The sequence below is a fragment of the Pseudomonas canadensis genome, from assembly GCF_030980095.1.
In the GTDB taxonomy this organism is placed as follows: Bacteria; Pseudomonadota; Gammaproteobacteria; order Pseudomonadales; family Pseudomonadaceae; genus Aquipseudomonas; species Aquipseudomonas canadensis.
Map to the genome: position 1 here is coordinate 2,846,425 of NZ_CP133298.1, position 115,343 is coordinate 2,961,767.

Annotated in this window: 97 protein-coding genes and 2 pseudogenes (2 of these 99 only partly in view); 40 read left to right on the top strand and 59 right to left on the bottom strand. The window is 61.5% G+C overall.

Going from position 1 to position 115,343, the window contains the following annotated elements:
• The 6 genes from RB216_RS12945 to RB216_RS12970 form a co-directional block, all read left to right on the top strand.
• On the top strand, positions 1–273 hold the 3' portion of the coding sequence (locus RB216_RS12945) for a class II aldolase/adducin family protein (RefSeq protein WP_028615993.1). It extends 459 nt beyond the left edge of the window; 273 of the gene's 732 nt are visible here — the last part of the coding sequence; its start codon lies off the left edge, out of view; the stop codon is at positions 271–273.
• Positions 274–410: 137 nt separating this feature from the next.
• A complete protein-coding gene (locus tag RB216_RS12950) occupies positions 411–1,598 on the top strand; it encodes an LLM class flavin-dependent oxidoreductase (RefSeq protein WP_068933526.1) in 1,188 nt (395 codons plus the stop codon).
• Between the two features lie 3 nt (positions 1,599–1,601).
• Positions 1,602–3,158 (top strand): ABC transporter substrate-binding protein, encoded by a 1,557-nt coding sequence (locus tag RB216_RS12955; RefSeq protein ID WP_028615995.1) that lies wholly within the window; start codon positions 1,602–1,604, stop codon positions 3,156–3,158.
• The gene (locus RB216_RS12960) at positions 3,151–4,209 is read left to right on the top strand and encodes an ABC transporter permease (RefSeq protein WP_028615996.1); all 1,059 of its coding nucleotides are present in this window, start codon (positions 3,151–3,153) and stop codon (positions 4,207–4,209) included. The genes RB216_RS12955 and RB216_RS12960 overlap by 8 nt, the downstream gene beginning before the upstream one ends.
• A complete protein-coding gene (locus RB216_RS12965; RefSeq protein WP_028615997.1) occupies positions 4,206–5,015 on the top strand; it encodes an ABC transporter permease in 810 nt (269 codons plus the stop codon). The genes RB216_RS12960 and RB216_RS12965 overlap by 4 nt, the downstream gene beginning before the upstream one ends.
• Positions 5,012–6,790, top strand: coding sequence for a dipeptide ABC transporter ATP-binding protein (locus RB216_RS12970; RefSeq protein ID WP_308908793.1), 1,779 nt, complete (start codon positions 5,012–5,014; stop codon positions 6,788–6,790). The genes RB216_RS12965 and RB216_RS12970 overlap by 4 nt, the downstream gene beginning before the upstream one ends.
• Positions 6,791–6,907: 117 nt before the next feature.
• On the opposite strand, the gene RB216_RS12975 is transcribed toward RB216_RS12970, so the two are convergent.
• The 6 genes from RB216_RS12975 to RB216_RS13000 form a co-directional block, all read right to left on the bottom strand.
• A complete protein-coding gene (locus RB216_RS12975) occupies positions 6,908–7,993 on the bottom strand; it encodes an LLM class flavin-dependent oxidoreductase (RefSeq protein WP_028615999.1) in 1,086 nt (361 codons plus the stop codon).
• Positions 7,994–8,007: 14 nt separating this feature from the next.
• On the bottom strand, positions 8,008–10,569 hold the full coding sequence (locus tag RB216_RS12980; protein WP_308908794.1) for a TonB-dependent receptor plug domain-containing protein: 2,562 nt from the start codon (positions 10,567–10,569) through the stop codon (positions 8,008–8,010).
• Between the two features lie 150 nt (positions 10,570–10,719).
• On the bottom strand, positions 10,720–12,276 hold the full coding sequence (locus tag RB216_RS12985) for an ABC transporter substrate-binding protein (protein WP_308908795.1): 1,557 nt from the start codon (positions 12,274–12,276) through the stop codon (positions 10,720–10,722).
• Between the two features lie 4 nt (positions 12,277–12,280).
• Positions 12,281–13,486, bottom strand: a complete 1,206-nt coding sequence (locus RB216_RS12990; RefSeq protein ID WP_028616002.1) for an LLM class flavin-dependent oxidoreductase — start codon at positions 13,484–13,486, stop codon at positions 12,281–12,283.
• 12 nt (positions 13,487–13,498) lie between these two features.
• On the bottom strand, positions 13,499–14,725 hold the full coding sequence (locus tag RB216_RS12995) for an alpha/beta hydrolase family protein (RefSeq protein WP_305385090.1): 1,227 nt from the start codon (positions 14,723–14,725) through the stop codon (positions 13,499–13,501).
• Positions 14,726–14,739: 14 nt separating this feature from the next.
• The gene (locus RB216_RS13000; RefSeq protein WP_028616004.1) at positions 14,740–15,807 is read right to left on the bottom strand and encodes an ABC transporter substrate-binding protein; all 1,068 of its coding nucleotides are present in this window, start codon (positions 15,805–15,807) and stop codon (positions 14,740–14,742) included.
• A 402-nt stretch (positions 15,808–16,209) separates the two neighbouring features.
• Here RB216_RS13000 and RB216_RS13005 point away from each other — a divergent pair, with 402 nt between their 5' ends.
• Positions 16,210–17,286 carry a sigma-54 interaction domain-containing protein gene (locus RB216_RS13005; protein WP_028616005.1) on the top strand — a complete coding sequence of 359 codons (1,077 nt, stop codon included), beginning with the start codon at positions 16,210–16,212 and terminating at the stop codon, positions 17,284–17,286.
• 42 nt (positions 17,287–17,328) lie between these two features.
• On the top strand, positions 17,329–17,943 hold the full coding sequence (locus RB216_RS13010) for an LbetaH domain-containing protein (protein WP_028616006.1): 615 nt from the start codon (positions 17,329–17,331) through the stop codon (positions 17,941–17,943).
• Here the strand turns inward: RB216_RS13010 and RB216_RS13015 are convergent.
• The 9 genes from RB216_RS13015 to RB216_RS13055 form a co-directional block, all read right to left on the bottom strand.
• Positions 17,940–19,262: a carbohydrate porin gene (locus RB216_RS13015; RefSeq protein ID WP_122685232.1), complete on the bottom strand. Its 1,323-nt coding sequence runs from the start codon at positions 19,260–19,262 to the stop codon at positions 17,940–17,942. The two genes, RB216_RS13010 and RB216_RS13015, sit on opposite strands and share 4 nt — an antisense overlap.
• Before the next feature lie 186 nt (positions 19,263–19,448).
• Positions 19,449–20,219 carry an L-rhamnose 1-dehydrogenase Lra1 gene (gene lra1 / locus RB216_RS13020; RefSeq protein WP_028616007.1) on the bottom strand — a complete coding sequence of 257 codons (771 nt, stop codon included), beginning with the start codon at positions 20,217–20,219 and terminating at the stop codon, positions 19,449–19,451.
• Positions 20,220–20,248: 29 nt separating this feature from the next.
• Positions 20,249–21,307: an L-rhamnose/proton symporter RhaT gene (gene rhaT / locus RB216_RS13025; RefSeq protein WP_122685230.1), complete on the bottom strand. Its 1,059-nt coding sequence runs from the start codon at positions 21,305–21,307 to the stop codon at positions 20,249–20,251.
• A gap of 42 nt (positions 21,308–21,349) precedes the next feature.
• A complete protein-coding gene (rhaM, locus tag RB216_RS13030; RefSeq protein WP_028616009.1) occupies positions 21,350–21,670 on the bottom strand; it encodes an L-rhamnose mutarotase in 321 nt (106 codons plus the stop codon).
• The gene (locus RB216_RS13035; protein ID WP_308908796.1) at positions 21,670–22,545 is read right to left on the bottom strand and encodes an amidohydrolase family protein; all 876 of its coding nucleotides are present in this window, start codon (positions 22,543–22,545) and stop codon (positions 21,670–21,672) included. Before RB216_RS13035 ends, rhaM begins: the two co-directional genes overlap by 1 nt.
• Before the next feature lie 70 nt (positions 22,546–22,615).
• Positions 22,616–24,049: an aldehyde dehydrogenase gene (gene aldA / locus RB216_RS13040; RefSeq protein WP_308908797.1), complete on the bottom strand. Its 1,434-nt coding sequence runs from the start codon at positions 24,047–24,049 to the stop codon at positions 22,616–22,618.
• Positions 24,050–24,060: 11 nt separating this feature from the next.
• Entirely contained in the window at positions 24,061–24,861 is an 801-nt protein-coding gene (locus RB216_RS13045; RefSeq protein WP_122685226.1) for an HpcH/HpaI aldolase family protein, read from the bottom strand.
• A 10-nt stretch (positions 24,862–24,871) separates the two neighbouring features.
• Positions 24,872–26,056: an L-rhamnonate dehydratase gene (rhmD, locus tag RB216_RS13050; RefSeq protein WP_028616013.1), complete on the bottom strand. Its 1,185-nt coding sequence runs from the start codon at positions 26,054–26,056 to the stop codon at positions 24,872–24,874.
• Positions 26,057–26,072: 16 nt separating this feature from the next.
• On the bottom strand, positions 26,073–27,368 hold the full coding sequence (locus RB216_RS13055) for an MFS transporter (RefSeq protein WP_028616014.1): 1,296 nt from the start codon (positions 27,366–27,368) through the stop codon (positions 26,073–26,075).
• A gap of 116 nt (positions 27,369–27,484) precedes the next feature.
• On the opposite strand from RB216_RS13055, the gene RB216_RS13060 reads away from it, so the two are divergent.
• From RB216_RS13060 to RB216_RS13070, 3 genes are all read left to right on the top strand, one after another.
• On the top strand, positions 27,485–28,426 hold the full coding sequence (locus RB216_RS13060; protein WP_028616015.1) for a LysR family transcriptional regulator: 942 nt from the start codon (positions 27,485–27,487) through the stop codon (positions 28,424–28,426).
• A 91-nt stretch (positions 28,427–28,517) separates the two neighbouring features.
• Positions 28,518–29,036 (top strand): sigma-70 family RNA polymerase sigma factor, encoded by a 519-nt coding sequence (locus RB216_RS13065; protein WP_028616016.1) that lies wholly within the window; start codon positions 28,518–28,520, stop codon positions 29,034–29,036.
• Positions 29,033–29,950: a FecR domain-containing protein gene (locus RB216_RS13070; RefSeq protein WP_236321304.1), complete on the top strand. Its 918-nt coding sequence runs from the start codon at positions 29,033–29,035 to the stop codon at positions 29,948–29,950. Before RB216_RS13065 ends, RB216_RS13070 begins: the two co-directional genes overlap by 4 nt.
• Here RB216_RS13070 and RB216_RS13075 read toward each other — a convergent pair.
• The 3 genes from RB216_RS13075 to RB216_RS13085 are packed head-to-tail and all read right to left on the bottom strand — an operon-like array spanning position 29,947 to position 32,448.
• Positions 29,947–30,663, bottom strand: a complete 717-nt coding sequence (locus RB216_RS13075) for an ABC transporter ATP-binding protein (protein WP_028616018.1) — start codon at positions 30,661–30,663, stop codon at positions 29,947–29,949. The genes RB216_RS13070 and RB216_RS13075 overlap by 4 nt on opposite strands.
• The gene (locus RB216_RS13080; protein ID WP_028616019.1) at positions 30,660–31,481 is read right to left on the bottom strand and encodes an ABC transporter permease; all 822 of its coding nucleotides are present in this window, start codon (positions 31,479–31,481) and stop codon (positions 30,660–30,662) included. The genes RB216_RS13075 and RB216_RS13080 overlap by 4 nt, the downstream gene beginning before the upstream one ends.
• A 10-nt stretch (positions 31,482–31,491) precedes the next feature.
• Positions 31,492–32,448: an aliphatic sulfonate ABC transporter substrate-binding protein gene (locus RB216_RS13085; protein WP_308908798.1), complete on the bottom strand. Its 957-nt coding sequence runs from the start codon at positions 32,446–32,448 to the stop codon at positions 31,492–31,494.
• Positions 32,449–32,766: 318 nt separating this feature from the next.
• On the opposite strand from RB216_RS13085, the gene RB216_RS13090 reads away from it, so the two are divergent.
• On the top strand, positions 32,767–32,982 hold the full coding sequence (locus RB216_RS13090) for a TOBE domain-containing protein (protein ID WP_003173733.1): 216 nt from the start codon (positions 32,767–32,769) through the stop codon (positions 32,980–32,982).
• A gap of 118 nt (positions 32,983–33,100) precedes the next feature.
• Here the strand turns inward: RB216_RS13090 and RB216_RS13095 are convergent, their stop codons facing one another.
• The 5 genes from RB216_RS13095 to RB216_RS13115 form a co-directional block, all read right to left on the bottom strand.
• Entirely contained in the window at positions 33,101–36,451 is a 3,351-nt protein-coding gene (locus RB216_RS13095; RefSeq protein WP_068933502.1) for a hypothetical protein, read from the bottom strand.
• An 87-nt stretch (positions 36,452–36,538) separates the two neighbouring features.
• Complete coding sequence (locus RB216_RS13100; RefSeq protein WP_308908799.1) at positions 36,539–37,690, bottom strand: MalY/PatB family protein; 1,152 nt, start codon at positions 37,688–37,690, stop codon at positions 36,539–36,541.
• A gap of 59 nt (positions 37,691–37,749) precedes the next feature.
• The gene (locus RB216_RS13105) at positions 37,750–38,343 is read right to left on the bottom strand and encodes an FMN-dependent NADH-azoreductase (RefSeq protein ID WP_122685218.1); all 594 of its coding nucleotides are present in this window, start codon (positions 38,341–38,343) and stop codon (positions 37,750–37,752) included.
• A complete protein-coding gene (locus RB216_RS13110; protein WP_028616024.1) occupies positions 38,340–38,780 on the bottom strand; it encodes a GNAT family N-acetyltransferase in 441 nt (146 codons plus the stop codon). Before RB216_RS13110 ends, RB216_RS13105 begins: the two co-directional genes overlap by 4 nt.
• 768 nt (positions 38,781–39,548) lie before the next feature.
• Positions 39,549–40,400, bottom strand: a complete 852-nt coding sequence (locus RB216_RS13115) for a LysR substrate-binding domain-containing protein (RefSeq protein WP_068933497.1) — start codon at positions 40,398–40,400, stop codon at positions 39,549–39,551.
• Positions 40,401–40,644: 244 nt separating this feature from the next.
• Between RB216_RS13115 and RB216_RS13120 the strand changes: the two genes are divergently transcribed.
• From RB216_RS13120 to metC, 10 genes are read left to right on the top strand one after another with little or no spacing between them, the layout of a single operon-like run.
• The gene (locus RB216_RS13120) at positions 40,645–41,466 is read left to right on the top strand and encodes a transporter substrate-binding domain-containing protein (RefSeq protein ID WP_068933495.1); all 822 of its coding nucleotides are present in this window, start codon (positions 40,645–40,647) and stop codon (positions 41,464–41,466) included.
• Between the two features lies 1 nt (position 41,467).
• Complete coding sequence (locus RB216_RS13125; RefSeq protein ID WP_068933493.1) at positions 41,468–42,274, top strand: transporter substrate-binding domain-containing protein; 807 nt, start codon at positions 41,468–41,470, stop codon at positions 42,272–42,274.
• Positions 42,267–43,688: an FAD-binding oxidoreductase gene (locus tag RB216_RS13130; RefSeq protein WP_068933492.1), complete on the top strand. Its 1,422-nt coding sequence runs from the start codon at positions 42,267–42,269 to the stop codon at positions 43,686–43,688. Before RB216_RS13125 ends, RB216_RS13130 begins: the two co-directional genes overlap by 8 nt.
• The gene (locus RB216_RS13135) at positions 43,685–44,887 is read left to right on the top strand and encodes an aminotransferase class I/II-fold pyridoxal phosphate-dependent enzyme (protein ID WP_068933490.1); all 1,203 of its coding nucleotides are present in this window, start codon (positions 43,685–43,687) and stop codon (positions 44,885–44,887) included. The genes RB216_RS13130 and RB216_RS13135 overlap by 4 nt, the downstream gene beginning before the upstream one ends.
• Positions 44,884–45,609, top strand: coding sequence for an amino acid ABC transporter permease (locus tag RB216_RS13140; protein ID WP_068933488.1), 726 nt, complete (start codon positions 44,884–44,886; stop codon positions 45,607–45,609). The genes RB216_RS13135 and RB216_RS13140 overlap by 4 nt, the downstream gene beginning before the upstream one ends.
• Positions 45,599–46,282 carry an amino acid ABC transporter permease gene (locus RB216_RS13145; RefSeq protein WP_068933485.1) on the top strand — a complete coding sequence of 228 codons (684 nt, stop codon included), beginning with the start codon at positions 45,599–45,601 and terminating at the stop codon, positions 46,280–46,282. The genes RB216_RS13140 and RB216_RS13145 overlap by 11 nt, the downstream gene beginning before the upstream one ends.
• On the top strand, positions 46,269–47,093 hold the full coding sequence (locus RB216_RS13150; RefSeq protein WP_068933484.1) for an amino acid ABC transporter ATP-binding protein: 825 nt from the start codon (positions 46,269–46,271) through the stop codon (positions 47,091–47,093). The genes RB216_RS13145 and RB216_RS13150 overlap by 14 nt, the downstream gene beginning before the upstream one ends.
• A 16-nt stretch (positions 47,094–47,109) precedes the next feature.
• Positions 47,110–47,706 (top strand): cysteine dioxygenase family protein, encoded by a 597-nt coding sequence (locus RB216_RS13155; protein WP_068933482.1) that lies wholly within the window; start codon positions 47,110–47,112, stop codon positions 47,704–47,706.
• The gene (locus RB216_RS13160) at positions 47,703–48,350 is read left to right on the top strand and encodes a glutathione S-transferase family protein (RefSeq protein ID WP_068933480.1); all 648 of its coding nucleotides are present in this window, start codon (positions 47,703–47,705) and stop codon (positions 48,348–48,350) included. Before RB216_RS13155 ends, RB216_RS13160 begins: the two co-directional genes overlap by 4 nt.
• Positions 48,351–48,377: 27 nt before the next feature.
• Complete coding sequence (gene metC / locus RB216_RS13165) at positions 48,378–51,077, top strand: cystathionine beta-lyase (protein WP_308908800.1); 2,700 nt, start codon at positions 48,378–48,380, stop codon at positions 51,075–51,077.
• A 43-nt stretch (positions 51,078–51,120) separates the two neighbouring features.
• Here metC and RB216_RS13170 read toward each other — a convergent pair whose 3' ends face one another.
• From RB216_RS13170 to RB216_RS13195, 6 genes are all read right to left on the bottom strand, one after another.
• Positions 51,121–52,197 carry a nucleoside hydrolase gene (locus RB216_RS13170; RefSeq protein WP_308908801.1) on the bottom strand — a complete coding sequence of 359 codons (1,077 nt, stop codon included), beginning with the start codon at positions 52,195–52,197 and terminating at the stop codon, positions 51,121–51,123.
• 26 nt (positions 52,198–52,223) lie between these two features.
• Entirely contained in the window at positions 52,224–53,534 is a 1,311-nt protein-coding gene (locus tag RB216_RS13175) for an MFS transporter (protein WP_308908802.1), read from the bottom strand.
• Positions 53,535–53,762: 228 nt separating this feature from the next.
• A complete protein-coding gene (locus RB216_RS13180) occupies positions 53,763–54,395 on the bottom strand; it encodes an N-carbamoylsarcosine amidohydrolase (RefSeq protein WP_308908803.1) in 633 nt (210 codons plus the stop codon).
• A gap of 173 nt (positions 54,396–54,568) precedes the next feature.
• Entirely contained in the window at positions 54,569–55,321 is a 753-nt protein-coding gene (locus RB216_RS13185) for a maleate cis-trans isomerase family protein (RefSeq protein ID WP_010210656.1), read from the bottom strand.
• Positions 55,322–55,335: 14 nt separating this feature from the next.
• Positions 55,336–56,133, bottom strand: coding sequence for an alpha/beta fold hydrolase (locus RB216_RS13190; RefSeq protein WP_122685214.1), 798 nt, complete (start codon positions 56,131–56,133; stop codon positions 55,336–55,338).
• The gene (locus tag RB216_RS13195) at positions 56,130–57,263 is read right to left on the bottom strand and encodes an FAD-dependent monooxygenase (protein ID WP_016977979.1); all 1,134 of its coding nucleotides are present in this window, start codon (positions 57,261–57,263) and stop codon (positions 56,130–56,132) included. Before RB216_RS13195 ends, RB216_RS13190 begins: the two co-directional genes overlap by 4 nt.
• A 307-nt stretch (positions 57,264–57,570) precedes the next feature.
• Between RB216_RS13195 and RB216_RS13200 the strand changes: the two genes are divergently transcribed.
• From RB216_RS13200 to RB216_RS13215, 4 genes are all read left to right on the top strand, one after another.
• Positions 57,571–58,623: a 2,5-dihydroxypyridine 5,6-dioxygenase gene (locus tag RB216_RS13200; RefSeq protein ID WP_078048281.1), complete on the top strand. Its 1,053-nt coding sequence runs from the start codon at positions 57,571–57,573 to the stop codon at positions 58,621–58,623.
• Positions 58,624–58,783: 160 nt separating this feature from the next.
• A complete protein-coding gene (locus RB216_RS13205) occupies positions 58,784–59,218 on the top strand; it encodes a MarR family winged helix-turn-helix transcriptional regulator (RefSeq protein WP_016977981.1) in 435 nt (144 codons plus the stop codon).
• A 328-nt stretch (positions 59,219–59,546) separates the two neighbouring features.
• Entirely contained in the window at positions 59,547–60,029 is a 483-nt protein-coding gene (locus tag RB216_RS13210) for a (2Fe-2S)-binding protein (protein ID WP_028616030.1), read from the top strand.
• A gap of 5 nt (positions 60,030–60,034) precedes the next feature.
• The gene (locus RB216_RS13215) at positions 60,035–63,562 is read left to right on the top strand and encodes a molybdopterin cofactor-binding domain-containing protein (RefSeq protein WP_308908804.1); all 3,528 of its coding nucleotides are present in this window, start codon (positions 60,035–60,037) and stop codon (positions 63,560–63,562) included.
• 84 nt (positions 63,563–63,646) lie between these two features.
• Here the strand turns inward: RB216_RS13215 and RB216_RS13220 are convergent, their stop codons facing one another.
• Positions 63,647–64,312, bottom strand: a complete 666-nt coding sequence (locus RB216_RS13220; RefSeq protein WP_308908805.1) for a TetR/AcrR family transcriptional regulator — start codon at positions 64,310–64,312, stop codon at positions 63,647–63,649.
• A 161-nt stretch (positions 64,313–64,473) separates the two neighbouring features.
• On the opposite strand from RB216_RS13220, the gene ggt reads away from it, so the two are divergent.
• Entirely contained in the window at positions 64,474–66,198 is a 1,725-nt protein-coding gene (gene ggt, locus RB216_RS13225; protein WP_308908806.1) for a gamma-glutamyltransferase, read from the top strand.
• 136 nt (positions 66,199–66,334) lie between these two features.
• Here ggt and RB216_RS13230 read toward each other — a convergent pair whose 3' ends face one another.
• The 3 genes from RB216_RS13230 to RB216_RS13240 form a co-directional block, all read right to left on the bottom strand.
• The gene (locus tag RB216_RS13230; RefSeq protein WP_028616034.1) at positions 66,335–66,853 is read right to left on the bottom strand and encodes an AAA family ATPase; all 519 of its coding nucleotides are present in this window, start codon (positions 66,851–66,853) and stop codon (positions 66,335–66,337) included.
• Entirely contained in the window at positions 66,850–67,413 is a 564-nt protein-coding gene (pnuC, locus tag RB216_RS13235; RefSeq protein WP_016977988.1) for a nicotinamide riboside transporter PnuC, read from the bottom strand. The genes RB216_RS13230 and pnuC overlap by 4 nt, the downstream gene beginning before the upstream one ends.
• A gap of 253 nt (positions 67,414–67,666) precedes the next feature.
• The gene (locus RB216_RS13240; protein WP_305385120.1) at positions 67,667–69,301 is read right to left on the bottom strand and encodes a methyl-accepting chemotaxis protein; all 1,635 of its coding nucleotides are present in this window, start codon (positions 69,299–69,301) and stop codon (positions 67,667–67,669) included.
• A gap of 218 nt (positions 69,302–69,519) precedes the next feature.
• Here RB216_RS13240 and RB216_RS13245 point away from each other — a divergent pair, with 218 nt between their 5' ends.
• Positions 69,520–70,350: an undecaprenyl-diphosphate phosphatase gene (locus RB216_RS13245; RefSeq protein WP_028616036.1), complete on the top strand. Its 831-nt coding sequence runs from the start codon at positions 69,520–69,522 to the stop codon at positions 70,348–70,350.
• Positions 70,347–70,730: a DUF1294 domain-containing protein gene (locus RB216_RS13250; RefSeq protein WP_028616037.1), complete on the top strand. Its 384-nt coding sequence runs from the start codon at positions 70,347–70,349 to the stop codon at positions 70,728–70,730. Before RB216_RS13245 ends, RB216_RS13250 begins: the two co-directional genes overlap by 4 nt.
• A gap of 241 nt (positions 70,731–70,971) precedes the next feature.
• On the opposite strand, the gene RB216_RS13255 is transcribed toward RB216_RS13250, so the two are convergent.
• Together RB216_RS13255 and RB216_RS13260 are read right to left on the bottom strand one after the other, a co-directional pair.
• On the bottom strand, positions 70,972–71,328 hold the full coding sequence (locus RB216_RS13255) for an MmcQ/YjbR family DNA-binding protein (RefSeq protein ID WP_028616038.1): 357 nt from the start codon (positions 71,326–71,328) through the stop codon (positions 70,972–70,974).
• On the bottom strand, positions 71,325–72,233 hold the full coding sequence (locus tag RB216_RS13260; protein WP_028616039.1) for a LysR substrate-binding domain-containing protein: 909 nt from the start codon (positions 72,231–72,233) through the stop codon (positions 71,325–71,327). Before RB216_RS13260 ends, RB216_RS13255 begins: the two co-directional genes overlap by 4 nt.
• A gap of 125 nt (positions 72,234–72,358) precedes the next feature.
• On the opposite strand from RB216_RS13260, the gene RB216_RS13265 reads away from it, so the two are divergent.
• Together RB216_RS13265 and RB216_RS13270 are read left to right on the top strand one after the other, a co-directional pair.
• Positions 72,359–72,970, top strand: coding sequence for an FMN-dependent NADH-azoreductase (locus tag RB216_RS13265; RefSeq protein WP_028616040.1), 612 nt, complete (start codon positions 72,359–72,361; stop codon positions 72,968–72,970).
• Between the two features lie 228 nt (positions 72,971–73,198).
• Positions 73,199–74,236: an alpha/beta hydrolase family protein gene (locus RB216_RS13270; protein ID WP_028616041.1), complete on the top strand. Its 1,038-nt coding sequence runs from the start codon at positions 73,199–73,201 to the stop codon at positions 74,234–74,236.
• Here RB216_RS13270 and RB216_RS13275 read toward each other — a convergent pair.
• The 3 genes from RB216_RS13275 to RB216_RS13285 form a co-directional block, all read right to left on the bottom strand.
• The gene (locus RB216_RS13275) at positions 74,230–75,405 is read right to left on the bottom strand and encodes an MFS transporter (RefSeq protein ID WP_122685200.1); all 1,176 of its coding nucleotides are present in this window, start codon (positions 75,403–75,405) and stop codon (positions 74,230–74,232) included. The two genes, RB216_RS13270 and RB216_RS13275, sit on opposite strands and share 7 nt — an antisense overlap.
• Positions 75,406–75,670: 265 nt before the next feature.
• Positions 75,671–77,257, bottom strand: coding sequence for an ABC-F family ATPase (locus tag RB216_RS13280; RefSeq protein ID WP_028616043.1), 1,587 nt, complete (start codon positions 77,255–77,257; stop codon positions 75,671–75,673).
• Positions 77,258–77,399: 142 nt separating this feature from the next.
• Entirely contained in the window at positions 77,400–78,638 is a 1,239-nt protein-coding gene (locus RB216_RS13285; RefSeq protein WP_028616044.1) for an MFS transporter, read from the bottom strand.
• A gap of 154 nt (positions 78,639–78,792) precedes the next feature.
• Between RB216_RS13285 and RB216_RS13290 the strand changes: the two genes are divergently transcribed.
• Positions 78,793–79,605: a class I SAM-dependent methyltransferase gene (locus RB216_RS13290; protein WP_308908807.1), complete on the top strand. Its 813-nt coding sequence runs from the start codon at positions 78,793–78,795 to the stop codon at positions 79,603–79,605.
• Positions 79,606–79,613: 8 nt separating this feature from the next.
• On the opposite strand, the gene RB216_RS13295 is transcribed toward RB216_RS13290, so the two are convergent.
• The gene (locus tag RB216_RS13295) at positions 79,614–80,000 is read right to left on the bottom strand and encodes a TIGR03067 domain-containing protein (RefSeq protein ID WP_122685195.1); all 387 of its coding nucleotides are present in this window, start codon (positions 79,998–80,000) and stop codon (positions 79,614–79,616) included.
• A gap of 291 nt (positions 80,001–80,291) precedes the next feature.
• Between RB216_RS13295 and lpxO the strand changes: the two genes are divergently transcribed.
• A complete protein-coding gene (gene lpxO, locus RB216_RS13300; protein ID WP_028616047.1) occupies positions 80,292–81,191 on the top strand; it encodes a lipid A hydroxylase LpxO in 900 nt (299 codons plus the stop codon).
• Positions 81,192–81,212: 21 nt separating this feature from the next.
• Here lpxO and ligD read toward each other — a convergent pair whose 3' ends face one another.
• Both ligD and ku read right to left on the bottom strand, forming a co-directional pair.
• Positions 81,213–83,672 carry a DNA ligase D gene (gene ligD / locus RB216_RS13305; protein WP_122685190.1) on the bottom strand — a complete coding sequence of 820 codons (2,460 nt, stop codon included), beginning with the start codon at positions 83,670–83,672 and terminating at the stop codon, positions 81,213–81,215.
• A 3-nt stretch (positions 83,673–83,675) separates the two neighbouring features.
• Positions 83,676–84,506: a non-homologous end joining protein Ku gene (gene ku / locus RB216_RS13310; RefSeq protein WP_028616049.1), complete on the bottom strand. Its 831-nt coding sequence runs from the start codon at positions 84,504–84,506 to the stop codon at positions 83,676–83,678.
• 184 nt (positions 84,507–84,690) lie between these two features.
• Between ku and RB216_RS13315 the strand changes: the two genes are divergently transcribed.
• Positions 84,691–85,005, top strand: a complete 315-nt coding sequence (locus tag RB216_RS13315; RefSeq protein WP_028616050.1) for a hypothetical protein — start codon at positions 84,691–84,693, stop codon at positions 85,003–85,005.
• 12 nt (positions 85,006–85,017) lie between these two features.
• Positions 85,018–86,175 (top strand): PQQ-dependent sugar dehydrogenase, encoded by a 1,158-nt coding sequence (locus RB216_RS13320; protein WP_028616051.1) that lies wholly within the window; start codon positions 85,018–85,020, stop codon positions 86,173–86,175.
• 91 nt (positions 86,176–86,266) lie between these two features.
• Here RB216_RS13320 and RB216_RS13325 read toward each other — a convergent pair whose 3' ends face one another.
• Positions 86,267–86,746, bottom strand: a complete 480-nt coding sequence (locus tag RB216_RS13325) for a nuclear transport factor 2 family protein (RefSeq protein WP_028616052.1) — start codon at positions 86,744–86,746, stop codon at positions 86,267–86,269.
• Between the two features lie 54 nt (positions 86,747–86,800).
• Complete coding sequence (locus RB216_RS13330) at positions 86,801–87,364, bottom strand: TetR/AcrR family transcriptional regulator (protein ID WP_028616053.1); 564 nt, start codon at positions 87,362–87,364, stop codon at positions 86,801–86,803.
• A gap of 125 nt (positions 87,365–87,489) precedes the next feature.
• On the opposite strand from RB216_RS13330, the gene pssA reads away from it, so the two are divergent.
• Both pssA and RB216_RS13340 read left to right on the top strand, forming a co-directional pair.
• The gene (gene pssA / locus RB216_RS13335; protein ID WP_308908808.1) at positions 87,490–88,833 is read left to right on the top strand and encodes a CDP-diacylglycerol--serine O-phosphatidyltransferase; all 1,344 of its coding nucleotides are present in this window, start codon (positions 87,490–87,492) and stop codon (positions 88,831–88,833) included.
• 385 nt (positions 88,834–89,218) lie between these two features.
• Positions 89,219–92,677, top strand: coding sequence for a hypothetical protein (locus tag RB216_RS13340; protein WP_308908809.1), 3,459 nt, complete (start codon positions 89,219–89,221; stop codon positions 92,675–92,677).
• 44 nt (positions 92,678–92,721) lie between these two features.
• Here the strand turns inward: RB216_RS13340 and efeO (RB216_RS13345) are convergent, their stop codons facing one another.
• The 4 genes from efeO (RB216_RS13345) to efeU are packed head-to-tail and all read right to left on the bottom strand — an operon-like array spanning position 92,722 to position 96,938.
• A complete protein-coding gene (gene efeO, locus RB216_RS13345) occupies positions 92,722–93,540 on the bottom strand; it encodes an iron uptake system protein EfeO (RefSeq protein WP_028616056.1) in 819 nt (272 codons plus the stop codon).
• A 26-nt stretch (positions 93,541–93,566) separates the two neighbouring features.
• Positions 93,567–94,865: an iron uptake transporter deferrochelatase/peroxidase subunit gene (efeB, locus tag RB216_RS13350; protein WP_028616057.1), complete on the bottom strand. Its 1,299-nt coding sequence runs from the start codon at positions 94,863–94,865 to the stop codon at positions 93,567–93,569.
• Positions 94,866–94,879: 14 nt separating this feature from the next.
• Entirely contained in the window at positions 94,880–96,082 is a 1,203-nt protein-coding gene (gene efeO / locus RB216_RS13355; RefSeq protein WP_308908810.1) for an iron uptake system protein EfeO, read from the bottom strand.
• Positions 96,083–96,092: 10 nt separating this feature from the next.
• Positions 96,093–96,938, bottom strand: a complete 846-nt coding sequence (gene efeU, locus RB216_RS13360) for an iron uptake transporter permease EfeU (RefSeq protein ID WP_028616059.1) — start codon at positions 96,936–96,938, stop codon at positions 96,093–96,095.
• A gap of 169 nt (positions 96,939–97,107) precedes the next feature.
• Here efeU and RB216_RS13365 point away from each other — a divergent pair, with 169 nt between their 5' ends.
• Positions 97,108–98,124: an AraC family transcriptional regulator gene (locus RB216_RS13365; protein ID WP_305385281.1), complete on the top strand. Its 1,017-nt coding sequence runs from the start codon at positions 97,108–97,110 to the stop codon at positions 98,122–98,124.
• A gap of 85 nt (positions 98,125–98,209) precedes the next feature.
• Here the strand turns inward: RB216_RS13365 and RB216_RS13370 are convergent, their stop codons facing one another.
• The 8 genes and pseudogenes from RB216_RS13370 to RB216_RS13405 all read right to left on the bottom strand — a co-directional run bounded on the left by RB216_RS13370 (position 98,210) and on the right by RB216_RS13405 (position 111,830).
• Complete coding sequence (locus RB216_RS13370) at positions 98,210–99,625, bottom strand: efflux transporter outer membrane subunit (RefSeq protein WP_028616061.1); 1,416 nt, start codon at positions 99,623–99,625, stop codon at positions 98,210–98,212.
• Positions 99,622–102,801 (bottom strand): efflux RND transporter permease subunit, encoded by a 3,180-nt coding sequence (locus tag RB216_RS13375; RefSeq protein ID WP_028616062.1) that lies wholly within the window; start codon positions 102,799–102,801, stop codon positions 99,622–99,624. The genes RB216_RS13370 and RB216_RS13375 overlap by 4 nt, the downstream gene beginning before the upstream one ends.
• 15 nt (positions 102,802–102,816) lie before the next feature.
• Positions 102,817–104,058: a multidrug efflux RND transporter periplasmic adaptor subunit MexE gene (gene mexE / locus RB216_RS13380; protein ID WP_122555266.1), complete on the bottom strand. Its 1,242-nt coding sequence runs from the start codon at positions 104,056–104,058 to the stop codon at positions 102,817–102,819.
• Positions 104,059–104,290: 232 nt separating this feature from the next.
• Positions 104,291–105,904, bottom strand: coding sequence for a dipeptide ABC transporter ATP-binding protein (locus tag RB216_RS13385; RefSeq protein WP_122685181.1), 1,614 nt, complete (start codon positions 105,902–105,904; stop codon positions 104,291–104,293).
• Positions 105,901–106,800 (bottom strand): ABC transporter permease, encoded by a 900-nt coding sequence (locus RB216_RS13390; RefSeq protein ID WP_308908811.1) that lies wholly within the window; start codon positions 106,798–106,800, stop codon positions 105,901–105,903. Before RB216_RS13390 ends, RB216_RS13385 begins: the two co-directional genes overlap by 4 nt.
• A 3-nt stretch (positions 106,801–106,803) precedes the next feature.
• Positions 106,804–107,754, bottom strand: a complete 951-nt coding sequence (locus RB216_RS13395; protein ID WP_028616066.1) for an ABC transporter permease — start codon at positions 107,752–107,754, stop codon at positions 106,804–106,806.
• Positions 107,751–109,368 (bottom strand): annotated as a pseudogene (locus RB216_RS13400) (ABC transporter substrate-binding protein). Before RB216_RS13400 ends, RB216_RS13395 begins: the two are co-directional and overlap by 4 nt.
• A 44-nt stretch (positions 109,369–109,412) precedes the next feature.
• Positions 109,413–111,830 carry a TonB-dependent receptor plug domain-containing protein gene (locus tag RB216_RS13405; RefSeq protein ID WP_372514784.1) on the bottom strand — a complete coding sequence of 806 codons (2,418 nt, stop codon included), beginning with the start codon at positions 111,828–111,830 and terminating at the stop codon, positions 109,413–109,415.
• A 241-nt stretch (positions 111,831–112,071) separates the two neighbouring features.
• Between RB216_RS13405 and RB216_RS13410 the strand changes: the two genes are divergently transcribed.
• Positions 112,072–112,518, top strand: a complete 447-nt coding sequence (locus RB216_RS13410) for an anti-virulence regulator CigR family protein (protein ID WP_028616069.1) — start codon at positions 112,072–112,074, stop codon at positions 112,516–112,518.
• On the opposite strand, the gene RB216_RS13415 is transcribed toward RB216_RS13410, so the two are convergent.
• From RB216_RS13415 to RB216_RS13430, 4 genes and pseudogenes are all read right to left on the bottom strand, one after another.
• Positions 112,499–113,095 (bottom strand): chorismate-binding protein, encoded by a 597-nt coding sequence (locus tag RB216_RS13415; protein ID WP_308908912.1) that lies wholly within the window; start codon positions 113,093–113,095, stop codon positions 112,499–112,501. The genes RB216_RS13410 and RB216_RS13415 overlap by 20 nt on opposite strands.
• Before the next feature lie 10 nt (positions 113,096–113,105).
• A pseudogene (locus RB216_RS13420) lies at positions 113,106–113,360 on the bottom strand (thioesterase II family protein); the annotation flags it as partial.
• Between the two features lie 598 nt (positions 113,361–113,958).
• The gene (locus RB216_RS13425) at positions 113,959–114,315 is read right to left on the bottom strand and encodes a type II toxin-antitoxin system RelE/ParE family toxin (RefSeq protein WP_122815095.1); all 357 of its coding nucleotides are present in this window, start codon (positions 114,313–114,315) and stop codon (positions 113,959–113,961) included.
• 2 nt (positions 114,316–114,317) lie between these two features.
• Positions 114,318–114,608 (bottom strand): type II toxin-antitoxin system ParD family antitoxin, encoded by a 291-nt coding sequence (locus RB216_RS13430; RefSeq protein WP_305385314.1) that lies wholly within the window; start codon positions 114,606–114,608, stop codon positions 114,318–114,320.
• Between the two features lie 416 nt (positions 114,609–115,024).
• Between RB216_RS13430 and RB216_RS13435 the strand changes: the two genes are divergently transcribed.
• Positions 115,025–115,343, top strand: partial view of an MFS transporter gene (locus RB216_RS13435; protein ID WP_308908812.1) — the 5' end (the start) only. The gene runs 623 nt beyond the window's last position; only the first 319 of its 942 coding nucleotides appear in the window; its start codon is at positions 115,025–115,027; the stop codon falls past the right edge of the window.

Sequence of the window (115,343 nt, forward strand, 5' to 3'; positions counted from 1 at the left end):
TTCATCCTCGACAAGATCGCCGAGAACCCCTTCAACCTGGCGATCCTTGAAGCCAACGGCGGCTCCACCGTGTGGGGCAAGCAAGGGCTGCGCGCCACAGCGGAATTCATCCTGTTGCTGGAGGAGGGCGCACAGCTGCAATTGCTCGCCGATGCACTGGGTGGTTCCCGCGCTTATGGACCGGGCGTGTTGACCCAGCAGTGGAAGATGAGCGGGCTGTTTGAACAGGCCACCGCGCTGGGCCTTGTACCCGCCATCGACCGCAAAAACTAAACACACCGCGAACCCCTTGTAGGAGCCGGCTTGCCGGCGATGGCGGCGGTACATCCAACATTGATGTTGCCTGATGCACCGCTATCGCCGGCAAGCCGGCTCCTACAGGGATGGCTATATATTCAAGGATGTTTGTCATGGCTGTAAAAATTCTCTGGTACCTCACTACGCCTGACGGACCTTATCCGTGGGAACCCGAAGGTCGCTGGAAAACCGACTTTCAACACCTCAAACAACTCGCGGTCGCCAGCGATCGCCTCGGCTACTACGGCTCGCTGCTCGGCTCCAGCCCCAACGAAAGCCTTGCGGTTGCCGCCTCGCTGATCGACACCACCCAACGCCTGCGCTTTTTGGTGGCGCAACACCCGGGCGAGCTGTCGCCGGCGGTTCTGGCCAAGTGGGCGCTGACGTTCGACCAGTTCTCCAACGGTCGCCTGCTGTTCAACGTGGTCAACGGCAATGACGCCGGCCTCGCCACCCTCGGCGTGCACTATCCCCATGACGAGCGTTATGCATTCAGCCTCGAATACTGGCGAGCGTTCCAGGGCTTCTATGCGGGTGATACGCGGGGCTATGACGGTGATTACGTCAAGCTCGCCCCCCGGACGCCGGGCGCCGCCAGCCATCCCTTGGGTGGCTGGCATCCGCCTTACCAGAAACCGGGTATCCCGCTCTGGGGCGCCGGCACCTCGGGGCCGGGCGTCGAGCATTCGGTACAACTGCTGGATGTGTACCTGAGTTTCGCCAACACACCGCCGAAACTCGGTGACAAGTTCCGCAAGGTGGCGGCCGAAGCCGCGAAGATCGGCCGCGAGCTGACCTTTGGCACCCGCCTGCAGATCATCGTGCGCGAGACCGAGGAAGAAGCCTGGGCCCACGCCGAAAAGCTGCTGCAACGCACTTCGCTGCACACCGCGCGAAATGCGATTGAGCGCCAGTTGCCGCCCGGTGTGAGCTTCGAGGAGTTCCACAGCGACGACCCACAAACCCAGCGCAACGTCGAGACCATCCGCGCCGGGCGTTTGCCCTCCGCGCGTGAGCTGGAGGTCTACCCCAACGTGTGGTTGGGCCCGAGCCTGTTCGGTTTCAACATCCTCGGCCCGGCGGCGGGTACCTACCTGGTGGGCAGCGCTGAACAAGTCGCCGAACGTATTCGCGAATATGAAGCCCAGGGCACCTCGGCCTTCATCCTCTCCGGTTTCCCGCTGATTGACGAAGCCCACCGCGTGGCAGACCTGCTGTTTCCACTGCTGGACCTGGACCACGGTTTTGAAGTACCGCGCCTGGGTGTCACGCAAACGACTGAACAGCGCGAAGAGGCTTGATCGATGAATGATGGATTTTCCCGCCGAGCGTTTCTCGGCCATAGCCTGGCCATTGGTGGCGGCTTGCTGCTCGCCGGTTGTGACAGCGGCGCAGCCTCTCAGGGCGCGGCGGTGCTCACCCGCAAACCGGTGAGCGGCGGCCGCCTGCGCGTCGGCATTATCGACGGCGACCAGTCCGGCAACCTGGATGCGCATAAACCGGTGGGCGGCGGGATCATTCGCGGTTGGGCGCTATACAGCAAGTTCTGGGAATGGAACACAGACGTCAGCACACGCCTGGCCCTGGCCGAGTTTGCCGAGCCGAATGCCGATGCCAGCGCCTGGACCATCCGCATCAAGCCGGGCCTGGAATTCCACCACGGCAAGACCATCGGCGCCGATGACATGCTGTTTTCGTTGCTACGCCTCACCGATCCAAAACTGGCCTCGCCGTTTGCTGGGTTGGTCGGTGCCATCGACCGCAACGCGTTGCGCAAGCTGGATGAGCGCACCATCGAAATCCGTTTCAAGCAGGGCCAGAGTTTCTTTCCACTGGATGAAACCCTGATCAGCTTTGGCGGCATCGTGCCGACGGACTACGACCCGATCACCAACCCGGTGGGCGCCGGCCCCTACAAACTCAAACGTTTCGTGCCTGGCCAGCGCTCGCTGTACGAACGTTTCGAGAACTACTACAAGCCCGGCCAACCTTACGCCGATGAGCTGGAAATCATCGAATTCAAGGACCAGGTGTCCCGCGTCGCCGCCTTGCGCGCCGGGCAGATCGATGTCGCCAGTGGCGTGCAGGCTGAGCACAGCGCATTGCTCAAGGCCGATTCGCGGTTGTCGCTGTGCGTATCGCCGAGTACCTCGTTTACTGGCTTCAACCTGAACCTGGCCAAACCACCGTTTGATGACGTGCGGGTGCGGCAGGCCTTCCGCTTGCTGGCGGATCGACAAGAGCTGGTAGACCGTGGCCTGACCGGGTTCGGGCGGGTCGCCAACGACCTGTATTCGCCCCACGACCCCACTTACAACCACGCTATCGCGCAACGTCCTTACGACCTTGAACAGGCGCGCTCGCTGCTGCGCCAGGCCGGGCAGACCGATTTGCGGGTGGCGTTGACCACCCCACCAGGACCCGGTGTGAATGCCGCCTTGGTATTTGCCCAGCAAGCAAAAAAAGCCGGTGTGGACGTGCGTGTCACCCAGGTTGACGGCGCGGTCTTCAATGGTCCGCAACGCGAACAATGGCAACTGTCGCCAGGCTCTACACCGGCCCGAGGCTTTCTGGCGTCGGCGCTGCACAACGACGCGCCGCTGGCGATCTATAACCGCAGCAATTTTCATGATCGGCGTTTCGACGACCTCTATCGCCAGGCCCTGGCTCAGCCCGATCTGGAGCTGCGCAAAAGCTTGGTGCATGAAGCCCAGCAAATCCAGCACGAGCGTGGCGGCCTGTTGATCTGGGGCTTTAACGATGTGCTGGACGCGGCGTCCGTGAAGGTCGGCGGCCTGACGCCGGAGCAGACCACCTTCGCTTCCTGGCGTTTTGACGAGTTGTGGTTGAACCATGTCTGAGCCGTCCTGCAAGTCCCCGCGCACACCTGCGTGGCTGTCGTGGTTTATCGGGCGCCTGGGTTATGGCCTGCTCACCGCCTGGGTGATCAGCCTGGTGGTGTTCATCGCTACCCAGGCGCTGCCCTCGGACCCGGCGCGGGTGATCCTCGGCCCGGATGCGCCGCTGGAAAGCATCCTCACACTCCAGCACCAGTTGGGCCTGGACCAGCCGATCCTCTGGCAATACCTGCGCTGGTTCGGCTCAGCCTTGAGCGGCGATCTCGGCGAGTCGCTGGATTCGAATGCGCCGGTCAGCGATATCCTGTGGGGCCGATTGGGCTACACGCTGGTGTTGCTGACGGGGGTGATCCTGGTCGTGGTGCCCGCCGCACTGGCGCTCGGCGTTGCCTTGGCGCTGCGCCGGGACAGTCGACTGGACCGTTGGAGCCTGTCGCTGCTGATCTTTCTCAAGGCCACGCCAGGCTTTTTGTTGGCCATTGGCCTGGTGCTGCTGTTTTCCATGCCGCACATGGACTGGCTGCCCGCCGTGTCGATCCTCGACCCCGATCAGTCGCTGCTGCGCCAGCTCAAGTTCCTGGTGCTGCCGGTATTGGCCCTGAGCCTCACCGCGCTGCCATACCTCACGCGCATGGTGCGTGCTGCGATGATCGAAGCGCTCGATTCCGATTACGTGGTGGCGGCGCGCCTGCGCGGCATTCCTTACCGGCGCATCGTGTGGGGGCACACCTTGCCCAACGCATTGGTCCCCGCGATCCAGGGCGTGGCGCTGACCCTGCGCACGCTGATCGGCGGCGCAGTACTGGCCGAGGTGATCTTCAGCTACCCCGGCATCGGGACGGCCCTCAACGCGGCAATCCAGATGCGCGACCTGCCGATGATCCAGGCAATCGTGCTGGTGATCACCCTGGCGGTGGTGCTGATCAACCTGTTGGCCGACCTGTTGACCGTGCTGCTCACGCCCAAGCTGCGCACGGCGCGCCGGGTCACGATGATTCAACGCAACCGCCGGGGCATCACGCCGTGGTGGCGGCGTTCGCGAGGTGATGCATGAACGAGCCGCAAATCCGCAACGGTGCACTGGTCACGGCGCTGGTGATTGCTTTCGCGTTGCTTGGCCCTTGGCTGGCGCCCCAGGGGTCGACCGATATGGTGGGGCCGGTGTATGGCGCGCCTACCGGGTCGGCGTGGCTGGGGTATGACTTTTTGGGGCATGACGTGCTGTCGCGCTTGCTCAACGGCGGCTTGTCGGTGCTGTGGATGTCGGTGGCGGCGGCGAGTATCGCGTTGGCCATCGGCAGCACGCTGGGCTTGCTGGCGGGGCTATCACGGCGGCGCCTGGACCAGTTGATCACGTGGTCGGCGGATGTGTCCCTGGCCTTTCCCGACCTGATTCTGGTGCTGTTGATCGTCTCGATGCTGGGCCGCGCGCCGTGGCTGATTGTGTTGACCGTGTCCATCGCCTTCATCCCGGGCGTGATTCGCCTGGCGCGCGCGAGTGCCGTGGCGGTGGCGGGGCAGGAGTTTGTCGAGGCGGCGCAGATGATGGGCTATTCGCGGCGCAGAATCCTGTTCAAGGAGATTCTGCCGAACATCCTCACACCGCTGCTGGTGCACTTCGGCAATATGTTGACCTGGGGCGTGGGCATGCTCTCGGGCTTGAGCTTTCTCGGGTACGGCGTGGCGCCGCCCACGGCGGACTGGGGCTTGATGATCAATGAAAACCAGGCCGGCTTGCTGGTGCAGCCGTGGGCGGTACTGGCCCCGGCGATACTGATCGGTGTGTTTGCCTACGGCACCAATATCCTCGCCGAAGGCATCGGCCGGCGCAGCGCACGGATGGGAGACAAGCAGCCATGAACGCGATAACGGAGATCGACACTGGGGGCCTGCAGGTCCTTGACCTGCGTGTGGAGTTGCCGGGGCAGGTGGATGTGGTGTCGGGCATCTCGTTCAGCCTGCAGGCCGGTGAGATTCTTGGGCTGGTGGGGGAGTCGGGGTCGGGCAAGACCACCCTGGCGACCGCGTTGCTGGCCCATACACGACGGGGTGCACGGATTGTCGATGGGCAGGTGCAGGTGGCAGGGCAGGCCTTGTTGAGCCTGGAGGGTGAGGCGTTGCGTCGTGCACGCGGCAGCCTGATCGGCTATGTGGCACAGGACCCGGCGACGGCGTTGAACCCTGCGCTGCGCATCGGTCACCTGCTGCGCGAAACCCTGGCGGTGCATCCCTCGGGACTCGACCGTGCGGCGCAGCAACACCGTATCAGCGAGACCTTGCGTGACGTCGGTTTGCCGCAAGACCCTGAGTTCCTGCGCCGTTTCCCTCATCAATTGTCCGGCGGCCAGCAACAACGGGTGATGCTCGCGCTGGCCTTTGTGCTGCGCCCGCGCCTGATCGTACTGGATGAACCGACCACCGCCCTCGACGTCAGCACCCAGGCGCATATCCTCGCGACCCTGCGTCGACTGTGCAAAAGCCAGGGTGTGGCGGCGGTGTATGTGTCCCATGACCTGGCGGTGATCAAGGACCTGGTAGACCGGGTGATGGTGATGTACGCCGGGCGCATTGTTGAAATGGCGTCGCGAGATAGATTATTCAGTCGGCCATCCCATCCGTACACCCGTGGCTTGCTGGGGGCGATACCGGACGTGGCCGGGCGGCGTGAGTTGAAAGCGATTGCCGGGCATGCCCCGGCGCCGGGGCAGCGGCCGCCAGGGTGCAGTTTCGGGCCGCGTTGTGAGCGGTTCAGCGCAGCATGCCAGGCGCTGGAGCCGCAATTGCACGCACTGGACGTTGGCCATGAGGTGGCGTGTATCGCGCCCCACGTTCAGCCACTGCAAGCGATTGCGCTGGCGCCAATTGCGATAGCCTCGGCCCAGATTGCACCAGCACTTTTAACGATCAGCGGCTTGAATGTCGCCTATGACCGCCAGGTTTTATTCGATATCACGCTGCAGGTGCAGCCGGGTGAGTGCCTGGCATTGGTCGGCGAGTCCGGTTCTGGCAAGACCAGCCTGGCGCGGGCAGTGGCAGGCCTTGGCGAAAACGCCGAAGGGGCGTTGAGTTACGCCGGTCGACCGCTGCCCCTGCAGTCTCGCCAGCGTGATGCGGGCTTGCGGCACCAGATTCAGTACATCTTCCAGAACCCGTATCGGGCCTTGAACCCACGGCAAACGGTGTACCAGACCCTGAGTGCGCCGTTGGAACACTTCTTCAAGATCAAGGGCGCAGCTGCGCGACAGCGGGTTGATGCGGTGCTTGAACGTGTGTCACTGCCGGCTTCAGTGGCCGATGTCTATCCCCATAGCCTGTCAGGCGGCGAGCGCCAGCGCGTAGCCATCGCCCGTGCGCTGTTGTGCGAGCCGAGGCTGTTGATCTGCGACGAGATCACCTCGGCGCTGGACGTTTCGGTGCAGGCCTCGATACTGGACCTGCTGCGCCAGTTGCAGCGCGAAGGGCTGACGCTGCTGTTTGTCACCCATGACCTCGGCGTGGTGCGTGCGATTGCAGATCGGGTACTGGTGTTGAAGACGGGTAGGGTGGTGGAGCAAGGCGTGGTTGATGAGGTGCTGGATAGGCCGCAGGCGGCGTATACGCGGGCGTTGCTTGAGCATTCGCCGTCATTGGGGTGACGGGCACCGCTGCGCGATGCGACGATTCGACAAGCCGGCTCCTACAGGTTTGTGCCGCACACCTATACACGCGATCTACTGTAGGAGCCGGCTTGCCGGCGATGGCGTCATACGCCCTTACGCAACCCTGGCCTGCCTGCGCCGTGCTTCTTCACGCACCGCCGGAATGATCCACCGCCCATAATCCACGGTGTCATACAGCGGGTCATACCCCCGGTTCAAAAACGTCGTCACGCCCAAATCCACGTAATCCAACAACGCCTGCGCCACCGTCTCCGGCGTGCCGACCAAGGCGGTGGTGTCGCCATAGGCACCAACGGCGGTGGCGGTTGGCATCCACAGTGCACGATCGTGACGATCACCCCGTGCCGCCGCCGCGAGCAAACGTTCCGAACCGGTGCCCTTGATGCGCTTTTGCCACGGGCTGCCGGCTGCGAACTGCGGGTTGGCCTTGATCTGTGCGAGGATCTGTTCCGCACGCTGCCAGGCCAGTTCTTCGGTCGCGCCCAGGATCAAGCGCACCGACAAACTCACCCGCGGCGCTGTAACCCCCGCCGCCTGTGCCGCGGCCTTGAGCTTGGCAATCTGCTCCGCCACGCCATTCAACGGCTCGCCCCACAGCGCATACAAGTCTGCGTGTTTCACCGCGATCTGGTAGGCGATGTCCGATGAGCCGCCAAACGAGATCGGGATGTGCGGCTGTTGCAGCGGCTTGACCGGTGAAAAGGCTCCCTTGATGTTGAAGTACTTGCCCTCGAAATCGAAGGGTTCCTCCGCGGTCCAGGTGCGTCGCACGATCTGCAGGTATTCATCGGTGCGTTGGTAGCGCTCGGTCTTGTCCAGCAGGAAGTCACCTTCCTGCGGCTCGGCGGTGATACCGGTGATCGCGTGCAGGCGAATACGCCCGCCGCCGGTGGTGTGGTCCAGCGTGGCGAAGGACCGCGCAGCGACGGTCGGCGCCGTGAGGCCCGGACGGTGGGCGATCATGAAGCCCAGCCGCTCGGTATGCGCCGCCGCGTAGGCGGCGATCTGCAAGCTGTCGGCGCTGCCGGGGCCGCTGGCGATGAGCACGCGGTCGAAGCCGGCATGTTCATGGGCGCGGGCGTGGTGACGGATAAAGTCGAGGTCGAAATCCGGGCTGCGCACGCCACGGGTTTCGGACCACTGGCGGGGGAAAATCATGCCGACAAATTCAATGGACATACGGTGCTCCTGGATCAGAATTGATAGTCGACCTGGGCCAGCAAGGTGCGGCCAGGCATGGGTTGCAAGAAGGTATTGGTGGAACCGGCCAGGCCGCTGACGAAATTCAGTTCATTGGTCAGGTTCAGCACGCGCAAGGTGGTGCTCCACTGCGGCTGGCGGTAATACACGGCGAGATCGAGGTTGTATTCGTCGGGGATCTTCACCGTCTTGCTCAGGTTCAGGTACCAACTGCTGGTCCACCAGCCGGAGAGTTCGGCACCGAAGCCAGAATCGAAGCGATAGTCCACGTAGCCGCTGGCGGTGTACTCAGGAATCTGTACCGCGTCGTAACGCCCGGAGGGCCGCTGGTTGAGGCTGTTGTTGTCGCCAAACACAGTGCCGTTGTCGGGAATGAAGCCTGCTGAAGCAAAGCCCGCCTGTGAGGTGAACTCGTTGTAGGCGTTGAGCTTGGACAGGTTCAAGCCGCTGCGCAGGTGGTCATCCGGTTGGTAGCGCACGGTGGCTTCCACGCCCTTGATCATCAGCCGGGCGATGTTGTTATTGCTGTCGGGTGCCTGGTCGCGGGCCTGCTTGAACGCGGCCAAGGTCATGAACAACTGGTTGGGCACGGCTTCGACCTTGACGCCGACTTCGTGCAGCACACTCAGGCTCTGGAATGCCAGCGGGTTGAGTTGGTTGGCACCGGTGCCGCTGCCCCAACCCAAACCGTTGGAAAAGAACCCGGTATTGACCGCCAGCGAGCGGTCGAAGGTGTAGTACAGCGTGGTGTTTTCGGTGGGCTTCACGTAAGGGCTGACTTGAAATGCAAATAGCCGGTAGTTGTCGCTGTCCTTGCGCCTGTTGCCGCCTGCGAGCACGAACGGGTTGTCGATTTCGGCCTGGATCCAGCTGCGGCTGGCGCCAATGTTCAGGCCGAAATACTCGCCGTACTTGAGGTTGTGCTGGCTGAACAGGGTCTTGGTGGTCCAGGTGCTTTCAGCGGTGTAGGGCGCTACGGATTCGGTGTACAGGCCATGCCCTGCCGCGTACATCGGCGGCAGGTTGAGCCAGCCGTAGTTGTTGGAGTATTGCGGCACCCCGGGTTGGCCGATCCACGCAGCATTGCCGCCAGCAGGGTTACTGCCGTCCAGGCCGAGCAGGTCGCCGGGGTTCTTGCCGGAAGGATTCTGGGTCAAGTCGTAGGCGTTGATGGTTGAGCCAAAGCTGTTATTGGCGGCAATCGATTGGTTGAATTCGCGGCGGTAGATCAGGCCGGTGTTGCTGTCGTCGCGCAGGGTCCAGCCGCCCAATCGGGTTTCATTGCGTGAGCGAAACTCGAAACGGTTGTCGAAAATGTTGTCCTTGGACTGCACCTGGAACGCGCCCACCGCGTCGGTGATGTCCTTGGAGCGTTCATAGAACGTGCTGTTGGCCACGGTAATGCTCGGCGACAGGTCGGCCTCGATGCGCAGTTGCGTGGTAAAGCGCCGCGAGCTGCTTTCATCCTCCTTGCGCTGCCCGGTCTGCGACGACAGCGACTGTTCGCCATTGCCGGCCAGCGTCGGGTCATACACCCAACCGCGCAGGCTGCCGGGGTTGGCCTGGGTGTTCGGCGAGGCGGCCTGGAAGCTGCCGTCGACCACGCTGTATTGGCCTTGTGCATTGCGCTGGCGCTTGACCCAGCCCAAGGTCGGCGCGTCTGCAGCGCCGGACGCCAGCACCGGTGACCATAGGGTGTTGCCGTTCTGGATGATGGGCGTGGCACGGCCGGCGTAGTACTTGCCGTGGTCCACCAGGTTCTGCGTGGCGCGGTTCCAGCCGTGGGTGATGTTGTAGTCGTAATAGTTGTCGTAGCTGGCGTTCCAATCGACGCGAACGTTGTCGTTGCGCCAGGCGAGGGCGCCGTAGAACGCATCGAAATTATTGTCGACGTTGTCGTAGAAATCCTGCTGGCGCTGCTTGGTGATGCTGACGCGGTAGGCCAGGTTGTCGCTCAGCGGGCCGGTGTTGTCGAGGCTGAATTTATTCGAGCTGCGTGACGTGCCGTCCGGCACCCATGACCCCAATTCACCGCTGAGTTTGGTCTTGAACTCATTGAAGTTCGGTTTTTTGCTCAGGTAATTGACGTAACCGCCGCTGCCGGACACTGAGCCGTAGGTCACCGAGGATGGGCCAGCCACGATATCGGCGCCTTCATAGGCGTTGAAGTTGGCCGGATGGCGCACCGCATAACCGCGCTGGCCGTCCTGGAAAATCTCCGAACCCTGGGCGCGGAACTGCGGGGCGACCCCGGCGTTCTGGCCGCCGCCACGGGTGATGCCAGGTGCGTATTTGACCAGGTCATCAGCGCTGTGGATCGAGCCGTTGGCCAATTGCTCGGCATTGATCTGCACCACCGAGCGTGGGGTGTCGAGCACTTTGGTTTCGGTGCCGCCGTACACCGAGGTCGGCGGCCGGGTGGGCAGGGCGTCGTCATCCGACTCGGCGCTACTGGCTTGCACCGTCACGGTCTGCAGTTGGGTATCAGCGGCAAAGGCCTGCAGCGGCAGGGTTGCGGCCAGCAACAGGGTTAAACGCAAGGCGATAGCGTGCATGGCAGAAATGCCCCATAAAAAAGAGTGAAGGGCGCACGACCCTCGTAGGAGCCGGCTTACCGGCGATGGCGTCCGTTTGATCGGCGCAGGGCTTGAGGGCCCCACCGCCGGCAAGCCGGGCTCCTGCAGAGGGGGGGCGGTTTCATTGGGTCAGGCCGTGTCTTTGAGCCAGAGCTTCTCGAATCGCCAGGTGCTGAACAGCGACTCTTCGGCCTGGGCGCCACCCACGCGGGTCGATACGCTGTCGAGCAGGTCGGCGTAGCCCCAGATCAACATGCCACCGCGTTCGTACTGGATCTGCTGCACCTGATGCACCAGGGCCTTGCGTTTTTCCAGGTCGGGCTGGGCCATGGCGGCAAGGAACAGTTCACTGAAGTGCGGGTCGTTGAAGTGGGTCTTGTTTGACACCGCAAACGGCGCGTCGGTGTGTATCGCGCTAGCCAGAAACGGTGCGCCAATGCTGCCGCCAGTGCTCAGGGTCCAGTCGTTTTTCAGCGGGCCCTGGAAGGTGGCAAGGTCGACTTGTTTGACCTTCAGGGTCACGCCGATGCGCTTGGCTTGTTCGGCAAGGACCAGCGCTGAACTCAAACCCTGTCCCGGTGTAGTGATCAATTCCACCTCGAGGTTTTCCTGGCCGGCGTCCTTGAGCAATTGCGCTGCGCGTTGCGGGTCGTAAGCGCGTGGGCCGAGGCTGTGGTTGAAGGTCGGATCGCTGGGTGCATACAAGTCGTTGGCTACGCGACCCTGGCCGTTCAGCGCGCGGCGTACCAACTCCTCCCGGTCCGCCAGCAAACGAAACGCCTCGCGTACCCGTGGGTCGTTGAACGGCGGCTTTTCCAGGTTCATGTCGAAGGACAGCCAATTGCCAGACACCGACTTGATCACCTGCAGGCGCGGGTCTTTTTGCAGGATCGGCAATTGCTCGGTGGGCAGCACATTGGCCATGTCGATCTGCCCGGCACGCAGGGCGGCGAGGCGGGAGACTTGGTCCTTGAAGTCGATGATTTCAAGTTCATCCGCGTAGGGCTTGCCGTCTTTGTAGTAATTCTCAAAGCGGGTGAACAACGAACGTTGGCCGGGGGTAAAGCTTTTCAACTTGTAGGGGCCGGCACCCACCGGGTTGGTGACTGGATGGTAATCCACCGGGACGATGCCGCCGAAGTTGACCCAGGTTTCCGCCAGCGGCATGTAGCTGCGGCCTTCGCGAAAGCTCAGGCGCACGGTGCGATGGTCCAGCTTGACCAGATTGTCGCGATCCACCCAGTGCAACAGCGCAGCATAGGGCGAAGCCAGTTGCGGGTCGGTGAGGCGGCGGATCGAGAAGATCAGGTCGTCGGCATCGATGGTCTTGCCGTTGTGGAACTCCAGGCCCGGGCGCAGGCGCAGGGTCCAGGCGCTGGCATCGGCATTTGGCTCGGCCAGTTCGGCCAGGGCCAGGCGCGGTTGCATGTGCTCGTCCCACTCCCACAACTTGCTGTACAGCGCAAACCCGCGAACGATGCCGCTGCCCACCGGTTTATGCGCGTCCAGGTTGCCGCTCTGGTTGCCGTCGAGAATGCCCAGGCGCAAGCGTCCGCCATAACGCGGCTGGTCGTTGCCGGTCACGCCGGCCGGTGTGTCGCTCGGGCCGCAGCCGGTCAGCAGCAGGCCACCGCCGACGGTGGCGCTGTAGCCGAGAAAGTCCCGGCGGCTCAGCAGAAAGGTCATGGTCTCAGGCTCCGCCGTTGGCCGAATGCAGCTCGCGCAGCGGCTCCTGGGGTCGGCTCAGCTCGACGCGCTCGCTGCGAAAATGCGGCAGGATGTGCTCGCCGAGGCGATAGGCTTCTTCCAGGTGCGGGTAGCCCGCGAGGAAGAACAGGTCGATGCCGATGCTGTTGTACTCGCGAATCCGCGCCACCACGTTCTCGTAGCTGCCCACCAGTGCGCAGCCCGGTGGAATGCCGATATAGCCGAAGCCGGTCCACACATTCGGGTGAATGAAGAAGTCGTCGAAACCCTGGGCTTCGTTCTTCTCGGCAAAACCCTGTTCGTAGCTCAGTTTGCGCGCTGTGCGCAGCCCGGCATGCGCCGCCACGGCCTTGACCGCGCCACGGGCGATGCCTTCGTCGAAGAAACGCTTGGCCTCGGTGCGCGCCAGCGCTTCGGTCTCGCGAGTGATCACGTCGATTGACAGGCCGAAACGGATGTCGGTACGCCCCCATTTCAGTGCGCGCTGGCGCAGGTCGGCGATCAGCGCGGCGATTTCATCCGGATGCTCGGCGCGCATCAGGTAGAAGTCGGCGTGCTTGGCGGCGAATTCCCGTGCGGCAATCGACGAACCGGCGGTGCAGATCAGCGGCAGCTCGGCCTTCTTCAGCGGCCCACGCAGGCCGCCGCCGTCGGCTTTGTAGAATTTTCCATCGTAGTGGAAGGTCTCGTTGTGCCAATAGCCCTTGACCACGTCCATGAACTCGGTGGCGCGTTCGTAGCGCTCATCGTGCTCGCTGTAGTCACCGACCTGGCGCTGGATCGCGTCCGAGCCACCGTTGATGATGTTCCACACCAAACGATTGCCGGTGGCGCGCTGGTACGTCGCCGCTTGTTGCACAGCGACCCAAGGGGTGTAGTGGTAGGGCTGGAACGCAGTGACGAACTGCAGGGTGCGCGTCTCGCGGGCCAGCAATGAGCAGACGGTCCAGGGTTCTTCGCCGGTCGGCGCATTGACCATCAACGCACCGCCAAACCCATTGATCTCGGCGGCCTTGGCAATCTGGCCCAGGTAGTCGATGTAGGTAAAGTGGTCGCCCACGCTGAACCCGGAGACTGCACCGGTACTGTTGGCGCCGCCACGGTGCCAGTCGCCCCGGTTACGCGGATCGCCGGGCAGGAACTGGGTTTCGCCGTGCAACGGCAGGCGGGTGAAGAATTCGATGCTCATGAAGCCTCCTGCCTACTGGGCGGTCGGGGCGCAGATCGGGGTGATCGGCTGGTCGTTGATGACTTTGTGGGCGAACGGGATCGAGTCCTTGAGCGACGCATTGACCGTCGCGCTGTGGCCCAGGCCTTTGTACAGATGGCCTTCCACCACGGAGCCGGCGTTGCAGGCGTCCTGCATCAGCTTCACCTGGGTCGCGGCGGCGGGGGTGGTGTCTTCGGCGCCGGTGCCGATGAAGATCGGCTTGGAGGTCTTCAAGGTCGGGTACGAAACCTGCGCCAGCCACGGCGCGAGCTGCTTGCCCTTGTAGTCTTTCTTGGTGTTGGCGATGCTCAGGCCGAGACCTTCTACGTCGCCTTCCAGGGCGAACAGGCAACTGGTGCGGGCCTGTTCGAAGATCGGCAGCGCCTTGTCGGTGTAGAAGTCCGCCGGGTTGATGCTCGGGTCGTATTGCTGGGCGGCAAGCAAGGTGTAGAAGCCGTAGGCCAACGTCGGGTCGACTTTGTTGCGCACTGCCTCACTGGGGTTTTTCGCGTAGTCGAGGGTGTAGATCACGCCGGTGCCGATGCTGCCCTTGACGCCCAGGTCCGGCGCATAGGTTGCCGCGTAGGCCGCCGCGGCAAAGGCGCCCGCGCCCCCCTGGGACTGACCGACGATCAACACTTTATCGGCCAGCCCTGGTACCCCGGCCACCACAGCCTTGGCGGCGTCGAGGATGCCGTAGGCGGCCATACGGCTGTTGAGCAATGGGTGGCCACCGGGCACGCCAAGGCCCTGGTAGTCGGTGGCGACCACGGCAAAGCCTTCTTCCAGCCAGCGGTTGAGGTAAGCCACGTCACGGTAGGAACGGCCTTGCCAGGACGGCGCGCACACATCCGCTACGCCGACGGTGCCATGGCCCCAGCTTGCCACCGGCCATCCGCCGGCAGGTGGCTTGCCTTTAGGCAGGAACAAGGCGCCGGATACCACGATGGGCGTCTTGTTGTCGATGCCGTCGGTGGAGGTGTACAGGATGCGCCGGGCACTGGCGGCATTCGCCAGGCTGATGGTGCTATCCAGCGGCTCGCTGCGCAGCAATTTGCCGGGAACGGCGGGAATGGCTTGTTCCCAGGTGTAGAACGCCGAGACGCGACCATCGCCTTGCAGCGGGTCGGGCTTGGGTGCATACACGTCAGCCGCGAACGCACTCATGGACAAGGCCAATACGCTGAGGCCGAAAGCGAAGGAATGGGGCAGTTTCATCAATCATTTCCCTATCAAGGATTCGTGCTGACCTGGCCACGCAGGGCCGGCCAGTAGTCGGTGAGTTTCAGGTCGATCAGGGCCTGGTGGGTAAAGCCGGTAGCCAGTGACGGGCCGATGTCATAGGTGTCGCGAATCAGGTGGTTGGCCAGCGCATAGGCCGTCAGAGCCTGGTAATGGGCCTTGAGCTGCGCATCACTTTTTGGCGCCCAGCGTTCTTTCCAGGCCACCGGGTCGTTCTGGTCGTCGCGACGCAGCACGCTTTCGGCGGTGCCGGCGCGGGAGGACAGTTGGTAATAGGCGTCCTGGTTCTGCGGCTGAGAAATCCACCACGCGGCCTTGACCCAAGCGGTGGCCAGCAGTTGGGTGATCTGCGGATACTGTTTTACAAAGGTGTCGGTGCCCCACAGGTCAGAGACCAATCGCCAGTCGTTGCTGCCTTGCTTGGTCGACCAGATGATCTTGCCCACACCTTTGTCTTCCAGGGCATAGGCCTCGCTGAGCAGCACTGCTGCATCGACCTTGCCGGCCGATACCGCCGCCGCGCCCACCTGTGGGTTGAGGTTGGCAATCTTGAAGTCATCGAGTTTCAGGCCCTTGCTGGCCAGGAAGTTGCTGAACGCAAACTCCCACGGCCGGCCACGGTGCAGGGCCAGGCGTTTGCCCTTGAGGTCTTCGATGGTCTGGGCGCTGGAGCCTTCGGGCACCACCAGATAGATGTTGTTGCCGCTGCCGCCGGGCACGATCAGCTTGCCCGGCACACCACCGGCTCCCGCGATCACCGATGGCAGGTCGCCGCGAACCGCGAAGTCCAGGCTGTTGTTGCTGAAGCCTTCGTTGATCTGCGGGCCGGCACCGGCGTGGGGCAGGGCGATCCACTCGAGTTTCACCCCGCGTTCGCGCAATTGCGCTTCCAGCCAGCCGTCCTCGATCACGCGCCCGGCGATGCCGCCGAATACCGGCTTGCCGCCTTGGGTGTAAGCGACGATGGCGATTTTCACTGAGGCCGGTGCGGCCTGAATGGCGGTACTCGCAAAAAGGGCGAACAGGGCGGCAATGCAGCTGCGCCATACATTTTTCATGGGGCTTCTCCCTACTTGAATTGGCAATCCCCTGTAGGAGCCGGCTTGCCGGCGATAGCGTCCATTTGAGCGCTGCAAGGCTCAGGGGCCTCATCGCCGGCAAGCCAGCTTCTACACGGGGATCGTGTTGGCAGGGAGAGAGCAGATTGCATGCCAGTCGCTGTAACAATCGCTCTAGACCGCGTACTACAAGGGTTTCAGCGGTGGTGACAGGGAGGTGATCCTGTCTCGGCTGCTGATGTGCAAACACGCAAGTGCTGGCCGATTGCTGCTCCAGCAGCAGTCAAGGGCAGGGGTGTTGGTATATTCTAAATTGGTATATATAAATATTAATTAATAATTAAATGGTATAGAAAACTTCATGCACTATTGAGCACGCGCTTTTACTGCCAGGAATGCACCATGTCGCTGATCACCCATCCCAATGCCCGCGAATTGACCAAGTCGGTGCGTGCCACCGTGCTGGTCTTCAAGGACCCGCGCTCCCAGGAATTGCTGGCGCGTATCGAGCGCCTGGCCCCCAGTGAAGCCAACACCTTGATCATTGGCGAGACCGGCACCGGCAAGGAATTGGTCGCACGGCATATCCACAATCTGAGCCGTCGCGGGCGTGAGCCCTTTGTGGCGGTGAATTGCGGTGCGTTTGCCGAAACCCTGGTGGAAAGCGAACTGTTCGGCCATGAAAAAGGCGCGTTCACCGGTGCTACCACCCACAAGGCCGGCTGGTTTGAAGCGGCCAATGGCGGCACGCTGTTCCTCGATGAGATCGGCGATTTGCCGCTGAACATGCAGGTGAAATTGCTGCGGGTTTTGCAGGAGCGTGAAGTGGTGCGCCTGGGTTCGCGCACGCCGATCCCGATCAATGTGCGGCTGGTGGCGGCCACCAACGTCAACTTGGCTGACGCGGTAGTGGCCGGGCATTTTCGCGAGGACTTGTTTTACCGTCTGCACGTCGCAACCATCCGCCTGCCCCCGCTGCGCGAACGGCCGGGCGATATCCTGCCGCTGGCCGAATTCTTCCTTGAAGAACACTGTCAGCGCCTGGGATACAACCGCGCAAGCCTGAGCATCGAGGCCGAGCGCAAGATGCTCGAACACAGCTGGCCGGGCAATATTCGCGAGCTTGAAAACGCCATTCACCACGCCTTGCTGGTGTGCCGCAACCAGCGCGTGCAACCGGCGGATCTGCATTTGGTGGACATGCGCTCTTCGGGCATTCGCCAGGACCAAGCCAGCCACGCGCCGCCCGCCCTGAGCGGTCCGGTCGACCTGGAAAGTGCGCTGAACGCATTGTTCGAACAGAACATTCCAGACCTCTACGAACACATCGAAGAAACGATTTTCCGCGCGGCTTATCGCTACTGCCACGGCAATCAATTGCAGACCGGCCGCCTGCTGAATATCAGCCGCAATATCGTGCGGGCCCGCCTGGAAAAGATCGGTGAACTGGGCAAACCGGTGTTACTCGACGGCCAGTAATGCTAGGTTTTCGGACTTCGCTGACCGCTCGAGAGTTCGACGTTGATTCGACTTGCTGACTACATCGCCGTTTTTTCCGATTCTGCCCTGGCGCCCTGGGCTGACCTTACGCCCTGGGCGCTGGTCACCCAGGCGCCCGCCATCGTTCGCCAATTGCTAGCCGAACTGCCGGCCGACGAGTACGTCATCCAGGATGAAATCGCGGTCCACCGGACTGCCACCGTCGAGGTCGGTGCCTTGCTCAAGCCGCCATTGATTGTCGGTGCGCATTGTTTCATTGCCAGCGGTTCACTGCTGCGTGGCGGTTGCTGGCTGGATGAACACTGCATCATCGGCCCCGGCGCTGAGTTGAAGACGTCCTTCGTGTTCAGCGGCAGCAAGCTGGCGCATTTCAACTTTGTCGGTGATTCGGTGTTGGGGCAGGTGATCAATCTGGAAGCGGGGAGCATCGTCGCCAACTACCGCAATGAGCGCGATGACAAAGAAGTGTTGGTACGAGTGGACGGGGCATTGCAGCGCACCGGTTGCGATAAGTTTGGCGCGTTGCTCGGTGACCAGTGCCGGATCGGCGCCAATGCGGTATTGGCGCCCGGTGCGCTGCTCAAGCCTGCCAGCGTGGTGGGGCGCGGGCAGGTGTTTGATGCAGAGAAAGACTAGAAGTCGGCGATAAACTGCACGCCGCCGACGACTGCGCCGGTGGTTTGCGTCAGCCCGCCGGGGTACTTCACGTATTGCAGGTTGGGCCGCACCATCAGCCATTTTGTCGCTTGTACGCCGTAGTTGATTTCGTAGCTGTATTCGCGACGCTGTTCGGGCACATACAGCGGGTCGTCGAGGGCGGTCACGCCATTGGCAGCGTTGAGCATCTGCGTGTTACGGGTATAGCGGTCACTGACCTGCAATTTAGACGCGCCTATGCCAACGGTGTCGTGCGGACGTGAGTCAAACGGGCCGCGGTAGATCAGGCCGACCTGGATCAGGTTTTTGATCACGCTCTTGTCCGGATCATTCATCGTCAGGTTGGCAAACAGGTTGAGCCCGCGCTTATTGTTGCCGTCGATCGTGGTCAACTGCTGCTGGCCCGACAGCCACCAACCGTCATTGCTGGAATACATCCGATAAGGCTTTTGCGAGCTGGCGGCAAAGTTACCGTCGGCGTCCTTGAGCATGTCCTTGGTATTGGCGTTGGCATAGTAGTAACCCACGTGGTATTCGGAACTCAGCCCGGCAACCTGGCCTTTCCAGATGGCCTCGATGGGAAAACTTGTGCCTTGGGAGCCGCTGATGAAGGGTTTGAAGCCATTGCTGGCTTCGGCATTGCCAGGGTTTTTGTCATAGGCACCCACTTGCACCGCGAACTCATCGGTGAACTGGTACTTGGCACGCACCGCCCACTGGCTGATGGGGAAGCTATTCCATACGCCGTTCCAGTTGCCTTCCTGGGAGCCGCATAGGGTCACGTTCTGGAATTCACAGGGGAACTGATCGAAGTCTTCGCCATGGCCGAAGCGCCCCAGTTTCAAGGCGAATTTGCGCTCGAAGAATTTCTGCTCGTACCAGAACTGCGAAAGCCGCCAGGCATTACCGCCGCCAAACACTTCCATGGTGGAGGTCAGTCCGGTGGCGTTCGGCTGATGCACGCGGTCGTTGGTGATGTCTTTGCCGTGACGCTCGCCGATGCCGATGCGAAAGGTCGCGTCCTGCCAGCCGAGCAGTTTTTGCAGGTCCATGCTCACACCGAGAATCAACTGGTCGCTCCAGCGTGCGGTGGTGTGCGAGTTGTAGCCGCCGCCGAGGTTGGAACCGACCTCGCCGACATATTTGAGGGTGAAGTCATAGCCTTGCTCGGCCAGTTGTGGACGCAGGCCGTTCCAGTCGCCGAGCATGGCGGGTGAGTTTGGGTCCAGCAAACCGGCGCTGTGGGCGCAGGTCGACATGGCGCTGCAGAGCAGGGCCAGGGGGAGGGTGGTGCGCATGGAAAAGCTCCTGGGATTGTTGTTTTTATTGGGGTGGAACTCGAACTTCAGGCACACAGAGGCCCCTGTGGGAGCGGGCTTGCTCGTGAAAGCAGTGGTTCAGGCATGAATCCTGTGTCTGACACACTGCATTCGCGAGCAAGCCCGTTCCCACATTGGAACTGTGGTGGTTGGAGGAGCGGGGTGTTACTGCAGGTTTACGTACAACCCGCCATCCACCAGCAACGAGGCGCCGGTTACGTAGCGCGCCATGTCCGAGGCCAGGAATACGATGGGCCCGGCCACATCATCCGGCTCACCTAGGCGACCCAGCGGCGTGCGCGCGGTCATGTAGGCGAGTTTTTCCTCATCGGCCAGGTCGTCCTTGTTGATGTCTGTGGCGATGGTGCCCGGCAGTACCGAGTTGCAGCGAATGCCGTACGGTCCCAGGGCAATTGCGCAGGATTGCATCAACGAATGCAGGCCGGCCTTGGTGGGTGTGTAGTGGGTCTGCATGCCGCCGCCGACCAGGGCGCTGATGGAGCTGACGGCGATGATCGCGCCGCCGCGACCCTGGTTTTTCATCTGGTTGGCCGCCGCCTGTACGGCGAAATAGGCACCGTTGAGGTTGGTGTTGACGGTTTTCAGGTAGACCTCGCGGGGCATGTCGAGGAACGAGTGGAACGGGCAGATACCGGCATTGTTGACGAACACGTCGACGCTGCCGAAGGCTTTTACTGCGCCGGCCACCAGCTTGTCGCCGGTGTCCGGGTCGGCGGCGTCGCCGCCCACTTCGATGGCCTGGCCGCCGAAGGACTTGATCTCCTCGATCAACGAATACGCAGCCTCCGTACCTTGGCCGCTGCCGCTGTGGCCGATGACCACGCGGGCCCCCTGGCGCGCACATTCACGGGCGGCGGCGCGGCCGATGCCACGGGAGGCGCCGGTGATGATCACGGTTTTGTCTGCAAGCAACATAAAAACTCTCCTTCAAGAAATAAGCGACATCAGCCCAGGTAATTGCCGTAGCCGACCATGGCGATTGCGCCGAGGATCACTGCGATACCCGCCACCAGCACGCCTTTGTTGGCGGCACTGGTGCCGTGCCATTCGCGGAAATACAGGCCCCAGCAGTTGGACACGATGATGATGAATGACATGTGCAGTACCCAAGAGCTGGCGTCGTTCTGCAGGCGGCTTTCGCCCATGCCGTAGAAGAAAAACTGCAGAAACCACAGGGTGCCGGCAATCGCCACCAACAGGTAGTTGCCCAACAGTGGGGTGCTGCGGTCGGTGTAGTTATGGAAGGTGCGGTTGCGCCAATTCAGCCACAAGCACCAGATACCGTTGGTGGTGAGGCCGCCCCACATGATCACCATGAAGGTCACGTTGTTCTGGAACAGACTGTTGGCGCCGTGCTCTACAGCAGCGGCGGCCAGCGGTCGTCCGGCGGAAATGCCGTAGCTGAAACACGCACTCAGTACTCCGGAGATCACCGCCACCAGCATGCCCTTGCCCAGGGAGAATTCGCTGACACTGGCGAACTTCACCGCCTGGGGCACTTCTCGTTCCTTGATCAGCCCGGCCTTGCCGCACACTGCAATGCCGACCAGCGATACGGCCACGCCCCACAACACCCAATGCCCGCCTTGCGAGGCCAGCATCGAGGTCAGCGTACCTTCGGTCTCCGTGGTGAAGAGGTCGCGGTACAGCGCCGGCATCAATGCGCCGAGGGCCGAGGTGAGGCCCATGATCAGCGACATGCCCAGGGACAAGCCGAGGTAGCGCATGGTCAGGCCAAATGTCAGCCCGCCGATGCCCCACAACACGCCGAACAGGTAGGTCCAGAGCAGGGTGCTGGTGTCGGCGTTGCGCAGGATGTCCACCCAGCCGGGCACCGTCAGTTGCGCCGCGATCAGCGGCACGATCAGCCAGGACACCAGGCCGCCGGTGATCCAATAACTTTCCCAGGCCCAGCCGCGGACCTTCTTGTAAGGGATGTAGAAACTGCCGGAAGCGAAGCCGCCGATAAAGTGCAGAATCACACCAAGGAGAATGATTTCCACGTAGTCGAATCCTTTTTTTATTGTTGTTGTGCGTCGGTTGGATCAGGGGCGCGTCAGTTGGAACATGGGCAGCAGGTCAACACTGATCGGCGAGGCGTCTGCGTGGCTGGGCATGATGTCCTGCATGTAGGCCCACCAGCGCTGCATCAGTGCTGTACCGGGCAGTTCGTCCAGGCCGTGGACGTCTTCGTGGGTCAGCACGGCGAACAGCGCATTGCCCGGTTTATCGAAGAAAATCCGGTAGTCCACCACACCCGCATTGAGCAAGGCCTGGGCCAGTTCGGGCCAGATGTCGTCGTGGCGCTTGCGGTATTCATCGGCCTGGCCGGGGTTGAGGTTCATGCGAAAGGCACGGGTCTGCATTACGGCGCTCCATGGTTGGGCGTGTAGATCCGCACCGCGTTGTGCAGGAAGAATTTGGCTTGTACAGCCTCGGGTTTACCGGCCACGCAGCGCTTGACCAGGCCCAGGGTGGTGGCGAAATCCGCCAGGTGATCGCTGTTGGGCCAGTCGCTGCCGAAAAAGCAGCGGTCTTCGCCAAAGGCTTCCCACAACACCGCCAAGCGATCGTTATAGAACGCCGTGTCGGTGATCAAGCCTTGAGGGCCGAGCTGGGGAATCTCCGCCAGTTTGGCGAACAGATTCGGGCGTTCGGCCAGGCGCAGCAGGTCGGCGTGATAGGCCGCTTCTTCGCCTGATGGCACCTGGGCGTTGGGCAGGTGGTCGATGATGATGCGCAGCTCGGGCAGCCTATCGCTCAACTGCAACAGGCCTTTGATAAGACGCGGATTTGGGTTGGCACTGTCCAGGCCACGGCCGCTGGCGGCGAGTTGGCGCAGGCCGTCGATAAAGCCCGGGCGCGCCTGGTCTTGCAGCAGGTCGCGATCCCACAGGTTGCCGTAGCGCAGGCCGAGAAACAGCGGCTCATTGGTCAACGCGTCGAGGTCGACGGCAAAGCTTGAGTGCAGCGGATCCAGGTTGCCGACAAAGCCAAGCATGCGCGGTTCGCTGCGCAGGATGTCGAGCAGCCAGCGGTTATCGTCGCGCCACGGGCTGGCTTCCACGGCAATCGCGCCGACCACATTGTGCGGCGCGGCCAGGGTCCAGTAATCCGCCGGCAGGTGCGCGGCATACAGCCGGTTACCGGGTTCAGGCCATGGAATGCCCTCGGGGCGACGTGGGTCGAACAGGTGCAAATGGCTGTCGATGATCGGGCCGCTGTAGGCAGTCAGGGGCATGACGCAGTCCTTATCAAAAGCAAATTCGGAGGGGCCAGCACGCTAGCGCGCCAGGCCCCGATTAACCAGCTCAGCTTTGCAGGTACACCACATGGGTATGGGTGTACTCATACAGGCCGTGCTTGCCGTCGGCGCCGCCAATGCCGGATTTGCGCACGCCGGCATGGAAGCCCTGCATGGCCTCGAAGTTTTCACGGTTGACGTAGGTTTCACCAAAGTCGATTTCGCGCACCGCGTGCATGGCCTTGCCCAGGTCGCGGGTGTAGATCGACGAAGTCAGGCCGTAGTCGCAATCGTTGGCCAGGGCGATGGCTTCGTCGAGGTCGTCGACGATCTGGATCGGCAGCACCGGACCGAAGATCTCTTCGCGCATGATCTCCATGTCGGCGCGGCATCCAGCCAATACCGTCGGCTGGAAGTGAAAACCCGCACCCAGGTCGGCAATCTGCCCGCCGCTGACCAACGTTGCGCCCTGGCTCAGGGCGGTGCGTACTTTGCGGTTGACGCTGTCCAGGCCCTGGCGGTTGATCAGCGGGCCCATTTCCACGTCGGCCTGGGCGATAGGGTCGCCATAGCGGGTGGCGGACATGGCTGCGCTGATGCGTTCGATAAACGGGTCGGCAACCTTGCGCTCCACGTACACCCGCTCGGCGCAGTTGCACACCTGGCCGGTATTGATGATGCGCGAATCGCGGATGGCTTTGACGGCCAGCTCCAGGTCGGCATCCGCCAGTACGATGGCCGGTGCCTTGCCGCCCAGTTCCAGGTTGAGCTTGGTGATGTTCGGTGCGGCGGCCGTCATGATCCGCGAGCCGGTCGCCACGCTGCCGGTGAAGCTGATCATGTCGACGCCGGTGTGCGCTGTGAGCGCGCCGCCGACCCGGCCGTCGCCGCAGACCACGTTGAACACCCCGGCGGGTAGGTCGGTTTCGGCGACGAGCTTGGCGAACTCGAAACAGTTGTTCGGGGTTTCTTCGCTGGGCTTGATCACGATGGTGTTGCCGGTGAGCAGCGCCGGCGCCATTTTGCGCGCGATCAGGAAGAACGGAAAATTCCACGGCAGGATGCCGGCCACCACGCCCAACGGCTTGCGGAACAGGAAGATATTTTCATTGGGACGGTCGCTGGTGATGATCTCGCCTTCGATGCGTCGTGCCCACTCGGCCATGTAGTCGAGATAGTCGGCGGTGAAATTCACTTCCACCTCCGCCAAACCGCTGACTTTGCCTTGTTCCAGGGTGATGGTGCGCGCCAGGTGCGCAACGTTCTCGCGCAGCTTGGCGGCGATGCGGCGCAGGTGCCCGGCACGTTCGATGGCGGGTTTGCGCGCCCACGTCTTTTGCGCCTGGCGTGCGGCGGCCAGGGCCTGGTCGACCTCGGCGGTGGTGGACGCCGGCACCTTCGACAGCAGCGCACCGGTGGCCGGGTTGAGCACGTCAATGTGCGCTTCGCTGGAGCTGAAGCGGCCATTGATGAAGTTCTGGTAAACGGGAACGGATGACATGGGCAGGTTCCTCAATAAGTACGCGCAGGCGCTTTCGTTTCGGCGGCAGGGCGATAGCGGGCAAGGGTGGTCAGGGCACTCTGGCGCAGCAGGCTGATGTCGATGGCCACCGCGATAAAGCGGCAACCCCAGGCCTGATAGCGGCGTGCATCGTCTTCGTTGGGCGCCAGGATGCCGCTGACCTTGCCGGCGGCGAGGGTGGCGTCGATGGCGTGCTTGATGCGCTCCTGGACCTCAGGATGGCCGGGGTTGCCGGCGTGACCAAGGCCGATGGACAGGTCGGCGGGGCCGATGAACACAGCGTCAACGCCTTCTACGGCGGCAATCGCGGCGACGTTTTCCACGCCAAGGCGCGATTCCACCTGCACGATCAGGCACAGCTCTTCATGGGCGGTGTTCAGGTAGTTGTCCACGCCGTCCCAGCGCGTGGCACGGGTCAGACCGCCGCCGACGCCACGGATGCCGTGGGGCGGGTAACGCATGGCACGCACCAGGGCCTGGGCCTGTTCGGCGGTTTCGACCATGGGGATCATCAAGGTCTGGGCGCCGATATCGAGCAGTTGCTTGATCAGGCTGGCGTCACTGTTGACGGCGCGCACCACTGGCGCGGTGCTGTACGGCGCGACCGTCTGCAACTGGTTGAGGATGCTCGGAACCGTGTTGGGTGCATGTTCGCCGTCGATCAGCATCCAGTCGTATCCCAGGCTGGCGACGATCTCGGCAGCGTAGCCGGTGGCGAAACCGACCCAGATGCCGTATTGGGTGGCGTCCTTGGCGAGGGCGGCCTTGAAGCCATTGCGGGGCATATTCATGGCGGGTTCCTCAGCGGTTGTAGGGACGGTGCAGTTGGCAGTCGGGGTTCAGGTCAACGCCGAAGCCCGGCTTGTCCAGCGCCGACAAACGCATGCGGCCATTCACCGGCACCGGTTCGCCCAACAATTGCGGGTGGAACATCGGCACGACTTCATCCGCTTTGGGCGCCATCATCAGGAACTCGGCGAATGGGCTGTTATGGCGGGTGGCGACAAAGTGGTAGCTGTACACCGACGAACCGTGGGGCACGACCATTGCGTTATGCGCATCGGCCAACGCCGAGATTTTCACCAGTTCGGTGAGGCCGCCGCACCAGCCGACGTCGGGCTGGATGATGTCGCAGCAGCCCATTTCCAACAGCATACGGAACCCCCAGCGGGTGGCTTCGTGTTCGCCCGTCGTCACCAGCATGCCTTTGGGCACGTTCTTGCGCAGGGCGGCATAGCCCCAATAATCGTCTGGGGACAACGCTTCTTCGATCCACTTCAGGCCATGCTCATGGGCGCCGATCGCCAGCTTGGTGGCGTAGTTCAAATCCAGGCTCATCCAGCAGTCGAGCATCAGCCAGAAGTCCGGGCCGACCCGTTCACGCATGGTCGCCAGTGCTTCGAGGTTCTTGCGCAGGCCTTCTTCGCCTTCGCTGGGGCCGTGATGCAGGGGCATTTTGCCGCCGATAAAACCCATTTTCTGCGCGAGGTCCGGGCGCGCGCCGGTGGCGTAGAACTGCAGCTCATCACGCACCGCGCCGCCGAGCAGTTGGTGCACGGGTTCCTGGCGGATTTTGCCGAGCAGGTCCCACAACGCCAGGTCGACGCCGGAAATCGTGTTGATCACCAGACCCTTACGCCCGTAGTAGAGGGTGGACTGGTACATCTGGTCCCAGATTTTTTCGATGTCGGTGACGCGGGCGCCTTCGAGAAAGCGCGCCAGGTGTTTCTCGACGATGTAAGCCGCCGGTTCACCGCCAGTGGTCACAGCGAAACCGACGGTGCCGTCGCTGGCTTCGATCTCCACCACCAGGGTGCCGAGCACGTTGATGCCAAAACTGCGGCGGCTCTGGCGGTACTCGGGGTATTTGCTCATCGGCGTGGAAATATGGTCGTCGATCCAATGCCCATCGGCCTGGTCGTGGTAATCGGCGCCGCCGCCTCGCAGTACAAAGGCGCGGACGTGTTTGATGGTGAGATGACCCATGGTGTGACTCCTGGCGTTAAACAGTGGCCGGCGTTTTCGACGCGGTGCGGCCGGGTGAATGGATGCCCAGCACCAGCAATGCAGCCAGTACCGTGGTGGCGGACAGCAGGTACAGGCCGGCTGCCGGGGACGCGAAGGCACCTTCGGCCCAGTGCTTGATGACCGGGGCGATGAAGCCACCGAGGGCGCCGAAGGAATTGATCAGTGCAATGCCGGCTGCGGCAGCGCTGCCGGCCAGGTAGCTGGAGGGAAAGGTCCAGAACACCGGCTGCACGGCGATGAAACCCGAGGCGGCAAAACACAGCGCGAGCATGCCCAGCAGCGGGTTGGCGAAGGTCACTGAGCAGGCAATGCCGGCGGCAGCCATCAGCAGGGTCAGGCAGGCGGTCTGGCGACGCAGGCCGGTACGGTCGCTGTAGCTGGGAATCCACCAAGCTGCAAACAGTGCGCAGAGCCAGGGAATGGCCGAGACCAGCCCGACCATCAAGCCGACCTTGGTGCCGAGCAGATCGCCCACTTGGGTCGGCAGGTAAAACACCACGCCGTAGACGCTGGCCTGGATCAGCAGGTACACCAGGCACAGGTACAACACCGGCGGTTGGCACAGCACGGTGAGCAGGCTGCGACCGTGGGAGGTTTTGTGCTGGTCTTCCTGATCCAGCAGGCTCTGCACTTGCTCACGCTCAGCCGGGGTCAGCCACTTGGCGTCGGCGGGGCGATTGTCCAGATACCAGTAGGCCCAGATGCCCACCGCGGTTGCCATCAGGCCTTCCACTGCAAACAGCCACTGCCAGCCGTGGATGCCGCCAAAACCGTCCATTTCCAGCAGCAAACCGGACAACGGGCTGCCGAAGATGAAGGCCAGTGGCGCGCCGAAATAGAAGAAGCCCATGGCTTTGCCGCGCACGGCCTGGGGGAACCAGTAGGTGAGGTAAAGAATGACGCCGGGGAAAAATCCGGCTTCGGCCACGCCGAGTAAAAAACGCAGCACATAGAAGCTGGTTTCGCTGTGGGCAAACACCATGGCGGCCGAGATCAGGCCCCAACTGACCATGATGCGGCACATCCACAGACGGGCGCCGACACGGTGCAGGATCAGGTTGCTCGGCACTTCCAGCAGCGCGTAGCCGACAAAAAACACGCCAGCGCCAAACGCAAAGGCGGCGTCGCTTAAGCCAGTGTCGGCTTGGAAAGCTTGTTTGGCGAACCCGACATTGGCGCGGTCGAGAAAGGCCATGATGTACATCAACAGCAGGAAGGGCAGCAGTCGCCAGGAAATCTTGGCGAGCAGGGGCGCGGGGAGGGTTTTCATAGTGGCGTCCGATGTTTTGTTCTTATGGGACGGACTGTACGGCGGCCGAGCAATGCGCTACAAATCGAATCTCGCTTACAAGTGATAACCTCAGGGTATCGATAACAAGGATAAAAATGCGCAGTCCCGCGATCTCTCCCAGCCTGTTCAACCGCCTGCGCTACAAGCATCTGCATATGCTCGTCGCGCTGAGCTCCAGCCAAAACCTGCACCGTGCGTCACAGGCGCTGAACATGTCGCAGCCTGCTGCCACGCGCATGCTGCGTGAGATCGAGGACATGTTCGCCTGTGATCTGTTTGAGCGGTTGCCGAGGGGGATGCGTCCTACGGCACTTGGCCAGGAGTTGATTCGCTTTGCCGAATCCGCCCTGAGCGGATTGGACCGGTGTGCCGAAGACTTAATGGCGCGGCAGCAGGGCGGTTACGGCTACCTGTCGATCGGCACCATCATGGGCGCCGCACCGGACCTGGTGATGGATTCCATCGCGCAGATTAAATCGCTGAACCCGCAACTGCGTATCCGCATCATGGGTGACACCAGTGATCAGGTGATCCAGTTGCTTGAACAGGGACGCATCGACCTGGCCATCTCGCGCCGTAATGCTGCCACCGACAACGAGCACTACAGCTTCGAACCCCTGGGCAACGAACGCTTGCTGGTGGTGGTGCACGCGGGCCACCCCCTGGCCCAGCGTGAGCAGTTGATGCTGGATGAATTGGTGCGCGACTGGCCATGGATCCTGCAACCGCAAACCAGCCCGGCGCGCATCGGCTTCGACCAGGCGCTGCAGGATCTGGCGCTGCCCAGCCCGGCGGACATCATCGAATGCAGCTCGGTGTACTCCATGCAGCAGTTGATCCAGCTCACTGACGCAGTGATGGTGCTGTCCGAAAGTGCGCTGCGTGATTACCTGAAAATGGGCCTGGTCGTCGCACTGCCGGTGGCCTTGGAAGTACGACTGGCGCCATTTGGCATGTTGCTGCGCAAAGGCGAGGTGGTGAGCCGTGAACTGGGGTTGTTTATCGACTTGTTGCGAAAGAAGGCTGCGATGCTCTGAACGTGATGTGTAAAGGGCATGGTGTGTCGGCACGATATTAAATAGAATGAATCTCATTTGAGACTCACTCGCGCCGCGCAGGTCGCTTGCCATGAATGATGCTGTTGTTCCGACCCACGCCCCCGAACTGACGCTGTCGAGCCTGTACCGTGACCACCGTAGCTGGCTGGAAAGCTGGCTGCGCCGGCGTCTGGGCAATGCCTGGGATGCGGCCGACCTGAGCCAGGATACCTTCTTGCGCGTGCTGGCCAGCGCCCAGCCGATTGCACAGATGCAGGAGCCGCGCGCCTACCTGGTGACCGTCGGCAAGCGTCTATTAGTGAATTTTCATCAGCGGCGCAGCCTTGAACAGGCCTATCTGAATGCCTTGGCGAGCCTCCCGGAAACCTGCGTGCCGTCGCCTGAACAGCGCTGGCTGGTGCTGGAAACCTTGCAGGCCCTGGATGAATTGCTGGATGGCTTGCCGGTGCTGGTCCGCCGCGCCTTCCTGTGGAGCCAACTGGAAGGGCTGGGTTACCGGGAGATTGCCGAGCGCCTCGACGTGTCAGAGCGCACGGTCAAACGCTACATGGCCCAGGCCTACGAACATTGCCTGCTGGTGGACCTGTGAGCCGCGACGTTGCCCGCGCCGCCGCGCAATGGTTGGCGCTGCTGGAGTCCGGCGCGGCCACTGAGCGTGATTACGCCGCATTGCAGCATTGGCGTGACAGCCACCCCCAGCACGAACAGACCTGGCAAAAAGCCCAGACCCTGCGCCAGCGTTTCAGCGACTTGCCCCAGGCCTTGGCGATGGCCAGCCTCGACCGTCCGCAACCGGGACGCCGTGCCGTGCTCAAGCGTGCGCTGGGTATCGCTGCGCTGGTGCCGACCGCTTGGTTGGTCAGCCGCCAATTGCCCATCGAGGCCTGGCGTGCCGACGTGCACACCGCCACCGGCGAGCGTAAGCGAATGGGGCTGGCCGATGGCGCCAGCTTGCAGCTCAATACGGCGACGGCGGTAGACGTGGACCTGGCGCAGCGCCGCATCAGTCTGGTGGAGGGCGAGCTGGCGCTGGATGTGCCAGGCACGGCGGCGATGACCGTGCAGACGCGCTACGGCGAGCTGCGCGTCAGTCAGGCTGAAGTGTGTGTACGGCAGCTGGCCGCCGGTTGTCTGGTGTCGGTGCTTGAAGGCTCCGTCCAGGTGCGCGACTTGAACGGGCAGATGGCGACTTTGCAAGGTGGGCAGCAAGCGCCGCTCAAAGCCAGCGGACTAGGGGCCTGGGTGCCTTTCGATGTGTTGCAACTAGGCTGGCGCGATGGCGTGCTGACCGCGCAGAACCAGGCGCTGGGTGACTTCCTGCGGGAGCTGGAGCGTTATCGGTCGGGTGTGTTGCGCTGGGAGCCGAGTCTGGAGTCGTTGCGGGTCACCGGCAGTTTCCGCCTGGACGACACCGACCGCATCCTCAACCTGCTGGCCTCGACCCTGGGGCTGGAGGTGCAGGCGCGGACGCGGTATTGGGTGACCTTGCGCAAGGTCGTCTAGATCACGTGGGCACGTTGCAGCTCAGTCAGGGATTGCGCCTTGAGCTGCGCCAGCAACGGATCACGCCGGTCACGCGGGTGCGGCAGGTTCACCGCCAATTCCTGGCGAATGCTGCTCGGTCGGTTGTCCATCACCAGCACCCGGTCACTCAGGTACAGTGCCTCATCCACATCATGGGTCACCAGCAACAAGGCGATGGCATGATGTTCGGCCAGTTGCAGCAGCAAATCCTGCAGCTTCATACGGGTAAACGCATCGACTGCGCTGAACGGCTCATCCAGCAGTAACACCTGCGGCCGTGAATACAGGCCCCGCGCAATCGCTACCCGTTGCGCCATGCCGCCGGACAACGCCTTGGGCAGCGCCTGGGCAAAACCCTTCAGGCCGACTTCCTCGATCAACTGCGCGACCCAGGCCTTGTCGTAGTGGCTGTCATCGCTGAAGCCGATGTTCTGTTCCACCGTGAGCCAGGGCATCAGCCGGGGTTCCTGGAACACAAAGGCTACTTCGCCATCGGGGCTGCGCAGTTCGCCCTGGAAGTCCTGTTCCAGGCCGGCGACGATGCGCAGCAAGGTGCTTTTGCCGCAGCCGCTTGGCCCGAGCAGGCTCACGGCTTCGCGTGGTTGCAGCACCAGGCGCACGTCTTTCAACACGGTGGTGCTGGTGAAACTTTTACGCGCGACGTGAATATCCAACAGCGGTTTTACGCTCATTGTCCTGCTCCCTGGAACGTGTCGCGCCAGGCCAGGCAACGCCTCTCCAACGTCGCAAGCAGGCCATCGCTGACCTTGCCCAACAGTGCCAACACGATAATCGCCGCCAGCACGATATCCGGCCGCGAGGTTTCCCGCCCATCACTGAGCAGGTAACCCAGCCCCTTAGTGGCCGCAATCAACTCAGCCGCCACCAGGAACATCCAGGCCAGGCTCAAGCCACTGCGCAACCCGGTGAACAGGCCCGGCAGCGCGGCGGGCAGCAGGATTCGACGCACCAGCCGCCGCCGGCTGAAACCGTACATTTGCCCGACTTCCACCAGCTTGCGGTCGATATCACGAATGGCCGCGACGCCGTTGAGGTACACCGGAAAAAATGCGCCAATCGCGATCAGCACAATCTTCGACGTTTCGTCGATGCCCAGCCACAGCAGCAACAGCGGTACCCAAGCCAGGCTCGGGATCGAACGTAGCCCTGCAAAGGTCGGTTCGAGGTAGGCCTCCGCCTCACGACTCAAGCCGACCCAGGCGGCAAACACCAAGGCCAGGCTGGCGCCAATGGCGAAGCCCAGCAGCACCCGGCCGAGGCTGGCGCTGATGTGTTTCCACAATGCGCCTTCGGCCAGGTCGGTGAGGGTCACCGCGATCTCGCTGGGTGCCGGCATCTGGTACGACGGCAGCCAACCCACGCGCACCACCACCTCCAGCACCAGCAGGATCAGCACCGGCAACACCAGGCCCTTGAGCCGCCGCGGCCAAGCGCTGCGGTTGATCACCACCGGTGCGGCAAGGGGCAATGCTTGGGTTTTGCTGGTCATCACGGGCTCCTTAATGGCCGAACGAGGTGTCGATCAACTGGTCGATCACCTGGTCCACATTCACGCCTTTGCGCATCAGTTCTTCGGACACCAGGATCGGCGCGGCCGCCTTCGACGCCACTACATCCTTGCTGCTCAGGAACGGCGTGCTCAGGTCGGTGCGCGAGAGTTGCAGCTTGGCCACTTCCAGCGGCAGGCCGGACTCGTCGGCCAGCAGTTTGGCGAATTCATCCGGGTGCTTCACCGCCCAATCCCGAGCCTTTTCATAGGCGCCGAGCACCTTGGTGATGGTCTGCGGATGCGTTTTGGCGAACTTCTCGGTGACGCTGACCACGCCGTAGCTGTTGAAGTCTTTATTGCGGTACAGCAGGCGCGAACCGGCCTGGATTTCACTGGCGGCCATGTGCGGGTCCAGACCGGCCCAGGCGTCCACGTCACCTTTTTCCAGCGCAGTGCGGCCGTCCGGATGTTGCAGGTGCACCAGTTCTACGTCGTCCTTTTTCAGCCCGGCCTGTTGCAGGCTGCGCAGGGTGAAGAGGTACGGGTCGGTGCCTTTGGTGGCGGCGATTTTCTTGCCCTTGAGGTCGGTGACGCTGTTGAGCGGCGAGTCTTTGCGCACCACCAACGCGGTCCATTCGGCGCGGCTGTACACGTACACCGATTTGATCGGGCTGCCGTTGGCGCGACTCAGTACTGCCGACAGGCTGGCCGACGAGGCAAAGTCCACACCGCCACTGTTGAGGTACTCCAGCGAACGGTTGCTGCCCTGGCTCAACACCCAGCCCACCTTGGATTGCGGCAAGGCTTGTTCCAGCCAGCCGAAGTGCTTGAGCACCAGGCTCACGGGCGAGTAATAGGCGTAGTCGAGGTTGACTTCGGCGGGATCGGTGTCGGCGGCGTGGACCAGGGTTGGCAGGCACAGTGCGAGGGCGCAGGCGCCGAATAAGCGTTGGGTGAAGGCTTTCATGGAACAGCTCCGGCAAGGCGTTGAGAGAAGGCTTTTCTTATATTCAGAAAATTTGGTTTGCATGTTCCATCATGCTTTATAGGAATATGCAGTCTCTGTGCCATGTGCCTGGAAGGCGTATTTGCGGGGGTGTAGGGGCTGAATGCTGTGGTGGCAGAGAGCAGATTGTTGAAGCACTGTTGGCTGGGCAACAGTTCTTATATATCTGTATCGAATAAATAAAGAGTTATATATTCCTTTTAATATTCGCGTCGATGGCGCATTTTGAGGGCCTGCGCATTCGTGCGGATTGACCCAACAGCCAAAAGGAAAGCCGACATGACCATTAAAGCGATCAACGTGCGCAACCAGTTCAAGGGCGTGATCAAGGAAATCCTGCTGGGGGAAGTGGTGTCGGAAATCGACGTGCAGACCGCGTCAGGCATTGTCACTTCGGTGATCACCACCCGCTCGGTGCGTGACTTGGAATTGAAAGTGGGCAGTGAAGTGATTGCCTTTGTGAAGTCCACCGAAGTGTCCATCGCCAAACTGTGAACCCAATCCCAATGTGGGAGCGGGCTTGCTCGCGAAAGCGCTATATCAGTGATGAATGTACCGACTGACACTCCGCATTCGCGAGCAAGCCCGCTCCCACATTTTGCTTTGCGTACACTCAGGCTATTTTCGGGCCTGAACCGCCGGGTGGATGAGGCTGCGGTCTTTCCGGCGGGGCATCGCTGGGCAGATTCTTCGGTTTCTCGTTCGGGTCTTTGTAATCCTTGTGCAAGCCCCCATCCAGCCGATTGCTCGACGAGCCGCCTTTTTGCGGGGTCTCGTCGAAGTGTTCCCATTCCGACTGCTGGAAACGGAAGATACTGTCGTCGGTCGGCGCGTCACGGCCACCGTAATGGTGGATCTCGTAGTGGGCGTATTCGACCTTGTCAGCCCAGTTGTCCTGCAATAGACCGTCGCCGGCCAGGTCGCGGTACCAGTCGTTTTCCTTCTCGGTAGCCTTCTGCTTTTTGTTGTGGTCGACGAAGTAGCCAATGATCCCGCCGACCACCGCCAACACCACACCCACCAGGAACAACGGCCCGGTCAACGCCGCCGCCGTGCCCGCGCCAAACAGCGCCGCAGCCCCCAGCACGCCCGCCGAGGCACCGAATGCACCGCCGGCCACTTGCAGGCCACCGGCCGCCTGGGCCAGGGGATCCTTATCCTTCACGCCGCTCTTGATCGCCAACGCGCCCAACACGATGTCGGCAAAGCCACCGGCAATGTCCGTGGCGGGGCCGAGTACCTTGATCACGGACCCGGCGATCTTCGCCGATTTGGACGCGCCCAGCTTGGCCGCGCCCGCAGCCGCGAGGCCGTCATCCAAGTGCGTGGCCAGGCCTTCGGTGGCCTCGGTGACGGCCTTGTCGCCGTCGCCGAACATCTTGGCGATGCCGTCGTATTGGCTGTCCGGCACAGCATCGAGGGCAGTGGCGATCTTGGATTTGACGTCGGAGGGCAATTCACTGACGCGAAACTCGAAGTTCGGCTCCTGCATGCCGGTCTTGCCCCAGATCTCAGGCAGCGTCTTGTCCAGCCCCAGAAAGTCCACCAGCCCACCTTTGCCCAGGGCTTCGCCGATCTTGTCGCCCAGGCGCACGAAGTGGCTGGAGCCGCCGGCAAAGCTCAGGAAGTCCTTGGCGATGGTCATGCGTTGCGCCGGGGTTTCACCGAGCTTGCCACCTTTGCCCACCAGTTGGTAAATCCCGGAGAACAGGCTCACACCGGCACCCAGGGAACCGAGGATGCCCTTGCTGTTGAGGGTGTTGAACACCTCGCCGAGCATGCCGCGATCGGCCACCGGAATGTAGGGTTTGCTCAAGGCGGTTTTCAGGTCGGCTTCGCTGATCGCACCGTTTTTCTGGTACACGGCACCCAGCTCTTCCAGGGCCTTGGTGACGGCGGCGGATTTTTCCTTGCCTTGCAGGCCCTCGTTGAGGAATTTTTCCAGGGTTTCCTGGGTGCGGCGCGGCAAGTCCAGCACGTTGCCCTTGAGCACGCCTTTGAGCAGGCCGAACAGGTCCTTGGTCGCCAGTTCCTTGTTCTCGTCGGAGATCTTGCTCGGGTCCGACAGGATCGCATTGAGGTCGGTGGTCAAACCATCGGCCTGGATGTTCTGCGCAGCTTTGCTCGCGGCTTCCGGGTCGAACAGCGACAACGACGTCAGGGTATCGCTGAGGTCTTTCTGCGCCTCGTAGGTCTTGCCCTGGCTCTGCAGGTCCTTGAGGTACAGCACGTAATCCGGGTTGGAAGTGAGGTCCAGCAGCTTCTGCTTGATCTCGTCCTTGTTCGGCAGCTTGTTGATCGCCTCGTCCATTTTCGACTTGTAGTCAGACTGCACGGTCGGGTCGTTGAACAGCTCGCCGATCTGCTTTTGCACGGCCTTGCCGTCGATGATGTCGTGCATGTCGGCCGAGGTCAGCTCGGTCTGCTTGTCATCAAACTCGCGCCAGGTGGTGTTGAACGGGCGCTTGGCCTCTTCGTAGCCGGTGATGCCGTGGCCGTTCTGATAGGCCGCCTGGGCTTCGAGGGCCCGGACCAGCTTGGCACGCGGGTCGTCTTTGGGGATCGAGCCGTTTTTCACGCCTTCACGGTAGGTGTCGATCAGTTGGGTGGTGGCCAACTCGCTGACGCTGAGGGTGGGCGACTTGTCGTCCTTCTCATCGGCATGCACGCCTGTGTCGAGGTTCAGCACATCCAGCTCATCGGCCTTGGGCAGGTTGTGCTTGGCGCGGGTGTCGTCCACCGAGCTGGCGCTCCAGGCTTCCCACTTGGCCGCCACGTCGTCGTAGAGCTGCGGGCTGAGTTCCTTGGAAACGATGACCTTGCCTTCGCTGGTTTCATAGCGGATCAGGCCGTCGCCCAGTTCATCCGGGGAGCCGAAGGTGATGTCGGTGTTCTTCAGGAAGTCATTCGGCCCGGCCAGCTTGTAGCCTTCGCCTTCGCTGGTGTGGATCTTGGCCCAGGTGTCATTGGCGGTGGCGACGCTTTTGAACAGCTCGGGGCTGACGTCGGCCGATACCACAACCTTGGTGCCGTCATGCAGTTCGTAGGTGAGGATGTTGTCTTTCTGGTCGTTGTTCCAGTTGAAATTCTTGTAATCGTTGAGGCCCGGCACCGGCGTATTGGCGTCGGCCAGCACTGCACCGTTGTTCAGCTCGCCTTCCACCACGGCTTTCTTGCCAGGGTCGGTGTAGACCTCGTGCAGGCCGGCCAGGTAGTCGAACAGTTTGGGGTTGTCGTCGCGGGCTACCACCATTTTTTGGCCATTGCTTTCGAAGCGGATCAGCCCCGGACCGACTTCATCGACCGGGCCAACCGCCGTGCCGCCGTAGGGTGGCCACACTTCATTGTCGCTGGCGCGCTTGTACCCGGCGTCTTCGCTGCTGGACAGGCCGGTGAAGCTGGCATAGGCGTCCTTGGCTTTCTGGAACGCCTCGGGGTTGTCGCGCTGGCTGATGACGACCTTGGTACCGTCCTGGGTCTCGTAGCGGATCACCCCCGGGCCGGTTTCATCGGGTGGGCCGAGGGATTTGTAGTCCGCGAGCTTCGCCGGGGCGCTGCCGTCGGCGCCGAGGCTCTGGTAGCCGGCATTCTGGCTGGCGACCACGCCGGAGAGGGATTTGAAGTCGGTACTGACCTGCTTGAACAACTCGGGGCTGTCTTGCTCGCTGACGATGACTTTCTTGCCGTCCTGGGTCTCATAACGAATCAGCCCCGGGCCGACTTCATCGGGTGGGCCGATGGCCTTGTAGTCGGCGAGGGCAGGAGGTGGTGTTGCATCCTTGGCGGCCAGTTCGTAGCCGTCCTTCTTACTGGCATCCAACCCGGACGGCGTCTTGTCGTGGGCCTCTACCTTCTTGTTATTGGCGCTGTTCTTGAGCAGCACATGGAACTGCGCGCCGGACTTGGGCGGCGTGCGGGGAAGGGCTTTGGGGTCGGACGAGCGATCGAGGGGCTGGGTCGTCATGCCATGGAACTCCTGCTGTAGCCGATTGTGGCGGTCGGCAAAAACAGTAACAGCAGGGGTTCGGCACTCGTTGCGAAAAGTTGTGAATTAGGCCTGACGGTTACGCAGGGCACGCTCCATGCGGTGCAGGCCTTCTTCCAGCATGGCCCGTGGGCAGCCGAAGTTCAGGCGCACGAATTGCTGGCTGTCGTCACCGAACTCGATACCGGCGCTCAAGCCGACCTTGGCTTGCTCCAGGAAGAACTGCTGCGGGTCATCCAGACCCAGGGCGCTGCAATCCAGCCAAGCCAGGTAGGTGCCTTGTGGCGCGTGCATCACCACACCAGGCAGGCGGGTTTGCACGGCGTCGAGCAGGTAGTCACGGTTGCTTTGCAGGTACTGCATCAGCGCGTCGAGCCAGTCACTGCACTGGCTGTAGGCCGCGCGGGTGGCTTCCAGGCCCAGGGGGCTGACGCTGTCGACCATGCCGCAACGGGCATTGTTGAAGCGCTCGCGGATCTCGGCGTTCTGGATCACCGCGAAGCAGGTCTTCAGGCCGGCGACGTTGTAGGCCTTGCTCGCCGACATCAGGGTAATGGTGCGCTGGGCGATCTCGGGGCTGAGGCTGGCGGTGGGAATGTGACGGCGGCCGTCGAAGCACAGTTCGGCATGGATCTCGTCGGAGATGATCAGCGCGCCGTGTTCCAGGCAGGCGTTGGCCACGGCCAGCAGTTCTTCGCGAGGGAAGACTTTGCCGATGGGGTTATGCGGGTTGCTCAGCAACAGCGCGCCAGCGCCGTTGAGCGCCTGGCGCATCGCGGGCATTGGCGTCAGGTATTCGCCGTTCAACAGCTTGAACGGTACTTCGATGCGTGGCAGGTTCCAGTGGCCCGGTGCCAGGCGGATCGGCCGGTAGTTGGGGGTTTGCAGCACCACAGGCTGGCCCGGCTGGACAAACGCGTGCAGCGCCATGTTGAAGCCGGGCTCGACGCCGGGCAGAAACAGCAGCTCATCCGGTTGCACACGCCAGGCGTACTTGGCCCACAGGTCGGCGATGATCGCCTCGCGCACATCCGGCCCGGCGACGCTGTAGCCCAGCACCTGCTGGTCGAGGCGCGCGTGCAGGGCTTGCAGGACGGCGGGCGGGGCGGCGATGTCCATGTCGGCGATCCACATCGGCAACACGTCTTGCGGGTAACGGTTCCACTTGGTGCTGCCGGTGCCGAGGCGGGGGTGGATCGTGTCGAAATCAAAGCTCATGGGGGGCTCGTATCAGGAAGTCAGGCGCAAGAATGGCGCTGATTCTAGCGCCATTATTTTTATAGGCCAGAGCTGATTGCGACCGCGAGTTGCCGGTGCGCTTGTTCCAGGGCGCGGTTGACCGCTTCTTCACCGCGCACCATGGCGGGGAGGTAGACGAAATCCACCGAGTGGATGCCCACCGTCGACAGGATAGCGGTCATGTACGGGGTCAGGAAGTCCGGCTCATGGCCCTTGCGGGCGTTTCCTGAACTGACCAGGACAAAGGTGCGCCGGTCCTGCAGCAAGCCGACTTTGGCGAACTGTTCATTCACCGTAAAACTGCGCTGGATGCGCACCACATGGTCGATCCAGGCCTTGAGTGCCGCCGGCACGGTGAAATTATGCACGGGGGTGCATAGGATCAGCAGGTCACAGGCTTCCAATTCGACGATCAACTGTTCCGAGAGTGCCGTGGCGCTGCTGGTGATTGCGCCGGGGGTGGTCAGCGCGTTGGCATATTCACGGGTCAAGGGCGGCAGTGCCTGGGCGCCGTAGTCACGCTCGGTCACCTCGGCGTCGGGGGCCAGGTCGCGCAACAAGGCGCGGGCCAGATTGAAGGTCTGCGCGGCTTTGCCGTGGGGGCTGAAACTGAGGAGCAGGGCGCGGGTCATTGGCTCAGGTCCTGGGAAAAGTGCATGCCCAGGGGCAACAGGCCCTGGCGGAAATAGAAGCGTTGGGCCAGGGCCATGTGCATGCCGGTGTCCAGTACCAGCCAGCGGTAGCCTCGGGCGCGGGTTTCTTCGCGTACGCGGTCCAGCAGTTGTTCGCCCAGGCGGCGTCGTTGTTGCGTGGCGTCTATCACCAGGTCATCTACGTAGATGAAGCGGCCATACAGGGTGTTTTCGGTCAAGCGATAGCCGGCCAGGCCTATTACCTTGCCGTGCTCTTTTGCTGCCAGCAGGTGATAGCCGTTTTGCCGTTGGCGGTGGATTTGTTCGGCGAATGCGGTGGCGTCGGTGAGGTGAGGGCGCAGTTGGTGCATGACTGGGAAGCTGGCGATGAGGTCGGCGTCGGATGCCAGGTGGACGAATTCGGTGTGGTCATTCATGGTGGGGGCTTTTGTGTGGTTAGTGATATGCCATTGTTGTGGGTATGGTTGGCTAGGGACAGGGGCATGATTGGACACTTGGGTTGGGGCATGTCCGATATTTGGGTAACGGCGGCTTATGGTTCCGCCCTTACGGCGGGTCACTTTTGAAAAGAGCCGGAAGCCGGCCCAGCCAAAAGTAACCAAAAGGCTCTTGCCCCAACACTCGGCACCTCGCCTAGGCTCGGTGTGCCGTAACGCAGGCTTGAATCCGTGGGCCGCCGCGACGGGCCATCCTTGGCCCAGCGCGGCTAACCCGGCGTCCTGCCGGGTTACTCACGGACTCAAGCCTGCGTTCGGCCAGCGTGTTTGACGGGGCGCCTAAGATCAAGATCAAAAGCGACTCGCTTCGCATCGTGGATACGCGGTCCTTGTAGGAGCCGGGGGGGATGCCTAGTTCTTGCCGGCGAAAAACGTGAGGCCGCCGCGTTTTGTCTGGTTCCCCCGCATCATCGTTGAAGACCATCGCCGGCAAGCCGGCTCCTACAGGACCGCGTTTGCCTTTGCTTTAGACCACTCAAGCCGGCTGCCAGGCTGCTGTGCTCTTGCTTTTGATTTTGATCTTAGGCGCCCCCCAAATCACTGTCGGATTACGGGCATACCGAGCCTAGGCGAGGTGCCGAGTGTTGGGGCAAGAGCGTTTTGGTTACTTTGCCGCTTTTGCAAAGTGACCCGCCGTAAGGGCGGAACCAATACCAGCCATCACCCAAATAACGGATATGCCCCCAATCACAACCCCTGACTCCCCCGAATCAAATCATAAGCCTTCCTGGCAATCGGATTCGCCGTATTCGGCCGAATCCAAAGGTAATACGTCACCTCCGGCAACCGCGGCAACCCATCCGTCTCCCCCAGCACCCGCATATCCGGCCCCAGCATCTCCATACTCCTCGGCGTCACCCCCAACCCCGCCCGGGTGGCCGCCTTGATCCCAATCAAATTCGAAGCCAGATACGCCTGCCGCCAAGGAATATTCGCCCGCTCCAACGCCTCCAACGCATAACGCCGATAAATGCTCGGCTCATCCACCAGAATCAGCGGCAACGGCTCGCTCGGCTGGTGAATATACTGAGCCGAACAAATCCACCACACCGGCGACGTGCGCAACGCAAACCCCTCAAGGTTCGGATCAGACCGCGTAGAAATCACCATATCCACCTTGCCCCGATGCAAGTCATCCATCAAAAACGGACTGCGCCCCACATCGATTTCCAACCGCAAACGCGGCGCCGAGCGAGCAATGTGGCTGAGAATCGGCGGCAAGATAGTGTCAGCAATATCGTGCGGTGAGCCAATGCGCAACACACCACTCAAGCTGCTCTCACGCAGCGAATTCAACGCATCGTCGTTCAACGACAGCATCTGCCGTGCATGACGCAGCAACTGCAAACCAGGCTCGGTCAGTTGCTTTTGCCGACCACGCTTCTCGAACAGACTGACCCCCACTTGCTGCTCCAGACGCTGCATATGCTGGGTCACGGACGATTGGGTGCGCGCCAGGTGCATGCCGGCGCCGGCGAAGCTGTGGTGGTCGACCACGGCAATAAAGGTACGCAGCAGTTCAAGATCAAGGGTCGACATGGCCGGCTCCAGAGGCGGTTTTTATATCAAGGTTGTGAAGTTAAACATTACAGATATTTATGTATTGATGAAGCGTAATTTTATAGAGTCCAACAAAACATGGTTTATGCCGTAAGTGAAGGTCGTGCGTATACGGCAAGTTATAACGATATGAGATATTTGCATTTCCGTTGCCCCCACACTCTCCCTAGCATGCCCCTCCATCAGGTCGGGGTACGCCGATCACTTGCCAGGGGGAAGTCCAATGAAGTTGAACAAATGGTTGCCGGTGGCCCTCGGGTCGATCATCGCGTTGGGCAGCAGCGTGGCGGCGCAGGCCGATGCGACCCTGGACAAGATCGAACAGCGTCATGTGTTGGTGGTGGGCGTGCTCTTGTCGGGCGGGCCATTCGGCAGCATTGATCCGACCACGCAAAAGCCCAAGGGCTTGAACGTCGACCTGGCCAATGAATTGGGGCGTCAACTCAAGGCTGAGGTGCAGCTGGTGCCGGTGCTGCCGGCCAACCGTGTGCAGTTCCTGCAACAGGGCAAGGTCGACCTGCTGATCGCCAATATGGAATGGACCGCCGAGCGCGGTGAGATCCTCGGTTTTGTGCCGACCCCGTTCTACCGGATCGGCGGCGCGGCGGCGGTGCTCAAGGACAGCAAGATTGCCCGCTGGGAAGACCTCAAGGATCAGCCCGTATGCACTTCGCAGGGCAGCAGCTACGTGAAGCCGCTGACTGAATTCGGCGCGCAGCTCAAGGCATTCAAGAGTTCTTCCGAATCCTTATTAGCCCTGCGCGGCAACAACTGCGTGGCGGCGGTGCACGACTCCACCCTGATCAATCCGCTGATCAATGACAGTCCCGAGTGGAAGGACTACCGCGTCATCACCCCGGAACTCAACCCGGCGCCTTCGGTGATCTGGACCCGTCGCGGTGAAAGCGATACCCAAGCCAAGCTCGATCCGATCGTCAAGGAACTGCACCGCAGCGGCTGGCTGATCGAAGCCCAGACCCGCAACCGCATAAGCCCTGCCTCGCCGGCGTTGGTGGAATTGCACCAACAGTTCAAGGGCGCCTGATATGCACTTCAAAACCTTCACCGCACTCGGCCTGGCCCTGTGCGCCGGCTTCGCTCACGCCGACGCCACCCTCGACAAGATCCAGCAACGCCACGCCATCAGCGTCGGGGTGATTCTCAGCGGCCCGCCGTTTGGCACCCTGGACCCCAAGACTGGTGAACACCTGGGCTACAACGTCGAACTGGCCAAGGGCATCGGCGAGGCGCTGGGTGTCGAGACCAAGACGGTTTCGGTGCTGGCGCCCAACCGCGTGCAGTTCCTGCAGCAAGGCAAGGTCGACATCCTGATCGCCAATATGCAGTTCACCGAAGAGCGCGCCGAGATCCTCGATTACGTGCCGACGCCGTATGAGGAAGTGGGCGGCGCGGCGTTGATCCGCAAGGGCGCTGGCATCAAGCAGTGGGCCGACCTCAAGGACAAGCCGGTGTGCGTGTCCCAGGGCAGCAACTTCATCAAACCGCTGCAAGAGAACTACGGCGCGCAGATCAAGGCGTTCCGCAGCCAGTCCGAGTCGCTGTTGTCACTGCGCGGCAATGGATGTGTGGCGGCGGTGCACGTCAGCCCGACCATGCATGCCTTGCTCAGTGATGCCGAATGGGAGGGCTATGAAATCCCATTGCCGGGCGATTTGATTCCGTCCAACTCGGTGATCTGGGTCCGCAAGGGCGAACACGACACCCAGGCCAAGCTCGATGCCATCGTGAAGGGCTGGCATAAAAGCGGTTTTCTGATCGCCCTCGGCGAGCGTACCGGCATGGCGCCGTCCCAGGCCCTGCGTGATCTGCATGAGCAATACAGCCATGAGTGATGCGCTGTTCGCCACCTTGCAACAGCTGCTCGGCGCAGACCATGTGCAAACCAGCGAGGCAGCGGCGCACTACCTGATCGACAAGCAGGGCAGCTACACCGGCCACGTGATTGCTGCAGTGCATCCGTCCAACACCGAGGAAGTGGCGGCGGTGGTGCGTGCCTGCGTGGCACTGAAGGCGCCGATCGTGGTGCAGGGCGGCAACACGGGCCTGATGGCCGGCGCAACACCGGATGCCAGCGGACGTTCGGTGCTGCTGTTGCTGGATCGCATGAACCGCGTGCGCACGGTCGATACCGACAACGACACCCTGACCGTCGAAGCGGGCTGCATCCTGCAAAATGTGCAGGATGCGGCCCGCGCAGCCGATCGCCTGTTTCCCCTGAGCCTCGGCGCCGAGGGCAGTTGCACCATTGGCGGCAACCTCGGCACCAATGCCGGCGGCACTGGCGTGCTGCGTTATGGCAATGCCCGCGAGCTGACTCTGGGCCTGGAAGTGGTGACCGCCGAAGGCGAGATCTGGCATGGCCTGCGCGCGTTGCGCAAGGACAACACCGGCTATGACCTGCGCGATTTGTACATCGGCAGCGAAGGCACACTCGGCATCATCACTGCCGCCACCTTGAAGCTGTTCCCGCTGCCCAAGGCCCAGGCGACGGCGTTGTTGGCGTTTGATGAGCTGGCGCAAGCCGTCGCTTTTCTGTCCCATGCCCGTGCGGGTTTTGGCGCGAACCTGACGGCGTTCGAATTACTGACCGCTGATTGCCTGGCTCTGTTGCGCGATCAGTTCCCGGAGGGCCCGCAACCGTTCAAGACCGCGAGCCAACCCTGGTTCGCCCTGATCGAACTCTCCGACAACCACGGCGAAAGCCATGCGCGCGAAGCCTTCGAAGCGGTGCTTGGCGAGGCCTTTGAAAGGCAACTGATCAGCGACGCCCTGATCGCCGAAAGCCTGGCGCAAAGCGACGCCCTGTGGTTGCTGCGCGAAAACATGAGCGAGGCGCAGAAGCGTGCAGGGCGCAATATGAAGCACGACATCTCGGTGCCGATTTCCCAGGTGGTGGCCTTCGTGGCCCATACCGATGCGTTGTTGCAACAGCATTTCCCCGGTGTGCGCAACTTCACTTTCGGCCACCTCGGTGACGGTAACCTGCATTACAACGTCGCTCACCCGCTGGATTCGACGGTGGACGCGCACATGGCGCACTACGCCGAACTCAGCGCTCTGGTGCACGACAGTGCCCACGCCCACGGCGGTTCGATCAGTGCCGAGCACGGCATCGGGCAACGCAAGGTCGGCCTGCTCAGCCGTTATAAAAGTCCGGTGGAGCTGGACCTGATGCGCCGTATCAAGCAGGCGCTGGATCCGCACAATCTGCTCAACCCCGGCAAAGTCCTTGAGGTACAGCCATGACCCTACGCCTGTCCCATCGCGTGCAGCGGGTGTCGCTGTCCGCCAACGCCGCCGCCAAATCCCGCGCCACTGAGTTGCGCGAGGCGGGACGCGATATTCTCGACCTCACCACGGGCGAGCCGGATTTCGACACGCCGGAACACATCAAGCAGGCCGCCTATAAGGCCATTGCTGGCGGCGCTACCAAGTACACGCCGACGCCGGGCGTGAAGGCCTTGCGCGTCGCGGTGCAGCGCAAGCTGGCCGAAGAGAACCACCTCGACTATCCGCTGGCGTCCATTGTGATCGCCAATGGCGCCAAGCAGATCATCTTTAATGCCTTTGCCGCTACTCTGGATGACGGCGACGAAGTCTTGGTGCCGACGCCGTACTGGCCGTCGTTCCCCGACAGCGTGCGCTTCAATGGCGGTGAGCCGGTGTTCATCGAATGCGGGCTGGAGCAGGGCTGCAAGCTGCTGCCGGCGCAGCTGGAACAGCACCTCACGGCACGCACGCGCTGGTTGATCCTCAATGGCCCCGGCAACCCCAGCGGCGCGGTTTACAGTGCCACCGAGTTGCGGGAGTTGGCCGATGTGTTGCGTCGCCACCCGCAAGTGCTGATCCTGCTCGATGAGCTCTACGAACACATCCGCTTCGACGGTCGCCCGGCGCAGAGTCTGCTGAACGTAGCTCCGGATTTGCTCGACCGTTGCCTGCTGGTGGGCGGCGTGTCCAAGACTTACGCGATGACTGGCTGGCGCATCGGCTTTGGTGCAGGGCCGAAAATCCTGACTGACGCTATCGCCGTGGTGCAATCCCAATCCACCTCTGGCGCGTCCTCTGTGGGCCAGGCCGCCGCGTTGGCAGCTTACAACGGCGGGCTGGATTTTCTTGCGGAGCACGTCGCGGCTTATCAATTGCGCCGTGACATCCTGGTGGAAACACTTAAAACCGTAAACGGCCTTGAAGTCCTCGAGCCCCAGGGCGGCTTCTTTGTCTTCGTGCGTTGCGCCGGGCTGCTGGGCCGCGTTCGCCCGGACGGCCAGCGCATCAACAACGACGATGACCTGGTGGCCTGGCTATTGGAAGAGGGCGTAGCCGGTGTGGCCGGGAGTGCCTATGGCCTGTCGCCGTGGTTCCGCCTGTCCATCGCCACCGCGACCGACAGCGTTGCCGAGGCTGGGCGGCGTATCGCAAGCGCCTGCGGAAAGTTGCAATGATGGAGCTTTTTGTCCATTGGGCTGCGGGTATTGGCCTCAACTACAACTTCCTGTTGGATGCCTATCAGCGCGGCACCCTGGTCCAGGGCGCGCTGACCACCGGCCTGCTGTGCCTGTTCACCATTATTGGCAGCCTGTTGGCGGGCATCACCCTGGCGGCGATGCTCACATCGGGCAACCCGTGGCTGGCCAAGCCGGCGCGGGTATTTGTCGAAGTCACCCGCAACACGCCAACCCTGGTGCAGCTGTACTGCGCGTTCCTGGTGCTGAACATGCTGCTGACCCAGGCGGTCGGCGCGGCCAACCCACTGACGCCGTTTGCCTGGGTGGTGATCGTGATCTCCCTGCACAAAGGTGCGTTTCATGCCGAGGCCTTGCGCGCCGGCATCGAAGCAGTGCCGGCGGTGACCCTGGAAGCTGCCAGTTCCCTGGCTTTCAGCAGCCGCCAGTTGCTGTGGAATGTGCAGTTGCCCCTGGCGCTGCGTTTTGCCTTGCCATCGCTGATCAACAACCTGATCGATCTGGTGAAGATGACCGCCGTGGCCTCCGCGATTGCGGTGGGCGACATCACCTACGCGGCCATCATGATCTGGACCCAGAGCGATAACGTGTTGGAACTGATGATCCTGATCCTGAGCTTTTTCGGCCTGCTGAGTTTTATCGTCAATTGTGTGGGGCGCTGGCTGGAAGCGCGCCTGAGGATGCCCGGCTATGGCCATTGATTCATTCCCGGTGTTGTCGGCGTTGCTGCAATGGTCGCCGGCACTGGTGGCCGGTTTCGGCCAGAACATCCTGATCAGCGTGGTGGCGATTGCCTTGGGCTCGGTGCTGGGTTTGTTGATCGGTGCGTTGGCCTTGTCGCCTCTGGGCTTTGTCGCGCGGCTGTGGGTGCAGGTGTTTCGCAATGCGCCGTGGCTGGTGTTGATCTATTTCACCACCTACGTGTTCCCGTTCGAGATCCACATCGGCAGCAGCTACGTGTCGTTTCCCGATTGGGTCAAGGTCACCATCGGCCTGGCGTTGCCGGCCAGCGCCAACGTGGCGGAGATCTTCCGTGGCGCCATCGGTTCGATCCCCAGCACCCAATGGGAAGCCGCGCGTTCGCTGGCGTTCACCCGTGGCCAGTTGTTTCGTTCGATCATCCTGCCGCAGTGCTTCAAGCGCATGTTGCCGCCGTGGATGAACCTGTACGCCGTGGTCACCATGGGCACCGCGCTGGCCTCGCTGGTGGGCGTGCACGACGTGATCGACACCGCGCAGATCGCCAGCAACACCGTGAACATGACCGGTTTTACCGTGGTGATCTACCTGAGCCTGCTGGTGCTGTTTTTTGCGTATTGCTACCCGATTTCCCGTCTCACCCAACACCTGGAGCGCCGTTATGCCTTCTATTGAACCCTTGGTGAGCCTGCGGGATGTGCACCTGTCGTTCGGCGCCAACCCGGTGCTCAAGGGCATCGACCTGGACGTGTTGCGCGGCCAGGCGGTATCGATCATCGGCCCGTCGGGGTCGGGCAAGTCGACGATCCTGCGCTGCATCACCGGTTTGCTGCAGCCCCAGCGCGGCAGCATCCGCGTGGGCCAGACTCAGGTCGATACCCTGGCCCAGGAAGCTCAGCGCATCGAGTTGCGCAAACGCGTCGGGTTTGTGTTCCAGCAGTACAACCTGTTCCCGCACTTGTCGGTGCTGGAAAACCTGGTGATCGCCCCGCGCAAGGTGCTGGGCCGCAACCGTGCCGACGCCGAGAAAGACGCCCGCGCATTGCTGGCCAAAGTGCGCATGGAGCACAAGGCCGATGCCTATCCCGGCCAACTGTCCGGTGGCCAGCAACAGCGCGTGGCGATTGCCCGCGCGTTGGCGATGCGCCCGGAGCTGATCCTGTTTGACGAAGTGACCTCGGCTCTCGACCCGGAAACCGTCGGCGAAGTGCTGACGGTGATCCGCGAGTTGACCGAGGAGGGCATGACCTGCGTGCTGGTCACCCATGAAATGCGCTTCGCCGAAGAGATCAGCGACGTGGTGTATTTCACCGAAAACGGCGTGATTGTCGAGCATGGCAGCGCCGCGCAGATCTTCCAGAACCCGACCAGCGAACGCACCCAGACGTTCCTGCGTCATGCCCTGGGCGACACGGGGCGTCGTGGCCCCATCGCCCACGACCCGTACCTGTTGACCAACTTGAGCCGTTACAGCCTGTCTGTCTGATAAGAGGAAATTCGTGATGAGTATCGAAAACCGTGCCGACGTGATCGAAGCGTTTTTGCAGCAGATCCGCGTCATCAATCAGCGTGGCGTAGACCGCGCGGCCTTGGATGAAATCGTTGGGCTGCTGGAAAACCTCGCCGAACGCCGCGACCTGTTCAACTTCGACGCATTCCCCGCGCCGGTGCCGGGGCAGGGCAGCACTGCGTTCCGCTATCGCCTGAACGATGACGGTGATACTCCGACCCTATACCTCAACTCGCTGTTGCCGGGCAAAAGCACGATCCCGCATAACCACGAGACCTGGGCGATCATCAGTGCCATCGAAGGCCAGGAGATCAACTACGTCTATGCGCGCAACGACGAAGGCCGCGAGCCGGGTTTCACCACCCTGAGCCTGGAAAAGGAAGTGATCGTGCAACCGGGCACGTCGATCTCGTTCCTCGGTGAGGACCTGCATGGCATCAAGGTGGAAGGCGAGCAGGCAACCTTGCACTTCCACTTGTATGGCTTGCCGTTGGAATCGCTGAACGGCCGGTATGGCGTGGAAGCCGATGGTCGCATCCTCAACTACAACGCCTCGCAGATGGCACCGTCGATCAAGGCCTACGCATGATCGACCTTTATTACTGGCCCACGGGCAATGGCTTGAAGGTCGGCATCCTGCTTGAAGAGCTGGGCGTGGAATACCGCCTGGTGCCGGTGAACATCCGCGCAGGCCAGCAAAAACAGGCGGACTTCCAGCGCATCAGCGCCAACGGGCGCATCCCGGCGATTGTCGACTATCGCCCTGACACACCGCTGAGCCTGTTCGAATCCGGCGCAATCCTCAATTACCTGGCCGACCGCGCCGGTCAGTTCTTGCCACCCGCGGGCACCGCCGAGCGGCAAAAGGTCCAGGAATGGTTGTTCTGGCAGGTGGGGCATATCACCCCGTATCTGAGCCAGTTGCAGTTGTTCAAGGAGAAGGCACCCGAGCCGATTGCGTTTGCCCTCGACCTGCTCAACACCGAAGCCACACGCTTGTATCGGGTGCTGGAACAGCGCCTGGCCGAAGTGGCGTATGTGGCCGGTGAGTACTCGGTGGCGGACATGGCGATCTTCCCGTGGATTCAACCGCAACGGCAGGGCCAGGACTTGGCGGACTACCCGAATATCCAGGCCTGGCGCGAGCGCATCAAGGCGCGGCCGGCGGTGCAGCGTGCCTATGCCAAGGGGCGCGAAGTGGCTGCGGGCGAACGTTCGTTGGCGTTGCAGTAACTCTTTTCTTCAATTGTTGGGACTTCCATGAGCCAGACCATCACCCCCAGTCAACTGCAGCAATGGCTGTTCGACGGGCAGGAAATCGCCCTGTTCGACGTGCGCGAACACGGCCAATACGGTGAAGCCCACCTGTTTCACGGGGTGAACCTGCCCTATAGCCGCCTGGAGTTGGAGGTACGCCGCCTGGCGCCCAATCCGCAGGTGCGCCTGGTGATTTACGACCAGGCAGGCGGTGACGTTGCAGCGCGCACCGCAGCGCGTTTGGAGGTGCTGGGCTATGGCCGTGTGCATGTCTTGGAAGGGGGCGCCGAAGGTTGGCAAGCGGCGGGTTTGCAGTTATTCGCCGGGGTGCACGTGCCATCCAAGGCGTTTGGCGAGTTGGTCGAAGAGGCCAGCCACACACCGCATGTGACTGCTCGGCAATTGGCGGACTGGCAAGCGCGCGGCGAACCGTTGGTGGTGTTGGACGGCCGGCCGTTCGATGAATACCGCAAGATGACCATCCCCGGTTCCATCTGCTGTCCCAACGGTGAACTGGGCTACCGCGTGCATGACCTGGTGCCGGATGACAGCACGCCCATCGTGGTCAACTGCGCCGGGCGCACCCGCAGCATCATCGGCGCACAGACCTTGATCAATCTGGGTCTGAAGAATCCGATCTATGCCTTGGAAAACGGCACCCAGGGCTGGTACCTGGAAGATTTGCAACTGGAACACGGCAGCACCCGGCGATATCCGGATCACGTCAGCAGCGATCTTGCCCAGCAGCGCCAGGCCGCGCAGCGACTGGCCGAGCGGGCAGGGGTGGTGACGGTGTCGGCGGATCAGGTGCGCCAGTGGGCCGATGACGCCCAACGTAGTCTGTTTCTGTGCGACGTGCGCACGGGTGAAGAGTTCGCCCTCGGCACATTGCCGGGTGCGCAACATACGCCTGGGGGGCAGTTGATCCAGTCCACCGACCTGTACATCGGCGTGCGCCAGGCGCGCATTGTGTTGGTGGACAGTGATGGTGTGCGTGCACCGATTGTTGCCAGTTGGCTGCGCCAGTTGGGGCATGAGGCGTATGTAGTGAACGGTGGGGTCGACAGCGACTTGGTGCTGCCGGTGTTGCAACCGGTGGCCTATGAGCCGCTGCCGTTGATCAGTGCCCAGGAGCTGGCCCTTGAATTGAACGATGTGAACCTGATCGACTTGCGCCCGAGCATGGCGTTTCGCAAAGGTCATATTGCAGGTTCGCGCTGGTCGATTCGTCCGCTGCTCAAAACCGACCATCGCCCGTTGGTGCTGGTGGCGGATGATCCTGCGTTGGCGGCCTTTGCTGCCGAAGGCCTGTCGGCACGATTGCTCGACGGCGGTTTTGCCGCCTGGGCCGCCGCAGGCCTGCCCGTGACTGAAGACGCGCAAAACCCGCCCGACGCGCAGTGCATCGACTTCCTGTTCTTCACCCACGACCGTCACAGCGGCAACAAGGATGCCGCGCGCCAGTACCTGGCCTGGGAAATCGGCCTGCTGGCGCAGATGAGCGCGGCGGAAATCGCCAGTCTCAAGCCGCTGGCCCCGCCGTCGCGCGTGCGCACTCGGCTGATACACGCGGCACGCACCGAAAAAGGCCATGGCAGCCGTGCAGTCAACGTGCCGATTACGCGCATCAGTACCGTGCTGTTCGACAACCTGGCGCAGATGCGCGACGCCCGCGCCCGCCGTGACAGCGAGCGGGTGCTGACCTACGGTGCACGCGGCAATCCAACCTCCCACGCTCTGGAGGATCTGGTCACCGAGCTGGAGGGAGGTTATCGCACGCGCCTCTACGGCACCGGCCTTGCTGCAGCGGCCCAGGTGTTCCTGGCCTACCTGCGCCCTGGCGATCACGTGCTGATCACTGACGCGGTGTATTCGCCGGTACGCAAATTAGCCCGTGAATTCTTGCAACCGTTTGGTGTTGAGGTCAGCTATTTCTCGCCGGATGGTCAGGGCCTGGAAGCCCAGCTGCAAGCCAATACCAAACTGGTCTACGCCGAAGTCCCGGGTTCGTTGCTCTACGAACTGTGCGACCTGCCCGCGATTGCCGCGTTGTGCAAACCGCGCAATATCCTGCTGGCCGTGGACAACACCTGGGGCTCGGGCTACCTGTATCGCCCGCTGGCGTTGGGCTCTGATATTTCCATCATGGCCCTCACCAAATACCTCGGCGGCCATAGCGACGTGATGATGGGCAGCGTGTGCACCACCCAGGCCGCGTGGCCGGCGCTGGGCCGGATGAGCGATACCTTCGGCAATGCCGTGAGTGCCGACGATGCCTACCTGATCCTGCGTGGTGCACGTACCCTGGCTTCGCGCCTGGATGTGCATGAGCGACAGGCGCTGGATGTCGCGCTGTGGTTGCAGGCGCAGCCTCAGGTCAAGCGCGTGTTCCATCCGGCGTTGCCTGGGCATCCCGGGCACGTGCTGTGGCGTCGCGATTTCACCGGCAGCAATGGCTTGCTCTCATTTGAATTGAACAGCACTGACCCGGCCTACCTGGAACGCTTTATCGACGGCCTGCAACTGTTCGGATTGGGCGCTTCATGGGGCGGCTATGAAAGCCTGGTGACTGTCGCCGATACCCAGGACCGCGACAGCGCGACGGACCGGGGGCTGAACCCGGTGGTGCGCCTGCATATCGGATTGGAAGATGTGGCGGCGCTGATCGAGGACCTGCAGCGCGGGTTTGCGCTAGCGGGTTGAGGCAGCAAAAGCGCTCCCACCTTGCGTGGGAGCGCTTGGCCGGTCAGTGCTTGACCGGCGTTGGCAAGGTCACCAGGTTGACGTAGCCATCCCAGAATTTCTTCTGGTCCACGCCGAACACCACCTTGGCTTTCTGCGTGCCCACAGGGGCGCCTTTCTGGTAGCCCAGTGCGCGGCCGTAGTCGGCGCCAAAGGTGGCATCCACATCCACCCACAGTTCCCGTGATTCGGTGACGATATCCGGATTGACCAGATACAGCGCCGGCAAGCTGTCCCAGGTAAAGCTGTGGTAGCTCGGGTCCTTGTCGAACAAGGGGCCGAACTCGTGCTTGTACAGATCGGCAATCGCGCCTTTCTGGGCAATCACGCGCTGGTACACCGTTTTGTCGAAGGTGACTTTCTCGCACACATCATTGGGGAAAATCACGTGTTCGATCGGCGAGCGCAACACGATCTTCGCGGCCTCCGGGTCGAACCACCAGTTGAATTCCGCCGCTGGCGTGGTGTTGCCCGGAATCTCCAGGGCACCGCCCATGTACACAATGCGCTTGATCAACGGCACGATATCCGGCGCCGAACGAATCGCCAGGGCGATGTTGGTCAGCGGCCCCACGGCCAGAATCGTTACCTGGTGCGGGTTGGCGCGCACGCTGTCGACGATGAACTGCGCGGCGGTTTCCTTGCGCAATTGGGAGTGTGTCGCCAGGCCATCGGGTGGCGCGATCAACTGCTTGGGCGAGGTAGGGCGGGGGGTCTTGAATGCCCCCGGCCAGCCGGAGCCGAACAGCGCCTTTTCCGCCTCGTAGGTGGCGTAGTCATGCAGCAGCGGGTAGGCGGCGCCGGAGTAGACGCCGACCTCTTTCTCCACGCCCATGCGTTCCACGGCCTTTAGTGCATCGACCTGCTCCTGGTCGACCCAGGCGTTGCCGCTGACCAGGGTCATGCCCAGCAGTTCGATGCGTTTTTGCGCGTGGAGCTGGGCGAGCATGATGAAGGCCTGGCCGTCATCGTTGAGCACGTTGAAGTCGGTATCAAAGATGACTTTCTCCGCGGCCTGGGCGGTGCCGGCACACAGGGCGACGGCAACAAGCAGTGCGCAGCTTTTCAGGAAACCTTGCATGGTGATTCATCCGAAAATTATTGTTGTTAACGGTTCACCAGTTTCGCCGGCAAGGCGATGACCAGGAAGCTGCTGAGGATCAGGCAGCCGGCGAAAAACCACAAGGCACCCGCGCTGCTGCCTGTGACGTCGATCGCAACGCCCATCAACGAGTTGCTCACCAAGCCTGCGATATTCGCCACCGAACAGGCCAAAGCAAAGCCGGTGGCCGCCGCGGTGCCTTTGAGAAAGGTCGCCGGCAGGCTGAAGAACACCGGCACCGCGCCGATGATCGCCGCCGAAGCAATCGCAAACAGCGCTACCGTGGCCGCCACGTTATGGGTGAAGAACGTGCTCGTGGCCATGGCCGCCGCGCCGATGAAAAACGGCACGATGATGTGCCAGCGGCGTTCGCGGTGCTTGTCGGAGCTGGCGCCGATCAGCAGCATGCCGAGCAGGGCGGCGACGCTCGGTAGTGCAGTGAGCACGCCGATATGGAAGGTGTCGGTGACCCCGGCGTTGCGGATGAACGTCGGCATCCAGAAGCCCATGGCGTAGGCGCTGAGCAGGATCGAGAAGTCGATACCGCCAAGCATCCAGACCTTGAGGTTGAAGAAGCCGTCACGGAAACTCTGCTTGCTGGCGGAGCCATCGGCGTCGTCCTTGCGCAGTTCGGTTTCCAGCAGGGCTTTTTCCTCGTCCGACAGCCATTTGGCTTGCTGGTAGGTGTTGGGCAAGGCCCAGAAGGTCAGCACGCCAAGCAGTACGCTCGGCACTGCTTCGATCAGGAACAGCCACTGCCAGCCACGCAGGCCGCCGACATGGTCGAAGTGGCCCATGATCCAGCCGGACAGCGGGCCGCCGATCACGCTGGAGAGCGGCAGGCCGATCATGAACAACGCAATGATGCGCCCGCGTCGGTGGGTGGGAAACCAGGTGGTCAGGTAGTACAGCACGCCCGGCAGAAAGCCCGCCTCGGCGGCGCCGAGCAGGAAACGCAGGATGTAGAACTGGGTCGTGGAGGTGACCAGCATGGTGCAGGCAGAGAGCAGGCCCCAAGTGATCATGATCCGCGCGATCCAGATCTTCGCGCCGACCCGCTCCAGAATCAGGTTGCTTGGGACCTCAAAGATGATATAGCCGACAAAGAACAGCCCGGCGCCGAGGCCGAACGCGGTTTCGCTGAACTGCAACTGGTCGAGCATCTGCAACTTGGCGAAGCCGATGTTGATGCGGTCCAGGTAGGCGGCCAGGTAGCAGAAGCACAGGAAGGGAATCAGCTTCCAGGTGATCTTGTGGTAAAGCGTGTTGACGGGGTCTGCGACCGTGGTCGCGGGCGCTGCATTCGCAATGGGCATTGGGTGTCTCCTGGCGGTGACTTATGGTTTTTATACAGCCGCTTTTGTTCCAGCACTTCGGAGTGCTGTAGAAGCGACTTCCAAAGGCAGTGTCAGAAGACTGAGTCGGTCCTGCTGGAGGTGATCAAGTGTGGGAGCGAGCAAGCCCGCTCCCACATTGGATTGCATTCCAAAGTGGACGCTCAGTTTTTTCAAGACCGTGCTCTTTGGCACGGTTCTCATGAATCCTTATTGCTCCCTGAACTTACGCATTGCCTCCTGCTTACTCACCACGTCGCCATACTTGCTGTCGATATCGAACAGGTTGGCCTCATGGGGCACCGGGTGTCGATCGCCGACGCATTCGCGCACGACGATGGTGCGAAACCCGTGCTGCACCGCATCCACCGCCGTGGCGCGGATGCAACCGCTGGTGGAACAGCCGGCCAGCACGACGGTGTCGATGCCCTGGGCATGCAGCATCGGCGCCAGGCTGCTGCCGAAAAACGCACTGGCGTACTGTTTGGTAATGACGACTTCCTCGGCCAGCGGCAACACCTCGGCACAGAAGGCCGCGAGTGGGTTGCCTTCGACCATGTCTTTCATCACCGGGGCTTTTTTCACCCAGATCCCGCCATCGACGAAATGGCCGGGATGGTAGCGGATATTGGTGTGGACTACCGCAATCCCGTGTTGGCGTGCGGTGGCGAGCAGCTCGACGCTTTGCGCCACGGCCGTGACCACGCCGGGCGCGAACAGCGGCGCGCCTTCGGTGGTGTAGCCCTGCATGAAGTCGATCATCAGCAGTGCGGCCTTTTTGCCAAAGCCGATGCGGTTGCCCCACACGCCCTGGTAGTTGGCGTCGGCGGATTGTTCACTCATCTTTCAACCCCTCATTCATGTCCGTCGTGAGCGCTCTTTTTTGTGGTGAGCGGGCTTGCCCCGCGCTGGGCTGCGCAGCAGCCCCTAAAAAGCCGGGAGCGCTTCGCACTCCAGCGCGAGCAAGCTCGCTCACCACAGAAGCCCGCTCACCACAAAGGGACTTTCCGCTCCCGTTAATAAGCACCGGAAAGCAGGGCGCCGGCGCCTGGCACGATGGGCTCCAGGTCCAATGCCTTAAGCATCGCGTAGGTGGTGGCAATGGCGGCGGTCAGCACCGGTTTGCCGGTTTGTGCCTCGACCTTGGCCACTACCGGCAGCGACTGCATTTGCACGCAGGCCGACAGCACGATCACGTCGACGCCTTCCAGGTTCATGCCGGCGACGATGGCTGGCAGGTTGGCCGGGTCGTGGCGGGCTACTTCAAGGTTGTCGGGGATCTCCAGGGCTCGCCAATCGACGACTTCAAAGCCTTCTTCACGGATGTAGTTCACCACCAGCTCAGTCAGCGGTTTCATGTACGGCGCGACGATGGCGATGCGCTTGGCGCCCATCACTTTGAGGCCTTCGATCAACGCGCCGGCGCTGGTGATTACGGGCGCGTTGGCGTCGTTGTCGGCAGTAGCTTTGCGCAAGCGCTGTTCGGAGTTGCGGTGGTAGCCCAAGCCCATGGCCATGATCGCCACCAGGCACGCATAACCCAGCACATCGACTTTGGCGTCGGACAGCTCGACGGCGCAACGGTCGGATTCGCCGTCCATGGCCGCCAGTTCTTCCTTGCGCACTTGCTTCATGCGCATGCGGCTGGAGTGAAAGGTGAAGCGCTCGGGGCGAATCGCCTGGCGCGCGGTGAGCATCGCCGGGATCTCGGTTTCCATGGTGGTGTTGGAGCTCGGCACGATCTGGCCGATGCGGTAAGGCTTCTGCATGGTGGTCTCCGTTCTTATTGTGTGAGGAAGTCGCCGAGGGCGATGAAGAAGCCGTCGAGGTCATCCCACGGGATCATGTGGCCGGCGTTCGGCACGCGGGCGACTTGGATGCTCGGCTGCAGCGCCTGAATCTCGGCAATGTCCTCATCGAGGATCACGCCGCCGCGCCCGGCCACCATCAACAGGGCCGGGGCCTTGAGGTGGGGCAGGTCCTGATGGAAATCCACTTCGTGGAAGTCATTGAAGGCACGCACGATGGCGGGCTCGTAGCAGGTGTGCAGCCATTCGGCGCGCAGTTGCAGTTGTTCCTGGGTCCAGGTGGCGCAGAAGGCGCGCATCGCCTCCGCGTCCATGCCGGCCAGGGATTGGCGGATCGAATCGACGTACCACGGCAGCTTGCTCGGGTATTCACGTCGGCCCGGGCCGGAGACCGGTGGGTCGATCAGCACCACGCGCTTCACGCCTTGAGGGTGTTTGACTGCACTGCGCACGGCAAAGCGTGCACCCATGGAGTGGCCCATCAGGTGGTAGCTGTCCAGGTTCAATGCGTTGGCAAAGGCAGCGATGTCCTCGGCGCAGGCGTCCGCGCTGTAATCCAGCTCGGGACCGGTCGAAGACAGGCCGCGACCGCGCACATCCAGCACATAGGTGTCGAACTGCGCGCCGAGGCGCTCGGCGACAAAGCCCCAGGTGATGGCCGGGCTGGTGATGCCGGGGATCAGGATCAGCGCCGGGCCTTTGCCGCCGTAACGCAGGTAGTGTTGGCGAATGCCGTTGGCCTGCACGTTGCCGCCATAGAGAAAAGTGCTCACGCGGCCACTCCTGATTTGAGTTCCTGGGCGTACAGGTCATAGCCGTAGACCCAGGCCGGATCTTCCTGGGTGCGCAGCCAGGTGTTGGCGTTGGACACGGCCTGCACGCGGGATGCGCGCTCCTTGCGGTTGGCTTCGTAGAGCTGGAACGCGGTGCGGTAGTCGCTGATGCCGGTTTCCTGCAGGCAACGGGTGAGCATGGCGGCGTCTTCGATGGCCATGCCGGCGCCCTGGGCCATGTGCGGTTTCATCGGGTGGCAGGCATCGCCGAGGAGTACCAGGCGGCCACGGCTCCACAACGGCAGCGGGTTGCGGTTGCGCAGCGGCCATTTGGTCACGCTTTCTGTGGACTCGATCAGGGCCTGGACGGTGGGATGGTAGCCCTTGAAGGCGTCGAACATCTCTTCGCGGCTGCTGTCGACGAACGCGCCCTGGAAGTCCCATTCGGCATGGGGCACACCGGTCACGTAGTAGTACTCGTCGCGCTTGCCGGTGGTGTAGTAGACCATCATGTGGCGGTCTTCGGTCCACCACTTGATGCAGTCTTCGAACTTCAGGTCGTACTTGGCGAGCTGGTCACCCCGGATCAGCGCACGGTGTGCGACCCAGCCGCTGTACAGCGGTTTTTCCACACCGAGCAGTTCTTCGCGGATCTTGGAGTTGATGCCGTCGGCACCGATCACGATGTCGGCGTAGGTCACCTGGCCGTCAGCGAAGGTCAGGCGCACCTGGGTGTCGGTTTCTTCAAGGGTTTCCAGGCGCTTGTTGAAGTGCAAGGTGCCGGGCTTGAGGGTGGACATCTGCAGCGCATGCAGGTCGCCACGGTGCACGGTGATGTAGGAGGCGCCGTAGCCGGTGAGCGGGATGCGCGAGAGGTAGTCACCGCTTTCGCCGCAACGGCTGAACCAGTGCTCGGGGTGCGAGCCCATCAGGTCCAGCTGCTTTTCGATGCCCATGCGGCGGAAGATTTTCATGATGTTGGGGCCCATGTGGATCCCTGCGCCCAATCGGGAAAACTCCGGCGCCTGCTCGTAGACGTCCACGTCGAAGCCGGCTTGCTGCAACAGGGTGGCCGCGGCGGCTCCGCCCAGGCCTGCGCCGACGATGGCGATTTTCTGAGTGCTTCCCATGGGGCGTATTCCTCTCTCTTTTTGATTTTTGGCGGTGTCTGTCCGCAAGGTTTTTAAAGTGTATACGCTCATTTTTTGAAATGGGAAGCCTGTGTTTGCAAATTTATTTTTTGGCCGTATTTGTCCTGTGTAACGTGTTGTGATTAGTAAATGCTGGGTTTGTTTCGATAGGTAACGTTTTTGTGTGCCGCTTGCAGTCTGCCGATAATTCGGGTCTTATCGTTATGAAATGGCGTATACGCTATAAAAATGCACTAGAGTGAAGCGCAGTGCCTGAACTTGGTGCAGGCCCACAGGAGACAGGAAAATGCCGGTAAGCGATTGCGAACTGACCCAGATGTTTGAACACGTGTTGACGCTGTCCAAGGTCGACCCGACCCAGAGCGTTGCCGTGCTCAAGAGCCATTACTCCGACCCGCGCACCGTGCGTGCCGCGATGGACGCTGCGCAGCGCCTGGGGGCCAAGGTGTATGCGGTGGAGTTGCCGTCGTTCAATCATCCCAGGGCGATGGGCAACGACATGACCGCCTACTGCGGCGACACCGCGCTTACCGGCAATATCGCCGCCCAGCGTGCCCTGGAGGCCGCCGACCTGATCGTCGACACCATGATGCTGCTGCACTCGCCGGAGCAGGAGCAGATCCTCAAGACCGGCACGCGCATTCTGCTGGCGGTGGAGCCGCCGGAAGTGCTGGCGCGCATGCTGCCGACCGAAGAAGACAAAGTGCGCGTGCTGGCGGCCGAGCAGTTGCTGAAAAAGGCCCGTTCGATCCACGTGAAATCCCGCGCCGGCAGTGACTTCCGCGCCGCCTTGGGGCAGTACCCGTCGGTGACCGAATACGGTTTTGCCGATGAGCCGGGGCGCTGGGATCATTGGCCGAGTGGTTTCCTGTTCTCCTGGCCCAACGAAGAAACCGCCGAAGGCGTGCTGGTGCTGGACATCGGCGACATCCTGCTGCCGTTCAAGACCTACACCCGCGAGAAGATCACCCTGGAGATCGAGAAGGGCTTCATCACCAAGATCCACGGGGGATTCGAGGCCGAGTACCTGCGTGACTACATGAAGTACTTCAACGACCCTGAGGTGTACGGCATCTCCCATATCGGCTGGGGCCTGCAGCCACGGGCGCAGTGGACGGCGATGGGCTTGCATGACAAGAACGACGGCATGTGCATGGACGCACGGGCGTTCTATGGCAATTTCCTGTTCTCCACCGGGCCGAATACCGAAGTGGGCGGGACGCGCAAGACGCCGTGCCATATGGATATTCCGCTGCGTAATTGCGACGTGTACCTGGATGATGAGGCGGTGGTCATCGCCGGTGATGTGGTTGCGCCGCCAGCCTCCCTGGCCCGCTGACATCCCCCTGTAGGAGCCGGCTTGCCGGCGATGGCGTCCCTGAGCCTAGCGCAAGATTCAAGAGCCTCATCGCCGGCAAGCCGGCTCCTACATGGGTAGGTGTTTGCGGCACATCCCGTTATCATGCCTCCCCATTGTCAGTCACCCACCGAGCCCCGCCGTGCCAGATTCCTACGTCTTTTCTGAACAAGTCGGCCACCTGTTGCGCAAGGCCTACCAGCGCCACTTGGCGATCTTTCAGCAGAATGTCGGCGACTCCCAGCTCACCGCCGTGCAGTTCGTCACCCTGTGCGCGTTGCGCGATCACGGTGCAAGTTCGCTGACCGAGCTGGTCAAGGCGACGGCCGTGGACCAGGCGACCATTCGTGGCATCGTCGAGCGACTCAAGGCCAAGGAACTGATCAGCCTGGAACCGGACCCGCAGGACAAGCGCAAAGTGGTGGTCGACCTGTCCCCGGCAGGCGCCGAACTGGTCGCCCAGACTGCGCCGCGCGCCGCGCAGATCAGCGAATTGACCCTGAGCAATCTCAACCCGGCAGAACGGGTTGCGGTGCTGTTCCTGTTGCGCAAAATGATCGACGACCCGCAGGAATAATTGTTGCAGGAGACTTGTTGTAGTGAGCGGGCTTGCCCCGCGCTGGGTGGCGCAGCCGCCCCAATAATGCCACCGCGTCCTTCCAGATGATTTGCGGTGCCTGGTTTCAGGGACGCTTCGCGCCCCAGCGCGGGGCAAGCCCGCTCACCACAACAAGCCCAATCACCACAACAAGCCCGCCCATCCCCCCCTTTGGCATCGATCTTGCTCTGAGTTCATGTAGTAGCCACTTCATCCATCAAGTGTGTCGTGAGACCCCAGGTCCACGACGCTTTTTTTTGACTATTTGATGTAGTGCCTACTTCACCAACTGTTACGGGCGAAGCGAATGATCAGCCAGCACATCACGGTAACGCTTGAGGTCAATGGGCAAAAAAGCGACGTCAGCGCCATGGCGGACACGCCGCTGTTGCTGGTGCTGCGCAATGACCTGGAACTCAATGGCCCCAAATACGGCTGCGGCCTGGGGGAGTGCGGTGCGTGCACCGTGATCATCGATGGAGTGGCGGCCCGTTCCTGTGTGTTTCCGTTGTCGGGTGCCGCAGGCCGCGAGATTGTCACCCTGGAAGGCCTGGGCACGCGCCAGGCGCCGCACCCGGTGCAACAAGCCTTTATCGACGAGCAGGCCGCGCAATGTGGCTACTGCCTCAACGGCATGATCATGACCACCAAGGCCTTGCTCGACCGTAACCCCAACCCCAGCGAAGCCGAGGTGCGCAACGAGCTGTCGGGCAACCTCTGCCGTTGCGGCACCCATATCGAAATCCTGCGCGCCGTGCTGCGTGCGGCCCGCCTGATGACCGTGGATTGATGACCATGACCGACACCCCCCTTACCCGTGACCAGTGGCTGGCCAAGGCTGGCGTTTTGTTGATCGTCGATGATGTGTTGCCGCCTTCGGGGCCGGTGGCCAAGGGCGGCTCGCCCACTGTGAAACCCAAGGAACTTGGGCTGTTTATTGCGGTAAACGATGATGGTCTGGTGTACGCGTTCAATGGCCATGTGGACCTGGGCACCGGCATTCGCACGTCGTTGGCGCAGATCGTCGCCGAAGAGCTCGACCTGGCGATGGAGCAGGTGAAGATGGTGCTCGGCGACACCGAGCGTGTGCCCAACCAAGGGGCGACCATCGCCAGCGCAACTTTGCAAATATCCGCAGTGCCCCTGCGTAATGCCGCAGCCGAAGCGCGGCGGTTCCTGTTGGCGCGGGCGGCGGGGCGCCTGGGTGTGAGCACGGCCAGTCTGAAGGTCGACGCCGGCGTCATTTACGCGGCAGATGGGCGCTCCACGACATATGCCGAACTGGTCAGCGGCCAGCATGACCAACTGCGCATCAGCGGTGATGCACCACTGAAGGCCATCGAGGACTATCGCCTGGTGGGCAAGGGCGCCGCTCGGGTGGACATCCCCGGCAAAGCCACTGGCGAGCTGACGTATGTGCATGACATGCGCGTGCCGGGCATGCTGCATGGCCGGGTGATTCGCCCGCCGTATGCAGGGCTTGATTGCGGCGACTTTGTCGGCAACAGCTTGTTGAGTGTGGATGAAGCGTCTATCGCGCATATCCCCGGTATCGTTGCGGTGGTGGTGATCCGGGATTTTGTCGGCGTGGTGGCGCTGCGTGAAGAGCAGGCCGTCAAGGCTGCCAGCGAGTTGCAGGTGCACTGGAAACCCTGGCACCACGCGTTACCGGACATGAGCAATGTCGAACAGGCGATCCGCGACAATCCCCGCGTACGCCGCACCGTGCTTGACCAGGGCAAAGTCGACGAAGCCCTGGCAGGCGCCAGCCAGCGCATGCCGCGCAGTTATCTCTGGCCGTACCAGATGCACGGTTCGATCGGTCCCTCCTGCGGCGTGGCGGATTATTCGCCAGCCGGCAGCCGGGTGTGGTCAGGCAGCCAGAATCCGCACCTGCTGAGGGCCGACCTGGCATGGCTGCTGGAGTGCGATGAAGCGCTGATCGATGTGATACGCATGGAGGCCGCCGGTTGTTATGGGCGCAATTGCGCGGATGACGTCTGCGCCGATGCCTTGCTGCTGTCCCGTGCGGTGGGCAAGCCGGTTCGCGTGCAATTGACCCGCGAGCAGGAACACCTGTGGGAGCCAAAGGGCACGGCGCAACTGATGGATGTCGACGGCGGCCTCAACGCCGATGGCAGCATCGCCGCCTACGACTTTGAAACCAGCTACCCCTCCAATGGCGCGCCGACCCTGGCGCTGTTGCTGACCGGCCGCGTCGAGCCGGTGGCGGCGATGTTCGAGATGGGCGACCGCACCTCGATCCCGCCCTATGACATCGACAACCTTCGCGTGACCATCAACGACATGGCGCCCATCGTGCGCGCCTCGTGGATGCGCGGCGTGTCGGCCTTGCCTAACACCTTTGCCCACGAGTCCTACATCGACGAACTGGCTTTCGCCGCCGGCGTCGACCCGGTGGAATACCGGCTGCGTTACCTCAAGGACGAGCGCGCCATTGACCTGGTGAAATCCACCGCCGAACGCGCCAACTGGGTGCCGCGCACGGCGCCGATGCAAACCGCGAACGAGGATCACCTGTTGCGTGGCCGTGGCTTCGCCTATGCGCGCTATATCCATAGCAAATTCCCTGGTTTCGGTGCGGCCTGGGCGGCGTGGGTAGCGGATGTGGCCATCGACAAACAGACCGGCGATGTGTCGGTGACCCGCGTGGTGATCGGGCATGACTCGGGGATGATGATCAACCCGGCCGGGGTGCAGCACCAGATCCACGGCAATGTGATCCAGTCCACCAGCCGTGTGTTGAAGGAGCGGGTGACCTTTGAAGAGTCGACGGTGGCGAGCAAGGAGTGGGGCGGTTATCCGATCCTGACCTTCCCCGAAGTGCCAAAGATCGACGTGATGATGATGCCGCGCCAGGACCAGCCACCCATGGGTGCCGGTGAGTCGGCGTCGGTACCCAGTGCGGCGGCGATTGCCAATGCGATCTATGACGCCACCGGCATCCGCTTTCGCGAACTGCCGATCACCCCGGAGCGGGTGCTGGCGGCATTGAACGCGGGCAGCTTGGGCGAGCCTGCCAAGTCGCCGGAGAAACGCCGCAAGTGGTGGTTTGGTGCACTGTTCGCCACGTTGGGTGCGTTGCTGGCGACGGCCTGGCCGTTCCACAGTGAAATCGCGCCAATTGCACCCCCCAGCGCCGGCACTTGGTCCAAGGCCACCTTGGAGCGCGGGCGGTTGTTGGCGGCGGTGGGCGACTGCGCGGTGTGCCACACGGCCCCCGGTGGCGCGACCAATGCCGGTGGGCTGGCGATGCAGACGCCGTTCGGCACGCTGTACAGCAGCAATATCACGCCGGATGTGCAGACGGGCATCGGCGCCTGGTCCTACCCGGCGTTCGAGCGGGCGATGCGGGACGGCATTGGTCGTGACGGGCGCAATCTGTATCCGGCGTTTCCCTATACGGCGTTTCGCAATATCAATGACGCGGACATGCAGGCACTGTATGCCTATTTGATGTCCCAGGCCCCGGTGAGCCGGGCGCCGACGCCGAATGCGATGCGCTTTCCGTTCAATCTGCGACCGTTGATGGCGGGCTGGAATGCCCTGAATTTGCGGCGTGGTGAAATCACGCCGCAGCCTGAACGCGGTGAGCAATGGAATCGCGGTAATTATCTGGTCAACGGCCTGGGCCACTGCGCCGCGTGCCATTCACCGCGCAACCTGATGGGGGCGGAGAAGGGCGGTAAGGCGTTCCTGGCGGGCGGCAGGGTCGATGGCTGGGAGGCGCCGGCGTTGACGGGGCTGTCGAAGGCGCCGACGCCGTGGACCGAAGACCAATTGTTTACTTACCTGAGCACCGGCTATTCCGATGCCCACGGGGTGGCCGCAGGCCCGATGGGGCCGGTGGTGAGTGAGTTGGCGAAATTGCCCAAGGCGGACATTCGTGCGATGGCGGTGTACCTGGCGTCACTTAACAGCGAAGCGGCGGCCGAGGCCCAGGTGGCCGCTGCCGCTACCGTTCCAAATCCCAATGGCCGGCGGGTGTTCGAGGGATCATGCAAGGCCTGCCATGCCGACGGCCTGGGGCCGAAATTGTTTGGGGTAAGCCCGTCGTTGGCAACCAATACCAATGTGCACAGTGATCAGCCGGATAATTTGATCAAAGTAATTTTGCAAGGTATCAGCACGCCGGCGACCAAGGATCTGGGGTATATGCCGGGGTTCAAGGACAGTTTGTCGAATAGCCAGGTGGCGGATTTGGCGGCGTACCTGCGCGGCAAGTTCGCGCCGAATGCGCCACAGTGGAAGGGTCTGGAACAGAAGGTTGCCCACCTGCGCGCCAACCCCGGTACGCATTAACCTTGTAGGAGCTTGGCTTGCCGGCGATGGCGTCCTTTGATCGGGCGTTAAGTTTGACGGCCCCATCGCCGGCAAGCCGGGCTCCTACAGAGAGGCTGCGTTGCTGTCGGAGGGTGGGGTGACCCCACGCACCACCAAATCACTGATAAACCACAGCCAATCCTGCTGCTGCCCCTTGTCCGACAGGTCTTCCCCAAGAAACGAACTCAGCGTGTGCCGGTTGGAGTTATAGAAGTAGCACAGCGAAGCAATCATCAAGTACACGTGCTTGAGGTCCACATCCTGGCGAAACACGCCCTGGGCCTGGCCGGCTTCGATGATCGGCTTAAGCACGCCCACGGCTTCCCCCGACAACCTGCGCATCTCGCCAGACTGCTGGGCATGTTTGCCCTGATGCAGGTTCTCGATGCTCAGGATCGCTACGAATTCCGGGTGCTTGACGTAGTAGTTCCAGATAAACGCCACCAAGTCACGCAGGGCCTGCTCCGGTGCGTCGAGGTTCAGCTTGAGCTTGCTTTCGGCTTTGTTGAATTGCTCGTAGATGTGCTCCAGCACGCAGACGAACAGGTGTTCCTTGCTGCCGAAATAGTAATAAAGCATGCGGTCGTTGGAGTCGGCTTCCTTCGAGATGGTGTCGACGCGCCCGCCGGAATAACCGTCGCGGGTGAACACCTTGACCGCCGCCTGGAGGATGCGCGCGCGGGTCTGGTCGGCCTGTTGGGCGCGGATGCCGGTCTTCTTGATCGCCATGTCAAAGGGGCCTTGCAAGACAGTCTGGGCGCGAAATATAGCATGGGCTTTTTCGCGTCCGTTCTATGACCGACAAGTTCTGTAATAAAAACGCCATTGCGCTGGGGATTAAATTCGCGAAGGGCTATTTTGGTGCGTCTCAATAACTAGAGTAGCCATGGATGAAATACCAACCCTTCAGCCGTACCCTGATTGCCACCGCCCTGGTGTTGACGGTCAGTGGTGTACACGCCGCTTCGCAGGCCCCGGTGGCCGGTGAAAATGGCATGGTGGTGACGGCTCAGCATTTGGCAACTCATGTCGGCGTGGATGTGCTCAAGGCCGGCGGCAATGCGGTCGATGCGGCGGTGGCCGTGGGCTACGCACTGGCCGTGGTGTACCCGGCGGCGGGTAACCTGGGCGGCGGTGGCTTTATGACCGTGCAACTGGCGGACGGGCGCAAGACCTTCCTCGACTTCCGCGAGAAAGCCCCGCTGGCGGCCACCGCCAACATGTACCTGGACAAAGACGGCAATGTCATTGAGGGCCTCAGCGCCAAGGGCCACCTGGCCGTTGGTGTGCCCGGCACCGTCTCGGGCATGGAACTGGCCCTGAGCAAATACGGGACCCTCAAGCGCGCCCAAGTCATCGCCCCGGCGATCAAACTGGCGGAGAACGGCTTCGAGCTGGAGCAGGGCGATATCGACCTGTTGCACACCGCCACCGGCGAGTTCGAAAAAGACAAGGACATGCGCGGGATCTTCTTGCACAACGGCCAGCCGATGCAGGTCGGCCAGAAGCTGGTGCAGAAAGACCTGGCCAAAACCCTCAAGGAAATTTCGGCCAAGGGCAGCGACGGCTTCTATAAAGGCTGGGTGGCCAAGGCCCTGGTCGATTCCAGCCAGGCCGGCAAAGGTATCATCACCCAGGCTGACCTCGACAAGTACAAAACCCGCGAACTGGCGCCCATCGAGTGCGACTACCGTGGCTACCACGTGGTCTCGGCACCGCCTCCAAGCTCCGGCGGCGTAGTGATCTGCCAGATCATGAATATCCTCGAAGGTTACCCGATGGCCGACCTCGGCTATCACTCGGCCCAGGGCCTGCACTACCAGATTGAAGCCATGCGCCACGCCTACGTGGACCGCAACAGCTACCTCGGCGACCCGGACTTCGTGAAGAACCCGATCGAGCACCTGCTGGACAAAAACTACGCGGCGAAACTGCGCGACGCCATCGAACCGCAAAAAGCCGGTGACTCCCAGGCGATCAAGCCGGGCGTGTCGCCCCATGAAGGCAATAACACCACCCACTATTCCATCGTCGATAAGTGGGGCAACGCGGTCTCGGTCACCTACACCCTCAACGACTGGTTCGGTGCGGGCGTGATGGCGAGCAAGACCGGGGTGATCCTTAACGATGAAATGGACGACTTCACCGTCAAGGTCGGCGTGCCGAACATGTACGGCCTGGTCCAGGGTGAAGCCAACGCCATCGCTCCAGGCAAGGCGCCGCTGTCGTCGATGAGCCCGACCATCGTGACCAAGGACGGCAAGGCCTTGATGGTGGTCGGTACGCCGGGTGGCAGTCGCATCATTACCGCGACCTTGCTGACCATCCTGAATGTCATCGACTACAAGATGAACATCCAGGAAGCCGTGGATGCGCCGCGTTTCCACCAGCAATGGATGCCGGAAACCACCAACCTCGAAACCTTTGCGGTGAGCCCGGACACCCAGAAGATCCTTGAAAGCTGGGGCCACAAGTTTGCCGGGCCTCAGGATGCCAACCACCTGGCGGCGATCCTGGTCGGTGCGCCGTCCCTGGATGGCAAGCCTGTCGGTAAAAACCGCTTCTACGGCGCGAATGACCCGCGTCGCAACACGGGTCTGTCCCTGGGCTACTGAGCACCGCTGTAGTGAGCGGGCTTGTCCCGCGTTGGGTTGCGTAGCGGCCCCAATAAAAACACCGCGGTCTGCCAGTCAGAACGCGGTGTTTGGTTTTAGGGCGGCTTCGCCCCCCAGCGCGGGACAAGCCCGCTCACTACAATAATTCTTCTACGGACTTGAAGGCCGCGACTCGGCGTTCTTCCCAATTCCCCTTGATCACCACGACTGCCTGCAGATGCTGCTGCATCCACGCGAGGCTTTGCTGGAAAAACGTCTGGCGATCCGCCAGTTGCGGCTGGCAGCGCTGGCCGTCGGCCGTCCACTCCACATCATCCGGTGACAACAACAGGTGCAGGTCGTAATGACGGGCCAGCAGTTCGCTGTCGAGCCAGGTCGGGTAGTCGCCGAACAGGGTCTGGCTCCAGAGCTTGTTGGTCAACAGATGGGTATCGAGGATCAACAGTTCTGGCCGCTGGGCGCGGGCGGCATCTTCCCAGGCCAGTTGGCCACGGGCGATGGCCGGGATGTCGGCCAGGGTGGTGTCGCGTTGGTGGTGATCGATGAAATAACGCACGTATTCACCCACCATCAACCCGCCGAAATGCGCCTGCAGTTCCGCCGCCAGCCAGCTTTTCCCGCTGGATTCGGGGCCCGCCAGTACCACCACCTTCATGCGTGCAACGCCGGGTCGGCGCGCCATTCGCGCCAGCCTTGCACGGCAATCACGGTGAACAGCGCGTAGAGCGCGGCGGTGAGGTAGAGACCTTTATAGAGGAACAGTCCGACGAAAATCACATCCACGGCGATCCACAGTGGCCAGCACTGCACGCGTTTCTGCGCCATCCACATCTGCGCCACCAGGCTGAAGCCGGTGAGGGCGGCGTCGAGCCAGGGCTGGGCGGCATCCGTCCAGTGCGCCATAGCGGCGCCGAGCAACAGGCTGCCAACTGCGCCCACCGCCAGGCTGGCCATGATCGCGGGCACGCCGAGGCTGCTGACCTGGCGCCCTTGCTTGACCTCGCCGGCACGTGTCCACTGCCACCAGCCGTAGACTTGCAAGGCGGCATAGACCACCTGCAACAGCATGTCGGAATAGAGTTTCACGTCGAAAAACACCCAAGTGTAGAGCAACACCATCACCAGGCCGATGGGCCAGCACCAGGGGTTTTGCTTGACGGTCAGCCACACGGCAATCACCCCGAGGGCGGCGGCGAACAGTTCAAGCCCGGACATGGTGGTTCCTTGGGAGAGTGCAAGAGGGCGGTGATTGTAACCAAAGAAGATTGGCGTAGGAATTAACTGCTGTGGTTGTGGTGAGCGGGCTTGCCCCGCGCTGGGCTGCGGAGCAGCCCTAAAACCAGTCGCCGCAGTCTGTCAGCCAAAATGCGGCGTATTTATTGGGGCCGCTCCGCAGCCCAGCGCGGGGCAAGCCCGCTCACCACAGACCATAACAAGCCTTGCCACCACAAGCCCGCCCACCACAGGGTCAGACCTTGAATTGGCGCAGCAGGCCGTCGAGTTGTTCGCTCAGGCCACGCAGATGCACACTCGCCACACTCGACTGTTCTGCCGCCAACGCCGTGCTGTGGGACAAGCCCGCGGCTTGGGTGACGTTCTGGTTGATGTCCTCCACCACGTGGGCCTGTTGCAGGGTGGCGCTGGCAATCGAGGCATTGAGGCCGTTGAGGTTGCGCAGCGCCTGGCCGATGGCGGTCAGGCTGGCCCCGGCCTGGCCGGCTTGTTCGATGGTCAGTTGCGAGGCGCTGTGACTGTCGCTGATCACCTTGACCGCGGCTTCCGAGTGGCCTTGCAGGCGTTCGATCATGACCTGGATTTCGGCAGTGGATTTTTGCGTGCGCTGGGCCAAAAGCCGCACTTCATCGGCCACCACGGCGAAGCCACGTCCTTGTTCACCGGCGCGGGCTGCTTCAATCGCGGCGTTGAGGGCCAGCAGGTTGGTCTGGTCGGCAATCGAGCGGATCACTTCAAGCACGCTGCCGATCTGGGTACTTTCCGCAGACAGGGTGCGAATCACTTCCACTGCCTGGCTGATGGTGCTAGAGAGCTGGTCAATCTGCTGCAGGCTGCCGTCGATATTCACTTGGCCTTGCTGCGCCTGAGCCTGGGCGTCGCGCATTTCGCTGGCGGCGTGTTCGGCGTTCTTGGCCACGTCCTGCACGCCGTAGGTGACTTCGTTGATGGCGGTGGCCACCAGTTCCATCTGCTGGGATTGTTGCTGGCTGCGGTCATGGGCCTGGGTCGCGTTGCTGCCCAGTTCTTGGGAAGACTGGCCCAGTGCATTGGCGCACACCTGCAATTGGCTCACCACCTGGCGCAGCTTGGCGGTGAAGCTGTTGAAATGCCGGGACAGTTGGGTGACTTCGTCCTGACCGTGGGTATCGAGGCTGCGGGTCAGGTCGCTTTCGCCGCTGGCGATGTTACCCATGGCGTTCACCGCGTCCTGCAACGGCCGCACAATACTGCGGGCGATCAGTGATACCAGCAGTGCCATCACCAGTGCGATCCCCAGGCCGATGAACGAGGCTTTCCAGACCTGGCCGCTGAACTCGGCCTGCACATCGTCGACGTACACACCGGAGCCGATGATCCAGCCCCACGGTTCGAACAGTTGGATATACGAGGTCTTGGCCACCGGCGCTTCAGCGCCCGGTTTTGGCCAACGATAGTTGACGATGCCGGCGCCCTTGGCCTTGGCGAGGATCACGAACTCGTTGAACACGGCAAACCCGTCAGGGTCGCGGATGGCCGAGAGGTTCTGGCCGTCGAGCTTGGGGTTGGCCGGGTGCATGATCATCACGGGCGTGAGGTCATTGATCCAGAAATAGTCGTCATGGTCGTAACGCAAGCCACGCACGGCGCTCAAGGCTTGCTTCTGGGCGGCTTCACGGGTCATCACGCCCGTGGTTTCGAGGCCATGATAAAACGTCAGGATCCCACTGGCGGTCTGGACCACGTGCTGGGTCTGCTGGCTCTTGGCCTGGTACAGGTCGTCATGAATCTGCTTGAGCATCAGCAAACCCAAGGCCAGCAGCATCAGCACGGCGACTATCAGGATCAGCCACAGGCGCCGGCTGATCGACATATTGCGCAAACTGTTCATCGTCCTGTCACTCCGTGCTTTTATAATTGTGGGTGCTGCATCGACTTTTCCGCCTTGTCTGATAGGCTTTCGGCCTGTATTCGGAAAACCTGAGTACTGTCTGATTTTTCACAAGATTTTTGCAGGTCGGGGTTGAAACTCAACACCGCGTCTTGTCGTCAGTGAACCATTAAAAAGATTAACGAGGCTTGCCATAGCGCAAGACCTTTGGGGGAAGCATGGATTTTTGGACCGCCATACAGGCTTTGATTCTTGGCGTTGTGGAGGGGCTGACCGAGTTCCTGCCCATTTCCAGCACCGGCCACCAGATTATCGTCGCCGACTTGCTCGACTTTACCGGCGATCGCTTCAATGCGTTCAACATCATTATCCAGCTGGGCGCGATCCTGGCGGTGGTATGGGAGTTTCGCGGCAAGATTTTCGAAGTGGTCAGCGGCCTGCCGACCCAGCGCAAGGCCCAGCGGTTTACCGTCAACCTGCTGATCGCCTTCCTGCCGGCGGTGGTGCTGGGGGTGATTTTTGCCGACCTGATTCACCACTACCTGTTCAACCCGATCACCGTAGCCACGGCGTTGGTGGTGGGTGGCGTCATCATGTTGTGGGCCGAGCGCCGCGAGCATGAAGTGCATGCCGAAACCGTCGATGACATCACTTGGAAAGACGCGCTCAAGGTTGGCATGACCCAGTGCCTGGCGATGATCCCAGGGACTTCGCGTTCCGGCTCGACCATCATTGGTGGCTTGCTATTTGGGCTGTCGCGCAAGACCGCCACCGAGTTCTCGTTTTTCCTGGCCATGCCGACCATGGTCGGTGCGGCGGTGTATTCGGGCTACAAGTACCGTGACCTGTTCCAGCCTGCGGACTTGCCGGTGTTCGCCATTGGCTTTGTGACCTCGTTCATCTTCGCGATGATCGCAGTGAAGGGCTTGCTCAAATTCATTGCCAGCCACAGCTACGCGGTGTTTGCGTGGTACCGCATTGCGTTCGGTTTGCTGATCCTGGCGACCTGGCAGTTCGGTTGGATCGACTGGGCGGCCGCCAAGGCATGATGATCCAGCACCCCCGCCTGAAGGCGGCGATCTTCGTGCTGCTGTGCGCAGCGCCGTTGCTGGGCTCGGTGCTGGTGTGGCAGCGCGGCGAGACTGTGATTCCGCTGGCGGCTTATGGCGTGGTCAGCGTGATCGCGTTCTTCCTTTACTGGAGCGACAAGCGCAAGGCGCGCACCGACAGTTGGCGCACCCCGGAAAATATCCTGCACGCCGTGGAACTGGCGGGCGGCTGGCCGGGGGCGTTGATTGCCCAGCAGGTGTTTCGGCACAAGACGCGCAAGGTGTCTTACCAGGTGCTGTTTTGGGTGATTGTGTTGCTGCATGAGGTGTTCTGGCTGGATCAGTTGGTCCTGGGGGGCACTCTATGGTCATTCCTCTAGTTGGCGTAGGTATCCGCACAACTCCGTAGCAACCATTGCTAACCACAATGCGGAGCGAGCGGCTCTTGATCTTGCTTTTGATCTTAGGCGCCCCGTTAAACACGCTGGCCCAAATCCCTGTCGGATTACGGACATACCGACGCGGGCAAGCCCGCTCCCACATTTTGACCGCTGTGCAACAGTTGGAAAGCGATCGCCTGTCAGGCCCCTTACCCACAGGCACAGCGCCGCATCCAAACATCTATGCGTCCAGGCGCAACCCGACCTGCGTACGCTTGGGCAACTTGCTGACGACAAGCTGGTGGGAACGTCGCAACAACCCACGCAACTCCTCAGCACCCAACGGATAGGGCGTATTCATAATGACCCACTGCGCCCGCGCCAGGTACGGCGCCGGGTGAATGCCTGGGCGGTCCACATGGCCGAGGAACAACTCCTTGTCGACCTTGAACGCCAACGACTCTCCCCGCAGGTTCTGCAGGGCAAACATCTTGTTGCCCGCAATCGAAAATACGCGCACACCGCCCCATTTATAGTCCTCCCGTGCGCCGGGCAGGCTTAGGCAGAACGCGGCGACTTGTTCTTCGGTCATCTTCATAGCAGGCGGTCTCCGCAACCTTTGAAACCTTCTTCCAGATAATCGATCCAGGCACGAATGGCTGGCAACACGCCACGACGATGCGGGTACACCGCCTGTAACCAGCCGCCGGGCAAGGACCACTCCGGCAGCAGTTGCACCAACCGGCCGCTGGCCAATTCCTCTTCGCAATACATCATCGGCAGTACGGTAAAACCCAGACCCATGATGGCGCTGGCCTTGCGCACGATGAAATCGTCGATACCCAGCCGTGCTTCCATCGCCAGGTCGTGGGTGTTGCCCTGGGGGTCGAGGATGCGTTGATGCACCAGGCGATCCGCCTCCAGTGCCCCCAGGATCGGTAACTGCTTGAGATCCTCAAGGGTGGTCACCTGACGGCCGTGCATGAGCACAGGGCTGGCCACCAGCACGGTCTGCGCCTGGCGCAGGCGCTTGGTCACCAGCAACGGGTCCTCATCACCCAACTCGCGCACCCGCAGGGCGACATCGATGCCTTCAGCGACCAAATCGACACGGCGGTTGACCAGGGTCATCTCCAATTGCACCTGGGGATGAGCCGCCAGAAACCCAGCCACCAATTCCGGCAGGATGTGCTGGGCCATGCCCACCGGGCAACTGACACGCAGCCGTCCACGGGGCTCGCTGGACATGCTGGCGACCGCCTCATCGGCCATTTCCGCTTCCAGCAGCATGGCCTGGCAATGGCGCAGGTAGCGCTCCCCGACGGCGGTGAGGGTGAGTTGACGGGTAGTGCGTTGCAGTAGCCGCGCGCCGAGGCGTTCTTCCAGTTCGGCGATGCGCCGCGACAGCCGTGACTTGGGAATCCCCAGTAGCCGGCCGGCGGCGGCGAAGCCACCGGCTTCCACCACTTTGGCGAAATAGTAGAGGTCGTTGAGGTCTTGCATGGGGCGGCCTATTGTCCTGTCAGTGGGACGAACTATCGCATTTCAGATGTCTTATCGGCTATTGGTTTCATACGTAGTATCACCTCCATCTGATCGGCACTGACGATCCTAACTGGAGATTCCCCATGAAACTGTTGCATATCGATTCCAGCATCCTCGGCGACAACTCGGCGTCCCGTCAGCTCAGCGCTGGTGTGGTCAAGGCTTGGCAAGCGGCTGAGCCGGGCGTGGAAGTGACCTACCGTGACGTGGCCGCCGAAGGCTTCAACCACTTCTCCGGCGCGACCCTGGGCGCCCTGGGCACTCCGGCTGATCAGCGTAGCGCTGCGCAGCAACATGAAGCTGAGCTCAGCGCCAAGACCCTGGCTGAATTCCTCGCCGCCGACGCGGTGGTCATCGCCGCCCCTATGTACAACTTCACCATCCCGACTCAACTGAAGGCCTGGATCGACCGCATTGCCGTCGCCGGCCAGACGTTCCGTTACTCCGAAGCCGGCCCCGAAGGCCTGTGCGGCAACAAGAAAGTCATCGTTGTGTCGACGTCCGGCGGCCTGCACGCCGGCCAAGCGACCGGCGTGGCCCATGAAGATTATCTGAAAGTGCTGCTGGGCTTCCTCGGCATCACCGACATCGAGTTCGTCCGCGCCCACGGCCTGGCGTATGGCGACGAGTTCCGCAGCAAGTCCCTGAGCGACGCCAACGCACTCATCAACGAACAATTGTTCGCGGCTGCGTAAAGCTTAGGTAAAACCGTGCCGTTCCCCGTTTCATTCTGAAACAGGACGTCTAAACTCTGTATTCTGATCGCCTCAAAACGATCGGACTACGGAGTTTTTTCGTTTACCCGCTGTCATTACTTTGGCCCAGGTTATGCACGCATGGGTTTATCACCCGGTCGAGCGCCTTGAACCATGGACTTTTCAACCCGACATGCCGGTCTTTATGCAGCAAAGGTGGACATCCTCATGATGCGTCTTTGTGCTGTTATGGTTCTTTCCTTGCTCGGTGGCCTGGTTTCAGTGCACGCCGCACCTGCGCCGCACCCGCATTGGAGTGTGGGCTTCCATCGCATGACCTTCCTTGATCCGCTGGATTTGCAGCCGATGAAGGCCATCGCCTTCTATCCCTCCACCGGGCTTGAGCACAGCACACCGCTGGGCGCCTATCGCGTCGCCGCCACGGAAGATTCCAAGATTGCCATCGGCCGTTTCCCGATGCTGATGCTGTCCCACGGCAACACCGGCACGCCGCTGGCCTTGCACGACCTGGCCACCTCGCTGGCGCGCAAAGGCTTTGTGGTGGTGGCAGTGCTGCATCCTGGCGACAACTACAAAGACCACAGCCGCCTGGGCACGGTGAGTAACCTGTATGGCCGGCCGATCCAGATTTCCGAAGCGATCACCGCCACCTTGGGCGACCCGATGCTATCGCCGTTCGTCAATGTCGATCAGGTGGGCGTGATCGGTTATTCAGCAGGCGGCGAAACTGCGTTGATCCTGGCGGGTGCCAAGCCGGACTTCGACCGCCTGCGCCGCTACTGCCAGGAACGCCCGGAAGACCGTGACGCCTGCACCACCAAAGGCGAACTGGTGGTGGACCGCGACGACCTGCAACCGCAATCCGATCCGCGTATTCATGCGTTGATGTTGATGGCTCCGTTGAGCCTGATGTTCGGCCGTCACACCCTGGCCGACGTGCATGTGCCGGTGCTGCTCTACAGCGGCGACGGCGACAAGCTGGTGGCCGTGGACAAGAACGCTGCGGCGCTGGCGCGCAAACTGCCGGAACCGCCGGACTTCAAGCTATTGGCCGGGGCAGGGCACTTCGTGTTCATGGCGCCGTGTGACAGCGATCAGTTGGCGGCCATGCCCGCGATTTGCACCGATGCCGATGGTGTCGACCGCGAAGGTATTCACCGTGACCTGATTTCCGAGGCGGGACGATTTTTCAGCCACACACTCGGCCAATCCACCCGCGCCGGGATGCAGACGGCAGATCAGTAAGCGCGACGCTTGAGCAGAACGGTCACGCCCAAGGCAGTCACCGACAACAGCGCGGCGCAGAAGAAGATCCAACCATAGCCGAGGTTCAGTGCCACGGCGCCCATCAACGGTCCTGCAATCGCCAGGGCCAAATCAAAGAACACCGCGTAAGCACTCAGGCCTGCACCACGGCTGCTATTGGGCACCTGCTTGATGGCTTCTACGCCGAGCGCCGGGTACACCAGCGACAAGCCAAAACCGGTCAGCCCTGCGCCAATCAACGCCACGCCCGTCGATGGCGCCAGCCATAGCAGCGTCAGGCCAAGGGTCTCGATGGTCATGCAGGCGATTGCGGCACGAAAGCCGCCAAACCGGCTGATGGCAGAGATAAACACCAGCCGCGACAGGATAAAGCACACGCCAAACACTGTCAGGCAGTACGCCGCACCGGCCCAGCCGCGATTGAGGTAGTACAGCGTAATAAAGGTGGTGAGGGTGCCGTAGCCAATGGAGGCCAGACACAGGCTGGCGCCAAAGGGCGCGATACGCCCGAACACCGCCCAGAACGGTAAACGCTCACCGCGCACTACCGGCACTGAGGGTTTATTGCGGATCAGTACCAGGCCGAGCGCGGACAATACGGCCAGCGCAATGCCGAGGCTGTTGTAGCTGTATTCAGCCACCATCACCACGCCGAGCGGCGCACCAATGGCGATGGCGCCGTAGGACGCGATGCCGTTCCAGGAGATCGAGCGCGCCGTGTGTTCGGCACCTACCGCGCCCATGCACCAACTGATGGTGCCCACGCCGATCAGCCCTTGGGCCACGCCCAGCAACAGTCGGCCGACGATCAGAATGCCCAGGCTCAAGGTGGGCATGCTCTGTAGCAATGTCGCGAAGAACGTCAGCACGCCGCTGACTAGAATCCCCGCCAACCCCCACACAATCGCGCGCTTGGTGCCGACGTTGTCCGACATGCGCCCGGCCATGGGTCGGCTGAGCAAGGTCGCCAGGTATTGCGAACCGATCGTGACCCCGGCCACTACGGCGCTGAAACCCAGTTGCTCATGCACATAGCCCGGAATCACTGCGATCGGTAGGCCGATGCAGATAAACGCGATGAAGGTATAGAAGACGATGGAGACGATCTGCAAGGTGATCGACAGGGAGCTGGGGGTGGCGGCAGGCATGGGCACTCGTTCGCGGGCGGGCGGTGAGGGCATCATGGCAAGGGCCCAAGGGAAAAGAAAGCAGGCTAACTACTTTGTCTGATGAACAGGCGCGTTGTGGGGAGCGGGCTTGCTGTGGTGAGCGGGCTTGCCCCGCGCTGGGCTGCGAAGCGGCCCCAATAGAAAACACCGCGTTCTGTCGGACAGAACGCGGTGTTCTTTTTTAGGGCCGCTTCGCGCCCCAGCGCGGGGCAAGCCCGCTCACCACAGCTATTGGAGGGGGGTTTTAGAACACCACGCCTTGGCTACGCAGGTAATCATCATAGGTGCCGCTGAAGTCGATCACGCCTGTGGCGCTCAGCTCGATGATGCGGGTGGCCAGGGACGATACGAACTCACGGTCGTGGCTGACGAAGATCAGCGTGCCCGGGTAGTTCTCCAGCGCCAGGTTCAGCGCCTCGATGGACTCCATGTCCAAGTGGTTGGTCGGTTCGTCCATGATCAGCACGTTCGGCTTTTGCAGGATCAGCTTGCCGAACAGCATGCGGCCTTGCTCACCACCGGAAATCACCTTCACCGACTTCTGGATCTCGTCGTTGGAGAACAGCATGCGACCCAGGGTGCCACGGATCATTTGCTCGCCTTGGGTCCACTGGCCCATCCAGTCGAATAGGGTCACGTCGTCTTCGAAGTCGTGGGCATGGTCCTGGGCGTAGTAGCCCAGTTCTGCAGCGTCGGTCCACTTGATGCTGCCGGCGTCCGGGGTCAACTCGTTGACCAGGGTACGCAGCAGGGTGGTCTTGCCGATACCGTTCGGGCCGATGATCGCCACGCGCTCGCCGGCTTCAACCTGGAAGCTGAAGTCTTTGAACAGCGGCTTGCCGTCGAAGCCTTTGGCCATTTTTTCGACCATGACTGCCTGACGGTGCAGCTTTTTGTTCTGCTCGAAACGGATGAACGGGCTCACGCGGCTCGATGGCTTGACTTCGGCCAACTGGATCTTGTCGATCGCCTTGGCACGGGAAGTGGCCTGCTTGGCTTTCGAGGCGTTGGCCGAGAAGCGGCTGACGAAGGATTGCAGTTCGGAGATCTGCGCCTTCTTCTTGGCGTTGTCCGACAGCAGTTGCTCGCGGGACTGGGTCGCTACGGTCATGTACTCGTCGTAGTTGCCCGGGAACAGGCGCAGCTCGCCGTAGTCCAGGTCAGCCATGTGGGTGCACACGCTGTTCAGGAAGTGACGGTCGTGAGAGATGATGATCATCAGGCTGGAACGCTGGGTCAGGATGTTTTCCAGCCAGCGAATGGTGTTGATGTCCAAGTGGTTGGTCGGTTCGTCGAGCAACAGCACTTCAGGATCGGAGAACAGCGCCTGGGCCAGCAATACACGAAGTTTCCAGCCTGGGGACACTTCGCTCATCGGGCCGAAGTGTTGCTCCAACGGGATACCCAGGCCCAGCAGCAGCTCACCGGCACGGGATTCGGCGGTGTAGCCGTCCATCTCGGCGAACTCGGTTTCCAGCTCGGCCACGGCCATGCCGTCTTCTTCGCTCATTTCCGGCAGCGAGTAGATGCGGTCGCGCTCGGCCTTGACCTTCCACAGCTCTTCGTGACCCATGATCACGGTGTCGAGCACGGTGAATTCTTCGTAGGCGAACTGGTCCTGGCGCAGTTTACCCAAGCGTACGTTCGGCTCCAGCATGACCTGGCCGCCGGACGGATCGAGGTCGCCGCCGAGGATTTTCATGAAGGTCGACTTGCCGCAACCGTTGGCACCGATCAAACCATAACGGTTGCCGGCGCCGAACTTGACCGAGACGTTCTCGAAGAGCGGCTTGGCGCCGAACTGCATGGTGATGTTAGCTGTGGAGATCAATTACTTTACCTATCAATGGGTTGCGAGCGTGGCGGCAGGAGCCTTCAGGCATGCGTCAACAGCGACATCAAGGCGCGAAACCCGGTCGCTGAGCAGAAAATTTTGGATGTGTGTTGGAATTTGGCGCGCATTGTCGCATATGTCAGGCGACAGTTGTATGTCCGGCGAAGGATGGTTTCGCCAAGGTCTCCGGCATCGCCAGCCACAGCAGCGCCAACGCCAGCGCCGCCACGCCGGCCAGAGTCAGGAAGGCCGCGTTGTAGCCGGCCTGTTGCACCACGAAACCGGCCAGGCTGCTGCTCAATGCCGCACCCAGGCCGAAGACGGTGGAGAGGGCGCCCAGGCTGACGTTGAAACGTCCGGTGCCCTGGGTCAGGTCCTTGACGATCACCGGGAATAGCGCACCGAAGATCCCGGCGCCGATGCCGTCGAGCATCTGCACGGCCACCAGCCAGTACGGATCGCTGGACAGCGTGTAGAGCACGCCACGCAGCGGCAGGATCATGAAGCCAGCCATCAGCAAGGGTTTGCGTCCCCAGGTGTCGGCCTTGAGCCCGACTAGCCAAGCCATCGGGACCATCACCAATTGCGCCGCGACGATGCATGCCGACGTCAGCGGCGTAGCCATCTGCAGGTTGATCTGCGAGAGTTTCTGGCTGACCAGCGGCAGCATCGCGGCGTTGGCCAGGTGGAACAGAGCGCAGCAGATGGCGAACAGCAACAGTGGGCGGTTGGCGAGCAACACGCGGATACCAGAGGGTTGTTCGTGGTCGGTGTGATGCTCCGGGTCAAAACCCCGGGCGACTTCATGGTCAATCGCTTCGGCCGACACGCAACTGATCGCGATGACGCTGGCCACCGCCATAAACGCCATCAGGTAGAACACCACCACCGGTCCAAACAGATAAGCCAAGCCACCGGCCAACAGCGCCGCCACGGCATTGCCGGCGTGGTTGAAGGTTTCGTTGCGCCCGGTACGGCGGGTGAACGCGCGTGGCCCGGTGATGCCCAGGGAGATCGCGCTGATGGCCGGTGCGAACACGGACGCGGCGACGGCGCTGGCGGCTTGGGTCAACGCCACCAGGCTGAAGGAACTGACAAAGGGCAGCAGCAGGCAGCTGCCTGTCACCACGATGGCGGCCAATGCGACTACCGCGCGCTTGCTGCGGGTGCGGTCGATCAGTGCACCCGCCGGTCCTTGGGTGAGTAGGGCAGCGATGCCTGCCAGGGTCATGACCACGCCGATGCTGGCCGGGTCCCATTTGTGTACGGCCAGCAAATAAATGGCCAGATAGGGGCCGAGGCCGTCGCGCACATCCGCCAGGAAGAAGTTCAGGCTGTCCAAGGACAAGGTGTTGCGCAGATCGGAGTGTTTGGCCACGGCGCGGTCTTCGAAGATGGCGTTCAAGGGCTGAACACGCATTGCGTTAATGACCTGTAGAGCCTGCGTTAAGTTTCGTGCGCTTCTCGGGTTTTAATCCGAGGGCACTTGGCTTATTTTCTGACACCCGCTTTCGTGAATACTTAGAGAAGCAATGGACATGCCTTCAGCTCAACAGGCGATTGCCAGCAACAAGAACGCCTGGGACCAATCCGCCAACTTGCACAAAACCACTGACACCTGGAGCGCGTTGCTCAACAGTGTCGGCGCGGCTGACTTTTCTTGCCTGGACCCCACGCTGACCGGCGTGCTGCAAGAAGTGGGGGTGGACGGTAAGGATGTGGTGCAACTGTGCTGCAACAATGGCCGCGAAAGCCTTTCGCTGTATGGCCTGGGCTCGCGTTCAGTGGTGGGCGTCGATCAATCCCGTGCGTTTCTGCAACAGGCCCGTGAACTGGCCGAGGTCTCACCGCACAACCCTGAGTTCATAGAAAGTGATATCCACCAGTTGCCGCAAGAGTTGCAGGCGCGCTTCGATATCGCTTTGGTGACCATTGGCGTGTTGGGCTGGATGCCGGATGTGGGGCAATTCATGCGCCATGTCGCCAGCACCTTGAAGCCAGGTGGCACCTTGGTGATGTATGAAACCCATCCGTTCCTGGAGGTGTTTGATCCACGGGCGCAGAACCCTTTCCTGCCGGCCAGTTCCTACTTTCAGCGCGAGCCGTTTGTGCTGCAGGAGTCAATTGTCTACGAAGGCCAGGGCGAGGTTGCTGGGCCGACTTCTTATTGGTACGTGCACACGTTGGGCGACGTGATCACTGCCGCGATCTGCGCACAGTTGCAGATCAGCCACCTGCAGGAGTATCCGCATTCCAACCGTGAAGAGGTGTACGACCAGTACGAGCAGCAGCCTGCGCAATTGCCGATGTGTTTTACGTTGACTGCCACCAAACGTGCCGATTGAGGGACTTTTCAGGGGCGTCGCAGGAACGTGCGCATGGTTTGCCCTGGGCCCGTACTGAAAATGGTCGGCCTGGGCATACCTTCGTCGGCTGCAATGAATGCAAATTCATCACCGTCAAGGCGATAGCTGGCGGGCAAGTGTTTGCCTGCGTCATCTCCCATGGAGTCAATCCAGGTAATGCTCTTTGGCACGGTGCTGCTGTCCAGGAAAAAACGTCCTGCCAGCAACACCTCGCCGCTGACAGTCTTCACTTCGAAGCAGTCGCCGCTGATCGTGGTGATCGCGCCAGGCGCGCTGTGGGCATCGATGGGGTTGAGCACGCCGCTGTCTTCGAGTGACGTCTGCTCCCACGCACCTTGGAGGGCTTGAAAGTCCGGGTCTGCAAGGGATGACATACAAATTCCATTCTGCTGAAGGATAAATCGTCGATGGCGACGCCAAAGCGGCGCCTTTTTATCATTTGAGTGCTGATTGCGCATCACATTCACAAGACAGCTTTTCACAATTCCTAGTTAACTTTTAGTTACAACCTGTGGCTAAATAACTAGCAAAGGGCCACGAACCGGGTTGTCACTGAGCCGGTCGAGCCGATTGTGTGAATCGTGATTTCAGGTGCTGCTATTCAACCTCGGCCGTTGTGGGCACGCAGGAGCAGCCTGTTCTCTTCTGACATGTGACGAAATCTCTTGAAACTCATCATCGTTGTTCTCTACGTTGCCTCGATTGCGTATGTACACCTGCGTGGCCGGGTACGGCACAAGCTGGGCCGCCAGCTCAGTGATCATTCGACCTTCCTGGCGCCGATCAACTGCTTTCTCTACCTCTTCTCCAAGCTACCCAGCCGGCCGTATCTGTCGGCCAGCGATTTCCCTGACCTGAGCCCGCTCCAGGAACACTGGGAAGAAATCCGCCTGGAAGGGCAGAACTTGATGCGTGCCGGCGAGATCAAGCGCTCGGACCAATACAACGACGTGGGTTTCAACTCGTTCTTCAAGTCCGGCTGGAAGCGTTTCTACCTGAAATGGTATGGCGACAGCCATCCGTCAGCGATGAAGCTGTGCCCGCGCACCACTGAGTTGGTACAAAGCATCGGTTCGATCAAGGCCGCGATGTTCGCCGAACTGCCACCCGGTTCCAAACTGGTACGCCATCGTGATCCGTATGCCGGTTCGTACCGCTATCACCTGGGCCTGGATACCCCGAATGACCCCGGCTGCTACATCAACGTGGACGGCGAAAACTACTACTGGCGTGACGGTGAGCCGGTGATGTTTGACGAGACCTACATCCACTACGCCGAAAACACCACGCAGCAGAACCGCATCATTCTGTTCTGCGACGTCGAGCGCCCGATGAAGTACCGCTGGGCCGCTGCGTTCAACCGCTGGTTCAGCCGTAACGTGATGGCGGCTGCAGGTTCGCCCAACGATGACGGTGACAAGACCGGTGGGCTCAACCGCGCGTTCACGCGCCTGTACAAGATTCGTCTGCGTGGTAAAGAGCTGAAAAAGCGCAATCGTACGCGCTACTACCTGGAAAAATGGGCGATCTTTGCTGGGTTGGCGGCGATTTTTCTGCTGATCTGAGTTTCGCTGTGCGGGCGCCTTTCACTTCGGTGGATGGGCGCCCAGTTTGTCCCACATCTTCTTGCTGATCTTCTGTCGATTGGCATACCCCGCCCAGGGATCCGTTTTCAAAGCGTCCAAGCGCTGCTGCAGATTGGCGACTGTCCATTGCTGCGCACCGCGTAACCCCTTCAACTCCTCACGACTGATCGGCACCGACACCGGCAAGCCTGGCCGTGCTCGCACGGAATACGCGGCTACGGTGCTGGCTCCCCGTGCATTGCGCAGGTAATCGATAAAGATCTTGCCGACCCGGTTCTTGGGCCCCGATGTCGCGGTAAAGCGTTCCGGCAATTGCTCGGTCATGAACTGGGCGATGGCCTTGGCGAACGCTTTTACGGTGTCCCAATTGTCTCGGCGCGCCAACGGCACGATCAGGTGCAGGCCTTTGCCGCCGCTGGTCTTGACGAATGCTTGCAGCCCCAACTCATCCAGTACCGACAGGGTCATTTGCGCGGCTTCGAGCATGGTTTTCCAAGGCAACGCCGGGTCCGGGTCGAGATCGAGCACAAACAGGTCCGGGGTTTCGATCTTGTCCGAGGTGGCGCCCCAGGTATGAAACTCTACGCCGCCCATTTGCACCGAGCCTATCAGGGCGCCGACGCTGTCGATTTCCATCAGCCGCGCATGGCCGGGATCAAGTGCCTGTTCCAGTTGCTTGATGTTGGGGATGGCCAGGCGCTCCGAGTGTTTCTGGAAGAATTGCTCGCCCTCGATACCCTCCGGCGCTCTCAGCAGGGACACCGGCCGGTGGCGTAAAAAGGGCAGAATCCACTGGCTGATGCTGTCGTAGAACTGCGCCAGTTGCTGTTTTTGTGTACCACTTTGTTTGTCGATCACACGGTCTGGATGGGTGATGTTGACTTCACCGCGGGTCTTTTTGGCGGGTTTCATGGATCTGGCCGTTCGCGGTTGTTCATGCACGATCTGCGCTGCGGGTTTGTCGGTGCGCAGCCCGACGAACGCGGCTTGGCGGACCACGCCCTCGCGTGTCCACTCGGCAAACTGCACCTCACCGACCAACGTGGGCGCTACCCAATGCACGCCACGTGCTTGGGTGCTGGTCAGCGGTTTCTCAAGCGGCGATGTCTTGCGCTCCAACGGTGTGAGTTGCGCATAAATAGTCTTGAGCGACGCTTGATCAAAACCCGTGCCTACGCGGCCTGCGTACACCAGGCCAGTCTCATCATTTACCGCCAGCAATAACGCGCCAAACCCCGTGCGTGAGCCTTGGGGGCGGGTATAACCGACAATCACAAACTCCTGGCGCAACCGGCATTTGAGTTTGATCCAGTCGGCATTGCGACTGGATACGTACGGACTGCCCAGGCGCTTGCCGATCACGCCTTCGAGGGCCAAGTCGCAGGCGCTTTCAAAGATGTCGCGATGATGCGCGGTAAATGCCTCGGAAAACCGCAGCAATTGGCTGCGGCTAGCGGCCAGCGCGACTTTGAGGGCGGCGCGGCGATCCTCCACCGGCGTCTGGCGCTGGTCCTGGCCATTGAGAAAGGGCGCGTCGAACAGGTAGTAAACGATGTCCAAACTGCGGCCGATATCAAACGCATTTTGCAGCGCCTGGAAGTCCGGCAGGCCATCGCCATTGAGGCTGACCACCTCGCCATCCAGCCAACTGTCCTTGAGCTTCAGAGCCTGCAAGGCCTTGACCTGGCGGGGCAGACGGTCGGTCCAGTCGTGTCCGTTGCGGGTAAACAGTCGCACTTCACCCTCGTGAATGCGAGCGAGCATGCGGTAGCCGTCGAATTTGATCTCGTATTGCCAATCACCTTCGGGGGCGCGATCCACCAGGGTGGCCAATTGCGGATTGAATTGCTCGGGGAGGGCGGCTTTTCTGACGTTGGCCTGAGCCTTGGGTTTACCCACCGAGGCATCGCTGAGCACACTGTTCGGCTGGGCCTGGACGATATCGTAGTCATCGGCCGCACGCGCCTGCTGGTCCTTTTCCTTGATCAGCAGCCATTGTTCCTTGTCGCCGCTGCCTTTCAAGCGGGTACGCACCAGCGCCCAGTCGCCGGAGAGTTTCTCGCCTACCAGGGTGAATTTGAGCTTGCCGGCCGCGTAGGCCTTGCGGGGTTCGTCATGGGGCTGCCAAATGCCACGGTCCCACACGATGACGTCACCGGCGCCGTATTGACCGGCGGGAATGCTGCCTTCAAAGCCGCCGTAGCTCAGGGGATGATCTTCGACGTGAACGGCCAGACGCTTCTGACTGGGATCCAGGCTCGGCCCTTTGGGCACGGCCCAACTGAGCAGCACGCCGTCGAGTTCCAGACGAAAGTCATAGTGCAGGTTGCGTGCGTCATGCTTCTGGATCACGAAGGACAGCGCCGAGGCTTTGCGCTTGCGTGCGGGCGAGTTGCCTGCGGGTTCGCCGGTAATGCCGAAATCACGCTTGCGGTTGTAGTCGCTGAGGGGCTTGGGCATGACTCAGGAGGCCTTGGTGGATTTTTTCGTGGCAGGCTTCTTCGCGGGTTTGCCGGCCAGGCTGCGCTTGAGCAGTTCCGTCAGGTCGATCACATCGGCGGACTTGCGCTCTTCGCTGTCCCTGGTCTCCACATCCTCGATCTTGCCGGCCTTGGCCTTCTTGGCCACCAGTGCCATGATTTTTTCCTGGAAGCTGTCGCGGTAGTCGTCCGGCTGCCAGTCGGCGCTCATGTCGTCCACCAGGCGCTTGGCCATGTCCAATTCGCCCTTGGCCAGGCTCGGTTTGGTCACGTCACTGCCCAGCTCCAGTTCGTCCAGGCTGCGCACCTCGGCGGGCCAGCGCAGCATCACCAGCACCAGCGCCGAGTCCAGGGGCATCAACGCCGCCAGGTGCTGCTTGGTGTGCAGCACCACATTGGCCAGGGCGACCTTGCGGGTTTTTCTAAGGGTTTCCCTTAGCAAGGCGTAGACCTTGCCGCCACGCTTGTCCGGTGCGAGGAAGTAGGGGGTATCGATGTTCTGCAACGGGATCTGGTCGCTGGCGACAAACGCGATGATCTCGATGGTCTGGGTCGATTTGGGGTGGGCCGAGCGGATTTCTTCTTCGCTGAGCACCACATAGCGGCCTTTCTCGAACGCAACGCCTTTGACGATGTTGTCCTTTGTCACTTCTTTACCGGTGGTCTTGTTGATGCGCTTGTAACCCACCGGGTCCATGCTGCGCTTGTCCAGCCAGTCAAAGTCAACGCCTTGAGAGGAGGTGGCCGAAACCAGTGAGACCGGGATATGCACCAGGCCAAAGCTGATGGCGCCTTTCCAGATTGCCCGTGGCATAGGTGCGATTCCTTACGAAGAGGCTGTGTTCTGGTGACTCGGATGATGTGGGAAAAGTTTCCCCAAGCAGATGCGCGGACAGATCGTGTTACACCTGATGAGAAACTATTTAGTGTCGAAAGCCGAACCCAAGGCGTAGCGTGTTATCGAAAGCTCGTACTCCTCGCCCCAGAGAGGCTTTGTCATGAACAGTTGTACGCGTCACGTAGCAGCGCTGTTGTTGGGTCTGGCACTTATGCCTGTGGCCCAGGCGCAAAACCTGCCCGGCAACAACAACGGCAATAACGGCCCGATCCACCGGGCCAATCCCAACAGCATGCAGGGCACCCAGCCGAATGCGCCGGCCGTTCGCGGTATCCAGACCGGGCCGACCACGCGCACACCGACCCTGGAAAACGGCGGCATCGGCAACAGCTATCCAAAACGCGACGCTGCCCCCAGCCGCCCGACCACCGAAACCAAAGCCCCCACTTATGATGCCAACGGCAATCGCCGGTAAGGATCTCGCCTTATGTTTCTACGCAAAAGCCTGCTAGCCGCCCTTTGCGCCACCACGCTGCTGCCGTTGACGGCCATTTACGCCGCCGACGTCCAGCAGTTCCCCAGCGAACAGGGCAGCATCACTGCGACGCCAATCGCCAAAGGCCTGGACCACCCATGGGCGGTGGCCTTTTTGCCGGACCAGCAAGGCTTCCTGGTGACCGAGCGTCCTGGCCACCTGCGCTTTGTCAGCCCCGACGGCAAGCTGTCCGCGCCACTGAAGGGCGTGCCGGAAGTCTGGGCCAAAGGGCAGGGTGGTCTGCTGGATGTGGTGTTGTCGCCGGACTTCAAAGAGGACCGCATGGTCTACCTGTCCTACGCGGAAGGCGGGGGCAAAGGCGGTACCGCCGGCACAGCAGTGGGCCGTGGGCGCCTGGCGGCAGACCTCAGTGGCTTGACCGACTTCAAGGTGATCTTGCGCCAGGAGCCCAAGCTGTCGACCGGTAACCACTTCGGCTCGCGCCTGGCGTTCGACCGCGATGGTTACCTGTTCGTGACCCTGGGTGAAAACAACGATCGCCCGACGGCCCAGGATCTGGACAAGTTGCAAGGCAAGGTCGTACGCATCTACCCGGACGGCCGCGTGCCGGATGACAACCCCTTCGTCGGTCAGCAAGGCGTGCGCCCGGAGATATGGTCCTATGGCCAGCGTAACCCTCAGGGGCTGGCGCTGAATCCTTGGAGTGGCACGATCTGGGAAAACGAACACGGGCCGCGCGGAGGTGATGAGATCAACATCATCGAGCGCGGCAAGAACTACGGTTGGCCATTGGCGACCCACGGCATCAACTACTCGCTGACACCGATTCCCGAAGCCAAGGGCAAAACGGTGGAAGGCACAGTGCCGCCCCATCATGTGTGGGAAAAGTCGCCGGGTATCAGTGGCATGGCGTTTTACGATGCGGATCGCTTCAAGCCCTGGCAGCACAACGTGTTTATCGGTGCGCTGGTCAGCCAGGAGTTGATCCGCTTGCAGTTTGATGGCGACAAGGTGATCCACGAGGAGCGCTTGCTCGGTGGATTGAAAGCGCGGATCCGTGATGTACGGCAAGGGCCAGATGGCTTTTTGTATGTGCTGACGGACGAGGATGATGGCGTGTTGTATCGAGTTGGCCTGAACCAGGATTGACGCTCCATACAATCCGTAGGCGCCCGGCTTGCCGGCGATGGCGAGTTTGATACCGTCATCGCCGGCAAGCCGGGCTCCTACAAGGGAGGGGTCATAGGCCTAGTTCAGACAACCCCGGATGATCATCCGGGCGTCGACCCAGCGGCCAGTGGAACTTGCGCTCGCTTTCCTTGATCGGCAGATCGTTGATGCAGGCAAAACGATTAGCCATCAGGCCGTTCTCGTCGAATTCCCAGTTTTCATTGCCGTAGGAACGGAACCAGTTGCCCGAATCGTCGTGCCACTCATAGGCATAACGCACCGCGATGCGGTTATCGGTGAATGCCCACAACTCCTTGATCAGGCGGTAGTCCAGTTCCTTGGCCCATTTGCGGGTGAGGAAACCTTTGGCTTCTTCGCGGTTATGCGCGAATTCGGCGCGGTTACGCCATTTTGTGTCCAGCGTGTAGGCCAGGGACACCCGCTGCGGATCACGGGAGTTCCAGCCGTCTTCGGCCAGACGGACTTTCTCGATGGCCGACGCGCGCGTGAACGGCGGCAGGGGCGGACGTGTTTCTACAGTCGATGACATTGGGCAGTTCCTCAATGAATAAGGATGTATCGGAAGTTGCGCCTACTTGCGGGTTCAAAGTCCCAATAACGTTTGCGCCATGCATTGCGCATTATCGGCAGCTGTTGAATCGCCCATCACCAGGGCAACGGTAATGGCGCCATCGATCAGGATCAGCAGTTGCGCGGCCTGCCGCTCGGGATCGGGGGTGCCATGTGCTTGACACAGTTCAAGTGCGTACTCGAACAGTTTTTGTTTGTGCGCCTTGGCCAGCAGGCGCACCGGGTCGTGCGGATCACCGGTTTCGCCACTGGTGTTGATGAACGCGCAGCCCCGGAAGTCGGCAGTGCCGAACCAGTCCTTGAGCGCGCTGAACAGCGCCAGCAGGCGTTCTCCGGTGTCTTCGCGGCGTTCCACTTCAGTGCGCAGCCACCGCATCCAGCGTTCATCGCGACGTTGCAGCGCGGCAATCACCAGCTCGTCTTTATTGGCGAAGTAGCGGTAAATACTTTTTCTCGACACGCCGGCGGTTTTCACCAGGAAGTCCATGCCGGTGGCGGCGATGCCATGGCGATAGATCAACTTTTCAGTGACGTCGAGGATAATGTCGCGGGTGTCATTACGGGTCATGTCGTTCATGCCGAGAACAGTAGAACGATCGTTCTTCTTGGTCAATTAAAATTTTTCCATGCGCCGCAGCGAGACCTGAGCACCCCCATGGTGTAAGCTCGGGGCCTCTTCGGATTCGACCCATTGCGAGCCTTATGCCGTCGTTCTTCAAACGCTCCCTGTTGCCCAAACTGCGCGGTTTCCCCCTCACTCCCGATGCCCTTGAGGTGCTGTCCGGTGCCGACGCCTATCGTCGTTGCCTGCTGGAGAAGATTGCCCAGGCCACCCGGCGCATCTATATCGTCGCGCTGTACTTGCAGCAGGACGAAGCGGGGCAGGAGATCTACGACGCCCTGCACGCCGCCAAGGCTGCGCGACCGGAATTGGACATCGTGGTGGTGGTCGACTGGTTGCGCGCCCAGCGCGGCTTGATCGGTGCCGGCAAGCAGCCGGGCAACAGCGCCTGGTACCAGGCGATGACTCAAAGCCATAGCAGCGAAGTGCCGGTGTATGGCGTGCCGGTGCAAACCCGCGAGTTGTTCGGTGTGTTGCACCTCAAGGGCTTCGTGATTGACGACACGGTGCTGTACAGCGGCGCCAGCCTGAACAACGTGTACCTGCACAAATTCGACAAGTACCGCTTCGACCGGTATCACTTGATCCACAGCAAAGCGCTCGCCGACTCGATGCAGCACCTGGTGGAGCACGGCCTGGTGGCGTCCAAGGCGGTCAATCGTCTGGACCTGCCCAATCCGCCCACCACCCGCAGCCTGCGCAACGACATCGGCGATTTGCGCAGCCGCCTGAAACACGCGGCTTACGACACCACGGCCGGGCAACTGCCCAATGGTCACCTCTCAGTCAGCCCTTTGCTCGGGGTCGGCAAGAACAACCCCCTGAACCGCGTGGTTCTCGAACTGATCGCCAGCGCCCAACATCATCTGACTATCTGCACCCCGTACTTCAACCTGCCGCTGCCGGTAACCCGCGAAATCAACCGCGCGCTGGCGCGTGGGGTGAAGATCGACATCGTCGTCGGCGACAAGACCGCCAACGACTTCTACATCCCGCCCAGCGAGCCGTTCAAGGTCATTGCGGCGCTGCCTTACCTCTACGAAATCAGCCTGCGCCGCTTTGCCAAGCGCCATCAGCCGATGATCGACAGCGGCCAGTTGAACCTGCACCTATGGCGCGACGGCGATAACACTTACCACCTCAAGGGGATGTGGGTCGACCAGCGCTACACCTTGCTTACCGGCAACAACCTCAACCCGCGCGCGTTCCGTCTCGACCTGGAAAACGCCTTGTTGATCGATGATCCCAAGAGCGAGTGGCTGGCGCCGCGACGCACCGAGCTGGCGCAGATTTTCCAGCACACCACGCGTATCGAGGGGTACCAGGATCTGCAAACGCTGCTGGACTATCCAGAGGCGGTCGGCAAGTTTCTTCGTCGGGTCAGCCGGGTGCGGATCGAGCGGCTGTTGTACCGGATTCTATGAGCTTCCTACAGTCCTCTGAGCTGTTTTTCTCATCGTTCCGGAAAAGTCTGGAGGCTAGGCTGCCGATAGATTTCTTACTCTCTCTAAACCGTTCATGGACTTACGGTTTCATCCTTTAAGGTGCAATTGAGAGAACATACCCATGTTGGCAAGTCCTGCGTTGACCCGAGTGCCTGCGGCCCAAATCCCTGTTTATCCCGGCGCTACCATCGTTGCTGAGGAAGCGATAGGCCCTCAATCTCCCGTACCAGAGGCCCCCGTGCGACGTCTACGGCGTGAGTCGGGCAGCGTAGAGCAACAACACTCTACGCCCGGCTGGACCTTGCCTGCCGCACCTCCCGCTAACTCTGGGCGGGCATCTGCAGATACCGCGCTGGGGAAACGCTTGCTGGCCTCCATGGAGGGCGGTTATTCCACAGTAGAAGCCTCGGCGGACAGCTCCTTGGCGCCTGCACTGGACATTTACGCAAAAGTACTGGCTCATCCGCAGTTACAGGCATGGTTCGCCAGCAAAGGTCTGGAAATGTCTACCTTGACACTGCACCGCGACAGTATCAGCGGTTATGTCTACCGTGACGGTGTCCGTACGGCCGTAACATTCAGCACCACGGACAGCTCCGGATGGGGGCAGGCCAGCGTGAGGCTGCGCAGCATCAAAGATGTGTTGGACCCGTCCGACGAGGGGCTTCCTTACTTGCAGGCAGGTGAATCCTGGGTGCCCCATTCCTTGGTCTTGCAGGCCTTTGGCTTGCAACTTCCCGTCTTTACAGAGGACCGGGATGAGTTGTTAGCATCCTTGCGTACCTCCGGTCTGGTGATGCCTGCGCAGCAGTATCAGCAGCTCAGCGTCAGTCTTGAGCGCGTCCGGCAATCCGTTGGTGATCTGGATGAGCGCGCCTTCCTGGCGGACCAATTGGAGAGCGCCGTCAAGGACCTGCCTGACGATACGCCTTATGACTGGTCAACCCAGCCAGTGCAGTTGTCGGTGAGCACGCCACTGGCGGCGGGAGATGAGGTTGCACAGGCCCGGTTGAAACGCTTCAGTGAATCGCCGGCCGTGCAGGCATTGATCAAAGACCTGATATGGCCGGGCCAAGCGTTTCGTGTGTCCGAGGGGCGGTTCGAGCACAAGACCCCGGCAGGGGAGTGGATTGATCTCACCGCGTACATCACCCATGTTGCCGAACTTGACCAGCAATTTCGCCCGTTGGTCACCCTGAGCCACACCTGGGGGAACGCCTTGTACTCCACGCCTTACTGCGATATCCGCCAGTACCTGGATCACAAAGGGTTGGGTTCACCGCGCACCGCCGGTGAGACACGCAACGTGGTCCAGTGGTTACGCACCGCGACCTTGCCCCCCGTGCCGCCGTTGGGAAATTATGCCGCGCTGATGGCAAGGGAGTGGTCGCCTGGCCAATTGACTTCGGACGATAAAGCCATCCTTAAGGCCAGCGCCAGCCAGCGTTTTGGCGGCGAAGTTCCTCAGGGTTTTTACGATCTCAGCGAAATATCCGTGCAGGCATTGCGAGACAACCCTACTGAGCAGCTGGAAAAACTGCTGAACGGACGCGACGCCTTGGCCTTTGGCGAATCCTTGGCACGCGACTTGATATGGATGGATTCGCCGTTGCCCAAAGCGGTGAGCCAACAGTTGGTTCTCGCTGCGCTCGCACTGCACTCGGACGCCGAGGCACCCGCGAAGCCAGGCTTCATCGCTGGCTACAATGTTTATCAACCCGCGAATATGGGGCGCTCCTTCAGCGCGGTACGCCGCGATGTTGAACAGCACCTGCAAGACACACAAGGGCTCGATCCAAAACTCGCCGTGCTGGTGGCCCACATCGGCCTGGCGCAGGCCGCTCCCGAGTTTCTGGTGAGGGATGTGCCTCCATCCATCCGCGTCGGTACGCCTGCATGGGTGGAGCTACGCCTGGGGGCTGCGATGGCGGATCGCATAGCGCCCGGGACGTCCCGTGGAATGACTGAAGAGCAGGTCAGCGAGCTGACCACGCTGGCGCCTACCAGCGAGGCGCAGGCGGCATTGATGCAACTGCATGCGATGAAATTATTGCTGGATTGGGCGGTGCTCAACGGGGTCATTCCAGCGCTGATTGACGGGGAACACCCTCCAGAGGCGCTTAAGACCGCCAGCGAAGCGTTTTTCAAACAGCGCGAAGAGGTTAACACCGCCTTGAGCGCGGTGACGGCGATGCCGGATCGCAAAGCCATGGCAATCCAGGAGTTGCTAAAGGTATTTCCAGATTTCACGGCCAGCCAGTTGGAAGCGATGAAGGTAGTGATCGCCGACAGTGACGTATTGCGGAACATGCGCGTCTCCGAGCCGCGTACGCGTTCTCTGGTTGAAACGTACATGACCGGCGACTTGACGACGGGTAAGTGGGTGCTGACCCACGATATGCCGCAAACTGCGGTTCGTCCCCGGACTTCTCCCTATCAGCGGAGCCATGAAGTCATAGCGCCCCAAGAGAAACGCGATGCGTTGGATGCACGAATCCGCAAGTTGCCGATGCTGGACACCCTGCTGCAAACAGCGGTCAATGAGCACCGACAATCGCTCCAGACCGTCTATACCACGCGGCTCAAGCTGATGTTCTCCGAACTTTCATTGGAGGATCGCCAAATGTTGGAGCTGGGGACGGTCCAGTTGTACGGCATACGCGGGGAAACCGGGTTGCCCCCGGCCACGGAGACAGCCGCAGATCGGGCTGCGACTCGGGGTCGGCAAGGTACGCTGTTGCGCGCCGAACTGGATGGCAAGGTGAATTATTACGAAGTGTTTGCGAACGGCACGATCGTCAAGCGCAGCAATCTGCCAAAACAACTCAAATTGGGCGATGCCTCGGGTGGCAAATCCAACCCTATGGGCTTGAGTGGCATTTATGTGACCGCGTTTACGGGCGGATTCAGCCTGGGCGTGGACTATGAAGCCTACGCTAAAGGCACTGAAGCGAAGCCTGGTAGCACGTCCAAAGTCATTGTTGGAAAACTCGGTGGGCCTATCGCTGGCCGTTCACTTGCGGCCGGTGAGGCACTGGAAACCTACGTACCTGGCACTTATGCATCGTCGAAGATACACAGTATTGCGTCGCGTATTGCCGAGCTCAATTTCTATGAGGCCGATGACGCCATGCTTGCCCGGGCCAAAGGGAGTTTGCCCCTGGAAAAGCAACGCGAGGCGCTGGGGGCTGAAAAAGCAATTTTGCTCGGGCTGGTGCCATTTGTGGGCGCCTACCAGGAGTTTGCCACCGGCAATATCGGCAAGGGATTGTTCAACCTGGGGCTGGACCTGGTCGGGCTGGCCCTGGGCGCGGGAGGTCGGGCACGGGCGTTGATACGCGCGGGCAGATCAATCACGCACAACCCGCTGGGTGGCGCCCTTCGCAAGCTGGGCAGCGTAGTGCATCCCCTCGCGCCAAAAGTCGCCTGGGCTAAACCCGTGGAGAGCTTCGGTGATCGGGCATTCAACTTCATCAAGGCGTCGGCGCTTTTCACCAGTGCAGCCATGAACCCGGCGGATGGATATGGGCAACTGGTCAACTCTGCGCTCAAAGGCTTGATCAAACTACCGTTGCTGGCCAGTGGTGCGACGAGGCTTGGCAACGCGGCTCCTCATCTGATAACCGTCGAGGAGAAGTTGAGAAGTTTCTGGCTTGCTGGCGCATGGGACTCTAAAGCGCCGACTGCGTCGGCCGGTTCGTCCGGTGTGTATCAGGGGGTGCCGGTATCGGCGCAACGACACGGGGGCGATTGGTACGCGATCAATCCAAGAACGAATCAACCGTTTGGTACGCCATTGCGTGATTTCAGGCTGGGCGCTTGAGCCGCGTAGCGCTCGCCCGACAGCGTGGGCGAGCGCTACGACGGTCAGTTCAGGCCTAGCTTGCCACGCAGGGTCGACAGGTCTTCAGCCAGGGTATTGACTGGCCCCACCAAGGCCTTGCGGTCATTGTCCTTCACCTTGTCATAGGTCTCGAAACCACCGTCCTTGGTCTTGTACTTGGCCAGGATCTTGTCCACGGTTGCGAAGTTCTTGTCGACCTTGGCCAGGAAGGCCTTGTCTTGCTTCTCGATCTGGCCACGGAACAGGTCGACGATTTTCTTCGCGCCGTCGATATTGCCCTGGAAGTCATACAGGTCGGTGTGGCTGTAGCGGTCTTCTTCGCCGGAGATCTTGGTGGCGGCGACTTCTTCCAGCAATGCTGCGGCACCGCCCACGACTTTCTCAGGCGGGAAGGTCAGACCATCGACGCGGGTCTTGAGGTCGTTGACGTCGGTGTTGAGCTTGGCGGTCAGCGCTTCCAGGCCCTTGGTGGTGTTCTGCGAGAACAGCGCGTATTCGATACGGTGGAAGCCGGTGAAGTCTTCGGCGGTCACGCCTTTTTCATGGTCGTCGACGCGGGAGTCGATGGACGCATCAAGGTCGCTGAACAGCTCGGCGATCGGCTCGATGGACTCATAGTGCACGCGGGTCGGTGCGTAGAGCTTCTTGGCGGTGGCCAGGTCGCCTTTGTTGATGGCGTCAGTGAAGGCCTGGGTCTGGGTGACCAGCTCGCCGATTTCTTCGGTGACGTAGATTTTGTAGTCCGACACCGGCCCTACCAGGTCCAGCGGCGCGGTAGCGGCGAAGGCTGCCAGCGGCGAAAGGGTCAGCAATAACGACAACGCGATAGACGACTTTTTCATGGGACGATTTCCGCTCTGGGTTTGTTTTAGGTCTGGGCAGTGGTTTGAGGGTGCGTTGCAGTCAGCAGCGTGCGCCCGATGAAATCCTTCGGCCCCGTGACGCCCGGCAAGGTGAAGAAGTACCCGCCACCGACTGGCTTTAGGTATTCCTCCAGGGGCTCGCCATTGAGCCGGGTTTGCACGCTGATAAAGCCTTTCTCCAGGTCAGCCTGGTAGCAGATGAACAACAGCCCCATATCCAGCTGACCGTTTTTGTTGACGCCGTTGGAGTAGTTGAACGGCCGGCGCAGGATCAGGTTGGCCTGAGTCTGCGGGGTGCGCGGGTTGGCCAGGCGGATGTGGGCATCGAGCTTGGTCACTTTGCCTTCGGGGTCCTTGCTGTAGTCGGGCACCTGGGTCTCTTTGTCGCCGTCCATGGGCGCACCGGTCGGCTTGATGCGGCCGATGATGCTCTCCTGTTCTTGCAGCGGGGTACGGTCCCAGCGCTCGACGAAGTTGCGGATGATGCGCACGGCCTGATAACTGCCGTTGGCCGCCCAGGCCGGTTCGTCGCTGCCCGGTTGTACCCACACAATCTGGTCCATGGCCTTGGCATCGTTGGAGTTCGGGTTGGCCGAACCGTCACGAAAACCCAGGAAGTTGCGCGCGCTTTGCGCAGGCTCGCCGGGTTTGCTCGGTGCCTGGGGCGGCACGCTGCCTTCCTGCTTCCAGCGCACCAGCAGCAAGTCCGGAAGATTCTTCACGATGTCGCGCAGGGCGTGGATATTGGTGTCCGGCGTGTTGGAGCTGAATTGCAGGCTCAGGTCGCCGTGGCACTGCGCCGGTTCCAGTGCATCGTTGGGGAAGCCAACCATGCGGCTCAGGCGCTTGGGCTTGACTGCGGTGAGTCCGAAGCGCTCATCGAACAGTGATTCTCCGACGGACACGGTAATGGTCAGGTTGTCCGGCGTGACCACCGGGCCGAGGATGCCGGAGTCGGTCGGCGGCAGTTTCGGGTCGACTTGCGGCACGGTGCCGCCGGTCATCAGGAAGGCGATGCGTTCGTTCAAGGTGCGGAACAGGCGCTCCAGGTCTTCACGATCACTGGCCAGTACGTCGAACGCCACGAGCATGCCGCAGGCTGGGCGCGGCGTGACGATACCGCTCTGGTGCTTGCCAAAAAAATCGTGGTGGTCCTGGGTCTTGTCGCTGCGCGGTGCGGTGGTGACTTGCTCGGCGGCCATGGCCGGGCAGGTCAGGGTGCTGCCGGCAATGGCGGCGCCGGTGGCGGCCATGCCCAGCAGGACACGGCGGCGAGTAAGGTCAAATTGTTCTGAATCACTCATGTTTGCGGTCGTCTTCACTGCAGGCCGGAGAGGCCAAGGGCGGGGTCGATTCCATCGAGTGCAGCGGCCAGAGCCTTGGCCTTGTCGGCGATCTGCTTGCGCTGATCGGCGGTTACGCTGTCGTAGCGGCGGTACTGGCCGTCGACTTTCAATTCGTTGAGTTGGCTGTCGAAGGCCGTGAGAGCGCTGTCGACTTTAGGCAGCAGGTCTGCGGCAGACTTGGTCAGCAAAGGGCGCATCAGGTCGACGACTTTGTGGGCGGCCTCCAGGTTGGCGGCGAAACCATTCAGGTCGACGTGGCTGTAGCGCTCTTCTTCACCGCTGATGGCACGTACATCGGCCAGGCTGTTGAGGTTGCGCACCACAATGCTGACCAACTGCTCCGGCGGCAGCGACTGGGCGAGCAGTTGTTGCTTGAGGGTGGTGACGTCGGTCAGCAGGCGCTGAGCAACCGGCGCCAAGCCATCGAGACTGCGTTGCTGGAACAGGCTGTATTCCAGGCGATGGAAGCCGCTGAAGGCCGGGTCCTGCTCGCGCTTTTCAAAGTAGTCGGCGCGGGCGTTGATCGCGTTGTCCAGCTCGGCCAGGCGTTGCGATGCGGGGGCCAGGCGTTGGTAAGCCTCGCGCGCCGGAACATAGAGCGCTTGAGCCTGGGCCAGTTCGCCGGCGTCGACGGCCTGTTGCAAGGCGGTGACGGCCTTGATCAATGCGCTGCCTTGGCTGCTCAGGTACACGCGGAATTCCGACAGTGGCCCGATAAACGCCACCATCGACGGCTTGGCCTTGGCTTGCGCATCGGACTCGGCGGTCGGCGTTACGTGCAAGGTGCCGCGCGGGTTGCTCAGCAGGCCGCAGGTGATCGCGTAGTCGCCGGGCAGCAGGTTAGCGTTGATCACCTGGCTCAGGCCGGGGGCGATATTTTCGCGCTCTTCGACCACTAGCACGCCGTCGAGGATTTCCCATTCCACCGCACGGTCGGAGCGGTTGATGATGCGAAAGCTGGCGCGGCCGGCGGGCACGGTCAGCTCATTCGGTTCGCAGGCGTGGCCATGGATGGTCACGGCGATTTCATTGTGGTTGGTCTGGCGCTTGCTGGCCGCCAGTTGCGAGGCGTAATAGAACAGGCCTCCGGCGGCGATCATCACGACCACCGAGCCCGCCACGGCCCAGCGCAGGGCGCGGGGTGGAGAGGACGGTTGAGGAGTAGGGTTGGACAAGAGGCGGTCCTTACTGGTTGGCAACAGAAGAAGGTGAGGCGGCAGGCTTGGACGGTGCGGTGGGCAGGAAGAACATCACCAGAGCTACCACCAGGTAAATCAGGTAGGCGCCGAGGGTGCTGATGGTGGGCGCTTCCTGATAGCCGAACATCCCGGCCAGCACCGAGCCCAACGGGCTGTCCATGGGCAGCGCGGCGCTGAAGTCGAACAGCACGGTTTGCAGGTGATTCCATACGCCCGCTTCGTGCAGGGCTTGCACCGAATTGGCCAGGATGCCGGCGGCCACCACGAGGATAAACAAGCCGGTCCAGCGGAAAAACGCGCCCAGGTTCAGGCGCATGCTGCCGGTGTAGATCAGGAAACCGACGATGATCGCCAGGATCAAGCCGAGCAGGGCGCCAATCGGCGCGCCTGGGCCTTCACTCTGTTGGAACACGGCCAGCAGGAAGAACACGGTTTCCAGGCCTTCGCGGGCCACGGCGAAAAACACCATGAGGATCAGCGCGGTGACCTGGTGCTTGGAACCGGCCAACGCGTGATCGAGAGATTCGTGCAGGGAGTGCTTGATGGAACGCGCCACCTTGCGCATCCAGAACACCATGGAGCTGAGGATGCCCACGGCGACCAGGCCGACGATGCCTTCGAACAATTCCTGTTGTTTTTGCGGGAACTCGGCGCTGACCAGTTCCAGGCCACCACCGACCAACAGGGCCAGTGCGGCGGCGAGAAATACGCCGATCCATACGGCCGGCATCCACTGGCCACGGCCGGTCTGTTGCAGGTAGCTGGCGATAATGCCAACGATCAATGCGGCTTCAATGCCTTCGCGCAGCATGATGAGGAAAGGAACGAGCATTCGGCACCGCGTGACAACTAGATAGGGTGCTAAGTTGTAACATAATGATACTCATTGCTAAACAACAATTCTTGACGTTTGCTGAACAGTGGCTGAACGGTGGTGGCAAAGCGCGTCCGCCCTTATGATGCGTGCCATTCTTTGCGCAGCTCTGGATACGCGGTCCACCATGTCGGAAAAAGACACCATCTCTATTCACCTTGTGCGCGAAGCCTTGCTGCAAAGCTGCGCGCCTGGGGCGACGAGTGCCGAAGTGCTGCACAAAGCCGGGATTGACCCGCAGTGGCTGGCCGAGCCTGCTGCGCGGGTTTCGGCCACCACCTACGCACGGCTGTGGCGTCTTTTGGCACGGCGCACCGATGATGAGTTCTTCGGTATGGACCCGCGCAAGCTCAGGTCCGGCAGCCTGGCGTTTCTCTGCCGCGCTGCAATGGCGCAGCCAACGCTTGCCACCGCCCTGGAGGCCGGGCTGGAGTTCCTGTCACTGATGCTGGAGCGACTGCCCGCTGAGTTGGTGCGTCAACAAAGTCTGGCGGAGATCGTACTGGTCGAGCCCGAGGCTGAACCTAATCGGGCCTTCACTTACTTCACTTACTGGATGATCGTCCACGGTGTCGCGTGCTGGTTGGCAGGACGACGTATTCCAATCCTGGCGATTGAGCTGCGCTGCGCAAAGCCGGAATTCTGTGACGACTACCAGGTGATGTTTTCCGACAACCTGCGCTTCGACCGACCCCGCACGCGGATGATCTTCTCTGCCGACTGCCTGGACCTGCCGATCAAGCGCACCCCGGAAGAACTCAAGCGTTTCCTGGCCCATGCACCGGCTAATATCCTGGTCAAGTACCGCGACCCCGACAGCTTCGCCACGCGGATCAAACACGATTTACGCCAAATGCCCCCCGAAACCTGGCCGGAAACCGAAGGCCTCGCGGTGAGCCTGTGCATCTCGGCCTCAACCTTGCGCCGTCGCCTGGCAGAAGAAGGGCAGACCTATCAGGGGCTCAAGGACAGCGTGCGTAAGGAATTGGCGATTGTGTGGTTGGCGGAGCCGCAGATCAGCTTTGCCGAGATTGCGGCGCGGCTGGGGTTTGCTGATACGAGTTCGTTTTATAAGGCGTTTCGTAAGTGGGCGGGGTCGAATCCAGGGCATTACCGGAGTTTGATTATGGGTGAAGCTGGTTAATCAAGGACCAAAAAAAGCCCCGTGACCGAATGGATCACGGGGCAAAAAATTGGCTGGATGCGACCAACCAAAGGAGCTCTTTACATCACTTGGCGCTGGCGACCACCGTATCCGGCTGCCAGCCACCGCCCAACGCCTTGTAGATCGCGACGATGCCGCGATACAAGTCCACTTCGGCCTGGGCCTGGGAGTCTTCGGCGGCCAGGCGCTCACGTTGCGCGTCGAGCAATACCAGGAAGTCCACGGTGCCTTCGCGGTAGCGGATCGCGGCCAGGTCGGCGGCGGCGCGGCTGGATTCGCTTTGGCGGATCAGCGAAACCAAACGTTGCTGGCGCTTGCCGTAGTCGCTGAAGGCGTTCTCGGACTCTTCCAGCGCCAACAACACTTGCTGCTCGTAGGTTGCCAGGGCGCCATCTGCCTCGGCATCGGCGCCGCGCAAACGGGCGCGCACGCTGCCCAGGTCGAAGGCTGCCCAGGTGATGCTTGGGCCCAGGGCCCAGGCATTCGCGGCGGACGAGCCGATCTGCGAACCACGCCCAGCGGTGAAGCCGAGGAAGCCGCTGAGGCTGACCCGTGGGAACAGGTCGGCCTTGGCCACGCCGATACGCGCGGTGGCGGCGGCCAGTTTGCGTTCGGCGCTGAGGATGTCCGGGCGACGTTGCAGCAGTTGCCCTGGATCGCCGATCGGCAACGCTTTGGCAATCGCCGGCAGGTCTTTAGGGCCCAGGTCGACGGTCAGCTTGTCCGGACGCTGGCCCAGGAGGGTGGCGATGCGGTTACGCTCGCGCACTTGTTCGGCCTGTAGTTGCGGCACGCTGGCTTCGACTGCCGCGAGGCGTGCGTCGGCACGCTCCACGTCGAGTTGGTCGCCCACACCGGCATCCCGCAGGCTGACCGTGATGGTGCGCGATTCTTGCTGGTTCTTCAGGTTGTCCAGGGCAATGCGTTCACGCAGTTGCACGCCACGCAATTGGCCATAGGCGTCCACCAGTTCGGCAATCATGGTGACTTGCAGCTGGTACAAGTCAGCCTCGGCGGCTTGCTGGTCGGCGTCGGTGGCTTCCAGGTTGCGCTGGATGCGGCCGAACAGGTCCAGTTCCCAGGCCATGTCCAGGCCGAGGTCGTAACGCTCGGTCTTGACGCGGCTAGTGGTCTGGCCCGGGATCTGGCCTTTGCCCTGGTCACTGCTGACCCGGCTGGTGATGGTCGGCATGGCGTCATTGCTGGCGTCATCGCGGATCGCACGGGCCGCCCGCAGGCGGGCAAAGGCGACGCGTAGATCACGGTTGCCCTGCAGCGACTGGGTCACCAACTGGTTGAGGGTCGGGTCTTCGAACTGCTGCCACCAGATGCCTTCGAACTTGGCGTGGTCATACTGCTTGGCATCGGCAGCGGCCGTGATGTTGGCCGCCTCCGGGGTCTGGGCTTTGTAGTCCGGGCCTACGGCACAGGCGCTCAGCGCCAGTACCAGCAAGCTCGGCAGGAATACTTTCACACTCATTGCTGTGTCTCCAGCTTCAAGGCCTTGGCCGCTTTGCGTGCCTCTTGGCGCTCCACATAGCGACGGATCAGTACGTAGAACACTGGCGTCAGCAACAGACCGAAGAAGGTCACACCGATCATCCCGGAGAACACCGCCACGCCCATGGCATGACGCATCTCGGCACCCGCACCGCTGGACAACACCAGTGGCACCACACCCATGATGAAGGCGAACGAGGTCATCAGGATCGGCCGCAGACGCAGACGGCAGGCTTCCAGTACCGCAGCGAGCGGGTCGAGGCCTTCTGCCTGTTTGTCCTTGGCGAACTCGACGATCAGAATCGCGTTCTTACACGCCAGGCCCACCAGTACGATCAAGCCGATCTGGGTGAATATGTTGTTGTCGCCACCCGAGATGATTACCCCGGTAATCGCCGACAGCAGGGTCATCGGTACAATCAGGATCACCGCCAATGGCAGGCTCCAGCTTTCGTATTGGGCGGCCAGTACCAGGAACGCCAGCAGTACGCAGAGCGGGAACACGAACAGTGCGGTGTTGCCCGAGAGGATTTGCTGATAGGTCAGGTCGGTCCACTCGTAGGTCATGCCGTTGGGCAGTTCTTCTTTCAGCAGTTTCTCGATCGCCGCTTCAGCCTGGCCCGAGCTGTAGCCCGGTGCAGCGTTGCCGTTGATTTCTGCGGTGATGAAGCCGTTGTAGTGCATCACGCGGTCCGGCCCGGAGGTGTCGCTGACCTTGATGAAGGTCGCCAGCGGGATCATCTCGCCTTTGTTGTTGCGCACTTTCAACTGGCCGATCTGGTCTTCGTCCAGGCGGAACTGCTGCTCAGCCTGCACGTTGACCTGGTAGGTGCGGCCGAAGCGGTTGAAGTCGTTGGCATACAACGAGCCCAGGTAGATCTGCAGGGTGTCGAAGATGTCGCTGATCGCCACGCCGTGGGTCTTGGCCTTTTCACGGTCGATGGCGGCATCGACCTGGGGCACGTTGACCGTGTAGCTGGTGAACAGGCCGAACAGTTCCGGCGTGGTGCGGCTCTTGGTGATGATGTTCTGCACTTCTTTGTACAGCTCGTCGTAACCCAGGTTGCCACGGTCTTCGATCTGCAGGCGGAAACCACCAATCGTACCCAGGCCCTGTACCGGCGGCGGTGGGAAGATCGCCATGTAGGCTTCCTGGATGCTGCTGTACTTGCCGTTCAGTGCACCGGCAATCGCTCCGGCAGACATGCTCGGGTCTTTACGCTCGTCGAACGGTTTCAAGGTCACGAACACGATGCCGCTGTTCGGGCTGTTGGTGAAACCGTTGATCGACAGGCCTGGGAAGGCCACGGCGGCTTCCACGCCCGGCTGTTTCAGCGCGATGTCGGACATGCGCTTGATCACGTCTTCGGTGCGGTCCAGGCTTGCGGCGTCCGGCAATTGGGCGAAGGCCACCAGGTATTGCTTATCCTGGGCCGGTACGAAACCGGTCGGGGTGTGGGCAAAGCCCAGCCAGGTCAGGACCATCAGGCCGGCGTACAGGAACAGCGCAATACCACTGCCACGGATCACGCGGCGCACGGTGCCGACATAACCATGGCTGGCCTTGTCAAAGAAGCGGTTGAACGGTTTGAACAACCAGCCGCCCAGCAACTTGTCGAGGAACTTGGAGAAACCATCCTTCGGCGCGTTGTGGCTCTTGAGCAATACCGCAGCCAGGGCAGGGGACAGGGTCAGTGAGTTGAACGCCGAGATCACCGTCGAGATCGCAATGGTCAAGGCGAACTGCTTATAGAACTGCCCGGTCAAGCCGCTGATGAAGGCCGCAGGTACGAACACCGCACACAGCACCAACGCGGTGGCGATGATCGGGCCGGTCACTTCGCTCATGGCTTTTTCAGTGGCCGGAAACGGTTCCAATCCCAGCTCGATGTTCCGCTCGACGTTCTCCACCACCACGATGGCGTCGTCCACCACGATACCGATCGCCAATACCAGGCCGAACAGCGACAGCGCGTTGAGCGAGAAGCCGAACAGGTGCATCACCGCAAACGTACCGATCAACGATACCGGCACCGCCACCAAGGGAATGATCGAGGCGCGCCAGGTCTGCAGGAACAGGATCACCACCAGCACCACCAGGATCAACGCTTCGAACAGGGTGTGCACCACCGCTTCGATGGAGCCGCGCACGAAGATGGTCGGGTCATAGACGATGCTGTAGTCCATGCCTTGCGGGAAGCTCTTTTTCAGCTCCTCCATTTTGCCGCGCACTTCGTTGGAGATCTCGATCGCGTTGGAGCCAGGGCGCTGGAAGATCGGGATCGCCACGGCCGGCTGGTTGTTCAGCAACGAACGCAGGGCGTATTGGCTGGAGCCCAGCTCCACCCGTGCGATGTCTTTGAGGCGGGTGATTTCACCGTTATCGCCGGAGCGAATAATGATGTTCTCGAACTCTTCCTCGGTCACCAGGCGACCTTGGGTGTTCACCGACAACTGGAACGCAGTGGCGGTCGGGGCAGGTTGTGCACCCAGGGCACCGGCGGCGACCTGGCGGTTCTGCTCACGGATTGCCGTCACCACGTCAGTGGCCGTCAGGTTGCGCGAAGCGGTCTTGTTCGGGTCCAGCCAAACACGCAGGGAGTAGTCGCCCATACCGAACAGTTGCACGTCACCCACACCGCCCAGACGCGCCAACTCATCCTTCACATTGAGCAAGGCGTAGTTGGACAGGTACAGCATGTCGTAGCGCTGATCCGGGGAGGTCAAGTGCACCACCATGGTCAGGTCGGGGGAGGCCTTGTCCACGGTGATACCGATGCGCGTCACTTCCTCAGGCAGTTTCGGCTGAGTCCGGGTCACGCGGTTTTGCACTTGCACCTGCGCGTTGTCCAGGTCGGTGCCCAGGGCGAAGGTGATGGTCAGGGTCAGCTTGCCGTCGGCGGTCGACTGCGAGGACATGTACAGCATGTTCTCGACGCCGGTGATGGCTTGCTCCAGCGGCGCGGCCACGGTTTCACCGATGACCTTGGGGTTGGCGCCCGGGAAGTTGGCGCGCACCACGACAGTCGGCGGCACCACTTCCGGGTATTCGCTGATCGGCAGTTGGAACAGCGAAATTGCACCGGCGATCAGGATCAGCAGCGAAAGCACCGCTGCGAAGATCGGCCGCGAAATGAAGAACTTGGAAAAATTCATCTTGAGTCGTATCCCTTAACCGCGTGGAGTCGCAGCGCTGGCAAGTTTCGGCGCGGCTTTATCCGGCGCCACTTGTTCCAGGTTGCTGGCTTCAAGCGCTTGTCGTTGTTGGGCCAAGGCGGCGAGGGTTTCCTTGCTGGCCATCGGAATGGTTTCCGGAGCGACCGGCGATCCTGGGCGCACGCGTTGCAGGCCCTTGACGATAATGGTGTCTTCTTTGTTGAGGCCGCTGCGCACGATGCGCAAGCCTTCGATTTTCGGCCCCAGTTCTACCGAGCGATACGCCGGCTTGTCGCCTTCCATCACCAATACGAACTTCTTGCCGAGGTCGGTGCCGACGGCTTCGTCGTTGATCAACACGGCGGAGTAGGTGCCGCTGCCGACCAGCTTCAGGCGGGCGTACAGGCCAGGGGTGTATTCGCCCTTGCTGTTATCGAACACGGCGCGACCACGGATGGTGCCGGTGGCCGGGTTGACCTGGTTGTCGACGAAGTTCATCTGGCCCAGGTGCGGGTTGCCGGTTTCGTTGGACAGGCCCAGGTACACCGGGGTGGTCGCACCGCGACGGCCTTGGCGAGCCAGTTCGGTGTACTTGAGGAACACACGTTCATCGGCATCGAAGTAGGCGTAGACCTTGTCGGTGGAGACCACACTGGTCAGCGCGGTGACATCAGCGGTCACCAAGTTGCCGGCGGTGATTTCGGCACGGCTGACACGGCCGCTGATCGGCGACGTGACGCGGGTGAAGCTCAGGTTCAGCTTGGCCAGGTCCAACTGCGCCTGGATCCCGGCGACAGCGGCGCGGGCTTCCTGAGCGGCGGTGGTGCGCGAGTCGGCCAGTTCGGCGGAAATCGCATTGCTCTGGCGCAGGCGTTCGCCACGCTGGGCTTCGTTATCGCTACGGGTGGCGGCGGCGCGGGTTTGTTGCAACTGAGCTTCAAGGCGACGCACTTCAGCCTGGAACGGACGCGGGTCGATCTGGAACAGCAGGTCGCCTTTCTTGACCAAAGCGCCTTCGGTGAAAGCGACTTGGTCAATCTGGCCAGAGACCCGAGGACGGATCTGCACGGTTTCCGGGGCTTCCAGACGACCGGTGAACTCATCCCACTCGTTGACCGGTTGTTCCAGCACCTTGGCCACGCTGACTTTGGCAGCTGGCATGGCGGCCGCTTGTTCCGGGGTCTTGCCGCACGCGCTCATCACCACCACGGCCAAAATCGCCAGGGGGAAGCGCAAATGTTTGAGTGACTGTTCCATGAGGTGCATCCGCCAATGTATTTGAGATGGGCGGATCATGCGCGGCGATGTGCTATGTCACGAATCGAATGAAGCAAAGGTAACTATCATTCGGAATGATATAAGCGCGAGATTAGCCCTCTAGCATGGGGGTTTCGTTAGGAGGCTATCAATGGGCTTGATGGCAAAGGACTGTTGCAAGGACTGCAAGGAACTCGCGCGCTCGCCGGTGTTCTCGCGAGCGCGTCCTTGATTATGCCGCCCTTGTGGCGACGTGTCGGCCAGGGATCGCAGCAATCAATTCACGGGTGTATTCGTTGGCGGGGTGGTTGAAGATCCGCTCCACGCTGCCTTGTTCGACTACCTTGCCATTGCGCAACACCAGCACCTCATGGGCAAAGTTGGCCACCACCGAGAGATCATGGGACACCAGCACATACGCAATGCCCATCTCCCGTTGCAACTCTTCCAGCAAATCAAGAATGTGCGCCTGCACGGATACATCGAGCGCACTCACCGGCTCATCCAGCAGCAACAGGTCCGGCTTCAACGCCAGGGCCCGGGCGATGGCGACGCGTTGGCATTGGCCGCCGGACAGTTCGCGCGGCAGGCGGTCAAGGTAGCTGGCTGGCAGGTGAACGCGGGAAATCAATTCGCGGGCGGCCTGTTCCAGCGCGGGCCCTTTGAGCAGCCCGAACGACACCAACGGCTCGACGATGCTATCGAACACCGTGAAACGCGGGTCCAGCGCGGCAAATGGGTTTTGTTGCACCAGTTGCAGGCGCTGGCGCAGCGGGCGGAAGTCGCGCCAGCTCAGGTGCGTGACATCCTGTTGTTCGAACCAGACCTGGCCTTGGCTCGGTTTCTCAAGGCCCAGGGCGATGCGCAATGCGGTGCTTTTGCCCGAGCCTGATTCGCCGACGATGGCCAAGGTCTGGCCGGGGTATACCTCCAGGCTCAGGTTTTCCAGGGCCACGAATGTGTTGTCTTCACCCTTGACCTTGGGCAAGGCGAACGTCTTGCCGACGTTTTTGAGGCTCAGGATGGGCTCTATCATCGGGTCGATATGAATCAGCGGTTCCCGCCGCTTTGCGAAAGCAGGAGCGGCGGCAATCAGCGCGCGGGTGTAGTCATGTTGTGGCGCGTCGAGAATCTGCCGCGGCGCGCCCTGTTCGACCAGTTCGCCTTGTTGCATCACCAGGATCCGGTCGGCGCGGTCGCTGGCCACGCCCAGGTCGTGGGTGATGATCAGCAGCGAAATCCCACGCTCGCTGACCAGGCGTTGCAGGTGGTCGAGGATCTTGCGCTGCACGGTGACGTCGAGGGCGCTGGTGGGCTCGTCGGCGATGATCAGGCGCGGGTTGCCGGCCAGGGCAATGGCGATCAACACGCGTTGGCGCATGCCGCCGGACAGTTCATGGGGATACTGGCGTGCGCGCAGCACGGGGTTGTCGATACCCACCTGTTGCAGCAGCTCGACAATGTCTGCATCCACAGCGGGGTAGCGTTTGCCCTTGGCCAGAATCAGCGCCTCGGCGATTTGCTGGCCCACGCGCAGCGTGGGGTTGAGGCTGACCATCGGGTCCTGGGGCACCAGGCCGATGGTGCGGCCGCGCAAGGCACGCTTTTGGCGTTCGCTGGCGTGGGTCAGGTCTTGGCCGTCTACCCACAGTTGGCCGGCGGTGATCTGCGCACTGTCCGGCAATAAACCCAGGATAGCGTTGGCCAGGGTCGATTTACCCGAGCCGGACTCGCCGACAATCGCCACGGTCTCGCCCTGGGCGACGCGCAAGGACAGGCGATTGACCGCCGTGTTGCCGTGCCGATAGCGGACACTGAGTTGGCGAATATCCACTAAAGCATTCATCGCTGGGTTTCCTCGAAGGTGCGGGCGATATGGTTGAGACTGAACACCACGGCCACCAGGAACAGGCCTGGTAGCAGGGACACCCACGGGGCGGTGATCAGGAAGTGTCGGCCGTTGGCAATCAGCGTGCCCCATTCGGCGGCGGGCGGCGCGGCGCCGAAACCGAGAAAGCTAAGGCCGGCGGTGGCGAGGATGGCGGCGCCAAAGTCCAGGGTTGCCAGCACCGCCACCGGCCCCCAGGCATTGGGCAGGATGTGTCGCAGCAGGGTGCGTCCCCAACTTGCGCCGCCCAGGCGCGCGGCCTCGACGTACGGCAGCGTCTTGACCCGCAGCACCTCAGCGCGGGTAGTACGGGCGAACCCTGGAACAATGCCGATACCCACGGCAATCGCCACTGGTACCGTGCCGAAGCCGATGGCTGTGACAATCGCCAGGGCCAGCAGCAGGCCGGGCAAGGCCAACAGCACATCGACGAAGCGCATGATCACTGCGTCAACGCGGCCACCGGCAAAGCCCGACAGAATGCCCAGGCCCAGGCCACCCAAGAGGGCGATGCCCACGGCTAGAAACGCCGCCAGCACCGAGAGGCTTGAGCCAAACACCACGCGGGTATAGAGGTCGCGTCCCAGCTCATCGGTGCCAAACCAGTGGATCAAATTCGGCGCACGCAGCTTGTCGACGGGCGACGTGGCGTAGTGGTCGAAACTGCTCAACAGGTGCGGTGCGATGGCCGCCACCAATGAAAACACCACGACCAGCAGCGCCAGACTAAACCCCGGCCGCCGCAACAGGGGCAGCAGCGTCGCCGTCACGCGTTGCAGGCGGCTGCGGCGGCGCCACAGCCCAGGGCTAGCGGACATGGTTTTGCGGCCCAGGTTCTGCTCAAGCATGTTCATGGTCTAGGACACCTTTGGCGTGTGGGTGATGCGCGGGTCGAACCACGGGTAAAGCAGGTCGACTAGCAGGTTGACCAGTACAAAGGCCGCTGCCGACACCGAAACGATCGCCAGCACCACCGGAATGTCCTGGCGCAGCACGGCCTCCTGGGCCAGCCGGCCAATGCCTGAGCGCGCAAAGATGGTCTCCACCAACACCGCACCGGACACCGTATTGCCGACCTGCAAGCCGATCAGGGTCAGGATCGGCAGCGCGGCATTCTTGAACCCATGTCGCGCCTGCACCTGCCCACGACTCAGGCCCTTGGCGTAGGCGGTGGCGATATAGGACTCTCGCCAGACACCCTGGAAACTGCGTTGCAACACTTGGGCATACACCGCCGCACTGGGAATTGCCAAGGTGATGGCAGGCAACACCAGACTTTCAACGCCCTTGCTACCGGTTGCGGGAAACCAGCCCAGACCGAACGCAAACACCTGAATCAGCAACAACCCCATCCAGAACACCGGCACTGAAAAGCCCAGCGATGGCAGGCGTGCCAGTGTCTTTTTCAACGGTTGCCAACGAAGGTAGGCGGTCAGGTACGCCAGGCCGATTCCGCCGAGCAGCGACAACACAATGGCCAGGCCTGCCAGGGATAAGGTTTGCGGCAAACGTTCGGCCAGCAGGTCCGCGACCGGCCGGTTCAATGAAAGTGACTGCCCGAAGTCCCCCCGCAGCGCTCCCAGCAGCAGGTCGAAATACTGCTCGAACAAACCCTTGTCCAGGCCGTAATAGGCCCGCGCCTTGGCCAGGTCTTCCACCGACAGCGAGTCGGCTTCCATACCCGATGCACTGAGCATGATCGACAAGGTGTCACCCGGCAGCAGATAAAGGATGAAATACGTGATGCTGTAGGCACCCCACAGCACCAGTAAGGCTTGTCCGACCCGGCCGATCAGATAACGGCTCATGGCGTGCCGATCTCGATATCACCCAACAGCGCAAAACCCTCGGCGGTCCAGCGGAAGTTTTTCACCTTGGGCGAGGTTGCCGCCTGCCACACGCGCTCGTAGATCGGGAACGCCGAGCTTTCGTCAATCAGCAGGTCTTGTAGATCACCATAGGCGGCTGCGCGCTGCGCGCTGCGGGCTCTGGGTGGCGGTGATGCCGGCATCAAACAACGCCTTGGCTTTATCCAGTACCGCCGGTTCGAAGGTATTGGTCGCCACGGTGGAACTGTTGGCGCTGCGCGGATCGAGGATGGTTTGCAGGATGATCGGGTCGGCGCGGGTCATGTAGTTGATGGTCAGGTCGTAGTTGCCGGCGGAGTTATTGGCGACCCATTCGGCGCGGGTGACCACGCTGAGTTTCAACTCGATGCCGACCTTGCGCAGTTGGTCCTGGATCAGCACGTCGCCAGCGGTCTCGGCCGGGCTGATGTTGTAGCTCAGGCTCAGGCGCTTGCCGTTTTTCTGCCGGTAGCCGTCCGCGCCCTTGGCCCAGCCGGCCTGGTCGAGCAGGCGCTCTGCACCGGCCGGGTCATAACCGAGCTTGGCGGCCTGGCTTTTGACATACGGCGTGGTCACATCAAACACGCTGTCTACCACCGGGAATTCGGCGTTGTACACCGTGCTGGCGTAGCTCTTGCGATCAATCGACTTTTGCACGGCCAGGCGCACTTGTTTGTCAGCCAGCAGGCGCTCGCCACGGGTGTTGGGGAAGAGGTTGAGCGCAGGGCCCGGCAACGAACGGCTCTGGATCGTCGCGCCCTTGGACTGAAACAGCTTCAGGTCAACTTCGGAGAACGGGTTGCGCGGCCACAGGATGTCGGCCTTGCCTTGCAGGAACAGGCCGTTTCGTACGCTTTCCTCGGGGATGTAGCTGATGTCTACCGCGTCCAGATGCGCTTCGCCCTGGTTTTTCATATTGGCCGAAGCCCAGGCGTAGCCCTTGCGTTTAGTCAAATGTGCGCCGACTTCCGGCGTGTAGCTGGCCAATACGAACGGCCCGGTGCCGATGATCTTGCCCAGGGAGCGCTCTTTCACCGTCAGTGCGTAGGAGGCGGGCGCGAGGATCGCCAGGTTGGTGGTGGAAGTCGCCTGCAGGAAACCCGCGTTGGGCTTGGACAGCACCAGCTTGACGGTGAAGTCATCGACCACTTCGGCATGGTCGTAACCTGCCAGGTAGGTGGCGCCGAAGGTGGCGGGTAGCTCGGTGGCGAGTGCTTTGTCGCTGTCGAACGCGATTTTCACCGCCTTGGCATCGAAGCGCTCGCCATTGCTGAAGGTGACGTCCTCACGCAGGTGGAAGGTATAGGTCAGCGCGTCGTCACTGACTTCCCAACGTTTGGCCAGCCAGGGGATGATTTTGCCGGTCTCCGGGTCCTGGTCGGTCAAAGACTCGGCGACATTGCGCAACAGCACGCGGTGTTCCAACCAATACACCTGGAACGGGTCGACGCTGACCAGGGTGGTGTTGTCGCCAAAAAACGCGATGTTCAGGGTCTTGCCCGCCTGGGTGTCAGTCCCGGGCGAGCAGGCGGCGAGGCTCAGCGCCAAGGCGCAGGGGGCCAACAGACGGCTCATCAAGTTGGAGGTATTCAATGGGGTGCCCTCAGGTGGCGTTTGGATCAGAAGTCGTAGGCGAGCTTGGTGTACCAATAGCCGCCGGGGTAGAACGGCGGGTTGCCATAGGCGGCCAGGCCGAGGTTGCTGTACACCGCGTGCTTGTCGGGGCGTACGTCGAAGATGTTGGTGCCGCCGATGCTGACGGTGAGGCTGTCGACGAACGTGTAGCTGATGTCCAGATCGGTGATCCACTTGGCGCCGAAGCTGCGGTCGCCGCTCGGGTTGACCGCCAATGTCTTGACCGCGCCGTAACGGGCGGTTTGCAGGTTGACCGCCAAGTCCTCGACCTTCCAGTTGGCGCCCAGGATCCACTTGGTCTTGGGTGACGCATCGGTGAGATCGCCTTCACGGTCACGGCCCACCAGGGTCACGCCTGAACCGGCCAGCGCACCCGGCGTGTCACGTGTGCCTTCGATGGTGGTCTTGTTCCAATTGAATCCCAGGCTCCAGCGCACATCGCCCCAGGCGTCCAGTGGCGTGGTGTGGTCGGCGACCACGTCCAGGCCCTTGGTGCGGGTGTCGAACGCGTTGGTGTAGTAGTTGACCCAGGTGCCAGTGGGCACGCCTTGGGCGGCGAGGATGGCGTTGATCGCGCCGTTGCCACGGTCGTAGATATTGCTGGTCAGGGCGATGCGGTCGTCGATGTCGATCAGGTAGGCATCGGCGGTGATGCTGGTGCGTGGCGCCGGTTGCCAGGTCAGGCCCAACCCGAGGTTGCGCGACTTCTCCGGCTTGAGGTCATCGCCACCGAGGGCTTTGGCCAGGTTGCTGCCGGACGGGGTCAGGCGGGTTACGGCTGGCACCACGTTGCCGTTCGCATCGATGGCCACGCGGTTATCGGCCACGGTGTAGCCGATCTGGGTCAGGGACGGTGCACGGAAACCGGTGCCCACGGTGCCGCGCACGGCCACGGTGTCGGTCAATTCATAGCGTGAGTTCAGTTTCAGGCCGAAGGTGTTGCCCGAGTCATCGTCGTAATGTTCCACACGGCCGGCGACGTCGAGGAACCAACGGTCGGTCAGGTCGAAACCCAGGTCCAGGTAACCTGCGTAGTTATTGCGGATCAGGCTCACTTCGTCTTCCGGGCGAATCGTCACGGCGGCCTGCGCGCCGGAAGCGGCGGGGTAGGTGCCGGTGATATAGGCCTCGCGGTCGCCGGCGAACGTACTGAAATGCTCCCAACGATGCTCCAGGCCCGCCGAGACCTGCACCGGCGGCGTCAGGTTGAACAGGCTGTCGTAGCGGCGGGTGAAGTCCAGGTTGTTGACCCATTGCTCGAAGCGGAAGGTCGCCAGGTTATCGAACTTGGTCGGTGACGCTGTGCCCAGCGATGGGTTGATGTTGAGGTCGCTGGAGTGGTGCACGTTGTTGCGTCCGTAGGTGGTGCTGAGGTCCCAGTTCCAGTCGGCCACCAACCCCTTGCCGCCCAACAGCAGTTGGTAGTCGCGGTCCTTGATGTTGTTGAGCGGGAAGTAACCGTCCGGAAAAACCTCGGGCACTGCGGCCGTGCCGGTGGGCAGGCGAAAGTAGTTGGCGGCCTCGGCATCGCGTTCGCCGTAGGTGGAGAACGAATACAGCGTCAGGTCTTCCAGCGGCAGTTCGGCGTTATAGGCCAGGTTGAAGGCCTTGAGATCCGGGTCGCCGTTCTTGATCGCGACGCGATCCCAGGCGGCTTCCTTGGCCGGGTCGCTGAACGCCCGCACGCTGCTGTCCGCCTTGTCGTTCCAGGAAGCGCTGCCGCGTTTGCGCGCATCCGCCGAGAAGTGGAAAAAGCCGCCCTGGCCCAGTTCGAAGCCTTGGTCACCCGCGACCTTGATGGTCTCGCCCTGGCCGGAATACAGCTGGCCGTAACTGGTTTCCAGGTGGCCGCCGCTCTTGGTGTTCTTGAGGATGATGTTGATCACGCCCGCCACCGCGTCGGAGCCGTATTGAGCGGCAGCGCTGTCTTTGAGCACTTCGATATGGTCCACCGCGCTGACCGGGATCAGGTCGATGTCCACCGCATTCGCGCCACTGTTGTCGATCGAGCCGCGCTGTCCCGTCGCGCCGTTGTGGCGGCGCTTGCCGTTGACCAGCACCAGCGTGTAGGCCGGGCCGAGGCTGCGGTTGCTCAGGGGACGTGTCACTGAGTTGTAGCCGGCGATGTTGGTGCCGAAGTTGAACGATGGCAGCAGCTTGGCAATTGCCTCGGACAGCTCGGCGCGACCGGTCTTGAGCAGTTGGTCGCTGTTGATCACATCGATGGGCGCTGGGCTGTCGGCCACCGTGCGCTCCTGGCCGCGCAGGCCGGTGGAGATCACCGTCACGGTGTCGAGCTTGGCGTCTTCAGCGAAGGCGGGCGCCGCTGCCATCAGCATGGAGCTGGCCAAGAGTGACAGGTGAAATTTGTTAAGGGAGGTGGGGAGTGCGATGTCTGGCATGTAGGCGACCTGGGGGATAGGGAATACGTCCTCCGCCAGGTATGGGGTCGGTCTGTAGAGCGAAGATAATCCTATAAAAAACCTGAGTGAAAGGCTATTTTGGAATAAGCTAATTATCAGTTAATATTATTTAATTTAAACATATGATTAACTGTTTTTATTATGTCTTAGGGCGGGCACAGGGTTCATAGGTAAATATCGTCTACATTCCTAGGGTAGTTCCCATCTGGAGAAGACGACCATGTTCAAATCTCGCATGCTGGCAGTTGCATTGACCGGCACTGTTTTGCTTATGGGCTCGGTGGCGACTGTAGCCGACCCTGGCAACGGCAAGGGTCAAGGCCACGCAAAGGGCAACGCACAAGGGGGCCAAGGTCATAAGGGCAAGGGCTCCGACGTAGATGATTGGCGGCGCGGCCCCAGCATCGACCGGGGCAGCATCCTGGGTGTGGTCGGAGGCTATCGTGACTATTGGAGCCCAGCCCCATCACTGCCGCCTGGGATACAGAAGAATCTGGCGCGAGGAAAACCTATGCCTCCGGGCATTGCCAAGAAGTTGGATGGTCGCTTGCTGGGCAGGTTGCCACATTACGACGGCTATGAGTGGCGGCAGGCGGGTACGGATTTGATCCTCGTCGCCATTGCTTCCGGCCTCATTTATGAGGTGCTCAATGGTGCTTTCGATTAGCGTCGGGGTGGCGCCCATGAAGCAATGCTCGCCACGGTGCAGCGCGAACAGTTGGGAGGCGTTGCCTCGTGCGTGCAGGCGCTGCACCACTGTCGAGGGGCGCGCTCAACTGGTACTCGATATGCCGCGCCAACACCACTTTGTTCAAGTCACCGCGTGAAATGGCCTGCAACGCTATATCGACCTTACCCTGCCATTGTGGGGAAGGCAGCGCGTTGCGTTCGATAACATCGTGCGCAGTGGCCGTCGCGGCGGGCGGGTTGAGCAGTTGCGCATAGGCCGCGATGCTGTCGCGGGCCAATGTCTGCGGGTCGCTGTCGGGTTCGAGCACTTGCTGGCAGCGTAGCCAGCAGCCGTCGGTGGCTTCGCTGAGCAGCCAATGGGCCAGATGAAAACTGGCGTCAGCGAAGGCGGCCCAGTGCGGTGCGCACGGCCGTTGTTCATCGAAGCGCATGCCGCCCAGCAGCAAGGGTGCCTTGGGCCCGTCGATCACCGCGTCGGCGCACAGGGCGAACCATTGCCGGTCGACGTCGAGCATGTTGCCGGTGTGGAGGCGCGTGACCCGAGACGAACACATGGGCGGCGCCAGAGCCCGCCGCTTGCAGGCGCACTCCCACGGCGTAGGCGAGGGCGGCGCCCATGTTGTGGCCGAACAGCAGCAAAGGCCGGGCGGGCAACTTTTGCAGTACTGCGCCAATGTGCCCGGCGAGACTATCCAGGCAGGGGATATGCGTTTCGTTGAAACGCTCTTCGCGTCCCGGAGGTTGCACGGCAAGCAGGTCGATATCCCCCGGCAGGTGCGCCAGCCACGGACGGAAAAAACTCGCGCTGCCCCCCGGCATGGGCCAGCACACCGGGATCCCCAAAAAACATTTTGACTGGGCTCTAGGCCGGTAGTTACAGCTTGAAAAAAACGAATTATGCCCCCAGTTATGCCCCCAATTGCGTCGAGTGTTCGAGCGATCGCGAATGGCGATTTCTGACGCGGACCTGGGTGGTCGTGGCTGGCATTCAGTGCACCCCCGTATACTGGATGACCAAACCGAATCGGGCAAATCCTTGATGGTTCGATGATTCGATATCCTTAATCGGAGTTGTCGGGCTGTCCTTCAGCACCTGTCCTGAAATTGGCATCGCCAGATAGTCATGCTCTGCGCGATGTTCCAATGGCGCTGGTCGCCAGAGGGATCGATGCGAGTATCCATCGGAAGTTGGGGCCCAATGCCAGGCGTCTAAATACGCAATCGGCGTTAAAAAAGCGGGGCAAAGTTGAGTATCGTGTTTGTGGTCGTAGACCTCGATAGTGCACTAGGGCCTAAAACCCTGTGCTCCAATTGACCGTTGAGTCGGCTGGCAGCGCGGGGGTTGAGGTTGAGATCTAGAGGGGGCGTCTCACCTTTGTTGTTCCTGGCCAGTCATGTCTGTGTCCTGGATCGCTGATCAGTCATTAGGCAAGTGCAATTGCACGTCCATGGCGTCATGAAGGAGTCGGACGACCTCGATCACCTCTTCATTTGCCACGCGATAGAACACGACGTGGCGTGGGCTTTTGACCGTCCCATGAGGGTGTTTAGCTTGCTGGCGTGAATATACGAGGTGATAGCTGCGAAGGCCCGGTGCAAGCTCATCGCGCTCGTGGCTGCCAATGCGATAAGGCGTGCTGGCAAGAGCTTGCAGCGCCGCGAGGATCAGCGCCTGGTAGCGATGGCGTGCTTGATCGCCGAACTGCGTTTGGGAGAGCCTGAGGATGTCAACAATGTCGGCACGAGCCGCATTGGAAATCCGATACTGCGACATGCTCAGTGTTTCTCTTTCGTCGGGATTGTTGCCTCCAGGCTCAAGCCCTCGAGGTAGTGCGCCAGATCCCCTTCGTTGAGCTCAGTGGAGCGCCCGCGCTTAAGGTCCATGATGCCGATCGATGTAGCCTGACGCAGGGCCTCAATTTTGGCGGTGTCTTCGGCGATGCGCTGCTCCAGTAAACGCAAACCTTCTCGCATTACTTCACTGGCATTCTGATAACGGCCGGACTGTACCAGGTCATGTATGACCTGTTCCTGGTGAGGGGTGAGCACAACGTTTCTCGTTGCCATATTGAACTCCAGCTTTCAGCGAGTAGTGTCTTTCGGTAATTGGCATATTATGCCATTTAACTTTCCGGTACATGGTTTAAGGCTTGGGTCTGCCAAACTGGGTTGTATGGTTGCTTTTTGGGATGTTTCGATCCTTACTCTCGACGAGACGTGGCAAATTGCCCGTACAACACGGCCACCAGTCTGCAGTGGCCGCCGGCGTGTACTCAGGCATCATCTGGGCCGTTGGAAACCTTGACCGCGGGACCTTTGAGCCGGAACAGAAGCGAGTGCTGGAATGCTCTGCCTTTTCGAAGACAACCTCACCGACTGGTCGCCTCCAGACACCATCAATGCCTTGTTCCACAAGCCTGAAGGTGAACTTTGCCCGTGGCAGTTTGAGCACTTTACCGCTGTCCAACTAAGGTCGGTCACGAATGGAAAATCTAAGTATTGAGTACACCGACAAACAACGCTGGTTTGCCTTTACCAAGATAAACACCCTCTCGGCCCTGTCGCAGATCGTACAGATCGGTACAGTCACTCCGCTGCTGTCACTTTCGCTTGAGCAGCTAGGGGTCGAACCGGCAAAGATCGGGGTGATTGTCAGCGCCTCGTGGTTGGCGATCCTGCTGCTCTACAAATGGCTTCCGCGTCTGCTGGCCCATCTGGGGCTGGTCAAGACGAATGTCCTCAGCGCAACGCTAACGATTGCTGCGCTGATCGGTATGACCCTGACAACCCATTTGGCACTGG

Coding starts and splice junctions, on each gene's coding strand:
- RB216_RS12950 (WP_068933526.1), top strand. CDS start 411: ATGGCTGTAAAAATTCTCTGGTACCTCACTACGCCTGACGGACCTTAT.
- RB216_RS12955 (WP_028615995.1), top strand. CDS start 1,602: ATGAATGATGGATTTTCCCGCCGAGCGTTTCTCGGCCATAGCCTGGCC.
- RB216_RS12960 (WP_028615996.1), top strand. CDS start 3,151: ATGTCTGAGCCGTCCTGCAAGTCCCCGCGCACACCTGCGTGGCTGTCG.
- RB216_RS12965 (WP_028615997.1), top strand. CDS start 4,206: ATGAACGAGCCGCAAATCCGCAACGGTGCACTGGTCACGGCGCTGGTG.
- RB216_RS12970 (WP_308908793.1), top strand. CDS start 5,012: ATGAACGCGATAACGGAGATCGACACTGGGGGCCTGCAGGTCCTTGAC.
- RB216_RS12975 (WP_028615999.1), bottom strand. CDS start 7,993: ATGTCCATTGAATTTGTCGGCATGATTTTCCCCCGCCAGTGGTCCGAA.
- RB216_RS12980 (WP_308908794.1), bottom strand. CDS start 10,569: ATGCACGCTATCGCCTTGCGTTTAACCCTGTTGCTGGCCGCAACCCTG.
- RB216_RS12985 (WP_308908795.1), bottom strand. CDS start 12,276: ATGACCTTTCTGCTGAGCCGCCGGGACTTTCTCGGCTACAGCGCCACC.
- RB216_RS12990 (WP_028616002.1), bottom strand. CDS start 13,486: ATGAGCATCGAATTCTTCACCCGCCTGCCGTTGCACGGCGAAACCCAG.
- RB216_RS12995 (WP_305385090.1), bottom strand. CDS start 14,725: ATGAAACTGCCCCATTCCTTCGCTTTCGGCCTCAGCGTATTGGCCTTG.
- RB216_RS13000 (WP_028616004.1), bottom strand. CDS start 15,807: ATGAAAAATGTATGGCGCAGCTGCATTGCCGCCCTGTTCGCCCTTTTT.
- RB216_RS13005 (WP_028616005.1), top strand. CDS start 16,210: ATGTCGCTGATCACCCATCCCAATGCCCGCGAATTGACCAAGTCGGTG.
- RB216_RS13015 (WP_122685232.1), bottom strand. CDS start 19,262: ATGCGCACCACCCTCCCCCTGGCCCTGCTCTGCAGCGCCATGTCGACC.
- lra1 (WP_028616007.1), bottom strand. CDS start 20,219: ATGTTGCTTGCAGACAAAACCGTGATCATCACCGGCGCCTCCCGTGGC.
- rhaM (WP_028616009.1), bottom strand. CDS start 21,670: ATGCAGACCCGTGCCTTTCGCATGAACCTCAACCCCGGCCAGGCCGAT.
- RB216_RS13035 (WP_308908796.1), bottom strand. CDS start 22,545: ATGCCCCTGACTGCCTACAGCGGCCCGATCATCGACAGCCATTTGCAC.
- aldA (WP_308908797.1), bottom strand. CDS start 24,049: ATGTCATCCGTTCCCGTTTACCAGAACTTCATCAATGGCCGCTTCAGC.
- RB216_RS13045 (WP_122685226.1), bottom strand. CDS start 24,861: ATGAATATGCCCCGCAATGGCTTCAAGGCCGCCCTCGCCAAGGACGCC.
- rhmD (WP_028616013.1), bottom strand. CDS start 26,056: ATGGGTCATCTCACCATCAAACACGTCCGCGCCTTTGTACTGCGAGGC.
- RB216_RS13055 (WP_028616014.1), bottom strand. CDS start 27,368: ATGAAAACCCTCCCCGCGCCCCTGCTCGCCAAGATTTCCTGGCGACTG.
- RB216_RS13060 (WP_028616015.1), top strand. CDS start 27,485: ATGCGCAGTCCCGCGATCTCTCCCAGCCTGTTCAACCGCCTGCGCTAC.
- RB216_RS13065 (WP_028616016.1), top strand. CDS start 28,518: ATGAATGATGCTGTTGTTCCGACCCACGCCCCCGAACTGACGCTGTCG.
- RB216_RS13075 (WP_028616018.1), bottom strand. CDS start 30,663: ATGAGCGTAAAACCGCTGTTGGATATTCACGTCGCGCGTAAAAGTTTC.
- RB216_RS13080 (WP_028616019.1), bottom strand. CDS start 31,481: ATGACCAGCAAAACCCAAGCATTGCCCCTTGCCGCACCGGTGGTGATC.
- RB216_RS13085 (WP_308908798.1), bottom strand. CDS start 32,448: ATGAAAGCCTTCACCCAACGCTTATTCGGCGCCTGCGCCCTCGCACTG.
- RB216_RS13090 (WP_003173733.1), top strand. CDS start 32,767: ATGACCATTAAAGCGATCAACGTGCGCAACCAGTTCAAGGGCGTGATC.
- RB216_RS13095 (WP_068933502.1), bottom strand. CDS start 36,451: ATGACGACCCAGCCCCTCGATCGCTCGTCCGACCCCAAAGCCCTTCCC.
- RB216_RS13100 (WP_308908799.1), bottom strand. CDS start 37,690: ATGAGCTTTGATTTCGACACGATCCACCCCCGCCTCGGCACCGGCAGC.
- RB216_RS13105 (WP_122685218.1), bottom strand. CDS start 38,343: ATGACCCGCGCCCTGCTCCTCAGTTTCAGCCCCCACGGCAAAGCCGCG.
- RB216_RS13110 (WP_028616024.1), bottom strand. CDS start 38,780: ATGAATGACCACACCGAATTCGTCCACCTGGCATCCGACGCCGACCTC.
- RB216_RS13115 (WP_068933497.1), bottom strand. CDS start 40,400: ATGTCGACCCTTGATCTTGAACTGCTGCGTACCTTTATTGCCGTGGTC.
- RB216_RS13120 (WP_068933495.1), top strand. CDS start 40,645: ATGAAGTTGAACAAATGGTTGCCGGTGGCCCTCGGGTCGATCATCGCG.
- RB216_RS13125 (WP_068933493.1), top strand. CDS start 41,468: ATGCACTTCAAAACCTTCACCGCACTCGGCCTGGCCCTGTGCGCCGGC.
- RB216_RS13130 (WP_068933492.1), top strand. CDS start 42,267: ATGAGTGATGCGCTGTTCGCCACCTTGCAACAGCTGCTCGGCGCAGAC.
- RB216_RS13135 (WP_068933490.1), top strand. CDS start 43,685: ATGACCCTACGCCTGTCCCATCGCGTGCAGCGGGTGTCGCTGTCCGCC.
- RB216_RS13140 (WP_068933488.1), top strand. CDS start 44,884: ATGATGGAGCTTTTTGTCCATTGGGCTGCGGGTATTGGCCTCAACTAC.
- RB216_RS13145 (WP_068933485.1), top strand. CDS start 45,599: ATGGCCATTGATTCATTCCCGGTGTTGTCGGCGTTGCTGCAATGGTCG.
- RB216_RS13150 (WP_068933484.1), top strand. CDS start 46,269: ATGCCTTCTATTGAACCCTTGGTGAGCCTGCGGGATGTGCACCTGTCG.
- RB216_RS13155 (WP_068933482.1), top strand. CDS start 47,110: ATGAGTATCGAAAACCGTGCCGACGTGATCGAAGCGTTTTTGCAGCAG.
- RB216_RS13160 (WP_068933480.1), top strand. CDS start 47,703: ATGATCGACCTTTATTACTGGCCCACGGGCAATGGCTTGAAGGTCGGC.
- metC (WP_308908800.1), top strand. CDS start 48,378: ATGAGCCAGACCATCACCCCCAGTCAACTGCAGCAATGGCTGTTCGAC.
- RB216_RS13170 (WP_308908801.1), bottom strand. CDS start 52,197: ATGCAAGGTTTCCTGAAAAGCTGCGCACTGCTTGTTGCCGTCGCCCTG.
- RB216_RS13175 (WP_308908802.1), bottom strand. CDS start 53,534: ATGCCCATTGCGAATGCAGCGCCCGCGACCACGGTCGCAGACCCCGTC.
- RB216_RS13180 (WP_308908803.1), bottom strand. CDS start 54,395: ATGAGTGAACAATCCGCCGACGCCAACTACCAGGGCGTGTGGGGCAAC.
- RB216_RS13185 (WP_010210656.1), bottom strand. CDS start 55,321: ATGCAGAAGCCTTACCGCATCGGCCAGATCGTGCCGAGCTCCAACACC.
- RB216_RS13195 (WP_016977979.1), bottom strand. CDS start 57,263: ATGGGAAGCACTCAGAAAATCGCCATCGTCGGCGCAGGCCTGGGCGGA.
- RB216_RS13200 (WP_078048281.1), top strand. CDS start 57,571: ATGCCGGTAAGCGATTGCGAACTGACCCAGATGTTTGAACACGTGTTG.
- RB216_RS13210 (WP_028616030.1), top strand. CDS start 59,547: ATGATCAGCCAGCACATCACGGTAACGCTTGAGGTCAATGGGCAAAAA.
- RB216_RS13215 (WP_308908804.1), top strand. CDS start 60,035: ATGACCGACACCCCCCTTACCCGTGACCAGTGGCTGGCCAAGGCTGGC.
- RB216_RS13220 (WP_308908805.1), bottom strand. CDS start 64,312: ATGGCGATCAAGAAGACCGGCATCCGCGCCCAACAGGCCGACCAGACC.
- ggt (WP_308908806.1), top strand. CDS start 64,474: ATGAAATACCAACCCTTCAGCCGTACCCTGATTGCCACCGCCCTGGTG.
- RB216_RS13230 (WP_028616034.1), bottom strand. CDS start 66,853: ATGAAGGTGGTGGTACTGGCGGGCCCCGAATCCAGCGGGAAAAGCTGG.
- pnuC (WP_016977988.1), bottom strand. CDS start 67,413: ATGTCCGGGCTTGAACTGTTCGCCGCCGCCCTCGGGGTGATTGCCGTG.
- RB216_RS13240 (WP_305385120.1), bottom strand. CDS start 69,301: ATGAACAGTTTGCGCAATATGTCGATCAGCCGGCGCCTGTGGCTGATC.
- RB216_RS13245 (WP_028616036.1), top strand. CDS start 69,520: ATGGATTTTTGGACCGCCATACAGGCTTTGATTCTTGGCGTTGTGGAG.
- RB216_RS13250 (WP_028616037.1), top strand. CDS start 70,347: ATGATGATCCAGCACCCCCGCCTGAAGGCGGCGATCTTCGTGCTGCTG.
- RB216_RS13255 (WP_028616038.1), bottom strand. CDS start 71,328: ATGAAGATGACCGAAGAACAAGTCGCCGCGTTCTGCCTAAGCCTGCCC.
- RB216_RS13260 (WP_028616039.1), bottom strand. CDS start 72,233: ATGCAAGACCTCAACGACCTCTACTATTTCGCCAAAGTGGTGGAAGCC.
- RB216_RS13265 (WP_028616040.1), top strand. CDS start 72,359: ATGAAACTGTTGCATATCGATTCCAGCATCCTCGGCGACAACTCGGCG.
- RB216_RS13270 (WP_028616041.1), top strand. CDS start 73,199: ATGATGCGTCTTTGTGCTGTTATGGTTCTTTCCTTGCTCGGTGGCCTG.
- RB216_RS13275 (WP_122685200.1), bottom strand. CDS start 75,405: ATGCCTGCCGCCACCCCCAGCTCCCTGTCGATCACCTTGCAGATCGTC.
- RB216_RS13290 (WP_308908807.1), top strand. CDS start 78,793: ATGGACATGCCTTCAGCTCAACAGGCGATTGCCAGCAACAAGAACGCC.
- RB216_RS13295 (WP_122685195.1), bottom strand. CDS start 80,000: ATGTCATCCCTTGCAGACCCGGACTTTCAAGCCCTCCAAGGTGCGTGG.
- ligD (WP_122685190.1), bottom strand. CDS start 83,672: ATGCCCAAGCCCCTCAGCGACTACAACCGCAAGCGTGATTTCGGCATT.
- ku (WP_028616049.1), bottom strand. CDS start 84,506: ATGCCACGGGCAATCTGGAAAGGCGCCATCAGCTTTGGCCTGGTGCAT.
- RB216_RS13315 (WP_028616050.1), top strand. CDS start 84,691: ATGAACAGTTGTACGCGTCACGTAGCAGCGCTGTTGTTGGGTCTGGCA.
- RB216_RS13320 (WP_028616051.1), top strand. CDS start 85,018: ATGTTTCTACGCAAAAGCCTGCTAGCCGCCCTTTGCGCCACCACGCTG.
- RB216_RS13325 (WP_028616052.1), bottom strand. CDS start 86,746: ATGTCATCGACTGTAGAAACACGTCCGCCCCTGCCGCCGTTCACGCGC.
- RB216_RS13330 (WP_028616053.1), bottom strand. CDS start 87,364: ATGAACGACATGACCCGTAATGACACCCGCGACATTATCCTCGACGTC.
- pssA (WP_308908808.1), top strand. CDS start 87,490: ATGCCGTCGTTCTTCAAACGCTCCCTGTTGCCCAAACTGCGCGGTTTC.
- efeO (WP_028616056.1), bottom strand. CDS start 93,540: ATGAAAAAGTCGTCTATCGCGTTGTCGTTATTGCTGACCCTTTCGCCG.
- efeB (WP_028616057.1), bottom strand. CDS start 94,865: ATGAGTGATTCAGAACAATTTGACCTTACTCGCCGCCGTGTCCTGCTG.
- efeU (WP_028616059.1), bottom strand. CDS start 96,938: ATGCTCGTTCCTTTCCTCATCATGCTGCGCGAAGGCATTGAAGCCGCA.
- RB216_RS13365 (WP_305385281.1), top strand. CDS start 97,108: ATGTCGGAAAAAGACACCATCTCTATTCACCTTGTGCGCGAAGCCTTG.
- RB216_RS13370 (WP_028616061.1), bottom strand. CDS start 99,625: ATGAGTGTGAAAGTATTCCTGCCGAGCTTGCTGGTACTGGCGCTGAGC.
- RB216_RS13375 (WP_028616062.1), bottom strand. CDS start 102,801: ATGAATTTTTCCAAGTTCTTCATTTCGCGGCCGATCTTCGCAGCGGTG.
- mexE (WP_122555266.1), bottom strand. CDS start 104,058: ATGGAACAGTCACTCAAACATTTGCGCTTCCCCCTGGCGATTTTGGCC.
- RB216_RS13385 (WP_122685181.1), bottom strand. CDS start 105,904: ATGAATGCTTTAGTGGATATTCGCCAACTCAGTGTCCGCTATCGGCAC.
- RB216_RS13390 (WP_308908811.1), bottom strand. CDS start 106,800: ATGAACATGCTTGAGCAGAACCTGGGCCGCAAAACCATGTCCGCTAGC.
- RB216_RS13395 (WP_028616066.1), bottom strand. CDS start 107,754: ATGAGCCGTTATCTGATCGGCCGGGTCGGACAAGCCTTACTGGTGCTG.
- RB216_RS13405 (WP_372514784.1), bottom strand. CDS start 111,830: ATGCCAGACATCGCACTCCCCACCTCCCTTAACAAATTTCACCTGTCA.
- RB216_RS13410 (WP_028616069.1), top strand. CDS start 112,072: ATGTTCAAATCTCGCATGCTGGCAGTTGCATTGACCGGCACTGTTTTG.
- RB216_RS13415 (WP_308908912.1), bottom strand. CDS start 113,095: ATGTGTTCGTCTCGGGTCACGCGCCTCCACACCGGCAACATGCTCGAC.
- RB216_RS13425 (WP_122815095.1), bottom strand. CDS start 114,315: ATGTCGCAGTATCGGATTTCCAATGCGGCTCGTGCCGACATTGTTGAC.
- RB216_RS13430 (WP_305385314.1), bottom strand. CDS start 114,608: ATGGCAACGAGAAACGTTGTGCTCACCCCTCACCAGGAACAGGTCATA.